The 100,289-nt window shown below is 66.0% G+C and carries 99 protein-coding genes and 1 riboswitch; of the genes, 61 read left to right on the forward strand and 38 right to left on the reverse strand.

Annotated elements, in window-relative coordinates; all coding sequences use genetic code 11:
- The coding region (locus JL37_RS12785; RefSeq protein ID WP_255352905.1) for an ESPR-type extended signal peptide-containing protein at positions 1–2,418 on the reverse strand (2,418 nt) is incomplete at its 3' end.
- Between the two features lie 575 nt (positions 2,419–2,993).
- Here JL37_RS12785 and JL37_RS12790 point away from each other — a divergent pair.
- The 6 genes from JL37_RS12790 to JL37_RS12815 all read left to right on the forward strand — a co-directional run bounded on the left by JL37_RS12790 (position 2,994) and on the right by JL37_RS12815 (position 7,457).
- Positions 2,994–3,911, forward strand: a complete 918-nt coding sequence (locus JL37_RS12790) for a LysR family transcriptional regulator (RefSeq protein WP_043544513.1) — start codon at positions 2,994–2,996, stop codon at positions 3,909–3,911.
- Positions 3,912–3,946: 35 nt separating this feature from the next.
- On the forward strand, positions 3,947–4,273 hold the full coding sequence (locus JL37_RS30490) for a hypothetical protein (protein WP_043544514.1): 327 nt from the start codon (positions 3,947–3,949) through the stop codon (positions 4,271–4,273).
- Between the two features lie 70 nt (positions 4,274–4,343).
- A complete protein-coding gene (locus JL37_RS12800; RefSeq protein ID WP_052097151.1) occupies positions 4,344–5,849 on the forward strand; it encodes an EAL domain-containing protein in 1,506 nt (501 codons plus the stop codon).
- 201 nt (positions 5,850–6,050) lie between these two features.
- A complete protein-coding gene (locus JL37_RS12805) occupies positions 6,051–6,356 on the forward strand; it encodes a DUF4148 domain-containing protein (protein WP_043544515.1) in 306 nt (101 codons plus the stop codon).
- 79 nt (positions 6,357–6,435) lie between these two features.
- Positions 6,436–6,741, forward strand: coding sequence for a DUF4148 domain-containing protein (locus tag JL37_RS12810; protein WP_043544516.1), 306 nt, complete (start codon positions 6,436–6,438; stop codon positions 6,739–6,741).
- Positions 6,742–6,869: 128 nt separating this feature from the next.
- Complete coding sequence (locus JL37_RS12815) at positions 6,870–7,457, forward strand: TetR/AcrR family transcriptional regulator (RefSeq protein WP_043544517.1); 588 nt, start codon at positions 6,870–6,872, stop codon at positions 7,455–7,457.
- 87 nt (positions 7,458–7,544) lie between these two features.
- On the opposite strand, the gene JL37_RS12820 is transcribed toward JL37_RS12815, so the two are convergent.
- The 3 genes from JL37_RS12820 to JL37_RS12830 all read right to left on the reverse strand — a co-directional run bounded on the left by JL37_RS12820 (position 7,545) and on the right by JL37_RS12830 (position 11,560).
- The gene (locus JL37_RS12820) at positions 7,545–8,405 is read right to left on the reverse strand and encodes a cysteine hydrolase (protein WP_043544603.1); all 861 of its coding nucleotides are present in this window, start codon (positions 8,403–8,405) and stop codon (positions 7,545–7,547) included.
- A gap of 257 nt (positions 8,406–8,662) precedes the next feature.
- Positions 8,663–9,280: a TetR/AcrR family transcriptional regulator gene (locus JL37_RS12825; protein WP_043544518.1), complete on the reverse strand. Its 618-nt coding sequence runs from the start codon at positions 9,278–9,280 to the stop codon at positions 8,663–8,665.
- 105 nt (positions 9,281–9,385) lie between these two features.
- Complete coding sequence (locus JL37_RS12830) at positions 9,386–11,560, reverse strand: malate synthase G (RefSeq protein WP_043544519.1); 2,175 nt, start codon at positions 11,558–11,560, stop codon at positions 9,386–9,388.
- A 238-nt stretch (positions 11,561–11,798) separates the two neighbouring features.
- On the opposite strand from JL37_RS12830, the gene glcC reads away from it, so the two are divergent.
- On the forward strand, positions 11,799–12,563 hold the full coding sequence (glcC, locus tag JL37_RS12835) for a transcriptional regulator GlcC (RefSeq protein WP_043544520.1): 765 nt from the start codon (positions 11,799–11,801) through the stop codon (positions 12,561–12,563).
- A 19-nt stretch (positions 12,564–12,582) separates the two neighbouring features.
- Here the strand turns inward: glcC and JL37_RS12840 are convergent, their stop codons facing one another.
- The 5 genes from JL37_RS12840 to JL37_RS12860 form a co-directional block, all read right to left on the reverse strand.
- Positions 12,583–13,707 (reverse strand): saccharopine dehydrogenase family protein, encoded by a 1,125-nt coding sequence (locus tag JL37_RS12840; RefSeq protein WP_043544521.1) that lies wholly within the window; start codon positions 13,705–13,707, stop codon positions 12,583–12,585.
- A gap of 206 nt (positions 13,708–13,913) precedes the next feature.
- Positions 13,914–14,306, reverse strand: coding sequence for a DUF4148 domain-containing protein (locus JL37_RS12845; RefSeq protein ID WP_081955057.1), 393 nt, complete (start codon positions 14,304–14,306; stop codon positions 13,914–13,916).
- A gap of 316 nt (positions 14,307–14,622) precedes the next feature.
- Complete coding sequence (locus JL37_RS12850) at positions 14,623–15,027, reverse strand: DUF1090 domain-containing protein (RefSeq protein WP_043544523.1); 405 nt, start codon at positions 15,025–15,027, stop codon at positions 14,623–14,625.
- 102 nt (positions 15,028–15,129) lie between these two features.
- Positions 15,130–16,056 (reverse strand): 4-hydroxybenzoate octaprenyltransferase, encoded by a 927-nt coding sequence (gene ubiA / locus JL37_RS12855; protein ID WP_043544524.1) that lies wholly within the window; start codon positions 16,054–16,056, stop codon positions 15,130–15,132.
- A gap of 337 nt (positions 16,057–16,393) precedes the next feature.
- Positions 16,394–17,593, reverse strand: coding sequence for a PLP-dependent aminotransferase family protein (locus JL37_RS12860; protein ID WP_043544604.1), 1,200 nt, complete (start codon positions 17,591–17,593; stop codon positions 16,394–16,396).
- Between the two features lie 179 nt (positions 17,594–17,772).
- Between JL37_RS12860 and JL37_RS12865 the strand changes: the two genes are divergently transcribed.
- The 12 genes from JL37_RS12865 to clsB all read left to right on the forward strand — a co-directional run bounded on the left by JL37_RS12865 (position 17,773) and on the right by clsB (position 30,975).
- Complete coding sequence (locus JL37_RS12865; protein WP_043544525.1) at positions 17,773–18,258, forward strand: GAF domain-containing protein; 486 nt, start codon at positions 17,773–17,775, stop codon at positions 18,256–18,258.
- Between the two features lie 397 nt (positions 18,259–18,655).
- On the forward strand, positions 18,656–19,549 hold the full coding sequence (dapA, locus tag JL37_RS12870; protein WP_043544526.1) for a 4-hydroxy-tetrahydrodipicolinate synthase: 894 nt from the start codon (positions 18,656–18,658) through the stop codon (positions 19,547–19,549).
- Between the two features lie 124 nt (positions 19,550–19,673).
- Positions 19,674–20,450, forward strand: coding sequence for a sterol desaturase family protein (locus tag JL37_RS12875; RefSeq protein ID WP_043544527.1), 777 nt, complete (start codon positions 19,674–19,676; stop codon positions 20,448–20,450).
- Positions 20,434–21,342: a fatty acid desaturase gene (locus JL37_RS12880; RefSeq protein ID WP_043544528.1), complete on the forward strand. Its 909-nt coding sequence runs from the start codon at positions 20,434–20,436 to the stop codon at positions 21,340–21,342. Before JL37_RS12875 ends, JL37_RS12880 begins: the two co-directional genes overlap by 17 nt.
- A 33-nt stretch (positions 21,343–21,375) precedes the next feature.
- Positions 21,376–23,292 (forward strand): StlD/DarB family beta-ketosynthase, encoded by a 1,917-nt coding sequence (locus tag JL37_RS12885; protein ID WP_043544529.1) that lies wholly within the window; start codon positions 21,376–21,378, stop codon positions 23,290–23,292.
- Positions 23,289–24,185: a hypothetical protein gene (locus tag JL37_RS12890; RefSeq protein WP_043544530.1), complete on the forward strand. Its 897-nt coding sequence runs from the start codon at positions 23,289–23,291 to the stop codon at positions 24,183–24,185. Before JL37_RS12885 ends, JL37_RS12890 begins: the two co-directional genes overlap by 4 nt.
- 134 nt (positions 24,186–24,319) lie before the next feature.
- The gene (locus JL37_RS12895; protein WP_043544531.1) at positions 24,320–25,603 is read left to right on the forward strand and encodes a putative Na+/H+ antiporter; all 1,284 of its coding nucleotides are present in this window, start codon (positions 24,320–24,322) and stop codon (positions 25,601–25,603) included.
- A gap of 218 nt (positions 25,604–25,821) precedes the next feature.
- Positions 25,822–26,127, forward strand: a complete 306-nt coding sequence (locus tag JL37_RS12900; protein WP_043544532.1) for an FmdB family zinc ribbon protein — start codon at positions 25,822–25,824, stop codon at positions 26,125–26,127.
- 16 nt (positions 26,128–26,143) lie between these two features.
- Positions 26,144–26,809, forward strand: a complete 666-nt coding sequence (locus JL37_RS12905; RefSeq protein ID WP_043544533.1) for a DUF502 domain-containing protein — start codon at positions 26,144–26,146, stop codon at positions 26,807–26,809.
- Between the two features lie 41 nt (positions 26,810–26,850).
- Positions 26,851–28,638, forward strand: coding sequence for an aspartate--tRNA ligase (gene aspS, locus JL37_RS12910; RefSeq protein WP_043544534.1), 1,788 nt, complete (start codon positions 26,851–26,853; stop codon positions 28,636–28,638).
- 262 nt (positions 28,639–28,900) lie between these two features.
- Positions 28,901–29,767 (forward strand): endonuclease/exonuclease/phosphatase family protein, encoded by an 867-nt coding sequence (locus tag JL37_RS12915; RefSeq protein ID WP_043544535.1) that lies wholly within the window; start codon positions 28,901–28,903, stop codon positions 29,765–29,767.
- Entirely contained in the window at positions 29,764–30,975 is a 1,212-nt protein-coding gene (gene clsB, locus JL37_RS12920) for a cardiolipin synthase ClsB (RefSeq protein WP_043544536.1), read from the forward strand. Before JL37_RS12915 ends, clsB begins: the two co-directional genes overlap by 4 nt.
- A 14-nt stretch (positions 30,976–30,989) precedes the next feature.
- Here the strand turns inward: clsB and JL37_RS12925 are convergent, their stop codons facing one another.
- The 4 genes from JL37_RS12925 to JL37_RS12940 all read right to left on the reverse strand — a co-directional run bounded on the left by JL37_RS12925 (position 30,990) and on the right by JL37_RS12940 (position 35,238).
- A complete protein-coding gene (locus JL37_RS12925) occupies positions 30,990–31,859 on the reverse strand; it encodes a DMT family transporter (RefSeq protein WP_043544537.1) in 870 nt (289 codons plus the stop codon).
- 19 nt (positions 31,860–31,878) lie between these two features.
- Entirely contained in the window at positions 31,879–33,231 is a 1,353-nt protein-coding gene (locus JL37_RS12930; protein WP_043544538.1) for an MFS transporter, read from the reverse strand.
- A gap of 99 nt (positions 33,232–33,330) precedes the next feature.
- Positions 33,331–33,900, reverse strand: coding sequence for a carbon monoxide dehydrogenase subunit G (locus JL37_RS12935; RefSeq protein WP_043544539.1), 570 nt, complete (start codon positions 33,898–33,900; stop codon positions 33,331–33,333).
- Between the two features lie 90 nt (positions 33,901–33,990).
- Complete coding sequence (locus tag JL37_RS12940) at positions 33,991–35,238, reverse strand: O-antigen ligase (protein WP_043544540.1); 1,248 nt, start codon at positions 35,236–35,238, stop codon at positions 33,991–33,993.
- A 650-nt stretch (positions 35,239–35,888) separates the two neighbouring features.
- On the opposite strand from JL37_RS12940, the gene JL37_RS12945 reads away from it, so the two are divergent.
- The 11 genes from JL37_RS12945 to JL37_RS12995 all read left to right on the forward strand — a co-directional run bounded on the left by JL37_RS12945 (position 35,889) and on the right by JL37_RS12995 (position 48,643).
- Positions 35,889–37,016 (forward strand): glycosyltransferase, encoded by a 1,128-nt coding sequence (locus JL37_RS12945; RefSeq protein WP_043544541.1) that lies wholly within the window; start codon positions 35,889–35,891, stop codon positions 37,014–37,016.
- A gap of 41 nt (positions 37,017–37,057) precedes the next feature.
- Complete coding sequence (locus JL37_RS31060) at positions 37,058–38,137, forward strand: glycosyltransferase (protein WP_369798548.1); 1,080 nt, start codon at positions 37,058–37,060, stop codon at positions 38,135–38,137.
- A gap of 25 nt (positions 38,138–38,162) precedes the next feature.
- Entirely contained in the window at positions 38,163–38,909 is a 747-nt protein-coding gene (locus JL37_RS12955; RefSeq protein ID WP_043544543.1) for a glycosyltransferase family 2 protein, read from the forward strand.
- A gap of 23 nt (positions 38,910–38,932) precedes the next feature.
- Complete coding sequence (locus JL37_RS12960; RefSeq protein WP_081955061.1) at positions 38,933–39,760, forward strand: ABC transporter permease; 828 nt, start codon at positions 38,933–38,935, stop codon at positions 39,758–39,760.
- Complete coding sequence (locus JL37_RS12965) at positions 39,750–41,045, forward strand: ABC transporter ATP-binding protein (protein WP_043544544.1); 1,296 nt, start codon at positions 39,750–39,752, stop codon at positions 41,043–41,045. Before JL37_RS12960 ends, JL37_RS12965 begins: the two co-directional genes overlap by 11 nt.
- On the forward strand, positions 41,042–42,622 hold the full coding sequence (locus JL37_RS12970; RefSeq protein WP_043544545.1) for a glycosyltransferase family 4 protein: 1,581 nt from the start codon (positions 41,042–41,044) through the stop codon (positions 42,620–42,622). Before JL37_RS12965 ends, JL37_RS12970 begins: the two co-directional genes overlap by 4 nt.
- A 173-nt stretch (positions 42,623–42,795) precedes the next feature.
- Positions 42,796–43,980, forward strand: coding sequence for a hypothetical protein (locus JL37_RS12975; protein ID WP_156124299.1), 1,185 nt, complete (start codon positions 42,796–42,798; stop codon positions 43,978–43,980).
- A 1-nt stretch (position 43,981) separates the two neighbouring features.
- Positions 43,982–45,160 (forward strand): UDP-galactopyranose mutase, encoded by a 1,179-nt coding sequence (glf, locus tag JL37_RS12980; protein WP_043544547.1) that lies wholly within the window; start codon positions 43,982–43,984, stop codon positions 45,158–45,160.
- The gene (locus tag JL37_RS29725) at positions 45,157–46,248 is read left to right on the forward strand and encodes a glycosyltransferase family A protein (RefSeq protein WP_052097154.1); all 1,092 of its coding nucleotides are present in this window, start codon (positions 45,157–45,159) and stop codon (positions 46,246–46,248) included. Before glf ends, JL37_RS29725 begins: the two co-directional genes overlap by 4 nt.
- Positions 46,245–47,312, forward strand: a complete 1,068-nt coding sequence (gene galE / locus JL37_RS12990; protein WP_052097156.1) for a UDP-glucose 4-epimerase GalE — start codon at positions 46,245–46,247, stop codon at positions 47,310–47,312. Before JL37_RS29725 ends, galE begins: the two co-directional genes overlap by 4 nt.
- A gap of 53 nt (positions 47,313–47,365) precedes the next feature.
- Positions 47,366–48,643: a glycosyltransferase gene (locus JL37_RS12995; protein ID WP_197064604.1), complete on the forward strand. Its 1,278-nt coding sequence runs from the start codon at positions 47,366–47,368 to the stop codon at positions 48,641–48,643.
- 44 nt (positions 48,644–48,687) lie between these two features.
- Here JL37_RS12995 and wecB read toward each other — a convergent pair whose 3' ends face one another.
- Complete coding sequence (wecB, locus tag JL37_RS13000; RefSeq protein WP_043544548.1) at positions 48,688–49,812, reverse strand: non-hydrolyzing UDP-N-acetylglucosamine 2-epimerase; 1,125 nt, start codon at positions 49,810–49,812, stop codon at positions 48,688–48,690.
- A gap of 164 nt (positions 49,813–49,976) precedes the next feature.
- Between wecB and waaC the strand changes: the two genes are divergently transcribed.
- Both waaC and JL37_RS13010 read left to right on the forward strand, forming a co-directional pair.
- Complete coding sequence (waaC, locus tag JL37_RS13005) at positions 49,977–51,005, forward strand: lipopolysaccharide heptosyltransferase I (RefSeq protein WP_043544549.1); 1,029 nt, start codon at positions 49,977–49,979, stop codon at positions 51,003–51,005.
- A gap of 1 nt (position 51,006) precedes the next feature.
- Positions 51,007–52,308: a 3-deoxy-D-manno-octulosonic acid transferase gene (locus JL37_RS13010; RefSeq protein ID WP_043544550.1), complete on the forward strand. Its 1,302-nt coding sequence runs from the start codon at positions 51,007–51,009 to the stop codon at positions 52,306–52,308.
- Here JL37_RS13010 and JL37_RS30680 read toward each other — a convergent pair.
- Genes JL37_RS30680 through JL37_RS13020 form a run of 3 tightly spaced genes read right to left on the reverse strand, consistent with a single transcriptional unit; the run spans position 52,305 to position 54,133 of the window.
- Entirely contained in the window at positions 52,305–52,469 is a 165-nt protein-coding gene (locus JL37_RS30680) for a hypothetical protein (protein WP_197064605.1), read from the reverse strand. The two genes, JL37_RS13010 and JL37_RS30680, sit on opposite strands and share 4 nt — an antisense overlap.
- Positions 52,470–52,481: 12 nt before the next feature.
- Positions 52,482–53,288 (reverse strand): type III pantothenate kinase, encoded by an 807-nt coding sequence (locus JL37_RS13015; protein ID WP_043544551.1) that lies wholly within the window; start codon positions 53,286–53,288, stop codon positions 52,482–52,484.
- The gene (locus tag JL37_RS13020) at positions 53,285–54,133 is read right to left on the reverse strand and encodes a biotin--[acetyl-CoA-carboxylase] ligase (RefSeq protein ID WP_043544552.1); all 849 of its coding nucleotides are present in this window, start codon (positions 54,131–54,133) and stop codon (positions 53,285–53,287) included. The genes JL37_RS13015 and JL37_RS13020 overlap by 4 nt, the downstream gene beginning before the upstream one ends.
- Before the next feature lie 96 nt (positions 54,134–54,229).
- On the opposite strand from JL37_RS13020, the gene JL37_RS13025 reads away from it, so the two are divergent.
- The 10 genes from JL37_RS13025 to JL37_RS13070 all read left to right on the forward strand — a co-directional run bounded on the left by JL37_RS13025 (position 54,230) and on the right by JL37_RS13070 (position 62,747).
- Positions 54,230–55,360, forward strand: coding sequence for an ABC transporter permease (locus JL37_RS13025; protein ID WP_043544553.1), 1,131 nt, complete (start codon positions 54,230–54,232; stop codon positions 55,358–55,360).
- Positions 55,360–56,199 (forward strand): ABC transporter ATP-binding protein, encoded by an 840-nt coding sequence (locus tag JL37_RS13030; protein WP_043544554.1) that lies wholly within the window; start codon positions 55,360–55,362, stop codon positions 56,197–56,199. Before JL37_RS13025 ends, JL37_RS13030 begins: the two co-directional genes overlap by 1 nt.
- A complete protein-coding gene (locus JL37_RS13035; RefSeq protein WP_043544555.1) occupies positions 56,186–57,133 on the forward strand; it encodes an MlaD family protein in 948 nt (315 codons plus the stop codon). Before JL37_RS13030 ends, JL37_RS13035 begins: the two co-directional genes overlap by 14 nt.
- A 5-nt stretch (positions 57,134–57,138) precedes the next feature.
- Entirely contained in the window at positions 57,139–57,741 is a 603-nt protein-coding gene (locus tag JL37_RS13040; RefSeq protein ID WP_043544556.1) for an ABC-type transport auxiliary lipoprotein family protein, read from the forward strand.
- A gap of 33 nt (positions 57,742–57,774) precedes the next feature.
- Entirely contained in the window at positions 57,775–58,428 is a 654-nt protein-coding gene (locus JL37_RS13045) for an alpha/beta hydrolase (protein ID WP_043544557.1), read from the forward strand.
- Positions 58,429–58,718: 290 nt separating this feature from the next.
- Positions 58,719–59,978: a D-alanyl-D-alanine carboxypeptidase family protein gene (locus tag JL37_RS13050; RefSeq protein ID WP_156124300.1), complete on the forward strand. Its 1,260-nt coding sequence runs from the start codon at positions 58,719–58,721 to the stop codon at positions 59,976–59,978.
- Positions 59,979–60,120: 142 nt separating this feature from the next.
- Entirely contained in the window at positions 60,121–60,987 is an 867-nt protein-coding gene (locus JL37_RS13055) for a D-amino acid aminotransferase (RefSeq protein WP_043544558.1), read from the forward strand.
- Between the two features lie 112 nt (positions 60,988–61,099).
- Positions 61,100–61,372: a YbeD family protein gene (locus tag JL37_RS13060; protein WP_043544559.1), complete on the forward strand. Its 273-nt coding sequence runs from the start codon at positions 61,100–61,102 to the stop codon at positions 61,370–61,372.
- A gap of 12 nt (positions 61,373–61,384) precedes the next feature.
- Positions 61,385–62,041, forward strand: coding sequence for a lipoyl(octanoyl) transferase LipB (gene lipB / locus JL37_RS13065; protein WP_043544560.1), 657 nt, complete (start codon positions 61,385–61,387; stop codon positions 62,039–62,041).
- Positions 62,019–62,747: a tetratricopeptide repeat protein gene (locus JL37_RS13070; RefSeq protein ID WP_043544561.1), complete on the forward strand. Its 729-nt coding sequence runs from the start codon at positions 62,019–62,021 to the stop codon at positions 62,745–62,747. The genes lipB and JL37_RS13070 overlap by 23 nt, the downstream gene beginning before the upstream one ends.
- Positions 62,748–63,012: 265 nt before the next feature.
- Here the strand turns inward: JL37_RS13070 and JL37_RS13075 are convergent, their stop codons facing one another.
- A complete protein-coding gene (locus JL37_RS13075; protein ID WP_043544562.1) occupies positions 63,013–63,825 on the reverse strand; it encodes a substrate-binding domain-containing protein in 813 nt (270 codons plus the stop codon).
- A 171-nt stretch (positions 63,826–63,996) separates the two neighbouring features.
- Here JL37_RS13075 and lipA point away from each other — a divergent pair, with 171 nt between their 5' ends.
- On the forward strand, positions 63,997–65,001 hold the full coding sequence (lipA, locus tag JL37_RS13080; protein ID WP_043544563.1) for a lipoyl synthase: 1,005 nt from the start codon (positions 63,997–63,999) through the stop codon (positions 64,999–65,001).
- Position 65,002: 1 nt separating this feature from the next.
- On the opposite strand, the gene rfbC is transcribed toward lipA, so the two are convergent.
- From rfbC to JL37_RS13105, 5 genes are read right to left on the reverse strand one after another with little or no spacing between them, the layout of a single operon-like run.
- Positions 65,003–65,545 (reverse strand): dTDP-4-dehydrorhamnose 3,5-epimerase, encoded by a 543-nt coding sequence (rfbC, locus tag JL37_RS13085; protein WP_043544564.1) that lies wholly within the window; start codon positions 65,543–65,545, stop codon positions 65,003–65,005.
- On the reverse strand, positions 65,545–66,426 hold the full coding sequence (gene rfbA, locus JL37_RS13090; protein WP_043544565.1) for a glucose-1-phosphate thymidylyltransferase RfbA: 882 nt from the start codon (positions 66,424–66,426) through the stop codon (positions 65,545–65,547). The genes rfbC and rfbA overlap by 1 nt, the downstream gene beginning before the upstream one ends.
- On the reverse strand, positions 66,408–67,319 hold the full coding sequence (rfbD, locus tag JL37_RS13095) for a dTDP-4-dehydrorhamnose reductase (RefSeq protein WP_043544566.1): 912 nt from the start codon (positions 67,317–67,319) through the stop codon (positions 66,408–66,410). The genes rfbA and rfbD overlap by 19 nt, the downstream gene beginning before the upstream one ends.
- Positions 67,320–67,329: 10 nt before the next feature.
- Positions 67,330–68,391 (reverse strand): dTDP-glucose 4,6-dehydratase, encoded by a 1,062-nt coding sequence (gene rfbB, locus JL37_RS13100; protein WP_043544567.1) that lies wholly within the window; start codon positions 68,389–68,391, stop codon positions 67,330–67,332.
- Positions 68,392–68,442: 51 nt separating this feature from the next.
- Entirely contained in the window at positions 68,443–68,997 is a 555-nt protein-coding gene (locus JL37_RS13105; RefSeq protein ID WP_043544568.1) for a cob(I)yrinic acid a,c-diamide adenosyltransferase, read from the reverse strand.
- Between the two features lie 208 nt (positions 68,998–69,205).
- Here JL37_RS13105 and JL37_RS13110 point away from each other — a divergent pair, with 208 nt between their 5' ends.
- Positions 69,206–69,511, forward strand: coding sequence for a copper-binding protein (locus tag JL37_RS13110; RefSeq protein ID WP_043544569.1), 306 nt, complete (start codon positions 69,206–69,208; stop codon positions 69,509–69,511).
- Between the two features lie 94 nt (positions 69,512–69,605).
- On the opposite strand, the gene hslU is transcribed toward JL37_RS13110, so the two are convergent.
- From hslU to JL37_RS13135, 5 genes are all read right to left on the reverse strand, one after another.
- Positions 69,606–70,940, reverse strand: coding sequence for an ATP-dependent protease ATPase subunit HslU (hslU, locus tag JL37_RS13115; protein WP_043544570.1), 1,335 nt, complete (start codon positions 70,938–70,940; stop codon positions 69,606–69,608).
- Positions 70,941–71,010: 70 nt separating this feature from the next.
- Entirely contained in the window at positions 71,011–71,550 is a 540-nt protein-coding gene (gene hslV, locus JL37_RS13120; protein WP_043544571.1) for an ATP-dependent protease subunit HslV, read from the reverse strand.
- A 285-nt stretch (positions 71,551–71,835) separates the two neighbouring features.
- A complete protein-coding gene (gene dksA / locus JL37_RS13125) occupies positions 71,836–72,300 on the reverse strand; it encodes an RNA polymerase-binding protein DksA (protein WP_043544572.1) in 465 nt (154 codons plus the stop codon).
- 126 nt (positions 72,301–72,426) lie between these two features.
- A complete protein-coding gene (locus JL37_RS13130; RefSeq protein ID WP_043544573.1) occupies positions 72,427–73,554 on the reverse strand; it encodes a GTP-binding protein in 1,128 nt (375 codons plus the stop codon).
- A 377-nt stretch (positions 73,555–73,931) separates the two neighbouring features.
- A complete protein-coding gene (locus JL37_RS13135; RefSeq protein WP_043544574.1) occupies positions 73,932–74,435 on the reverse strand; it encodes a Fur family transcriptional regulator in 504 nt (167 codons plus the stop codon).
- Positions 74,436–74,585: 150 nt separating this feature from the next.
- Between JL37_RS13135 and JL37_RS30685 the strand changes: the two genes are divergently transcribed.
- The 6 genes from JL37_RS30685 to JL37_RS13160 are packed head-to-tail and all read left to right on the forward strand — an operon-like array spanning position 74,586 to position 79,009.
- Positions 74,586–74,756, forward strand: a complete 171-nt coding sequence (locus JL37_RS30685) for a hypothetical protein (protein ID WP_197064606.1) — start codon at positions 74,586–74,588, stop codon at positions 74,754–74,756.
- Positions 74,753–75,472 carry a metal ABC transporter ATP-binding protein gene (locus JL37_RS13140; protein ID WP_043544575.1) on the forward strand — a complete coding sequence of 240 codons (720 nt, stop codon included), beginning with the start codon at positions 74,753–74,755 and terminating at the stop codon, positions 75,470–75,472. The genes JL37_RS30685 and JL37_RS13140 overlap by 4 nt, the downstream gene beginning before the upstream one ends.
- Positions 75,469–76,335, forward strand: coding sequence for a metal ABC transporter permease (locus JL37_RS13145; RefSeq protein WP_043544576.1), 867 nt, complete (start codon positions 75,469–75,471; stop codon positions 76,333–76,335). The genes JL37_RS13140 and JL37_RS13145 overlap by 4 nt, the downstream gene beginning before the upstream one ends.
- An 18-nt stretch (positions 76,336–76,353) precedes the next feature.
- Positions 76,354–77,355: a metal ABC transporter substrate-binding protein gene (locus tag JL37_RS13150; RefSeq protein ID WP_043544577.1), complete on the forward strand. Its 1,002-nt coding sequence runs from the start codon at positions 76,354–76,356 to the stop codon at positions 77,353–77,355.
- Positions 77,356–77,405: 50 nt separating this feature from the next.
- Entirely contained in the window at positions 77,406–77,999 is a 594-nt protein-coding gene (locus JL37_RS13155; RefSeq protein WP_231570338.1) for a DUF1007 family protein, read from the forward strand.
- Positions 77,990–79,009 carry a nickel/cobalt transporter gene (locus tag JL37_RS13160; protein ID WP_043544579.1) on the forward strand — a complete coding sequence of 340 codons (1,020 nt, stop codon included), beginning with the start codon at positions 77,990–77,992 and terminating at the stop codon, positions 79,007–79,009. Before JL37_RS13155 ends, JL37_RS13160 begins: the two co-directional genes overlap by 10 nt.
- Here the strand turns inward: JL37_RS13160 and xerC are convergent.
- The 5 genes from xerC to JL37_RS13185 are packed head-to-tail and all read right to left on the reverse strand — an operon-like array spanning position 79,006 to position 83,438.
- Positions 79,006–79,995: a tyrosine recombinase XerC gene (gene xerC, locus JL37_RS13165; protein ID WP_052097159.1), complete on the reverse strand. Its 990-nt coding sequence runs from the start codon at positions 79,993–79,995 to the stop codon at positions 79,006–79,008. The two genes, JL37_RS13160 and xerC, sit on opposite strands and share 4 nt — an antisense overlap.
- A 28-nt stretch (positions 79,996–80,023) precedes the next feature.
- Entirely contained in the window at positions 80,024–80,701 is a 678-nt protein-coding gene (locus JL37_RS13170; RefSeq protein WP_043544580.1) for a DUF484 family protein, read from the reverse strand.
- A gap of 3 nt (positions 80,702–80,704) precedes the next feature.
- Positions 80,705–81,616, reverse strand: a complete 912-nt coding sequence (gene dapF / locus JL37_RS13175) for a diaminopimelate epimerase (RefSeq protein WP_043544581.1) — start codon at positions 81,614–81,616, stop codon at positions 80,705–80,707.
- Positions 81,617–81,645: 29 nt separating this feature from the next.
- Entirely contained in the window at positions 81,646–82,536 is an 891-nt protein-coding gene (locus JL37_RS13180) for a lysophospholipid acyltransferase family protein (RefSeq protein ID WP_043544582.1), read from the reverse strand.
- Positions 82,537–82,571: 35 nt separating this feature from the next.
- Positions 82,572–83,438 carry a lysophospholipid acyltransferase family protein gene (locus tag JL37_RS13185; RefSeq protein ID WP_043544583.1) on the reverse strand — a complete coding sequence of 289 codons (867 nt, stop codon included), beginning with the start codon at positions 83,436–83,438 and terminating at the stop codon, positions 82,572–82,574.
- 283 nt (positions 83,439–83,721) lie between these two features.
- Here JL37_RS13185 and metK point away from each other — a divergent pair, with 283 nt between their 5' ends.
- Positions 83,722–84,885 carry a methionine adenosyltransferase gene (metK, locus tag JL37_RS13190; RefSeq protein WP_043544584.1) on the forward strand — a complete coding sequence of 388 codons (1,164 nt, stop codon included), beginning with the start codon at positions 83,722–83,724 and terminating at the stop codon, positions 84,883–84,885.
- A gap of 63 nt (positions 84,886–84,948) precedes the next feature.
- Here metK and JL37_RS13195 read toward each other — a convergent pair whose 3' ends face one another.
- Together JL37_RS13195 and JL37_RS13200 are read right to left on the reverse strand one after the other, a co-directional pair.
- A complete protein-coding gene (locus JL37_RS13195; RefSeq protein ID WP_043544585.1) occupies positions 84,949–86,376 on the reverse strand; it encodes an amidase in 1,428 nt (475 codons plus the stop codon).
- Between the two features lie 9 nt (positions 86,377–86,385).
- On the reverse strand, positions 86,386–87,702 hold the full coding sequence (locus JL37_RS13200; protein ID WP_043544586.1) for an MFS transporter: 1,317 nt from the start codon (positions 87,700–87,702) through the stop codon (positions 86,386–86,388).
- Between the two features lie 81 nt (positions 87,703–87,783).
- Between JL37_RS13200 and JL37_RS13205 the strand changes: the two genes are divergently transcribed.
- On the forward strand, positions 87,784–88,788 hold the full coding sequence (locus JL37_RS13205) for an Lrp/AsnC family transcriptional regulator (RefSeq protein ID WP_043544587.1): 1,005 nt from the start codon (positions 87,784–87,786) through the stop codon (positions 88,786–88,788).
- Between the two features lie 13 nt (positions 88,789–88,801).
- Here JL37_RS13205 and JL37_RS13210 read toward each other — a convergent pair whose 3' ends face one another.
- A complete protein-coding gene (locus JL37_RS13210; RefSeq protein WP_043544588.1) occupies positions 88,802–89,725 on the reverse strand; it encodes a LysR family transcriptional regulator in 924 nt (307 codons plus the stop codon).
- A 128-nt stretch (positions 89,726–89,853) separates the two neighbouring features.
- Here JL37_RS13210 and JL37_RS13215 point away from each other — a divergent pair, with 128 nt between their 5' ends.
- The 9 genes from JL37_RS13215 to metF all read left to right on the forward strand — a co-directional run bounded on the left by JL37_RS13215 (position 89,854) and on the right by metF (position 98,411).
- Positions 89,854–90,837 (forward strand): tripartite tricarboxylate transporter substrate binding protein, encoded by a 984-nt coding sequence (locus JL37_RS13215; RefSeq protein WP_043544589.1) that lies wholly within the window; start codon positions 89,854–89,856, stop codon positions 90,835–90,837.
- Positions 90,838–90,855: 18 nt separating this feature from the next.
- Positions 90,856–92,277, forward strand: a complete 1,422-nt coding sequence (leuC, locus tag JL37_RS13220) for a 3-isopropylmalate dehydratase large subunit (RefSeq protein WP_043544590.1) — start codon at positions 90,856–90,858, stop codon at positions 92,275–92,277.
- A complete protein-coding gene (gene leuD, locus JL37_RS13225) occupies positions 92,274–92,924 on the forward strand; it encodes a 3-isopropylmalate dehydratase small subunit (RefSeq protein WP_043544591.1) in 651 nt (216 codons plus the stop codon). The genes leuC and leuD overlap by 4 nt, the downstream gene beginning before the upstream one ends.
- 48 nt (positions 92,925–92,972) lie before the next feature.
- Positions 92,973–93,875, forward strand: a complete 903-nt coding sequence (locus JL37_RS13230; RefSeq protein ID WP_043544592.1) for an alpha/beta fold hydrolase — start codon at positions 92,973–92,975, stop codon at positions 93,873–93,875.
- A gap of 87 nt (positions 93,876–93,962) precedes the next feature.
- Positions 93,963–94,199: a DUF1289 domain-containing protein gene (locus JL37_RS13235; protein ID WP_043544593.1), complete on the forward strand. Its 237-nt coding sequence runs from the start codon at positions 93,963–93,965 to the stop codon at positions 94,197–94,199.
- A gap of 109 nt (positions 94,200–94,308) precedes the next feature.
- Complete coding sequence (locus tag JL37_RS13240; RefSeq protein WP_052097161.1) at positions 94,309–95,400, forward strand: glycosyltransferase family 1 protein; 1,092 nt, start codon at positions 94,309–94,311, stop codon at positions 95,398–95,400.
- Between the two features lie 51 nt (positions 95,401–95,451).
- Positions 95,452–95,587, forward strand: a riboswitch (S-adenosyl-L-homocysteine riboswitch).
- Between the two features lie 100 nt (positions 95,588–95,687).
- The gene (gene ahcY / locus JL37_RS13245; RefSeq protein WP_043544594.1) at positions 95,688–97,106 is read left to right on the forward strand and encodes an adenosylhomocysteinase; all 1,419 of its coding nucleotides are present in this window, start codon (positions 95,688–95,690) and stop codon (positions 97,104–97,106) included.
- A 121-nt stretch (positions 97,107–97,227) separates the two neighbouring features.
- A complete protein-coding gene (locus JL37_RS13250) occupies positions 97,228–97,563 on the forward strand; it encodes a phage holin family protein (RefSeq protein ID WP_006389784.1) in 336 nt (111 codons plus the stop codon).
- Positions 97,563–98,411, forward strand: a complete 849-nt coding sequence (gene metF, locus JL37_RS13255) for a methylenetetrahydrofolate reductase [NAD(P)H] (RefSeq protein ID WP_043544595.1) — start codon at positions 97,563–97,565, stop codon at positions 98,409–98,411. Before JL37_RS13250 ends, metF begins: the two co-directional genes overlap by 1 nt.
- Positions 98,412–98,483: 72 nt before the next feature.
- On the opposite strand, the gene JL37_RS13260 is transcribed toward metF, so the two are convergent.
- Positions 98,484–99,470 (reverse strand): tripartite tricarboxylate transporter substrate binding protein, encoded by a 987-nt coding sequence (locus JL37_RS13260; RefSeq protein WP_043544596.1) that lies wholly within the window; start codon positions 99,468–99,470, stop codon positions 98,484–98,486.
- Positions 99,471–99,499: 29 nt separating this feature from the next.
- On the reverse strand, positions 99,500–100,289 hold a 790-nt coding region (locus JL37_RS13265), incomplete at its 5' end, for a CaiB/BaiF CoA-transferase family protein (RefSeq protein WP_043544597.1).

The raw sequence follows: 100,289 nt of genomic DNA on the forward strand, positions 1-100,289 counted from the left end.
CGCCGAGCCGAGGCTGACTTCACCGACCGGCGCGGTGCCGGCAATGGCGGCGGTGCTGGGGTTGTAGGCGGCGGTGCCGAGCGTGGAGCCATCTGCCACGGCATTGGCGCCAAGCGCCACGCTGCCGGCATGGCTGGCCTGGGCTTCGCGGCCCAGCGCCAGGGCGCTGTCCGCGGTCGCCGTGGCGTTGTAGCCCACTGCGGTGCTGCCTTGGCCTTGAGCAAAGGCGTCGCTTTGCGCGAGGCCGGCTTCGTTGGTGCGCGCGTAGCGGATGCCGATGCCGTTGGCGTCGGTGTTGGCCTGGCTGGTGTCGCCGGCGATGTTGGTGATGGTGTCGCCGATCTGACTGATGTCGCCGGTGTTCTGCGCGACCTGCTGATTGGTCTCGTGCAGTTGCGAGCCGTTGACGGCGTCGGTGCTGTCGGCAGACACATCGCCGGCGGCCACGTTGCCCAACCGGGCGGGATCGCCGCCCGGGTTCAGCGTCACGCTTCCGTAATCGATGCTGTCGTCCGGATTTCGGTCGTATTTGACTGCGCTGTCGCTGACCGCTTCGATGGCCTGGTTGGCCGCGAACAGCTGGGAGCCGTTGATGGCGTCTGTGCTGTTCGCGTTGATGCGGCCGGCGGCCACGTTGGTGATCGTGCGTTCCGCGCCGACATCTCCCACGCTGAGAGTGCTGGCGGGAGCGGTGCCGGCGAATTGATAGGTGCGGCCGTCGATGGTGGCTGCAGTCGTGGCGACGGCCGCCGCGGTCCGGGATTGCGAGCCCAGCGCGACATCTCCGGCGTTCGCTGCCGATGAACCCGAACCGATAGCGATCGCGTTAGCCGCGGAAGTGGCGGCGGTATCGCCCAGGGCGATCGAGCCGGCTTCCGTGGTGGTGGAGCCATTGCCCAGCGCGACCGAGCCCTGGCCGATGGCCCGGTTGTTGCTGCCGATCGCAACCGAGCCATTGGCCGCGGTGTCGCCCGCAGCGTCACCGGCTGCAATGTTCTGGGCGCCGAGCGCAACCGCGCCGGTGCCGTTGGCGGTATTGGGATCGCCCAACGCGACCGCGCCGTCGCCGATGGCCTTCTGGTCGCGGCCGATGGCTACGGCGCCGCCGCTGGCGGAGGACGAGTTGGCCGTGGTGGCGCCAGAGCCGATGGCAACGTTGTGGCCTTGGCTTCCGGTCACGACGCCATTGCCGAGCGCGATATTGTTGCCGTCGGAGTCCGCCGCGGTGGAGGCGTTCCTGCCGATGGCGATGTCGTTCTGGCTGCGTGCGATGGCGCCGTCGCCTTGGGCGATGCCATAGCCGGCTGCATCGAGCACTTGCGCGCCGCGCCCGATCGCGATGCCGGAATCCGCGCCGGCCTGGACGCTGGATTCCCCGCCCAGGGCGATGCCGGAAGCGGCCGCTGCTGCGGCGCCCCTTACGTTGTTGCCACCGATGGCGACGGCGCCGACGCCGGAGGCCTGCGCGCCAACGAAGGATCCAAGCTGTCCGCCGCCGCCGATGGCCACGGCGTTGTCCGCCGATGCGTTGGAAAAGTTGCCGATCGCCGTGGCGGCTATGCCGCCGGACTTTGCGGAATTGCCGAGGGCGGTTGCATTGCGCGCGGTTACGGTCGCGAAGTTTCCGATCGCCGCGCCATAGTGCACCTGGGCATTGGCGGAATTGCCCAGCGCGATCGCGTCCTCTCCGACCGCGGCGCTTCCCCGGCCGATCGCCACAGCGGAAAGATTGCTCGTCGTGCCGTCGGCGCGACTGTCTACGCCGATGGCGACGTCGCCATTGCGGGCGGCGACGGCCCGCTGGCCGATCGCCACCGAGGAATCCCCGGCGGCCCGGGCCTGCCCGACCATTGCCAAGGCATTGGCGCCAGTAGCCTGCGCGCCCGCGGCAGCGGTGTTGGACGACGTGTCGCCGCCGATGGCTATGCTGCCGGGCGCCGTGGCGCGCGTCCATTGCCCCAGGGCGGTCGAACCCGCGCCCGTCGCCTGGGCCTGCATGCCGACGCCAGTGCCACGCAGGGCGCCCGTTGCGGAAAATCCCAGCGCGACCGCGCCCGAGCCTGTGGCGGTGGCGTTATAGCCCATGATCTGCACGCCCTGATAGTTGCCGCCGTTAGCGTTGCAACCGATCACGTTCGACCATACGCCGGTGCCATCCTTCGGAGCCGTGCCGGCGGCGGCAACAATACCGTCAGGCCCGGTGGCGCTCGCATTGTTGCAGTTGGAGGGTGCGTAAGTCGACGCCTGTGCGTCTGGCGTCAAGGTGAACAGGCCGGCGACCGACAAGCCGGCGGCCGCAAGCGATTTGCCCAGGTGCCTGGCACTGCGCGATGGCTTGCCGCGCGCATTCGTATTTTCGCTGACCGCGATCCAGGTTCCGGAAGCTTCGCTCCAGATGGTCTTGTGAGCCTTGTTCATAAATCCACTCTCGTTACGGGTTGAGAAGACCGATCCGCAGGGGAGGTCGATGCCGGAAGGAAAGGAACAAGGCCAGGAACTGTGGCAAACATCGATTGAGAAAAGCAGAACCGTCCCGAAGGAACGTGCGCAAAATTCCTGACCGCTTGCTACGGATGACGACTTGGGCCTTGACTTCCGCGCCGCTCAGCCAATGGGTACATGCTGCATTCGTATACGCCCATTGACTGAGATGGTCGCCAGCTTACGTGCCGCAACGAGGAGCGAGTAGGCGTTAAAACCGATACTTACTATCAGGTGCAACCCATGGAATGGCGTCTGGACCTTTAGTAGGATCACTACGCAAGAACGTCTGCGATTCGAAAGTGGAAGCCTCATACACAGCCCATGGCTTCCCGCTAGTTCAGTCAGAGCCAGCGTGATCCGCTGCCAGGAATAGGAATAGCCCGCGAGTAGCCGCGTCCAACCTGCGTGATGCCGCAGGATTTCAGTCCGGTGTTTCCAGTCTCGGGAGGTCGGGTTCGTCGTTATCGCTTCGGCCAGGAAGCGTCCTGTTCACGAAGCGTGGGGCATATATGGATTTGCTGGCAACGGTGCGTATCTTTACGCGAGTGGTCGAGCGCGGCAGCATGTCGGGCGCCGCGAGGGAGTTGGAGATGGGGCAGCCTGCGGTCAGCGAACGGATCCACAAGTTGGAGAAATTCCTGGGGACCCGGCTGCTGATGCGCAGCGCTCGCACGCTCAGTTGCACCGAAGAAGGGCATATCTTCTACCTTCGTGGCCGGGAGTTGCTGGACGCGGCAGACCGGGCGATCACCGCGGTTACCAGCCAGAAGGAAACATTGGACGGATCCGTGCGCATTGCTTCGGCCCAGTGCTTCGGGGAAGTCGTATTGCCGTGGATGCTGCTGCGAATGCGCGAGCAGCATCCGCAGTTGCGCCTGGATGTCGTGCTCAACGATGCCTTGGTCGATCCGGTCACGGAAGGCGTGGATATTTCCCTGCGGTTGGGGCAGTTGGGTGAAGGCGGATACATCGCCCATCCCTTGGGCCAGGTGGACCGGACTCTGGTGGCGTCGCCATCCTATCTTGCCCGCCATGGTTCCGTGGAAACTCCCGCGGACATCCGCAGGCATCTCTTCATCCGCGTCAAGGGCATTTTCGGCAATGAGCATCTGCCTTTGATCCGCGCGGACGGGCAGCTCGAAACCGTTCCGATAAGCACCGCCATGACGACCAGCCATTGGCGTCCCATGTTCGAAATGCTCGCCTCCGGAGCGGGCATCGGCGTCTTGCAAAGCCCCGCATGTGTCGCGGCGCTCAAGCAGGGCACGCTGATCCACTTGCTGCCCCAGTACCGGATTCCGCCATTCCCGTTGCACGCACTGGTACAAGCGGCGCGTCCGACGCCGCCTCGGATCCGAGCGATCCTGGACATCTTGAAAAGCGAAGTTCCGGCCGCGCTGAAGCAGTTGAAGATCCGTTGGGAATAATCAGTTGCCAGCGATCAACCGTCGCGTGAATCGATATGCTGAGCCTGTCCATGATCGGTACTGTCGTAGGCGCTCCGGCGTCGCGGATTTGCGTCGATGGCACGCTGCGCGCCAGCGCCGACATTCAGGCCATTTCCGGCAACGGCGAACGGCTGATGATCCATGTGTATTCGATGCTGCCAAGAATCGCGACCTCCTTGCTGAAACTGACCGACGGCGAAAACGTGTCGGTGCGCGGCGAACTCACCGCGGATGTCGTGCTGTACGAAAGGCGGCGATTTGGGCTGGCGCTCGCCGTTGACGCAGTATCCGTATCCAGCCTGGACCCCACGGAGGGCCATCACGGCGCATACTCGGCTTAGCCCGCATGTGCGCTGGCACCGGGCGCGAATCCTGTTCCTGGCATTCTTTTGTGCGGTCGTCGTTCTCTGCATGTCCGCCCTGGCGTCCGGTTACCTGGCCGCAGCCCAAGCCATTTCGGATCAAATCCGCAGCGACGAAAGACAGGCCGCCATTGCCGCGGAACGAAGCGCCTTGATATACCGGAACGTCAAGGCCACGCTTGCCATGTTTGCGACGCAGGACGAGGCCCTTTGCTCGCCTGGACATCTTGCGCTGCTTCGCGAGGTTGCCTTGGACAGCGACTTCGTCGACGAGATCAAGGTGGTGCGCGGCGGATATTCGATTTGCGGCTCATGGGGAGCCGAGATCCGCCCGCGGCCGCTGGAAGCGCCGGATAGGCCGAATGCCGATGGCATCGACATCTTCGCTTATCACAGGCCCGGCCTGCCGACGGAAGGCGGCTGGAAAGTGGCTTTCATGAAAGGGGCCATCGTCATCCTCGTGAGCTCCTCCCGCTACACCGATCCGTTCGTGCATGCGGATTTGCGGCTGGCTATCATCAGCAAGGATGGAAGGCCGCTGGCTGGCTTGAACACCGCCCTGGCATGGCCGGCGTCCTCGGAGTTGCTGCCGGGAACGCGTCGCGTGGACGGGCAACTCGTGACGGTTCTGCAAGACAAGTACTGGACGGTGGCCGTGGCGAGCGAGCAAGCCAGCATCGACCTGCGTGAGCGGAAATTGCGTGGCCGCTATCTGTCTGCGGGCTGCCTCATCGCGGGGCTGTGCCTGGTGCCGGTGGCTTGCGTCGCCCGTAAACATCTATCGCCGGCGCAGGCGCTGGCGGCGAGCATCCGCAGGCGTGAATTCAAGCTCCTGTACCAGCCCATCATGGATTTGAAGCGGCGCCATTGCATCGGTGCGGAGGCGTTGCTGCGGTGGCGCCGGCCGGACGGCATGCTGGTGGGCCCTGCGGACTTCATAGACTTGGCGGAAGCCAGCGGCCAGGCGCAGGCCCTGACCCGTTTGGTCATCGATGAGGTCTTGAGCGATATGGCGGCATTGTTGCGGTCGACGCCCTCCATTCATATCGCCATCAACCTGAGCCCCGACGATGTGGCCTCGGGCCTGGCCATCGATTACCTGCATGGAGCCATGGCCGGGCTCGGCCTGACGAATTCGCAGTTCTGGCTGGAGGTGACCGAACGCAGCCTCATAGACCTGGAACGCGCCGGCGCGACGTTGGCGGCCGCGCAGGACGCGGGCCATCGAATCGCGCTGGATGATTTCGGCACGGGCTACTCCAGTCTGCGCTACCTGCGTACGCTGCCCCTGGATGTGTTGAAGATAGACAAAGCCTTCGTCGACCCGCTCGACATATCGGAGGGGGACGCGCAGATCACCGCGCACATCGTTCGCCTGGCCCTGGATCTGGGGCTCACCATCGTCGCCGAGGGCGTGGAGCGTTCCGGGCAGGAAGCATGCCTGCGTCAGCTGGGAGTGCATGCCGGGCAGGGGTGGCTATATGCCAAGCCGATGCCGGCGGAGGATTTCGCGGCGTTCTACCGGGCCCACCCAGGGCAAGACCCGTATGTTTGAAATGTTTGGTTTCAAAATACCGCTTGGTTCATCTATCTAGTAGTAGGTAAGATTCATCCATCGACGCAGCGAACCCCACAGCACCTGCTGCCGCCGACCCCAGAAATACAGTAGTCCGCTTTTTTTATTTCCCTGTTTATCTACCTACAAGTAGATAGTTTATCCGAATAGTTGCACGAATCCTTAATCTGGAGATTGACCATGAAGACCCTCGTATCCGCCCTGATCCTGTCCGCTTCTTTCATCGGCGCCGCCCAAGCCGGCGAGCTGGACTACCCGCCTCCCCTGAACACGGAAAGCTCGGTGACCCGCGCCCAGGTGCAACAGGAACTGGCAGCGGCCCGCGCCAACGGTGAACTGGCGTTCGGCGAAGAAGGCTACGCCGCCACGACCTTCGCGGCCGCCGCCGACAAGACCCGTGCCCAGGTGCAGCAAGAGCTGGCAGCCGCCCGTGCCCAAGGCCTGACCGAAAGCGCCGAGCTGGCCTATCCGCCCGTGGAAGGCTGATTCTTTTCCCGACAAATCTATCTACACATAGATAGCAATCAAACCCGATCCTGATGCCGTACCCTTTTGGAGATTGACCATGAAAACCCTCGTATCCGCCTTGATCCTGTCCGCTTCCTTCATCGGCGCCGCCCAAGCCGGCGAGCTGGACTACCCGCCTCCCCTGAACACGGAAAGCTCGGTCACCCGCGCCCAGGTGCAGCAGGAGCTGGCAGCGGCTCGCGCCAACGGTGAACTGGCATTCGGCGAAGAAGGCTACGCCGCCACGACTTTTGCCGCCGCCGCGGACAAGACCCGCGGCCAGGTGCAGCAAGAACTGGCCGCCGCCCGTGCGCACGGCCTGACCGATAGCGGTGAACTGGACTACCCGCCCGTGCAAGGCTGAGCATGATGCCGACGCATGCGGGCCCCGGGGGCGGGACTTTCCCGGCCGGGGTCCGCGCGGGCGTTGTCGCGGCTGCCAGACCGCCGAAACCAATGACGGACCGACCTATTAGTAGGTAATATTCAGCCATGGACACTCCTACTCCCAACACCACCCGCGAACTGCTTCTGGCCCATGCCGAGAAGCTGATCCGTACGCGCGGATGCAACGGCTTCAGCTACCGCGACCTGGCCGAGCACGTGGGCGTGAAGACGTCCAGCATCCACTATTACTTTCCGGGCAAGGACGACTTGCTCTACGAGGCTGTCGAAGCCTATAGCGCGCGGGCACTGGGCGCCGTGCGCGGCATCGATACCGCCCAGCCCGCGCAGGCGCAGCTCGACGAATACCTGAGGCTGATGGAATCGCGCGCTTGCGGATCGGGCGAACTCTGCCTGGGCGGCATGCTGGCCGCCGAGGTCAATTCCCTGCCCGAAAGGGTGCGCGGCGCGCTGCAGGGTTTTTTCCGGGCGCATGAAGCCTGGCTGGCCCGGGTGCTGGCCGAAGGCGCGGCCCAGGGCACGATGAAATTTTCCGGCACGCCCGAAGCAGCCGGCCGCGCGGTGTTCGCCACCGTGCAGGGCTGTATCCTGGTGTCGCGCCTGTTCCAGCAGCCCGCCGCCTTGTGCGAGGCCATTGGCGCCCTGTATGTGCAATGCGAGGGCAAGGGCGGCTGACCGCTTCCGATCCTTGCCCACGCCCACGGCCGCCATGCGCAACGCAGGCGGCCGTTGCATTTGCGCCCGCCATCCCGCCGGTTGCGATCAGGCCGCGAGCAGGGCGCGGGCCATGTCGACGCTGGTCCGTTGCTGCACGCCGAGATCCCGCATGCGCTGCTGGAACAGCGCCTGCGCGTCCGCGAAGCCGGCGACGGGACTCATGCAGTCCGTCAGCAGCACCAGCCGCGAAAGATCACGGCCAGGCAGGTACTCGGCCAGGTGTTCGACGGTGGCCTTGACGCAATGGCTGCCGGCTTCGCCTGCGATGAGGATAAGCTCGGAGCGGTCCAGTGAATCCAGCAGGCCGCGATTGAGCTGGCTGCGGGGATCGTCGGCATCGGGCACTTCGGCCATCAGCGCGCTGTAGTGCTCCGTCCAGGGATTCGTGCCCTTGGGCACTTTGCGCACGATGAGCTGGCGCTCGTCTTCCCAGCGGCTGTAGGCGGCGCGCACGTCCGCGTGGACGTTGTGGCCCCAGGTGCCGATTTCGCAATGCACGGGCCAGACCATCAGCGTGTAGCGGCCGCGCGCCTCCAGCTCGTCCAGATAGGACAGGGTGCGCGGCAGGTCGTCCGCGTGGCGGGGCCGGAACGCTCCCGCGCGCACCTGCGCCGCGGTGATCGGCGTGAACGGCGCCACCGCCTGGCCGTCGCCCGTGCTCCAGAAAGTCGGATGCGCGATGTCCAGCCGATGATGCGAATCCAGCGTGACCGTGATGGAGGTCAACGCGGAGGCCGTGGCGTCGATGAAGCGCGCCAGGCGCTGCATATCGTCATGCGCGCCCTCCACCGGCAGCGCGGGCGCGTGGGGCTTGCCCGTGAGCGGGTCCATCGGCAGGTAGCCCTGCGGCAGGTCGCAGAAGTCATTCTGCGGGTCGATGATCAACAGATGATTGGAGCGCGGCATGACAACGTTCGGGGAAGGCGAACTGGAAATATAGAACGGGACGGCCATGGCGATCTAGAAAAGTACCAGATGCTCGGCGCGGTCCGGCAATTGGCGCAGCAGGGCACGCCATTGCAGCCAGACTCTTGCCCCGGCCGAGATGGCGATGATTGCAATAAGGATCCACATGGTCAGGCTCCCGATAATTTCGCACGATCGTGCGAAATTGGATGATGGTTATGCGCCCGTGCCATGCCCGCGTGGCGGGCCGGCGGGCGCTACTCGATGTACTTGAAGCTGCGGTAGGTGGAAATCAGGCGTTCATAGGCCGCCCGCACGCGGTCGTGGGCCTTCGGATCGCGCAGGAAGCGGGCGTCGTGCATCAGGCCGACCATCAGGCTGTAGACCTCGAACACCAGTTGTTCGGGGTCCGTGTCGGGTCTCAGGTGCCCGGCTTCCAGCGCCTGGTTCACGGTGCGCACCATGGCGGCGCGCCACCGCCTGAGGTTGCCTTCCAGCACCGAGCGCAGCGGCGACTCTACATCGTCATATTCGAAGGCGCCGGCCACGTAGATGCACCCGGTAAGCGTTTCGACGTTGCTGGCGCGGTCGATCCATAGCGAGACCAGGGCGTTCAGCCGCGGCAGGCCGCGGGGGAAGGCCATGGCCGGGGTGAACACGGCCGCCACGAAGCGGCGGTCGTACTCGTCCAGCACCGCCTGCTGCAAGGCTTCCAGCGAGCCGACGCGCGAGAACACGCCGCTTTTGCTGATGCCCAGGCGCCTGGCGACCTGGCCGAGCGAGAGGCTCTCCATGCCTTGCGCGGCGGCCATGTCCAGCGCCGCGTCCACGATGGCCGCGAACGTCAGCTCGCTTTTTTCGGTTTTGGCAGTCATGGCGCAAATTTAGCACGATCGTGCGAAACCTGCCGGTTTTTTTCCACCGCAAAAGAAAGGCCGGACAGCATCGCTGTCCGGCCCTGTTGCCGCGAGGCCAGGCCGTCAGGCCTGGGCGGCCTTGAATTCGAGGCGATACTTGTGCAGCAGCGGTTCGGTGTAGCCGTTGGGCTGGGTCAGCCCTTCGAACACCAGCGCGCACGCCGCCTTGAACGCCAGCGAGGTGTCGAAGTGGCCGGCCATCGGACGGTAGAGCGTGTCGCCGGCGTTCTGGCCGTCGACCACCTTGGCCATGCGCTTGAACGTTTCCATGACCTGTTCACGGTTGGTCACGCCGTGGCGCAGCCAGTTGGCGATGTGCTGGCTGGAGATGCGCAGCGTGGCGCGGTCTTCCATCAGGCCGACGTTATGGATGTCGGGCACCTTCGAGCAGCCCACGCCCTGGTCGATCCAGCGGACCACGTAACCCAGGATGCCCTGGACGTTGTTGTCCAGCTCCTGCTGGATGTCGGCGGCCGACCATTTGGACGGATCGCCGACCGGCACCGTGAGCAGGCCATTCAGCAGATCGTCGCGCACGCTGTCCAGCTTGGTGCGTTCCAGTTCCTGCTGGACGGCCTGCACGTCTACCTGGTGGTAGTGCAGGGCATGCAGCGTGGCGGCCGTGGGCGAGGGCACCCAGGCGGTGTTGGCGCCGGCCTTGGGATGCGCGACCTTCTGTTCCAGCATGGCGGCCATCATGTCGGGCATGGCCCACATGCCCTTGCCGATCTGGGCGCGGCCGCGCAGGCCCGTGTCCAGCCCGACCAGCACGTTGTTGCGTTCGTAGGCGGTGATCCACGCGGTGGATTTCATGTCGCCCTTGCGCAGCATGGGGCCGGCTTTCATGCTGGAATGCATTTCGTCGCCGGTGCGGTCAAGGAAGCCCGTGTTGATGAAGGCCACGCGGGAGGCGGCGGCTTCGATGCAGGCCTTGAGGTTGATGCTGGTGCGGCGCTCTTCGTCCATGATGCCCATTTTCAGGGTGTTGCGCGGCAGCTTGAGCAAGTCTTCCACGCGGTCGAAGAGCTCGCTGGCGAAGGCGGCCTCGGCCGGGCCGTGCATCTTGGGCTTCACGATGTAGACGGAACCGGTGCGCGAATTCAGCTTGCGCTCGCGGTCCGGCAGCGCGGCCAGGCTGGTGACCACGGCGTCCAGGATGCCCTCGGGGATCTCCTGCCCGTTGCGGTCCAGGATGGCCGGGTTGGTCATCAGGTGGCCCACGTTGCGCACGAACATGAGCGAACGGCCGTGCAGGGTCAGCGCCGAGCCGTCCGGGCGCGAGTACTGGCGGTCCGCGTTCAGCTTGCGGGTGAAAGTCTTGCCGCCCTTGGTGACTTCCTCGGTCAGGTCGCCCTTCATCAGGCCGAGCCAGTTGCGGTAGATCTGGACCTTGTCGGCGGCGTCCACGGCGGCGACGGAGTCTTCGCAGTCCATGATGGTGGTCAGCGCGGCCTCGACCAGCACATCTTTCACGCCCGCCGCGTCGGTGGAGCCGATGGTGTGGGCGCGGTCGACCTGGATTTCGAAATGCAGGCCGTTGTTCTTGAGCAGGATGGCCGACGGCGCGGACGCGGAACCCTGGTAGCCGGCGAATTGGGCGGCGGACTTCAGGCCGGTCGAGCCATTGGCCAGCGCGATGCGCAGCTCGCCGTTCTCGACCGAGTAGCCGCGAGCGTCGGCATGCGAGCCCTGGGCCAGCGGGGCGGCCTCGTCCAGGAAGGCGCGGGCGCGGGCGATGACGGCGGCGCCGCGTTGTGGGTTGTAGCCGCCGCCGGTGTCGCCGGGCGTGGCGGGGATGGCGTCGGTGCCGTAGAGAGCGTCGTACAGGCTGCCCCAGCGCGCGTTGGCGGCGTTCAGCGCGTAGCGCGGGTTGGACATGGGCACGACCAGCTGCGGGCCTGCCTGTTGCGAGATCTCGGTATCGACGTTGTCGGTGGTGGCGCGCACGGCCGCAGGCTGCGGCAGCAGGTAACCGATGCCTTCGAGGAATTTACGATAGGCGGCCGGATCCGCGATGGTGCCGGGATTGGCGCGATGCCAGGCGTCGAGCTCGGCCTGCAGGCGGTCGCGCTCGGCCAGCAGCGCGCGATTCTTGGGGGCCAGGTCATCCACCAGGGCCGCGAACCCTTGCCAGAAACCGTCGGCATCCAGGCCGGTGCCGGGCAGCGCTTCCTGTTCGATGAATTGATTGAGATTGGCCGCCACTTGCAGGCCGTGGTGCTGGATGCGTTGAGTCATGCGGTTCTCTAGCGGTAAGTGAAGCTGGCCGGCGCCGCGCGCCGGGCGGATCTGTCGTGACATCATCGTTCGGGGCTGCCGCAATGTCCATATCAAAACCCGCTGGTCATACCAGTTTATTCTCCTGGCGCTGGGCAAAGCCTGTATTTTTATGTTTTTATATCAGTAACTTACCGAGGCGTGGTTTGCTGGCTTTTGTCAGCGACGAGCTTGGTCATACCACTGGTCCGGAGGGCGAATGTACGCGGAAACAGAAGAAAAACCCCGTCAGGTGGCGGACGAGGTCGCCGAGCGCATCGAACGCCTGATCCTGGATGGCGTGCTGAAGGCCGGCCAGGCGCTGCCGTCGGAGCGGCGCCTTACCGAAAAACTGGGCGTGTCGCGCACGGCGCTGCGCGAAGGGCTGAAGCTGCTGCGCGCCCGCGAGATCATCCACACCTCGCAGGGCAAGGGTTCATTCGTGGCGCAGATCTCCAAGGTGGATGCCGGGCCGCTGATGCATCTGTTCAATTCGCAGCCGCGCACCCTGTACGACCTGCTGGAAGTGCGATCCCTGCTGGAGGCCGAATCGGCGCGGCTGGCGGCCATACGCGGCACCGAGGCGGATTTCATCATGATCCGCCGCCGCTATGACGAAATGGTTGCGGCGCAGGGCGCGGCGACCGACACGACGACACATGCGCACCTGGATCATGCCTTCCATCTGGCCATCTGCGAGGCCTCGCACAATCCGGTGCTGGTGCATACGCTGCAATCGCTGACGGACCTGCTGCTGGGGTCGGTATTCGCCTGCGTGAACAATCTATATCACCGCGAACCCGAGAAGCGGCAGATCGACCGGCAGCATGCGCGGCTGTTCAACGCGGTCACGGGGCGCCAGCCCGAACAGGCGCGCAAGGCGGCTGCGGACCACGTGGACAGTGTGCGCCAGAGCCTGTCCGACATCGAGCAGGAAGAGCAGCGCCTGGTGCGCGCCACGTTGCGCCTGGAGGGCTGGACGTAGGCGCGTCGGATAGCAAGGCTCAGCGGTCGGCGGCCATGGCCTTGCCGGCGAGAGCCAGCGGCTTGCCCGCGTAGACCCGGCCGTAGCGGTTGTGCACGAAGGCTTCGAGGTCGATGGCTTCCTGGCCCACGAATCCCCGCTGCGGCAGGACCCCCTGAGCGACCAGGTCGAGGGCGGCGCATATGCCCGCCGCGGTGGAAAGCTGGATCGCGCTCAGGCGATGGCCGTCGACGTCCGCGCCGAAAATGCGGACCGGATAAGACTCTTCCTCCAGCCGCCCATTGCGGCGGCCCGATGCCGAAGCCTGGATCACGATCACATCCTGTTCGGTGGTGGGGATGGCGGCCTCGAAGATTTCCTTCAGCAGGTCGCGGCGGTCGCGCAGGCGCAGATCATTGAGCAGCAGCTTCATGATGCCGCAGTGGCCGGGGTAGCGCACGGACTTGTAATCGACATTGCGCGCGCGGCCGACCAGCGTGGCGGGCAGCGTGCCCAGTCCGCCCGAGGTGTTGAAGGCCTCGTATTCCACGCCGTCCAGCGCGAAGGTTTCGTAGCCCTCCAGGGCGGGCACGCTCGTGAGCTGTCCATCGACGATGGCCTCGCACGGATTGCAGTATTCGTTGATGAGCCCTTCCGTGCTCCAGGTCAGGTTGTAGCGCAGGCTGTTGGAGGGATAGCGCGGCAGGGCGCCGACGCGCATGCGCAGGTCCAGCAGCGTATCGAAGCGTCGGGCCAGCGCGTTGCCGACGATGCCGATGAAGCCGGGAGCCAAGCCGCATTGCGGCATCAGGACGCTGCGCGCATCTTCCGCCAGCGACTGGATGGCATGCGTGCTGGCCACGTCTTCGGTCAGGTCGAAGTAGTGCACGCCGGCCTTGGCGCAAAGTCCGGCAACCGCGATGGCGCGGTGGAAGGGCAGCGCGTTGACGACGGCATAGCGGCCTTCAATGCAGCGCGCCAGCGAATCATCGTCCGAAATCTGCCGGGTTTCGCAGCCGAGTTCGGCCACGGCGCGCAGCCGGACAGGATCCTGGTCGGCAACCAGCACCGAGTAGTCGCCGCTGCGTTCCAGCATCAAGGCGATGGCAAAACCGATTTTTCCGGCGCCCAGAAGAAGAATGGGACGGGGGGATGCGATGGACATGGCGCACGCTCCTGCGGAGGAAGAGGGGGAAGTGGCCTCATCCTATGCTTGGGTGCTGTCGATGTGTAGATATTAAAACGTCGTATCGGCTGTATATCACGTTGATTCGACTTAATTTGATGTCGAATCGTCAAAAAGAAAGCCCTCCGGCTTGCGCCGGAGGGCTGGGGCGCTGGTCATGGCCTTGGGGGCCATGGGGGAGGGGATCAGCTGCCCAGGGGCGGGTAGTCCAGGTTGCCGAAGGTGACCAGGCCTTCCGACTTGGCTTGCGCCAGCTGGGTCTGGACCTGGGCGCGGGTCAGCGACGCGGTTTGTTCGGCGGCGGCGACGGGCGGGTAGTCCAGGTTGCCGAAAGTCACTTCGCCGGCGTTCTTGGCCTGGGCCAGTTCGGCCTGGACTTGTTGCGAAGTCAGGCTCGACGTCTGGGCGATGGGGGCGGGGTAGCCTTCTTCGCCGAACGTGTATTGGCCGGAAACCTTGGCTTGTTGCAGCTCGGCCTGGACCTGGGCGCGCGTGGGGCCTTGGTCGGCTTCGGCGGCTTGGGCGCCGGCGGCCAGAACGGACATGGACAGCATCAAAGCGGTAGCAAGGGTTTTCATGGCAGACCTCCGATGTCTTGAGCTTGGGAGCCGAACGGCTGGCGTGATTGCCAGGGGTTCGCTTGCTGTGTCCCGATGAGATGCATTCTGTGCTCAAAACACCCTGGGATAAACCCTTATTACTTGAAAACATCTTTCCAAAATCTGGGCTAATCGCTTTTGGATTCACCAAATGGTGCCATGGGTGGTGATATTTCCATTTGATGACGCCATGGGCGAGAGCCGCGCGGAAGGGCGGCTGCCAGACGAGGAAGATGGGAGAGAGGAAAGCACGGGCCCGGAACGACGCCCGGGGCCCCGGCAAGGGGAAGAAGGGTCAGCGGTTCAGTTCGGCCAGCGCGGCGTCGTATTCCGCTTTGGCTTCGTCCAGCTTGCGCTGGGCCTTGTCGATCTTGTCCTGCTTGCCCTTGGCGCGTGCTTCTTTCAGCTCGCTTTCCCGTTCCGCGACTTTGCTCTGCTTTTCGCGCACGTCGGCTTCCCGTTGGGACTGCAGGCGGCTGTCGGTGCAACTGGCCTTCGCTTCCTTCAGGGCTTTGCGCAAGCCGGCTTCACGGCGGGTATTGTTCTGCGCCTGGGCGGCGGCGATGTCGTTCTCGATGTGGCAGAACTTGGCGGCGCAGCCGCGCTGGGCCGAGCAGTCGCTGGCGGCCTGCGCCGGGATCGCGCCGAACGCGGCGCCGGCGGCGGCCGCGAGGACCAGGGACTTGAGCAATGAGGGCATGCGTGGTCTCCGTAATGCGTTGCGGAGGCTCCATCATGGCCCCTGTCGGCGCCGCAGGCAATGCGCGGCGTCAACGGGCGTTGGCGCCGCCCTCGTGCGGCGTCAGCGGATCAGCGTGCCGGCCAGCGCGGCGGCGACCAGCAGGGCGCCCAGCCAGAGGTTGGCGCGGAACAGCATGAAGTTGCGGTCCGGGCGCTGGATGTCGAAAACCTTCAGCTGCCATGCCAGATGCACCGCCACGGCCACCATGCCGACCTGGTAGGCCCACGACAAGCCGATGGCGTAGCCGCCCCAGGCCCACAGCACGACGGTGCCCAGGTAGAAGCCCCCGATCCAGAGCTTGCCCTGGTCGCCGAAGCGCATGGCGGTGGAATGCAGGCCCAGGCTGCGGTCGTCCCGCACGTCCACGTAGGCATAGATGCTGTCGTAACCGACCTGCCACAGCACGGCGCCCGCCCACATCGCGATGGCGGCCAGCGGCACATGGTTCTGGGTGTCCGACCAGGCCATCAGCATGCCCCAGTTGAAGCAGATGCCCAGCACGACCTGCGGCCAGTATGTGACGCGCTTGCACAGCGGATAGATGAAGACGAACGGCAGCACCGCCACCGCCAGCCAGCGGCTCATCTCGTTCAGGAAGAACAGCAGCGAGCCGCAGACCAGCAATTGCCCGAGCAGGAACCACACGGCGTGCTTCATCGTGAGCTGGCCGCTGGTCAAGGGGCGGAACCGCGTGCGTTCGACGTGCTTGTCGAATTTGCGGTCGCACATGTCGTTCACGGTGCAGCCGATGCCGCGCATGAGCAGCGCGCCCAGCGAAAACACGATCAGCCGCTGCAGGTCCGGCAGGCCGCCGGCGGCCTGGACCAGCGCGGCGATCGCCGGCAGCAGGGTCAGCCAGGTGCCGATGGGACGGTCCAGGCGGCAAAGCCGGGCATAGGGCCGCCACGATTTCGGCAGCCAGCGTTCGACCCAGTCGGTGAAGACGATGTCGCTGAGGTCGACGGGAGATTGTTGGGGGGCGCTCACTGTCACGGCGAAACGGAGGTGGGAAAACCCACAGCATAAAACAACAACGGCCGGGCATTGCGCCCAGCCGCTCCGTATGCCGCAGTGCCCGGGCTTTGCCCGTGTCTGACACCCGTACGCGATGATCTACGGTTTGCCACGATGCTTCCGGGTGTCTGACACCCGAGGGGCACTGGCGCAAGCCGTAGCATCTCCCATACAGGTATCAGACACTTGCTGCACGAGGCACCCGCGTCATTTGCGGCAATGCCGCCAAGCGGGGCTGCACGGATCCGGCTCCGCCGGTCCGTAGCCAGCGCCCCCTGGGGGGAGGCGCCGCAGGCGCTTCGGGGGGGGCTTAACCCTCCTCTTTTAGCAACTTGCCGAGGATGGCGATGCCCGTGCGGATCTTGTCTTCCGGCACGGTGGCGAAGCTCAGGCGCAGCGTGTTGGCCTTGCCGGCGCCGCAGTAGAACGGCGCGCCCGGCACGAACGCCACGTTCTGCGCGATGGCCTTTTCCAGCAGCTTGGTGCTGTCGATGTGCTCGGGCAGCGTCAGCCAGATGAACATGCCGCCTTCCGGCTTGGTCCAGGTGACGGTCGACGGGAATTCGCGGGTGATGGCGTCCAGCATGCAGCTGCCCTGCGCGCGGTAGATTTCGCGCACGTTCGGCAGGTGCTCTTTCAGGAAGCCGCCCTTGACGATCTCGTACACGGCCATCTGGGTCAGCGTGGGCGTGTGCAGGTCGGTGGCCTGCTTGGCCTGGACCAGCTTGTTGATCAGCGGACGCGCGGCGGCGATATAGCCCAGGCGCAGGCCGGGGGCCAGCACCTTCGAGAACGTGCCCAGGCGGACGACGTTGGCGCCATGCTCGGCGGCCAGCGCGATCAGGCCCGGTTGCGGCTCGCCCGCGTAGCGCAGTTCGCCGTAGGGATCGTCTTCGACGATGGTCAGGTCCAGTTCCGCGGCGCGCTTGACCAGCGCCACGCGGCGCTCCAGGTTGAGCGTGCGGCCGGTGGGGTTCTGGAAGTTGGGCAGGGCATACAGGAAGCGGGCGCCGTCGGCCAGTTCGGGAGTGATGGCTTCCGGGATCAGGCCGCCTTCATCGGTGGGCACGGGCGTGAACTTCGGCTGGTACAGGCTGAACGACTGCAGGGCGCCCAGGTAGCTGGGGTCCTCGACGAGCACCTTGCTGTCCTTGTCGATCAGCACCTTGCCCAGCAGGTCGAGCGCCTGCTGCGAGCCCGACACGATCAGGATCTGGTCGGCGGTGACGTTCGCGCCCGCGCTGTTCAGGTCGTCGGCGACCCATTGGCGCAGCGGCGCATAGCCCTCGGTCGGCCCGTATTGCAGAGCGGCGCGGCCGTTGGTGGCCAATACCTTGTCGAATGCCTCTCGCACCACTTCTACCGGGAAGCCGCCGGGCGCCGGCAGGCCGCCGGCGAACGAAATGACTTCGGGACGCTCGGTTACCTTGAGGATCTCGCGGATGGCGGAGCTGGTGAGTTGCTGGGCGCGTTCCGAGAAGGAAAACGCAGGTTCGAGAGGCTTGTCCATGGAGTGCTTCTTGATCAAGAAGAGGTAGGAAGATTCGGGCGTTTTTTTCCCTTCGGGAGGCCCGGTTGAAAAAATTGGCGAAAAGTATTGTCCCACACGGCAGCGGCCCGGCCCCCATAATGTGCGGAACCCCTAAAATCACCTGTGCCGATAATCGCCTGTACAGTTACATTTCCGCCATGTTCGAAGCCGCCCCGATCACCGCAGATTCCAAGCCCGCCCTCTATGCCGAGCTGGCCGCCCAGGCCCGCGCCCTGCTGGAAGGCGAGCGCGACCGCATCGCCAATGCCGCCAACCTGAGCGCGCTGGCCTACCAGGCCTTGCCCGGCCTGAACTGGGCCGGTTTCTATTTCTTCGACGGCGCAGAACTGGTGCTGGGCCCGTTCCAGGGCAAGCCGGCCTGCGTGCGGATTCCGCTGAACCGCGGCGTGTGCGGGGCGGCAGCCAGCCAGCGCCAGACGCAGCTGGTGCCGGACGTGCACGCCTTTCCCGGCCATATCGCCTGCGACGCGGCCTCGCGTTCGGAGATCGTCGTGCCCCTGGTGCTGAACGGCGCGCTGATCGGCGTCTGGGACGTGGACAGCCCGCTGCCGGGCCGTTTCGACGAAGACGACCGCAAGGGCATGGAAGCGTTGTGCGCGGTGTTTTTGGCCAGCCTGGAGTGAGCGGCTGGTTGGGATGTCTGACACCCGTACGAGACGGCCGCGCGTGCTGAAGCCTATCTCCCCGGGTGTCTGACACCCCGCATCCAGTACCCTCCGTTGACACCGCTCCGCGCTCCCGGTAGATTTCCGCTTCTTGCGCCAACCGCAGTTCCCAATCCATGATCCGTCAGGCCAACCAATCCGCTTTCCTGTTCCGCGCCCTGGGCGTGGTGCTGGCTTGCGCTGGCCTGAAATCCAAAAAACAGCCGCTCATCTGACCGGAGCATGCTGTTCCGTCAGATGGGCGACGGAACAGCGGCCTCCTGGCGGCGCTTGGCGCCGTCCGCGCATCCCTCTGATATCCCGAGCACTTCTGTACGGTCCAACCACGGTCCGCTTACACCGAAGGAGTGTTCTCATGCAATCTCACCAATCTCCGATCCAGGGCGTCTGGGTGCCTCTCGTCACGCCGTTTTCCGGCGGCGCCGTCGACGGCGGGGCCTTGCGCCGCCTGGTGCGCCATTACGCGGCGGCCGGCGTGGACGGGCTGGTCGTGTGCGGCAGCACGGGCGAGGCCGCGTCCCTGGACGATGCCGAACAACTGGCCGTGCTTGACGCCGTGCTGACGGAAGCGGGCTCGCTGCCCGTCATCATGGGCCTGGCCGGCAACCACCAGGGACACGTGCTGCAACGCCTGGCGGCCTTCGGCACGCGTCCGCTGGCCGGCATTCTGGCGCCCGCGCCGTACTACGTGCGCCCCGGACAGGAAGGCGCCGCCGCCTATTTCCGCTGCCTGGCCGATGCCTCGCGCTTTCCCCTGGTGCTCTACGACATTCCATATCGCACGGGCGCGACGCTGGAGACCTCGACCCTGCTCGCGCTGGCGGCGCATCCGAACATCGCCGCGATCAAGGACTGCGGCGGCTCCCTGGAGAAGACGGTCGCGCTGATCGCCGACGGCAATATGAACGTCCTGGCCGGCGAGGACCTGCAATCGCTGTCCGTAATGAGCATGGGCGGCGCCGGCATGATTGCGGCGGCGGCGCATATCCGCCCCGACCTGTTCGTGGCCATGTACCGGGCGTTGCGGGCGCAGCAGCTGGACCAGGCCCGGCAGCTCTTCCATGCGCTGGTTCCGGTGATCCAGCTGACGTTCGCCGAACCCAATCCCGGCCCCGTGAAGGCGCAGCTTGGGCGCCAGGGCCTGCTGAGCGCGGAGCTGCGGCAACCGATGCCACGGGCCAGCGAGGCGCTGGCCGCCCGCATGGACGCGGCGGTGAGCGGCCTGAACCGTCTCTATCCCTGCCGGTAGCCGGGGCGCTCGTGAGCAGCCCGCCAGCTTTGTGGTGTTCTGATTCATTTTGTAATGAATGACTCACCCGGAAGCTGACGGATTGCTTATGATGCGGCCATTCCTCGGGTGAAACAAAACGTTCATGGCCCAAGCTTTTGAAGCCTTGTCCGCCTGGCAGGTCATGCTGGCGGGCCTGCTGTTCTTTGGTGGCATCTACCTGGTTTTCGGCGCGGCCACCTGGTTGTTGACGCACTATCTCCTGCCCGCGCTGGGCATCGGGCGCACGCTGGATCCCCGCCCGCTCGCGCCCGGCCAGCTGCGGCGCGAATTCGCCCAATCCGGCCTGTCCATCCTGCTGTTCGGCACCGGCATGATCTTCCCGTGGGGACTGCTGCAGCTGGGGTGGGCGCGCCTGGATCCGGATGCCGGCTGGCGGCAGATCCTGGTCGAGGTCCTGGTGCTGGTGGCCTGGAACGACGTGCATTTCTGGATCAACCACCGGCTTCTGCATACAAAGCCGCTGCGCCGTTTCCATCTGCCGCACCACCGGTCCGTCGTGACCACGCCGTTCTCCACGTACAGCTTCCACCCCATCGAAGCCCTGATGCTGGGCAACGTGATCCTGCTGCCCATGGTGCTGCACGACTTCAGCTTCTGGTCGCTGGCGTCCGTGCCGCTGTTCAGCCTGTTCTTCAATTGCATCGGGCACGCCAACTACGATTTCTTTCCCCGCGTTTCCTACGCGCACTGGTTCGCCGCCAGCCGTCGCCATCATCTGCACCATGCTTGCTACAACGGCAACTACGGCTTCCAGTTCACCTTCATGGACCGCCTGTTCCGCACCCGGCTCAAGGCCGAGGCGGCGGCGCCCCAGCTGGATGCTTTCCGACAGCGAGAGTCGCATGGCGGGCGCGCCTGAGGCGCCGCGCTGGCGGCCGGCGCTGCGCAACCGGCGCGACTGGCAAAGCCTTGCCTACCTGGCCGCCTTGCCCGCGCTGGCGGCCTGGCAATGGGTGCATGGGTTCTGGTGGCCCCTGTACGGGCTGATGCTGTTCCTGACCTTGGGCGTAGGCGTCATCCACCACAACCACACGCACATCCGGATGTGGCGCGGCCGCTGGGCCAATCGCGCCACCGATTTCTGGATCACCCTGATGCAAGGGCATCCCACCTTCGTCTTTTATCCGGCGCACGTGGCGAACCACCACCGCTATCGCCATGGCGCGCAAGACGTGGCGCGCACCTACCGTTTCGGGGGCGACACGAACCATCTGTGGGGCTATCTGATCCATCCGGCGCAGGCCGTCTGGGTGCTGTACCCCCTGTTCTTCGCCTGGCTGGGCCGCCTGCGCCGCCATTGGCCGGGCGCATGGCGCTATTGCATGGCGCAATACGGCGCCTGGCTGGGCCTGTGGGGAGGCCTGCTGGCCGTGAATCCCGCGAAGGCGCTGGTGTTCGTCATCATCCCGCAGCTGCACGGATTGCATTGGCTGCTGGCCACGAACTACCTGCAGCACGCGCACGCCGACGGCGGCCCCCGGGCGGCTGCCGGCCTGAACTACGCGCGCAATTTCGAAGGGCTGGTCAATCCGCTGCTGTTCAACATCGGCCTGCACACCGCGCACCATGAGCATTCGCGCGCGCATTGGGCCGAACTGACCCGCCTGCATCGCGAGCGTTACCGCGACCGCGTGAATCCGGCTTTGAACGAGCGCGGGCTGGCGCCTTATATGTTCCGCGTTTTCGTGCTGGGGACATTCCTGCCGCGTTTTCGCAGCCGTCCCTGCATGGCGCCCGAGCACATCCGCTAGCGCCGCAATCCATACACCAACCAGAGGCCTCCCATGCCCATTGCGTTTCATCGTGTCTACCTGGAAAGCGCCGGCTATTTCATGCCGGGCGAGCCCGTGTCCAACGACGCCATGGACAGCTACATCGCGCCGCTGAACCGCATGTCCAGCCGCATCAAGGGCCGCATCCTGGCCGAGAACGGCATCAATCAGCGCTACTACGCGATCGATGCCGACGGCGCCACCGTCTTCACCAATGCCCAGTTGGCGGCCAACGCCATCCGCGATTGCCTGCGGCGCCACGACAGCGACTTGTCCGACGTGTCCTTGCTGGCCAGCGGCTCATCGGGCGGCGACGCGCTGATGCCGGGCTTTTCCAACATGATCCAGGGCGAGCTGGCCGCGCAGCCGATGGAAACCGTCTCGGTGCACGGCATCTGCGCGGCCGGCGTATCGGCCATCCAGACGGCCGCGCAGGGCGTGGAGCTGGGCGGACACGCCAGCGCCCTGGCCGTGGCCAGCGAACTGCCGTCGCGGCTGTTCAAGCGCTCGCGTTTCGCGGCGCGGGGCTACGACGCCGACTTCGACGCTCATTTCCTGCGCTGGATGCTGTCGGACGGCGCGGGGGCGGTGCTGCTGGGCAATACCGGACGGCCGCTGCCGGGCGCCTCGCAAGGCGTGCGCCTGCGCCTGAAATGGGTGCACCAGCGTTCGTTCTCGGGCGATTATCCGGTATGCATGCAGCTGGGCCTGTCGGCGGATCGCGCCCGCGGCCATCTGGACTATCCCTCGTGGAACGAGGCCGAGGCCGATGGCGCGCTGTCGCTGCGCCAGGACATCCGCCTGCTGCCGCATCTGTTCGACATCGGCATCCACGAATACGCCAAGCTGGTGCGTGATGGCTGGCTGGACCCGGACCAGGTGGACCACTTCCTGTGCCATTACTCGTCCGAGAAGTTCATCCCGGTGGTGGAAGACCTGATGGAGAAGGCCGGGCTGGTGATTCCGCGCGAACGCTGGTTCAGCAACCTGGCGTGGCGCGGCAATACCGGCGCGGCCTCCATCCTGATCATGCTGGCCGAGTTCCTGGAAACGCGGGAAGTGAAGCCGGGCGAGCAGATCTTCTGCTACATCCCGGAATCGGGCCGCTTCATGGCCGCCTACATGCTGCTGGAAGCCGAGGCCGTCCACGCCCCGCTGGCGGCGGCGGCCGTTGCCGCCCCGCGCGAGGATGCGCATAGCGGCGATGCCGACGCGATCGCGCCGCCGCACGATCCGGACATGGCGCCGCAGGGTCTGGGCCAGCTGCTGACCGAATTGGCCGCGATCTGGCACGATTACCGTTCGCGCGTGTGGCGCACGCCGGTGGTGCGGCGCCTGCGCAACCGCCAATTCCAGACGGCTGACTACCTGAACTGGATGGAGAACTGGATACCGCAGGTGCGCGAAGGCAGCAAATGGATGCGCGAAGGGGCGGCCTCGCTGTCGGAGCAGTACGCCCCGCTGGCTGCGCTGATCGACATGCATGCCGGCGAAGAGCAGAACGACTTCCAGATCCTGTTCCAGGACTACCGCAACGCGGGCGGGGCCGTGGCCGACATCGACGCACTGCGCCGCAACCCCGGCGGCGAAGCGCTGAATGCCTATCTGCACGGCCTGGCCGCCACGCGCGACCCGATCGGGCTGCTGGGCGCCATCTACATCATCGAAGGCACGGGCCAGCGCATCGTGCCGGCCTTGCTGCCGCTGCTCAAGGCCAGCCTGAAGCTGCCGCCCGACGCCTTCCGCTTCCTGGAGTACCACGGCCACAACGACGAGCATCACCTGGCGCGCTGGCTGTCGGCGGTGGAGCTGGCGCTGGACTGCGATGAGGACGGCCGCGCGGAACAGCGCATCGTCGACACCGCGCGCCGCACGGCGGCGCTGTACCTGATGCAGTTTCATCACGTGATGGAAGGCGACGCCTCATGAGCAAAGAGCCCGAATTCCTTGCCAAGCCGCACGACCCCGCCGATCCCAGCCCCTGGCTGGCCCTCTACCTGGACCGCAGCACGCCCTTGCCCGACAAGGTGAAGAAGGCGTGGCTGACGGATTCCAGCTGCGCTTCGCGCCAGTACCTGCTGCCGTTCCTGCGGCCGCTGGCGCGCGCCTTCATCATCCTGATCCAGGTCATCAAAACCTTCCTGCCGCGCCGCTGGTCGCATTCGAAGCTGCTGCACCGCATTTTGGCATGGGGCCTCAAGCGCTTCGTGTCGCCCGAGGCCAACTGGCTGATCCTGCGCCACTTCCACCTGGGCGCGCAGATCCTGTCGTTCATCGCCGCCAATTCGCCGGTGCCCGTCACGACCACGCCGCTGGAGCCCCGCAACATCGATGACCTGAAGGACGAACTTTTCGTCAAGCACGACCTGAACCTCTTCAACTTCGTCATCCGCCTGAATCAGGCGCTGCGCGATGCGGGCGTGGAGATGCATGCGCCGCAGCAGGTCGATTTCTCGATGATCCGCGATCCGGACCTGCTGCTTGATGACATGCCGCAGGGCAGGCTGAACTTCCTGGACCTGCAAAGCGCCATCGAACTGTTCACCCCGCTGTACCAGCTGATGCTGACCGACAACGATTTCTGGCGCGCGGCGAATTCGCTGCAGCTGGACGAAACCATCGGCATCTACGCGGCCAAGCTGCTGGGCGCGCCGCAGCATTTGATCCTGGTCAACAACAACCATCCGCTGGTGCCGATGTCGACCTTGCGCGCGGGCTACCGCCTGGTGCTGCACGGGCTGTCCACCGAGATGCTGCATAGCCTGCTGATGGAAATGAAGGCGGCGCAGGAGGGCGCGGAACCGCCGGCGCCGATCGCGTAGGGAGCTGCCGAGGGTTCTTGGTGTTGACCCTGCGTTACATGGCGGAGGGCATGCGCTATATTGCGACCCTTGTCCGCAGGTCCCCGCTGGGCGGCGTCCGCGCGGTTTGAACTTTTCTTCCGGAAGCCGTTTACATGCCCCAGACACTTGAAGTCATCGCCACCTTGCTGTTCGCCGTGGCGGTTCTTCATACCTTCTCGGTTCCCGTCTTCGCGCGGCTCGCGCATCGTGGCGGGCCGCATGCGGGTTTCTGGCACCTGTTCTCCGAGGTCGAGGCCGTTTTCGGCGTATGGGCGTTCGTGCTGATCGTGGCGATGGCGGCGCTGGCCGGGCCGTCGCATGCCATCGAGTACATGGATACGCGCAACTTCACCGAGCCGCTGTTCGTCTTCGTCATCATGGTAGTGGCGGCCAGCCGGCCCATCCTGGAATTGGTGGGGCTGCTGGTGCGCCTGGCGGCGCGCGTGTTGCCGCTGCCGCGCGAATTGGCCACTTTCTTCGTCGTGATGTCGCTGGTGCCGCTGGGCGGCTCGTTCATTACGGAGCCGGCCGCCATGACGCTGGCCGCCATCCTGCTGCGCGACGCCTACTTCCGCACGAGCGGACGCGCGGGCTTCAAATACCTGACGCTGGGCGTGCTGTTCGTCAACGTGTCCATCGGCGGCGTCCTGACGTCCTATGCGGCGCCGCCCGTGCTGATGGTGGCGTCCACCTTCGGTTGGGATTCCGCCTTCATGGTGCAGCATTTTGGCTGGCGCGCGGCTGTGGCGGTCTGCCTGAACGCCGGCCTGTTGACGCTGGCCTGCCGCAAGGCGCTGATGGAGCGTTCGGTGGGCACGGGCGGCGGCGTGGACGCGCCGGAAGGCGCGGATGCGCGTCCCCCGGTGCCCGCGGTGGTCATGCTGGTGCACCTGGGCTTCCTGGTCGCCGTGGTGCTCAGCGCGCACCATCCGGCCATCTTCCTGGGCCTGCTGATGATGTTCATCGGTTTTTCGGAGGCCTACAAGCGCCACCAGAGCCGCCTGATGATCAAAGAGGGGCTGATGGTCGGCTTTTTCCTGGCTGGGCTGGTGGTGCTGGGAGGCCTGCAGAAATGGTGGCTGCAGGATCTGCTGGGCGGGCTCGAGCCTTTCGTCCTGTTCTGGGGCGCCACCGCGCTCACGGCCATTACCGACAATGCCGCGCTGACCTATCTGGGATCGCTGGTGGAAGGCACCAACGAGGCCTGGCGCTACATGCTGGTGGCCGGGGCAGTGACGGGAGGCGGGCTGACCGTCATCGCCAACGCGCCCAATCCGGCGGGCTTCGCCATCCTGAAGAACCACTTTCCGGACGGCAGCATTTCTTCCGGAAGGCTGTTCCTCTCGGCCCTCGCGCCGACCCTGGTCGCGGCCGTCATGTTCCTGCTCCCCATATAGGACGGCGGCCTCTCCGGGACGCCCGCGGGGCGGCCGCCGGGGGCGGACACCGAGGCTTCATGAAAAACCGCTAAAATTCAAGACTTTCCCCGTATTTTTCCGGCCTCGCCCACCCGCCGCTTTGGCCCGGATCGGGTTTTCGACCCGATCCGACCCCGGATATTTCGTCCGGCGCCAGGCGGCTTTTGATATGCCGGGCCCGCGCCTGGGAGCCCTCGATGCCCATCTACGCTTACAAATGCAGCGCCTGCGGCCATGCCAAAGACGTCTTGCAGAAGATTTCCGATGCGCCGCTTTCGGTTTGCCCCGAATGCGGCCAGAGCACGTTTTCCAAGCAGGTGACCGCGGCTGGATTCCAGCTCAAGGGCTCCGGCTGGTATGTCACGGACTTCCGTGGCAACGGCGGCGGCTCCGGCCAGGGCGCCTCGGCCGGCACGCCGGCGGCGGCTCCGGCCGAAAGCGCCGCGGCGCCTGCCGCTGCGGCCGCGCCGGCGGCGCCCGCCGCCGGCAGCCCCGCTTCCTAGAGCGCGCCCGATGCGTATGCGCGTCATCAAGAAGTACTTCATCACCGGCCTGCTGATCTGGGTGCCCCTGGTCATCACGGTGTGGGTACTGGGCCTGCTGGTCGCCACCCTGGAAGGGTTCGTGCCCGGCTTTCTGTCGTCCGAATCGCTGTTCGGCATCGACATCCCCGGTTTCCGCTTCGTCCTGGTCGTGGTTGTGGTGCTTTTGACGGGCATATTCGCCGCCAACCTGATCGGCCGCACGATGGTGGACCAGTGGGAAAGCCTGCTGGGACGCATTCCCCTGGTGCGATCCATCTACAACTCGGTCAAGCAGGTCAGCGATACCGTGCTTGCCCCGAACGGGCAGGCCTTCCGCCGCGCGGTGCTGGTGCAGTATCCGCGCGCCGGCAGCTGGACCATCGCGTTCGTGACCGGCACGCCCAGCGGCGAAGTGGCCGACCGCCTCCCGGGCGACCACATCAGTGTGTACGTGCCGACAACGCCGAACCCCACATCGGGTTTTTTCCTTATGTTGCCGCGCGCCGACGCCATCGACCTGCAGATGAGCGTGGACGCGGCCTTGAAGTACATCGTTTCCATGGGCGTCGTCGCCCCGGTCCAGGCCCCGGCGCCTGCGGGCCGGTCGGCTCCGCCCGTCCCGGCGCCCGGCGAACAGAACACGCCGCGCGCCGATTCGTAACCCTTACGCTACAACCAAGCACATAAACGGAGTCATCCCGCATGCGTACCTGCTACACCGGCCAGGTTTGCCGTGACCATCTCGGCCAGACTGTCACCCTGTACGGCTGGGTGAACCGCCGCCGCGACCACGGCGGGGTCATCTTCATCGACTTGCGCGACCGCGCGGGCCTGGCCCAGATCGTGTTCGATCCGGACAACGCCGCCTTCGCCACCGCGGAGCGCCTGCGCAACGAATTCTGCATCCGCGTCACCGGCCTGGTGCGCGAGCGTCCGGCGGGCACCGCCAACACCGAGCTGGCCTCGGGCGAAGTCGAAGTGCTCTGCAAGGAAGTCGAGATCCTGAACGCGTCGGTCACGCCGCCGTTCCAGCTGGACGACGACAACCTGTCGGAAACCACCCGCTTGACGCATCGCGTGCTGGACCTGCGCCGTCCGCAAATGCAGCGCAACCTGATGCTGCGCTACCGCGTGTCGATCGAAGTCCGCAAGTTCCTGGACCAGCTGGGCTTCATCGATATCGAGACGCCGATGCTCACCAAGAGCACGCCCGAAGGCGCGCGCGACTACCTGGTTCCCTCGCGCGTCAACGCCGGCCACTTCTTTGCGCTGCCGCAGTCGCCGCAGCTGTTCAAGCAGATGCTGATGGTGTCGGGCTTCGACCGCTACTACCAGATCACCAAGTGCTTCCGCGACGAAGACCTGCGCGCCGACCGCCAGCCGGAATTCACCCAGATCGATTGCGAAACCTCGTTCCTGAACGAGGTCGAGATCCGTGAAATCTTCGAAAGCATGATCCGCCACGTCTTCAAGGTGGTGCAGGACGTCGAGCTGCCGTCGCCGTTCCCGATCATGCCCTGGACCGAAGCCATGCGCCGTTATGGTTCCGACAAGCCGGACCTGCGCGTGAACCTGGAATTCACCGACATGACCGACGTCATGCGCGACGTGGACTTCAAGGTGTTCGCCGCCGCCGCCACGGCGCCGGGCAGCCGCGTGGTCGCCCTGCGCGTGCCGGGCGGCGCCGAGATGTCGCGCAGCGAGATCGACGGCTACACCCAGTTCGTCGGCATCTACGGAGCCAAGGGCCTGGCCTACATCAAGGTCAACGACGTGGCCAAGGGCCGCGACGGCATGCAATCGCCCATCGTCAAGAACCTGCATGACGCTGCCCTGGCCGAGCTGGTCAAGCGCACCGGCGCGCAGGACGGCGACATCATTTTCTTCGGCGCCGACCGCGAGAAGATCGTCAACGACGCCATCGGCGCGCTGCGCGTGAAGATCGGCCACAGCGAATTCGGCAAGAAGGCCGGCCTGTCGACCGCCGGCTGGAAGCCGCTGTGGGTCGTGGACTTCCCGATGTTCGAATACGACGAGGAAGACGGCCGCTACACCGCCGCCCATCACCCGTTCACCAGCCCGAAGGACGGCCACGAGGACTTCCTGGAATCCGATCCCAGCAAGGCCTTCGCCAAAGCCTACGACATGGTGCTGAACGGCTGGGAAATCGGCGGCGGCTCGGTCCGTATCCATCGCGAGGAAGTGCAGAGCAAGGTATTCCGCGCGCTGAAGATCGGCGCCGAGGAAGCCCGCGAGAAGTTCGGCTTCCTGCTGGACGCCCTGCAGTATGGCGCGCCTCCGCATGGCGGCATCGCCTTCGGCCTGGACCGCATCGTGACGATGATGACCGGCGCCGAATCGATCCGCGACGTGATCGCCTTCCCGAAGACCCAGCGCGCCCAGTGCCTGCTGACGCAAGCGCCGTCGGAGGTCGACGAGAAGCAGCTGCGCGAGCTGCACATCCGGTTGCGCAACGTAGAGACGAAGTAGGTCCCCCCCCGAAGCGCCGGAGGCGCTTCCCCCCCAGGGGGGCGCCGCTACGGACCGGCGGAGTCCGGATCCGTGCGGCCCGGCTTGGGGGCGTTGTTTGCTTGCGGCGTGGGGTGCTCGAATGGGCGATGGGGCCCGTTGCCCTTCGGAACTGTCTTCTGAATTGGAGTAATCTGGCAAACGCCGCTGGTTTGGCGGCGTCTGGCCGGGCTTCTTTTTGGCACGGCCGGCGGTTCTCCAGTTTTGAAAGGCGCCATTTTCCATGTCGCTCATCCGCGTCGTCAGCTACAACATTCACAAGGGCCGCTCGGCATTGGGGCGGCGCGACTCGCTGAATGAATTGCGCCTCGGCCTTTACGGCCTGCGTCCTGATCTGGTCTTCCTGCAGGAGGTCCAGGGCCGCAATGAGCAGAAATCGCTGCTCGATGCCCAGCACGAGTCCCTCGCCGCCGCCTTGCGGCTGGACGTGGCCTATGGCCGCAACGCCGTCCGCCACGAGACGGACCACGGCAATGCGCTGTTGTCGCGCTTCCCCATTCTCGACCACGAAAACCAGGACATCTCCGACCACCGGCTGGAGCAACGAGGCTTGCTGCACGCGCGCATCGAGCTGGACGGACGCGCAGTGCATTGTTTTGTCGTGCACCTGGGGTTGTTCGCCACCAGTCGCAGCCGCCAGATCCTGGCGCTGACCGAACGCATCCGCCGCATGGTGCCGGACGGCGAGCCCATCCTGATCGCGGGTGATTTCAATGACTGGGGCGACCGCCTGGCGCCCCTGTTCGTGCAGCAGCTGGGCCTGTATGAAGTGTTCTCCCATGCGCCGCGCAGCCACGGCGGCGAGTTGCCCCGCCTGCGCGATTCGGTCCGGCGCCTGAGCAATGCGCTCCGCGGCCTGCCCAATGGCGGTATTTCCGTCATGGAACGCAACAACCAGCTGGGCATGGACGGCAGTTCGCGCCTGCTGCTGCCTCCGCCGCGCACCTTCCCCGCCGTATTTCCGTGGTTTCGCCTGGATCGCATCTACCAGCGCGGCTTCGCCGTGCGCAGCGCGCGCGTGCTGCGCGGCCGGGAATGGGCGAGGCTCTCCGATCACTCCCCTTTGCTGGCCGAGCTGGAACTGCCGTGAGGGCCGAGCAGGTCAAGCTGGATTGGACGCAGGGCAACGATATCCGGTTGCTGCAGAACGGTTCCGACTTTTTTCCGGCGCTGTGCGCCGCGATCGACGCGGCCCAGGTCAGCGTGCATCTGGAAACCTATATCTTCACGCCGGACCGCACCGGCTCCCAGGTGCTGGACCGCCTGGAGGCGGCCGCCCGGCGAGGCGTCAAGGTGCGCGTCGTGCTGGACGGCTTCGGCAGCGCAGGCTTTGTCGATCCCTTGCGCACGCGGCTGACCAACGCCGGCGCGCAGTGCCGCATCTTCCGCCCCGAGCCGCGCTGGTTCGCCCGCTACATCCCGTCGCGCAGCCGCCTGCGGCGCCTGCATCGCAAGGTCACCGTGGTGGACGGACGCATCGCCTTCATCGGCGGCATCAACATCATCGACGACTACGACGACCGGGATCCGACGGACGGCATTTCCGGGCCGCGCTTCGATTTCGCCGTGCAGGTGGAAGGGCCGCTGGTGACTGAAGCCGCCTATGCGCAGGAACTGCTGTGGGTGCGCTTGAACTGGGCGCGCCTGCGCCGGCATCCGAGAGACTGGAACCGCATGCGGCTGCTGAAGCCGCGCCACGCCTCGGTCGCCCCTTGCGGCAATCTGCGCGCCGCGCTGGTGCTGCGCGACAATCTGCGGTTCCGCCAGACCTTCGAACGCGCATATCTTTACGGCATCACGCAGGCGCGCCGCGACATCCTGATCGCCAATGCGTATTTCTTCCCGGGGCGCCAGTTCCGCCGCGCCTTGGCCAAGGCCGCCGCGCGCGGCGTGCGCGTGCGCCTGCTGCTGCAGGGCAAGGTGGAATACCGCATGCAATACCACGCCACGCGTTCGCTGTACGACCAGCTGCTGCGCGACGGCATCGAGATCTACGAATACATGCCCAGCTATCTGCACGCGAAGGTAGCCGTCATCGACAACGTCGCGACAGTGGGCTCATCCAACCTGGACCCCTTCAGCCTGTTGCTGGCGCGCGAGGCCAACGTCGTCGTGGACGACCAGCCGTTTTCCTGGGATCTGCAGGAACGGTTGGAGGCGGCCATCCGCGAGGGCGGCCGCTTCATCCGGCCGCTGGAGTACCAGCGCCGCGGATGGCTGCGGCGCTGGGTCGACGCCGTGTCCTACACGCTGCTGCGCATCGGGGTGGCGCTGACCGGGACGTCGGACAAATATTGAGCGGGCCCCGCGCCTCAGGCGCGCCGCTTCAGCAGGCCCAGCGCCAGCGCCGTGCCGATCAGGATGATCACGGCCCCCGCGGCGATCGACGGCGTAATGCGTTCGTCCAGGAGCCACGCTCCCCACATGACCCCGAAGATCGGCACCAGGAAGGTCACGCTGACGGCGCCGGTGGGCCCGACGTTCGCGATCAGGCGGAAGAAGATGATGTAGGCCGCGCCCGTGCAGACCACGGCAAGCAGGATGGTGGAGATCCAGGCTTGCGCGGAAGCCGGGGTTTCGGGCCAGAAGGCGATCGCCAACGGCAGCAGCACGATCGATGCGCCCACCATGCTGCCGGTCGCGTTGGCCAGGGGATCCACGCCGCTCAGGAAGCGCTTGGTCCAGTTGGCGGCGATGCCGTAGAACACTGGCGCCGACACGGCGGCCAGGACGGCGGGCCCCGTGCCGCCATCGCTGAAATTCAGCTTGTCCCATACCAGAACGACGATGCCGACCACGCCGATCATCAGGCCCAGTGACCGCGTCCAGGCCAGCCTGTCCTTGAGCCACAGCCAGCCTATGACGGCGCCCCAGACCGGGGTCACGGCATTGGCGACCGACAGGAAGCCCGCGCCCAGCGATTGCGCCGCGTAGGCGTACAGCAGGAACGGCAGGGCGGCGTTCAGCATGCCGACCATCAGCAGCGCCTTCCAGTGCTGCGCGATCAGCGGCAGCTTGCCGCGCCACAAGGCGGCGGGCAGCAGGAACAGCGCGGCCAGGCCCACGCGCAGTTCGATCAGGGCCACCGGACCGAAGTCCGCGACCGCTACCCGCATGAAGAGAAAGGAGCCGCCCCAGACGGCGGCCAGGAGCAGTAGATCCAGCAGATTGCGTTGACGCATGTTCGGTCCCGGTCGTGCCTTATTTCCGGTTGGTGGCAAGGTTCTTCATCTTGACCCGGTGTGCCAGCAAGGCACCGGTCAGCGACAGGACGATACACAGGATCAATCCGGCACGCACTCCGTTTAGTACCGTGCTGTGCGAAATGATGATGCCGACCACTGCGGTGCCCAGCGCGCTGCCGATGGCGCGGGTGGTCTGCACCAGCGCCGAGGCCACACCCACGTCGCGCCGCTCGCTCAGCATCTGCATGAAGAGGGTCAGGTTCGGCAGCAGGAAGCCCAGAGCGCAGCCATTGACGAAGAAGGCCGCCAGGATCCACCAGGCGGAGGTGCCGGGCGAGATCAGCAGCACCATCAGCGATCCGGCGGCCAGCAGACAGCCGCCGAACACCATCAGGCGCTGCGGTTCCGATTGCTTGGGGAACAGGCGGCCGTTGATGATGCTGCCGACCGATATCGCGGCGACCAGCGGCGTCAGCAGCAGCCCCGCCTCGCTGGGCGTGTAGTTCAATACCTGCTGCAGCAGCAGGGGGCTGTAGAAGATCAGCACGAACATGACCGCGCCCACCATCATCGCCGCCACATTCAGCAGCCGCGATTCCGGGGCGGCCAGCACGCGCAAGGGAAAGATGGGAGAGCGCACGCGGCGTTCGATGGGAATCAGGGCGGCAATGGCCGCCACGCCCATCACCGCCAGCAGCGCGCCCAGCAGCGGGTGCGCATGGTCGCCGCTGGCAAACGCCAGCTCCAGCGCGGCCAGCGGCGCGCCCACGGCGATGACGAGCAGGATCGCGCCCAGCCAGTCTATCTTGCGGCTGCCGTCATGCACGGGCCGGATGCGGGGGAAATAGCGGGCCAGCAGGAAAAAAGCGCCAGCGGCGGCGATCGGCGCGATGAAGAAGGCCGCGCGCCACCCCAGCGCCTGGGTTGCGGCTCCGCCCAGGACCGGGCCGATTCCGCTGGCCATGGCGAAGGCGGCCGAGACCAGCGCCATCCAGCGCACCCGCTGCTTGGCGTCGGGGAACAGGTCGGCGGGCGCGGCGAACGCCGTCGCGATCATCATGCCGCCGCCAATGCCTTGCAGCGAGCGGAAGACGATAAGCTGGGCCATGGTCTGCGACAGGCCGCAGGCGATCGAGCCCAGCGCGATGATCAGCACCGACAGCAGCATCAGGGGCTTGCGCCCGAACATGTCTCCCAGGCGCCCGAAAACCAGGATGGACGCCGCCGTGGCCAGGAGGTAGCCCGTGCCGACCCAGGCGTACAGCGCCATGCCGTTGAGCGCTTCCGCCACGCGCGGAAGGGTGGTGCTGATGATGGTGGAATCCAGGGCGGCCAGGACGACGGTGGCGGACACCCCCGCCATCCCCATCAGGAGGTCGCGTCGCGAGTGGGCGGGGGGAGCAGGGGAAGCGGGTGGGTCTGGCGGCATCGTCATGCCGCAGAGCATATCACCGGCGAGTCAGGGTTTTCACTTGTAGAACGTGTGGTAGCCCCAGAACACCGCGATGACCAGGATCACCATGATCCAGGACCAGCGTGAATTGGACAGCCCGCGGGGTTCCGGCTCCGGGGGCGGGGGAGGCGGCGCGAGCCGGGGTTGCCCCGCCATGTGGTCGATGAAGGCGGCGAAGAACTTCTGGATGATCTTGTCGCCCGTCTTCAACAGCACGCTTTCCCCGCATTCGGCCAGCTTTCCGCCAGCCATGCAGGCGACGGTGTAGGCCACGCGGGTGCCTTCGTCCTTCGTGCTGAGATTGATCTGCGCAGTCCCGATGGCCAGGCAGGCAGCCAGGCCTTTGCCTTCGAAGGCCAGGGTACAGCTATTGTGGGGATCCACGTCGGACATCAGGATCTCGCCGTCGTAATCGGTGTCGATCCCGGCGACCTTGGCGCGGAGTTTCACCGCGTATTCGGTCGGACTGAGCCGGTTTACTTCCACGCAACCGGGGATGCATCGCTGCAACACGGCCGGATCTGTCAACGCATCCCAGGTCTGGTGCTGGGTAGAAGGAATCCACTGGGCATCTGCAATGCGCATGGCTGTCTCCTTGGAAGATCCACAACTGCATTGTGACCCTAGTTGGAGATTTTGACCATGGAGCGCGTTCTGGGGCCCCGGACGCCGCGCCTACGCCCGTTCGCGCCTGTTTTCATGGCACAGCGCGATGAGCCATGCCAATAGCGTTACGTATAAAGAGACATTCTGCATCGAGCGGAACATCAACTCCGTGAGGCCGAAAATCGCGAATCCCACGGAAACCGCCGTGCCCATGGCGGCGGCAACGCGTATTTCAGGCGCGTTGGCCATGGTGAGCCGCCGCAGGAAAAAGCAGGCCGGCGCGGCATAAAGCAGTATCAGGGCCAGGCCGCCCGCGATGCCATAGCTGCTAAGCATGTGCAGCATGTCATTGTGGGGTTCGCCGAAATCCTTCGCGACGAAAGGAGAAACGACGCCGCTTGCCACTCGCGCCTGGAGTTCCGGGGCGAACCGCGCGGGGGATCCAAGGCCGAAAGCGGGTTCCGCTTCGATCATCTCGAGGCTGGCTCTCCACAGCTGCAGCCGGATGCAGACCGAAGTGTCGGCCGTGGCATTGGCGCCGTGGCATTCCCGCAGTTCGTGGACGCCCTGCTGCACGCGGTTCCGCAGGGCGTCGTTCGTGGCTCCCAACGCGACAAGCACGGCAACGCCCGCGACCAGCAGGCCAAATGCGCGCAACGGGCGCCGCATGTGGCCGAATAGCCACATCCCGACGAACAGGAACAAGGGGATCGCCATCCATCCCGTGCGCGTCTGCGTCAGTATGAAGCCCGCGAAGACCCAGACGACGGTAATCGTCTTGAAGTACTTCTCCAGCCGGGGGCGGCGCAACAGCGTCCATCCCAGGCCGTACAGCGTAATGAACAGCCAAAGCAGCGTCAGGTTGCCATAGCCCACGGCGTTGTACTGCGGCGTGGCGGGGCGGTTCCATGCCGGAAGGGCCAGCCAGAAAACGATACCAGCGGCTGCCCATCCGGCTGCCGCGATTCCCCAGTAGGCATTGCGCAGCCGTGCCGAAGGGATGCTCAGCAATGCGCCTAGCATGATGGGAAAGCCGAGGCTGATCCGCAGGCCCCGTTCCAGAGAGGGGCCGTGGAGGGAGCCATGCGCAATCTGACTGAGCGCGATGGCGCACAACGGCACAGCCATGGCGCCTATGACCACGCGATAATCCTTCAGGACGCACAGCGTTGCCCGCAACCCCCCGTCGCGCGTCAGGCAGCGGAACAGGCAGAACAGAAGGATCACATAAAATAGCGCGCTACCGCCGCCGACGGTCATGGCGGCGATCGGCATGGCTCCCAGCAACGTTGGAAGGATCAGAGGCAGGGAGGGCATGGTCGAAAACCCGGCGGGGCCAGGCGTGTGATTGTGAGGCGGTCGCTTCAGGCGGCGATTAATAGTCGAAACAAATCAATCGGCTGATTTCTATAGAGAATTTCTGCGCGCTGGAATGTAACGGCAAGAATGTTACACCGTTTTTGTTTTGTTGCGATCCTGGCCCGCCCATGGCCTCGCGTCAGATCGATTTAGCCCGTCCCCAATAACGGCCGCATGACGTTTTTGTTGTAGCGCGGTGACAGCGGCTCGTAAGGGCCGCTTTCGCGTTTCTCAATTTTTAGCGGGCTCAGCCGTTAATTAGGGCGTGACAGGCGTCCGGGCACTTCTTCGTCCCTGAATTCCTGAAGGATTTCTTCCCAAGTATCTACGCCTTATTACGTCCCTGCGTCAGGGCGAAAGTGCGATAATTGGCGCCGTTGCCGTGGGTTGGCGATGGCGGGGCGCGGGCGGACAAGTCGAGCGCGAAGCGCCGCCACCCTGCAAACAGATCTTTCGCCAGCGCGGCAAGAAAGTGGTTAAAAGGTTTGCGGTATGGTGCGATCTTCCTGTTAAGCGTAGTTAAAGGCTAAGCCGCTGATCCAAGTGGAAAATCAGCCTGGCCGGCCAGACATTAAAAATCCATCATATAACGGCGCTTAAATAAAAAAATGCTTTATTTGCTTGTGGCGTTTATCGTCTCCCTGGTTTTTACGTTGTTGGTTTTGCGGTTTAACGCTGTGCATGGAAAGTTCACCGCCGACCACGACACCAAGGGAGTGCAAAAGTACCACGACAAACCAGTGCCGCGGATAGGAGGGGTGTCGCTTGTATTTGCGATGTCCTGTATTTTCGTGCTGGCAACCATACGCGAACCGACCTTGAGCCATGAGCCCCTGACTTTGCTGGCGGTGGCGATGCCCGCGTTTCTCGGCGGGCTGGTCGAAGACATCACAAAGCGCGTGCGCGTATTGCAGCGGCTGGCCTTGGCGATGATATCCGGCATGGCGGCCTATTATTTTCTGGGCGCGACACTTACTCGGCTGGATATCTACGGGATCGACTGGCTTTTGCAGTTCGGCCCGATTTCCTTCGTGGTCACGGCGTTTGCCATCGCCGGCGCGGCCAATGCCATTAATATCATCGACGGGTACAACGGTTTGGCGGCGGTGGTCTCGGCAATGATTTTCGCGGGATTTTCCTACGTTGCCTACTATCTTGGCGACCGGTTGCTGCTCGTCACCTGTGTCGGAATGATCGGCGCCATTCTCGGCTTCCTGCTGTGGAATTATCCGCGTGGCTTGATTTTTCTCGGGGATGGCGGAGCCTATTTCATCGGATTCATGATCGGCACGGTTTCGGTGCTTCTGCTGGCGCGGCACCCTTATGTTTCTGCCTGGTTTCCGCTATTGCTGTGTATATATCCCGTGTTTGAAACCCTGTTCTCCATTTACCGGAAAAAATGGCTGAGGGGTATTTCTCCGGGCGCTCCGGACGGCGTGCACCTGCATATGCTCATTTATAAGCGCGTGGTGCGCTGGGCCGTGGGTTCCCGCGAGTCGCGGCACCGGAATCAGCGCAATTCCATGACGTCGCCGTATCTTTGGCTGCTGTCGTCGATGGCCGTCATCCCGGCGGTCCTGTTCTGGCAGATGCCCTATGTGTTGATGGCATGCGCCGCGGCGTTCTCCGTGACGTATGTCCTGCTGTACCGGAAGCTGGTGCTGTTCCGCATGCCTCGGTGGATGATTCTCAAGAAGCGCGGCCGCCACGGCTCCAGCCGCTCCATGCGCAAATGATATTTTTTATCCGCTCGTACATTGCCGACTTCGACGCGCGCATGGGAAAGTACTTCGACGCCTTGAGCGAGGCGGGCGTAGGATTCCGCTTCATCGGCTGGAACAAGGACGGGCGCCAGGTGCCGGACCGTCCCGGCTTTCATTATTTTTCCAGGCGCGCCAGGCTGGGCGCCGGATGGCGAAACGCCGTCGCGCTGCTGCAGTGGAATACCCATGTTTTCCGGCGCCTCGTGAAAGAGCGCCGCAGCGTCAGCGTCGTGCATGCGGTCGATCTGGACGCCGGGTTTTCCAGCTGGCTGTTTTGCCTGATGTTCAGGCGTCCGTTAGTGCTGGATCTGTACGATAAATACACGGCCGTGCGCGGCATTGGGGGGTTTGCGGGCAAGGCCCTGGATTTCCTGGAGCGGACGATCGCCAGATCGGCCGCGCTGACCATCATCGCAAGCGCTGACCGTTTTTCCCAGCATGGGCTGGAACCCGGCGATTCCAAGGTGCTGGTGCTGGAAAACGTTCCCAGCGCAGCGGTGGCGCCGCTTGTGCCCTGGCAGGCGAAAAAGCCCTGGAACATCGGCTATTTCGGCGTTCTCGAGTCGCGCCATCGCGGCCTGGAAGACCTGCTCGCGGCGTGCCGCGGGCGCCCGGACGTGCGGCTGCACGTCGCCGGCTATGGCCATTTGGCGCCCCAGTTTTCGGCGGCGGCGGAGGCCGGTTCGAACGTGCACTATTACGGTGCCATGGAAAGCGAGGCGGGCCTGGGGCTGATGGCGAAGATGGATGTCATCGTGGGTATGTACTACCTGTCCGTTCCCAACCACCGATATGCTTCTCCCAACAAGTACTACGAGCACCTGATGCTGGGCCGGCCCCTCCTGACGACGGCGGGAACTCCGCCTGGCGCCCGGGTCGAGCAGGACGTTTCGGGCTGGGCGGTGGCCGAGGGCGAGGCATCGCTGACGCAATGGCTCGATGGGCTGGATCCCGAAGCGGTGATGAAGCGCGGCCGCCGCGCCGCCCAGGTGTGGGATGAGCGCTACGCTTCGTATTACCGGTCGCACTATTGTGGCGAGTACGTGATGCGGATAAGAATGCTGTGCAAAGGCGGGCGACAAGATGGCCGATGAGACTCTCCCGATTGTCTCGGTGGTTATGCCTGCCTACAATGCCCGGCGGTTCATCGGCGACGCCATCCAGTCCGTGCTGAGCCAGACGTACGCCTCATGGCAACTGATCGTGGTCGACGACGCTTCCACGGACGATACGCCGGAGATCGTCAAGGCGCTGCAGGCGGTAGACCAACGGATCCATTACGAGCGCAACCCAAGCAATATGGGCGTGGTTCGTACCCGGAATCGCGCCTTGGATCTGGCCCAGGGGAGGTACGTTGCATTCCTGGATGCGGATGACGTCTGGGCGCCCGAAAAGCTGGCGCGCCAGGTCTCGTTCATGGAGGCGACGGGGGTTTCGGTCTCCTACGGCGACTATTTCCGGATCGACGGGGACGGCCGGACCGTCGGCAAGGTGCAGGCGCCGGCCAGCCTGTGCTACGAAGATATGCTGAAATCCAATTTCATCGGCAATCTGACGGGCATATTCCGCCGAGCGGACCTGGCCGACCTGAGGTTCGAGAACATCAAGCACGAGGATTACGTCTTCTGGCTCAGGGCGCTGAACAGGGTAGGCCAGGCCCGCGCCACGCCATCCAGCGAGCCCCTGGCAAGTTATCGCGTAAGCGCGGATTCATTGTCTGCGAACAAGTTCAAGGCGGTCCGCTGGCAATGGACCATTTACCGGTCGGTGCTTGGGCTATCCGTCTTGCGCAGCGCTTCCTGCTTCATCTGGTACGCATGGTTCGCGGTCATGAAGCGTGGCGTATGGCAGAAATTCAATCGATGAAATCAATTTAGGAACCATTGCGCGTGTCTCAAAAAACAAAACACAGTGCATCCCCGCTGTCGCTATTGCAGAGCCTGGCCAGGAACCGCCAGCTGACATGGAACCTCATCAAGCGGGAGGTCGTGGGCCGTTACCGCGGTTCGGCCCTGGGCTTGCTCTGGTCATTCTTCAATCCTGTCTTCATGCTGTTGGTCTACACCTTCGTCTTCAGCGTGGTGTTCAAGGCGAGGTGGCCCGGCGGATCCGAGTCCAAGGCCGAATTCGCCCTGGTGCTGTTCGCCGGCCTGATCGTATTCAATATGTTCGCCGAGTGCATCAATCGGGCTCCTTCGCTGATCCTCGGCAATGTGAACTACGTGAAGAAGGTCGTTTTTCCCCTGGAAACGCTGCCCTGCGTGTCCTTGGGCGCGGCCCTTTTCCATATGTTGATCAGCCTGCTGGTATGGGTGATCTTCTATTTGTTCCTGTTCGGAATCCCGCACTGGACGGTGCTGCTCTTTCCGTTGGTGATACTGCCGCTGGCAATCATCACGTTGGGCTTCAGCTGGTTCCTGGCGGCGCTGGGGGTGTATCTGCGCGACGTCACGCAGTTCATCACGATCGTCACGACCGTTCTCATGTTTCTTTCGCCGATCTTCTATTCGGCTGAGGCGCTTCCGGAACGATTCCGCGCTTTCCTGCACATCAGCCCGCTGACCCTCATCATCGAGCAGAGCCGCAACGTGCTGTTCTGGGGCAAGTCCATAGACTGGGGCCTCTGGGCGATTTACATGGCGGTGGCATTGGTGGTCGCCGCACTTGGTTATTCGTGGTTCCAAAAAACGAGGAAGGGGTTTGCCGATGTTCTCTGAGAAAGTCATTTCCGTAGAGAACGTCTCCAAGCGCTTCGAGATGTACTCGCAGCCGCGAGATCGTTTGCTGCAATTCCTGTCGTTTGGCCGGCGCCAGTATTTCAAGGAATTCTGGGCGCTGCGCAATATCTCGCTCGATGTCAAAAAGGGCGAAACGGTCGGTATTCTCGGGCGTAATGGCAGCGGCAAGAGCACCTTGCTGCAGATTATTGCCGGCACGCTCGCGCCCACGATGGGCGAAGCGACGGTCAATGGCAAGCTTGCCGCCTTGCTGGAATTGGGTTCAGGGTTCAATCCGGAATTCTCGGGGCGCGAAAACGTTTACCTGAACGGCTCCATCCTGGGTTTCTCCAAAGAGCAGATGGACGAGCGGATCGACGAGATCATCGCCTTTGCCGACATCGGCGAGCACCTGGAGCAGCCGGTAAAAACCTACTCCAGCGGCATGTATGTGCGTCTGGCATTCGCGGTGCAGGCGTGTGTCCAGCCCGACGTGCTGATCGTCGACGAGGCATTGTCTGTCGGCGACGAGAAATTCCAGCGCAAGTGCTTCGACTACATCGAACGGCTGAGGACGGGCGGCTGCGCCATTTTGATTGTCACCCATTCGACTTCCACCGTTGAGAAGTTCTGCCAGCGCGCGGCGTTGCTTCATCGAGGCGAATTGCATGGGCTGGGGCCCGCCAAAGAGGTGGTCGACCAGTATCACGCGTTGCTCTATTCCGATGAGCGCGCCTACTTGCGCTACCTGAACGCCAACGTATCCGCGGGCGAAGCGGCCGCCGAAGAACAAAAGGCGGGACCTGAAACTGAAGCGGCGGCTGCGAGCCCGCAGGAGGAAGACGCTCCGGGCATGCGCGCCTTGATACGCGGCTGGCGCGCGTTGGACGCCGAGGGCCAGCAATGCGAGGCCTTTCAGATCGGCGAGAAGGCGCGGATCGAAGTCGACGTGGAGGTTTTCGCGCCGATCTCGAAGATGCAGGCCGGCATGCTCATCCGCACGGTGGAAGGTGTTTCGGCTTTCGGCACCAGCACGCTATACCACGATTCCAGCTATGTAGATGCCAAGCCCGGAGATCGCCTGCGGGTGGTGTTCGATGTGGAGCTGGCGCTTTGCGAGGGAAACTATTTTGTCACGCTCGCCATAGCGGAAGAGGTGACCAGGGCCGACATGGATTATCTCGACCGGAAGACCGACGTCATTATTCTGAAGGTGAGCGATCGCCGCACTTTGGGTAGCGGCATTGCCGCCCTTCCCTCGAACGCCAGGGTTGAAAAGCTGTGAGCGACGGTCTTCATTCTCTCCTCATCGTGACCCAGAGTTTCGAGGTCGGCGGCCTGGAAACGTACATCGCTGGACAAGTGCGGGTCATGGCTGCCCAAGGTTGGGCGATCCACATGGCCTGCGGGTCGGAGCCGGCGGAGGAATTCCTTCCGCCAGGCCTTTCTTCGGTAACGGGGGGCTTGAACCTGGGCCCGGGCGCGACCGCGGCCGATCTGGTGGCGACGGTCGAATCATTGCGTTCGATCATTCGTGAACATGCCGTGACGCATGTGCACGGGCATCCGTTTACCAGTGTGTTTCCGGCGATGCTGGCCGCGGCGCTGGAACGCGTGCCATTCATGCTTACCCTGCATGGCCCGGCGTCGTTGAGCGCGGGATACGGCCCCATCAACGATTTTCTTCTTACTTCCCTGGCGTTGCCCCTGTCCCAAGGCGTGATCGCCGTATCCGACGAGGTCATGGAACTGGCGGCCCCGTACGTGAGCGGCGATGCACTGCGCCTGCAAAGCAACGCAATCGATTTTTCCAAGTTCGGGCAATCTGCTTCGTCGGCGCCCGAGGGCGCACCGTGGTTGGTCGTCAGCCGGCTCGACGGCCTGAAGATCCCGGGAATCCGGGCGTTCGTCAACCAGGCGAACACGCTGGGGCTTGGAGGGGTGGATATCGTCGGAGATGGGCCGGGGCGGGAGACGCTGCAGGAATGGTTGGAGCAAGACGGCGTCGGCCATGTCGTGCGTTTCCTGGGCGCAAGATCCGATGTGCCGGACCTTATGCGTTCCTGCGCGGGCGTGGCGGGCATGGGCAGGGTTCTGCTGGAAGGCGTGGCGAGCGGCAAGCCGGTCTGTGTGGTGGGATATGACGGCGTGAAGGGCTTGCTCGATGCCGACCTGTTCCGGCGCGCGGCGTATGCAAACTTCTCCGGACGCAATTTGCCGAACGTGGATGCCCAGGGGCTGGCGCGCCAGTTCGAGCGTGCGCCGGCCGGAGCGGCCGAGTTGGCGGATATCGCGTTGCAACAACACTCCGAAGATCGGACTTGGTCCGTTTTTGCCAAACGTATCACTTCGTTTACTTGCAACGCACATTCTCCGATTCGAGCGGTATATAGTGTGCTTCGGTCGGAAGATGCGATAGCATCGCCGGGGCCATATCTGGCGTCTGAAAACCTGTTCTACCAAATTGGGCGGGTGTTGCATGGCAGTACATTTTTTTCGCCAGCGACAGCCGCCAGCTATGCGTTTTATGAAGCGCGCATTCGCGCTCTCCGGGATGTGGACTGGCACGAAGAGGCAGGAGCATCCGCCATGCGGATAATGCAGGTATCCGAGACTTCTTCCCTCGAAACCAAGGCGGCCGTATCGCAGGTAGACACACACACTGTCAAGGATATGGAACGGATATCCGGCGAGTTGCAGCGGCTAAGCGCACAGTGCGACCAGCATCGTGATGAGCTGGCCAAGGCAGTGAAGGTTTTTGAGGACGCGGCCGAGGAAATCGCCACGTGCCTGCAGCAGCCCAGAACCTGGCGGCAGCGCATATCTGATGTTGTGCGGGGTTTTTCCGCGCGCGACCGATGAGCTTCCATGCCGGAAACGTATTTTCCGGCTTTGCATTTATTTAGGGTCGATTTTTCTGGTCTTATTATAATTAGTAATGGATTTTCCGGGCGCGGCCCTGGCCGCCGGGAAAACAAAATATCGTGCGCATGGCTGGGCAGCCATTGCACGGCGATAAACAAGATGCCAATTATATGAATAATCTCAACGGATTCGCAGTTTCCTGGTTCTTTGCACCCTACGTAGGATCCGCAGATACCGATTTTTTCAAGCGCATAAAGGATACGAATATTTCGTACCTGGTTGCTCAGGTGGCCCGCGATGTCCGAGATGATTCCATGCTGGGCTACGCGTCCGCGGCCATCGACCGTGCCGAAATCAGGCTGGACCACCAAAACCCGCGTAATGTGGCCGTGCGGACGAAATTCTGCGAAGAGGTCCTGCGGATTTTCAAGGAATCCAACCGGAAATTCGATTTCCTGATTTCGCACTCGAATGAATTGATCAGCCATGAGGCGGCGCGGCAAATAAAGAAGCTAAGGCCGGAATTGCCCTGGGTGGCGTATTTCGGCGACCTTTTCGTGCGCAATCCCTATATCCGCCATATGCCCGGATATCCGTTGGTGGCGGAGGACAGCGCAATCGAACGGGCGACCTTGCGGGACGCCGATCTGGTAATACTCAATAATGAGTACCAGCGTGACCTGATGTTTACCGGGGATCTGGCGAAATACAAGGACAAGGCCGTAATCATTCCGCATTGCTTCGATCCGGCGATGTATCCGGCCGATGCCGCGCCCGACAACGACAAGTTCGTTTTTTCCCACCTGGGAACGCTGTACTACGTGAAGCGCACGGCAGAGCCTGTGCTCCAGGCCGTGGATCGCCTGCTTGAAATCTACCCCGCCTATCGCGGCAAGTTCGAGCTGCGCTTTTATGGCGCGAGCCCATGCGACAGCGACCGGGCTTGCCATGACGCGATGCGCAATTCCAATCACGTGCGCTTCCTCGGCCCGGTTTCCTACTCCGAAAGCTTGCGCCTGATGGCTGAGTCCGACGCGTTGCTTTTGATTGACGGCCTGTTTTCCGAGGCGGAAGACGGCCTGGATTGCAATCCGTTCTTCCCGGGGAAGTTGACGGACTACATGGGCGCGCGCAGGCCCATAGCTTCGATTACGATGGCCAAGGGGCCTTCCGCGGATATTATGACCGAATCGGGAAACCTGATCGCGGACAGCAGGCTGGACCGCATTGCCTATGTCTTGAAGAGATATATCGACAGGAAAATACAGCCCAAATATGACGTATACGAAAATTATTCCGTGGGCAAGGTAGCCGTCCTGATGGAAGACGCGATCAAATCTATATTGAAGGTGTGAAATGAAGCACTACGACGTAATCATAGTTGGAACGGGTTTCGCCGGCTCCATTCTTGCCGAGCGCCTGGCGTCCCAATTGGATCGCAAAGTGCTCCTGATCGAGCAGCGCGACCATATCGCCGGCAATATGTTCGATTATCAGGACGAACATGGGGTGATGGTCCACAAATACGGCCCGCACTTGTTCCGCACCAATAGTCCGCGGGTTCTTTCCTACATTTCGCAATTCACCGACTGGGAGCCGTATCAGCATCGCGTGCTGGCGCACGTGCAGGGCCAGCTCGTGCCCGTGCCGTTCAACCTGACGTCGCTGGAAAAGCTCCTGCCGGAGCAGGCCGAAGAGCTGAAGGCGCTTCTGGTCGCGGAGTTCGGCATGGACGTCAAGGTCCCCGTGTCGGTGCTGCGCAAGCACGCGGATGCGCGCGTGCGCGAACTGGGCGAGTTCATTTTCCAGAACATCTATCTCAACTACACGACGAAGCAATGGGGCGACAAGCCCGAGAACCTGGACTTCGAAACCATCACCGCGCGCGTGCCGGTGCACCTGTCCTACGACGACCGGTATTTCCAGGAAAGCCATCAGGCGCTGCCGAAGCAGGGCTATACGGCCATGTTCGCGAAAATGCTCTCGCATCCGAACATCGAGGTCCGCCTGAACACCAAGGCCAGTGATTTGCTGCAGCTGGATTCCGAAACCGGCACGGTGCTGTTCGAGGGCAAGCCGTTCGAGGGCGACCTGATTTACACCGGCGCGGTGGACGAACTGTTCGGCTATATCTACGGCGAACTGCCGTATCGCTCGCTGCGGTTCGACCTCGAAACGCACGATATGGAGTACTACCAGCCGACCGCGACCGTGAATTATCCGAACACGGAGCGGTTCACGCGCATCACCGAGTACAAGCACCTGATGGGCGACAAGCCGGAAAAGACCACCATCATGAAGGAGTACCCGCAAGAGTACGACCGCAATGTGCCGGCGCAGAGCATTCCGTACTATCCGATACCCAAGGACGCCAGCGCCGAGCTGTACGCGCGTTACGTCGACTTGACGCGCACGTTCCGCAACCTGAAGCTCGTGGGGCGGCTTGCCGAGTACCGCTATTACGACATGAACAACATCATCGAGCGCGCGCTCGATGTGTTCGAAAGCGATTTCCAGCGGAGCGCGCAGGAATGAGGCCCAAAGTAAGCGTAGTCGTACCGGTCTACAACCTCGAGTTCTATGTCGAGCGTTGCCTGGCGTCGCTGGCCAACCAAACGTGCAAGGATATCGAGGTGCTGGTCATCAACGATGGCGGCACCGACGATAGCCAGCTGCTCATCGATGAATTCGTTGCGCAGTATCCGGGCATGTTCAAGTCGTTCATCAAGCCGAACGGCGGCCATGGAGCGGCATGCAACTACGGCATCGACCGCGCCACGGGGGAGTACATCATCATCGTCGACGGGGATGATTTCCTCGACGAGGATGCCATCGAGTTCATGTACGACAAGGCGCAGGAGACCGGCGCGGACTTGCTGATCGGCAATTTGCGTTATTACTTTACCGGCCACACCGCCCAGTTCAAGCCCATCCCGATCGATTCGGAGCGCGAACTGGACGAGGCCGACCGCGACAAGCTCTATCGCAACTGGGCCACGCCCTGCGGCCGGATCTATCACCGCTCCATCTTCGAGGACCCGGACGTGCGCCTGCTGCCCGGGATCCTGTTCGCCGATGCGAATTTCGTTCCGAAGAGCTATCTGGTGGCGAAGAAGATCTATTACGTCGACAAGGAACTGTACAACTACGACAACACGCGCCCGACGCAGTCGATGAAGCAGACCGACAAGCGCATCCTGAACATCGTGCCGGCGCTCAATGACATGCTGGCCTTCTACAGGAAGAAGGGCGCCTTCGAAGCCAAGCGCACGCAGCTGATGTGGTACGTGGGCATGCATTGCGTGGCATGGATACGCCGCGTGCAAACGCTTGTCGGGTATTCGAAGCTGCAGGCGCTGCGCGAGATTTTTGCCGTGGCCGACGGCAACTTCGGCGCCGACTGGTTGAAGACGGGCATCATCTGGGATGTATTCGGTGTCAAGGTGCACCGGGCCATCAAGATCGCCCGCATGTTCCGCTATGTGCCCATTACGTTGGCGTGGCGCTTCGTCGGCGTGTGCAGAAGAATAGATTGGCGGGTCGAGCGTGTTCTGGGGCTGCCGTTGCGCGGATATCAACGGCTCAAGCGCGGGGTGCGCGCGCGTATCGGAGCCTTGCCATGAGCGAGCCTGCGCAGGCTGGGCAATTGCCGCGGATATTGGTGGCAGGAGGGGCGGGTTTCATCGGCACCCATACGCTCGTGAGCCTGGTGCAGAATGGCTATCGGCCCCTCGTGCTGGACAACTTTTCCAATAGTTCGCCCGCCGCGTTGGACCGCGTGCGCCAAATCACGGGTGCCGAGGTGGAAGCCGTCCGCGGTGACATTCGAGACGGAAATGCACTGGATCAATTATTCCAGCGCTGCGCCGATGAGGGCGCGCCGATCGAATGCGTGCTTCATCTGGCCGCGCTCAAGGCCGTTGGGGAGTCTTCGACGAAGCCGTTGGAATATTACGATAACAATGTGACCGGCACGTTGCGGCTGCTGGAGGCGATGCTGAGGGCGGGCGTCATGCGCCTGGTGTTCAGCTCGTCGGCCACCGTGTATGGCGAACCCGAGTCGCTGCCGTTTCAGGAACGGCATCGCATTGCGCCAACCAATCCCTATGGCCACACGAAGGCCATGGTGGAGCAGATCCTGCGCGACTTCTGCGCGGCGCAGCCGAGGTTCGTGGCGGTCTGCCTGCGCTATTTCAATCCCATAGGCGCGCATGAGAGCGGCCTGATTGGCGAGGATCCGCGCGGCGAGCCCAATAATCTGTTTCCGTACATCATGCGGACGGCTATTGGAAAGGCGCCATTTCTGCGGGTCTTCGGCAACGACTACCAGACACCGGACGGCACCGGCGTCCGAGATTACCTGCACGTCTCGGACCTGGCCGACGGGCATTCGAAGGCCATCGATTTTGCTCTCGCCGGCAACGAAGGCGCGAATTTCTCCGCGTTCAATCTCGGCACTGGCCGGGGCACCTCGGTGCTGGAGCTGGTGTCGGCCTTCGAGCGCGAGAGCGGTGTGCGCGTTCCGTATCAGGTCACGGCGCGCCGTCCCGGCGACATCGGCGAAGCCTGGGCGGATCCATCCCTGGCCAACCAGGTGCTGGGATGGACGGCCGGGAGAAGCGTGGACCAGATGTGCCGGGATGGTTGGAACTGGCAGAAGAACAATCCGGATGGATATCCGGAATAGCATGCGCCTGACGGGCTCATGGGCACGGAGAAAAAATGAGTAGTCTTAAAGCCATGGCGCGGGGCCTGCTCGGCCCCGTTTATCGCGTGTTGCCGCAAGGGGCGAAAGATCTGCTGGCGCCGTTGACGCGAGCGTTGCGGGAAGCGCCCGCGCCCGAGGTGGAGCCGGCGACCGAGCCGGTGATCGCACCGGCGCCGGTCGTCCGCACGCAGAAGCAGCTGCACGATATCGACTGGCCCACCTTTCGGGATACCGTGCTGTCTCAACGCCACAACTACAAGGGCGTGTTCATTCAGAATCGCACGATCGACTGGGACGTGCCCCTGTTTCAGCGGCCGCAGCATATCTGCATTGCCTTCGGCAAGCTGGGGTACCTGGTTATCTACCGGACGATCAACGGGGAATTCGACGATGTGATCGGTTTTCGCCACATGGGCGGAAATGTGTGGCTGACCAACAGTTCCGAGATCGATTCGATCGAGGGCGCGGTGCGTTCAATCTACAGCACCGTGGATCCGACTCCCCCCGAGGCGCTCGCGGATTTCCGCCAGAAGGGGAAGATCGTCTACGAATACATCGACCATATCGATGAGGCCGTGTCGGGCGCCACCCGTCTGAAAATGCTGGCAGATGCGCGCGACCACGCTTTTGGATCCGGTGTGGATTTCATCGTGGCTTCGGCCCGCATGCTGGAGAACGAGGCGCTGGCCAAGCGTCCGAGGGACGAGGTCTTTTACGTGCCCAATGGCGTGGATTGCGCGCACTACCGCAAGGATTGGTCGCAGGTGCCCTTGCCGCAGGAGTATCAGGAATTCCTGGCGCGGCATGACAAGATCGTCGGCTATTTCGGCGCGCTTGCGCCGTGGCTCTGGTACGACCTGATCAAGGATATCGCGGAGGCACGGCCGGACTACGGTTTCGTGTTCATCGGGCCCGATTACTTCGGGGGGTCGGAGAACTTGCCGAAGGCGGACAATTTCATCTGGCTGGGGCCCGTGGACTACCGGATACTGCCGGCCTATGCGAAAGAGTTCGACGTCGCCATTATTCCCTTCGCGCACAGCGATGTCGCCCGAACGACCTCGCCGTTGAAGCTCTTTGAATACTTCGCGATGGAAGTGCCGGTGGTCGTGACGTCGTCCATGGACGAATGCTGTGCCTACGACGTCGTGTTGTCCGCTGAAAATGCGCAAGAGTACGTGCAGGCAATCGACAAGGCATTTGCGCTGCGCGAGGACGCTTCCTACCGGAGTTCGATGGCCGCGCTCGCGGATCGGAACGACTGGGTGGTCAGGGCACAGTCGATGGAGCCGATGTTCAAGCGGCTTTGAGCGCCGCCGGGGGGCCGGCAGGGCGGCCCGCCCGAGCGCGTTGATCAAGCCTGAACTTGCTTCAGGCTTTCCACGATGCGGGCGCTGGCCGTGCCATCGCCGTACGGATTGTGGGCAAAGCTCATTTTTTCGTACGTTGCACGGTCCGTCAGGAGTTGGGCGAGTTGGCCGGTGATGGCCTCCACGTCGGTTCCCACCAGTTTTACCGTGCCTGCGGCGACTGCTTCGGGACGTTCGGTGGTATCGCGCATGACGAGCACCGGTTTGCCGAGCGACGGAGCCTCTTCCTGGATTCCGCCGGAATCCGTGAGGATGACGTAGGAGCGGTCCATCAGGTAGACAAAGGGCAGATAATCCAGCGGCTCTACCAGGAACACGTTGTCCAGCCCCGTGAGGAGCCGGTTTACCGGCGCGCGCACGTTCGGATTCAGGTGCACGGGGTAGATGAAGTCGTGATCGGGAAACTCCTTGGCGGAGGCCGCGATCGCCTGGCAGATGCGTTCGAAGCCGGCGCCGAAGCTTTCGCGCCGGTGGCCGGTGATCAGGACGACCCGGCGGCCTTCGCGCAAGAAGGGAAGCTGCGCGACGACGCGGGCGCGTAGCGCGTCATCGTGCTTGAGTTTGTTCTGGACCCATAGCAGCGCGTCAATGACGGTATTGCCCGTGATGACGATAGACGCGGGCGCAACGCCTTCGCGCACCAGATTGTCGTATGAGGTCTGCGTGGGCGCGAAATGCAGGTTCGCCAAGGCGCCCGTGAGTTTGCGGTTGGCCTCTTCGGGCCACGGCGAGTAAATGTTGCCGGTGCGCAAGCCGGCCTCCACGTGCCCCACGGGAATGCGGTGGTAGTAGGCCGCGAGCGACGCGGCGAACGTGGTGGCCGTGTCGCCATGCACGAGAATGTAGTCCGGTTGATAGTCATGCAGCACGTTGCGCATGCCGAGCAGGATCGAGCTTGTTACATCCGTGATGTCCTGCCCCGCCTTCATGATGTCGAGGTCGAAGTCAGGGCGGATTTCAAACAGGGATAGAACCTGGTCCAGCATTTCCCGATGCTGGGCGGTCACGCACACGCGCGCCTCGATGGCCGGGTCACGCGCCAGGGCATGCACGAGCGGCGCCATCTTGATGGCTTCGGGACGGGTGCCGAATACGGTCAGGATTTTCATGAATGAGGTTCGGGCCGGATTGTTGCTGTGGACGACATGGCGCGTCGCGGGTGATCGCCTTTGTGTTCGATTCTACCCCGGGGGCGTTTTGAGGTTCCGCCGCCGTGCTGCGCCGGGGATTTTGTGTTGTACATTCCATCTTTCATCGTATTGCCCGATTCTTGATGCCTACACGCATTCTCATCGTTCGCACTTCGTCCCTGGGCGATCTGGTGCACATGTTGCCTGCTATATCCGACATCGCCCGCCATGTCCCGGACGCGGAGATCGACTGGATAGCGGAAGAAGCGTTCGCCGAGATTCCCAGTTGGCATCCCGCGGTCAATGAGGTCATCAAGGTGGCGCACCGGCGCTGGCGCAAGGCATGGTGGTCGAGCGAGGTCCGGGCCGAGCGGCATGCGCTGAAGGAGCGGCTGAGGTCCAAGCAGTACGACGTGGTGCTGGACATGCAGGCCCTGCTGAAGTCCGCGTGGCTGGTCCGCCAGACACGGGGGGTGCGGCACGGGTTGGATTGGCGCTCCGCGCGCGAACCGCTGGCGTCGCTCTTCTATAACGTGCGCCACCGGGTGGAGTTCTGGCAGCCTGCGGTTATCCGCCAGCGCAAACTGGCGGCGCTGACGTTCGGCTATCAGTACGCCGGCCAGCCCGATTTCGGCCTGCAGGGCTTTTCCCGGCAGGCCGCGCAGGAGCGCGAGGGCGATGCCGGTGAAGAGACCGGCCGGGCGGAACCGCCCCGCCTGCACCATCTGGATACCGATCACGGCTACGCGGTCATCATGCCCTCGGCCAGCCGCGACGACAAACTCTGGCCGGAGGACGATTGGCGCGCGGTATTCCGCCGCCTGCGCGATGCGGGCTGCACCTTGCGCCTTTTGTGCGGCAACGAGCAGGAGGCGCAGCGCGCCAGGCTGCTCGTGGCCGGCATGGACGGGGCGGAGGTTATGCCCCGCATGGATCTGACCTCGGTGGCGCGCCTGTTGGCCGGTTCGCGCCTGATGGTGGGCCTGGACAGCGGCCTCACCCATCTGTCCGCGGCATTGGGCCGCCCCACCATCGGCATCTACCGGGCATCGACCCCCGTGCGCACGCCGCTCGTGGGCTCGAACTACACGGCCAGCCTGGGCGACCGCGGCGCTTCGCCCTCGCGCGAGGCCGTGATGGCGTCGGTGGAGCAGGCGCTGGCCGCCCAGTGACATGAACCGCGGCGTCTACACCCTGGCGCTCAGGGCCCTGTCTCCGCTGATCTGGCTGTGGATGGGGCGCCGGGCCAGGCGGGCGGGCGGCCAGTGGGAGATATTTTCCCGGGAGCGCTTCGGCTGCTCGCCGGCATCTCTTTCGGCCGCGCCGCAGGCGGCCCCCGTCTGGGTGCATGCCGTCAGCCTGGGCGAGACCCGGGCAGCCCAACCCTTGCTGCAGGCGCTGCTGGATCGCGGCCTGCCCGTGCTGCTGACGCATGTAACGGCCACCGGCCGGGCGGAGGGCGCGAGGCTATTCCAGGACGCCATCGCCCGGGGGCAGTTGCGCCAAGCCTGGCTGCCCTATGACTTCCCCGGCGCGGCGCGCCGATTCATGGACAGCCGCCATCCGCGTTGCGGGCTGTTGATCGAGCGGGAGATCTGGCCGAACCTGCTTGCCGCCGCCCGGGAGGCGGGGGTGCCCATGGCGCTGGTCAGCGCTCGGTTCTCGGCCTCCTCCCTGCGGCAGGCGGGCAGGATGGGCAGCGTGATGCGCGAAGCGCTGGCGGGCCTGGACGTGGTGCTGGCGCAGACCGCCGAGGACGCCGCGCGGCTCGCGGAGGCGGGCGCGCGGCCGCCGGCCGTGACGGGCAACCTCAAATTCGATCTGGCCTTGCCGGAAGCGCAGGTGCGCGCCGGGCAGGCGTGGCGCGAACGGCTGGGCCGGCGCGTGGTGGCCGTGGCCAGTACGCGCGAGGGCGAGGACAGCGGCTTCATCGAGGCGATCAAGCGTCACGCGAAAAATTCGGGGACACATGATTTTCCGCTGTTTTTGCTGATTCCCCGCCATCCCCAACGCTTTGACGAGGCGGCAGGCCTGCTGGCGGACGCAGGATTGGCGTTCGCACGGCGCTCCGACGGGGTGGATCCCGCCCCGGACACCACGGTGCTGCTGGGCGATACGCTGGGAGAGATGGCGTTCTACTACGCGGCCTCGGAGGTCGCGATCGTTGCGGGCAGCTTCGCGCCGCTGGGCGGCCAGAACCTGATCGAGGCGTGCGCGGCGGGGGTGCCGGTCATCGTGGGGCCGCACACGTTCAATTTCAAGCAGGCGGCGGAAGACGCCATCGAGGCGGGCGCCGCGCAACGCGTGTCCGACGCCGGGCAGGCGGTGGATGCGGCCATGGAGCTGCTGGCGGATGAGGCGCGGCGGGAACGGGGCGGCGAGGCCGCGCGAGCCTGGTTCGGCGCCCACGCGGGCGCTACCCGGCGCACGCTGGACGCCCTGACGCCCTGGCTGGATTCCGGGGCGCAGCCCTAGGGAGCGGCCCGGGGGGGCAGGGTGACGGCGCCCGGATTCAATTCCTGGGCGAAGCGGCGTGTGTCGCGTCCTTCGTCCTCGGGGCGCATGCCCAGCCAGCCCTGGCCCAGCGCATAGACGCCCAGGTTCGCCAGCAGGATGAGGATGAAGAGCACGCGCATGCCGGGCCTCGCTCAGGCGTTGGCGTCCAGGGTGGCGCGCGCGATCGCGGCCAGCCCGTCCAGGACGGGGTGATTCAGGTATACCGGCACGGGCGCGGCGCCGAACGCGCCGCCGGCATCCGCGAGCAGGCGTTCGATTTCCTGGTGCACTTCGGGCCAGCCGCCGCCGGCCGCATAGATTTGCGGCGTCTGGCCGTAGCGCTGGCGCCCCGCCAGCCATTGGCGGACCACGGCGCCGGCCTGCGCCGCGGCGATGCCTGACGCAATGGCTTCGTGCGTGTCGGTGGGGTAGGCCACGACCTGGCCGTTGGCTACCGGCAGGTTGGCCGTGCCGTGCGCCAGGGCGCTGCGCATCATGGCCGGGCCGGGCAGGATCAGGCCGCCGGCAAAGACATTGTCGGGGCCCACGGTGTCGATCGTGGTGGCGGTGCCGAAGCTGGCCAGCACGAAGGGCGGGTGCGCGGCGGGCAGGTGGGACAGCACGCCCAGCAGGGAGGCCCAGCGGTCGGCGCCCAGCTGCGTGGGCACGCGGTAGCTGTTGACCAGGCCCAGGGTGGAGGCCTGCGACGGCGACCACGTTACGGCGCAGCCGTATTTTTTCAGGATGGCGGCGATGGCCGCGCCGCGGGCCTCGCCGGCGACGTTCACGCCCAGCGCGCGCGCCGGCCGCGGCGACAGCGTGGCCAGCCAGCGGTCCAGGGCGTCCAGGTCCACGCCCTCGAAGGCGATCGCCGCCGGTTCACGCGGCGCGTCGGGGTTGGCGGCGTCCAGCCAGCCCACCTTGAGACGGCTGTTGCCGGAGTCGATGAGAATAATCATGCTTGGCGTCGAATCGAGATTTCACCGACCAGGATCGGCTTGGCGCCCTCGGGCGTTTGCACCAGCAGGCGGCCATGATCGTCCACGCCGCAAGCGGTGCCGCTTAGAAGAATAGCGCCCTTGTCCAGGACGTTGACCTTGCGGCCGGCCAGGGCGTCCACCTGGTCGAAACGCCGCTTGAAGGCGCCGAAGCCTTCGCGCTCCAGGGTCTGTATCGCTTCGTGCCACGCCGTGGCGGCGGCGCAGGCCAGATCGGCGGCGGTGGCGGCGCGGGCGGAATGCGCTTGCACCTGGCTCCAATCGGCGACTTGGCGGTCCAGCGCGAGCGAAAGCCGGTCCGCGTCGGTCAGGTTGACTCCCATGCCTATGACGACGGTGTAGCCGGCCTCGGCGCCTCCGGGATTGCGGGTGGTTTCCACCAGCACGCCAGCGAGCTTGGCGTCATGCCATTGCACGTCGTTGGGCCATTTCATGCACAGGCCGGCCGCGTCCGGGCCGGCGACGGCGCGCAAGGCCTCGCACGCGGCCACGCCGGCCAGCGGCGACAGTGCGGGCAGTTGGGCGGCGGGCAGGCGCACGTCGAAGGCACAGGAGAACATCAGGGTGGAACCCGAGCGGTTCTGCCAGGGACGGCCGGCGCGTCCGCGCCCCGTTTCCTGGAGATGCGTGCCCAGCAGCCAGGGCTTGCCGATGGCGCCCGCGCGCGCGCGCGCCAGCAGATCGGCGTTGGTCGACCCGGTGCTGCCGGTCCAGGCGATGTCTTGGAAGGCGGGCAGGCGCGCGGCCAGTTCACGGGCCAGGGCTTCCGGCGCGGGCAGGTCGATTGGGCGGACTTGATCGGGCATGGCGGCGATTGTAGGGCACGCAGCCGCGCCCGCGGCCCGCGTGCGTATATCAGCGTATATCATTGACGATACATTTTGCATTGGTACTCTCTCTGCATGCCGCATTCCGCTTCGTCCGCACCTGCCGCCGCGCCTTTTCGCCATGAAGGGGGCGTTTGCCACGTGGCCGGCGACTGGAGCGTGCTGGCGCTGGCCGAACCCGGCGAGGTGGAACGCCGCCGCCAGGCCCTGTCCCGGGCTGCCAATGACGGCGCGCGCTGGGACCTGCACGCAATCGGCCGGCTGGATACGATCGGCGCCTTGCTGATCTGGCAGGCCTGGGGCGAAAGGCTGCCCGAGCGCGTGCGCTGGTCGCCGGGGCAGCAGGACGTCTTCAATGCGCTGGCGATGAACAAGGGCGGAACGCCGGCCGCGGCGCCCAGGGCCGATCCCTGGGCCTGGCCGCGCGCGGTCGGCGGCGCGGTTTTCCGGGCGGTCGACAACGGCCGCGCGCTGCTTATCATGCTGGGCCAGCTGGTCCTGGACCTGGCCGGCATGTTGTGGCGGCCGCGTCTGGGGCCGTGGCGTGAAATCTCGGCGCAGGTATACCGCACCGGCGCGCAGGCGCTGGGCATCACCGCGCTGGTCGGTTTCCTGATTGGCGTGGTCCTGTCCTATCTGTCGGCGCAACAGCTGCAGATGATCGGCGCGGACCGCTTCATCGTGCGCCTGCTGGGCGTGTCGATCGTGCGCGAGCTGGGGCCCGTGTTGGCCGCCATTCTGGTCGCGGGCCGTTCGGGCTCGGCCATCACCGCGCAGATCGGCGTGATGCGCGTGACGCAGGAACTCGACGCGATGCTGGTGATGGGCATATCCCACGGCCAGCGCCTGATCCTGCCGCGCGTGGTCGCGCTGGCCGTGACCATGCCGCTGCTGGTCCTGTGGACCGACGCCATGGCGATCCTGGGCGGCATGCTGGCCGCGCAGGTGCAGCTGGGCGTGTCGGCGCAATGGTTCCTGCAGTCGCTGCCGGACGCGATCTCGCTGACCAACTACTGGATCGGCATCCTGAAGGGGGTGACGTTCGGCATCCTGATCGCGCTGATCGCCTGCCATTTCGGCCTGCGCATCCAGCCCAATACGGAGAGCCTGGGGCGCGGCACCACCACCTCCGTCGTTACGTCCATCACCGGCGTGATCCTGCTGGATGCGCTGTATGCGGTGATCTTCAGCTCGGTGGGCATCTGATGAACAGCGCAACCCAGCACCGGCTGTTCGAGGAAGACGGCGTCACCGTCGAACCCGTCATCACGGTGCGCGGCCTGCGCACCGCGTTCGGCGACCACGTCGTGCACGACAACCTCGACCTCACGGTTTTTCCGGGAGAAATCCTGGTGCTGGTGGGCGGGTCCGGCACGGGCAAGACGGTGCTGCTGCGCCAGATCATCGGGCTGGACCAGCCGGCGGCGGGCACGGTGAAGGTGCTGGGCCACTCGCTGTTCGATCTGAGCCCGGCCGAGCGCCGGCGCCTGTCGTACCGCTGGGGCATGCTGTTCCAGGCGGGGGCGCTGTTTTCCGCGCTGTCCGTGTTCGACAATGTGGCGTTGCCCTTGCGGGAATTGCGCACGGTGCCGGAAGACCTGGTGCGCGACGTCGTGATGTGCCGGCTGGCCATGGTGGGCCTGTCCGAGCGCGACGCCGACAAGCGGCCGTCGGACCTGTCCGGCGGCATGGTCAAGCGCGTGGCGCTTGCGCGCGCGCTGTCCCTGGATCCGGAACTGCTGTTCCTGGACGAACCCACGGCCGGCCTGGATCCCCTGCGGTCCGATGAATTCGTGGACCTGGTGCGCAGCCTGCACCGGCAGTTGGGGTTTACCGTGGTCATGGTGACGCACGATCTGGATACGCTCCTGGCCCTGGCCACGCGTGTCGCCGTGCTCGCCGACAAGCGGGTGATCGTGTGCGACACGGTGCCGGAAGTATTGAAGGTCGATCACCCGTTCATTCAAACCTTCTTCCTGGGCGAGCGCGGCCTGCGCGCCCTGGGGGATCTGGCGCCGAAGGGATTGCATCATGGAAAACCGTAGTCATGCGCTCATGGCCGGTATCTTCACGCTGGTCTTGCTGGCCGCCGCTGCCCTGGCGGCCGTCTGGATCGGCCGGGACCGGACCCAGCTGCAACCGTACGAAATCATCTCCGCCACCGCCGTCAGCGGCCTGAACCCGCAGTCCACCGTGCGCTATCAAGGCGTGCCCGTCGGCAAGGTGCAGTCGCTGGCGCTGAACCCGAACAAGCCGGGGCAGGTGCGCATCCGCATCGGCGTGGCTCCCAACACTCCGATCACCGAGTCGACCTGGGCGGAACTGGGCGTGCAGGGCGTGACCGGCATGTCCAACGTGGAACTGCGCGATGACGGCACCTCGATGACGCGCCTGGTGTCGTCGGCGGCGCATCCCGCCGCCATTCCGCTGCGCCCGGGCTTTCTCGACCGCATCGAGCAGCGCGGCGGCAAGCTCATCTCGAACGTGGAAGAGGTTACCGAGCAGTTGCGCCGAGTCCTGAGCGAGCAGAATGTGCAGGCGCTGACGGCCAGCCTGCAGAATGCCACCGATCTCACGCAATCCCTGAAAGAGGCCAGCCGGGGGCTGGGCCCGGCCATGGCCAAGCTGGGGCCGCTGATGGACTCGCTGGGCAATACGTCGCGCCAGGCGGACCGCGCCGCGCGCGAAGTGGGCGACCTGGCGCTGCAGACCCGGCAGTCGCTGGCGCGGCTGACGGCGCCGGGCGGCGCCCTGTCCGCCGCAACCAGCAGCCTCAACGATATCGCCCTGGCCGCTTCGCGGCTGGACGGCGAGACCCTGCCGGCGATCACCGGCATGGCCGCCAACGTCAGCGAGGCCGCGCGGGGCGCGGCCGTCACCCTGCGCCGTGTGGACAACACGCCGCAGTCGTTCCTGTTCGGCCCGGCTCCCCGCGAACCCGGGCCCGGCGAGGCCGGCTTTGCCGGATTCGGGAGATAGTCCAAATGACGAAGATGCGCAGCGCCGCTCTCATCCTGACCCTGGCCCTGGCGGGCTGCGGCATCGGCCGCGTGCCCGCGCCGCCCACGGTGTTCGACCTGGGGCTGGACGCCAGCCCCGTGCCGGCGCTGCCGGCCCGCGACCCCATCGCCCTGGTATTCCAGGCCGTGCCCAGCCTTTCCGATACCAGCGTGATCTGGCGGGTGGGCGACAGCGCCGCGCCCAAGGCGTATGCCACGTACCGCTGGGCCTCGTCGCCGACGGATCTGGTGCGGCAGCGTTTCGCCGACCGCCTGTCGCGCCAGGGGCCGGTGCTGAACGAGCGCGTCAGCCTCCAGACGCCGCAATTGCAGGTGTTCCTGTCGCAGTTCGAGCAGGTGTTCGCCGCCGACGGCCAATCCAGCGAAGGGCGCATCCTGGTGCAGGCGGTGCTGGTGGAAGGCCGCAGCGTGCTGGGCCAGAAGCGCATCGCGGTGCAGGCGGCCGCTCCCACGCAGGATGCCGCGGGAGGCGTAGCCGCCTTGCGCCAGGCCAGTGACGAGGCCGCGGACCAGCTGGCGCAGTGGCTGGCCGCCACCCTGAAACCCTCGCCCAGGGCGGGGGGTTAACATCGTTTCTTTTTCCGCTTCCTGAGTCCCGCCATGTCCGCACGCACTGAAACCCATGCATTCCACGGCGCCGCCGGCCGCATCGATTGCGCCGTCGATTGGCCCGCCGGCACGCCGCGAGGCTGGGCGCTGGTGTTGCATCCGCATCCGTTGCAGGGCGGCGCGCGCGAGAACAAGGTGGTCACGACCCTGTCGCGCGCCTGCGTGCAGCATGGCCTGGTGGCGGTGCGCCCGAACTTCCGCGGCGTCGGCCTGTCCGAGGGCGTGTTCGACAAGTCGGTGGGCGAGACCCAGGACATGCTCGCCGTCGTGGCGCAGATGCGTGAATTGCACCCTGAGCTGGCGCAGGCGCCGTGGGTGCTGGCGGGCTTCTCCTTCGGCACCGCGGTCGCCGCGCAGACGTATGCGGCGCTGGCCGGGCAGGGCGATTCGGTGCTGCCGTCCGCCCTGATGCTGATGGGCCCCGCCGTGAACCGCTTCCAGTCGCACGAGGTGCAAGTGCCGGGCGACACGCTGATGGTGCATGGCGAGGAGGACGAGGTCGTGCCGCTGTCCGAGGCGATGGACTGGGCCCGTCCGCGTTCCATCCCGGTGGTCGTGGTGCCCGGCGCGTCGCATTTTTTCCACGGCAAGCTGCTGGTGCTGCGCCAGCTGGTGCAGGCGCAGCTGAAGGTCGCGCTGGATTGAGGAGAGGGTGTCTGACACCCGGGATCGTTGGCGCAAGCCATAGGGCGTTTCGTACGGGTGTCAGACACTTCTTCGTACGCGCACCGTGTCTGACACCCCTACGAGACACCCGTACAGATGCAACGGCCTGCCCGGGTGTCTGACACCCACCTTCCTCCAACGTTGCATCACGTTGCATGTTTTCGCGGCGGCGGGAACCCTGTCCGGGCAGAAGGGGTCCTATCGACTGCCTATAATTGTCAGCCACTTGACCCGCGCCGGCGGGCGTCATTCCTGGACCCACGTTGCCGATGAAGAATTTGCCTTACTCCGCTCACCCCCCCGTAGTCTTTACCCGCCGCCTGGTTTCGGGCGCGGTGCTGTCGGCGATGCTCGCCGCTTCGATGCCGGTCTGGGCGCAGCAACAGCCGGCTCCCGCCGCCGCCCCGGCCGCTGCGGCGCCCGCGCCTTCGGCTGCAGGCGCGGTGCCGGTGGGCGATGTGTCGGCCGTGCCGGCGCCCACGATCGCGGCCAAGGCCTGGATCGTGATGGATGTGAACAGCGGCCAGACCCTGGCGGCCTCCAATCCGGACATGAAGGTGGAGCCTGCCTCGCTGACCAAGATCATGACGGCATACGTCGTGTTCAACGCGCTGGACGAAAAGCGCCTCACGCTGGAGCAGACCGTTCCCGTGTCCGAGCATGCCTGGCGCACAGGCGGTTCGCGCATGTTCATCGAACCGCGCAAGCCGGTCACGGTGGACGAGCTGAACCAGGGCATGATCGTGCAGTCCGGCAACGACGCGTCGGTGGCCCTGGCCGAGGCGGTCGGCGGCAGCGAAGGCGCGTTCGCCTCGCTCATGAACCAGGAGGCCGAACGCCTGGGCATGCGCAACACGCACTTCATGAACGCCACGGGCCTGCCGGATCCGCAGCACATGACGTCCACGCGCGACCTGGCCATCCTGTCGTCGCGCCTGATCACCGATCATCCGGATTTCTTCCACTACTACAAGCAGAAGAGCTTCACCTACAACAAGATCACGCAGCCCAACCGCAACCGGCTGCTGTGGGCCGATCCCTCGGTGGACGGCATGAAGACCGGCCATACCGATTCGGCCGGCTATTGCCTGGTGTCGACCGCCGTGCGCGGCGACCGCCGCATCCTCGTGGTCGTGGTGGGCACCGACAGCGAGGCCACGCGCGCCGAGGAAAGCCTGAAGCTGCTGAACTGGAGCTTCCAGAACTTCGACACCGTGAAGCTGTTCGACAAGAGCCAGCCCGGCATCGACGCGCGCGTCTGGGAAGGCACGGCCGAAAACGTCAAGCTGGGCCCGCCCAACCCCGTTTCGATCGCGGTGCCGCGCGGCAAGGCCGGCGAGCTTAAGCCCGTGGCCCAGCGCACGGATCCGCTGATCGCCCCCCTGGCCAAGGGCCAGCAGGTCGGCACGCTGCAGTTCACGCTGGACGGCAAGGTGCTGCGCACCGAGCCGCTGGTGGTGCAGGACGCGGTCGAGCGCGCGGGCTTCTTCGGCCGCATGGTCGACACCGTCAAGCGCTGGTTCGAATAAAGGCGCAAGGCCTCGCGGGCCGCGCCAGGGGCGCGCCGCGGGTGTAAGCTAGCAACGGGCGTTTCATCGCGAAACGCCCGTATTTCATTCGCGGGGCGGACTTTGCGGTGCGTCCCTATCCTTTCATTCTCAGGAGTGCCTCATGATTCCGGGCGTGCCGGGCGAAAGCCAGGTGTATCTCAACGGTGAGTTCCTGCGTGTGGACGAGGCCAAGATCTCCGTCCTCGACCGCGGCTTTATTTTCGGGGATGGCATCTACGAAGTCGTTCCCGTATACCAAGGCAATGCGTTCCGCATGGCCGAACACCTCAACCGCCTGGACCGCAGCCTGGCTGCCCTGCGGATCGCGCAGCCCTTCGACCGCGAAGGCTGGATCGACCTGATCCAGCAACTGCTGGCGCGCACCAAGCTGGAAACCTGCATCGTCTATCTGCAGGTGACGCGCGGCGTGGCCAAGCGGGACCACCAGTTTCCCTCCGTTCCGGTCGCCCCGACCGTCTTCGGCATGGTGTCGGCCTGGTCACCGCCGACGGCCGCGCAGCGTTCCCAGGGCCTGGCCGCCATCAGCATTCCCGACGAGCGCTGGCTGCACTGCGAGATCAAGTCGGTCTCGCTCTTGGGCAATGTGCTGGCCAAGCAGCAGGCGGTCGATGCGGAGGTGGACGAGGTCGTCCAGTTCCGCGACGGCTACCTGACCGAAGGCTCTTCCACCAATATCTGGGTGGTTTCCGGCGGAAAGCTGCTGGCTCCGCCCAAGAACAACCTGATCCTGGAAGGCATCCGCTACGGCCTGATGGGCGAACTGGCCGCGGAGGCGGGCATCCCGTTCGAGTCGCGCCGCATCTCGCAGCAGGAGGTGGAGCAGGCGGACGAACTGATGCTGTCCTCGGCCACCAAGGAGGTGCTTGCCATCGTCTCGCTGGACGGCAAACCCGTGGGATCCGGCAAGCCCGGCCCTGTTTTTGAGCGGTTGCGCGCGGGTTATGATGCCCGCATCGCCGCGCTGTAGTCCTGGCGCGGGGCGGCCGCCAAGGGCCGCCCCAAAGCAAGAGACTCCCCTCGGGGGGCAGGAAGCTCACGCAGTGGGCGCGCCGTGGGGGGCAACACTTTTTAGGCACATCATGCATATCCCGCCCGAAGATTCCCTTATCGAATATCCCAGCGACTTTCCCATCAAGGTCATGGGCAAGCAGCACCCCGAATTCGCGCAGACGCTGACCGAGGTCGTCCTGCAGTTCGATCCCGGATTCGACGCCGCCACGGTGGAAATGCGGCCCAGCAAGGGCGGCAACTACATGGGGCTGACCTTCACCGTGCGCGCCACGTCGCGCGAACAGCTGGATGCGCTCTACCGGGCCCTGCATGGCCACCCGATGGTGTCCATCGTTCTCTAGAGCGGGTCGGTCGTGATCAAGTGGCTCGCGCGGCCGGCGGATTATCTGTCGGTCTGGCAGGATATGCAGGCATACACCAACCTGCGGGGCGCGGATACGCCCGATGAGATCTGGCTTTGCGAACACGCGCCGGTCTACACGCTGGGCCAGGCGGGCCTGCCGCAGCATGTGCTCAATCCCGGCAATATCCCCGTCGTCCGTTGCGATCGAGGCGGTCAGGTGACCTACCACGGCCCCGGCCAGGTCATGGCGTACGCGCTGTTCGACCTGCGCCGCGCGGACATGTACGTGAAAGAGTACGTGACCCTGCTGGAAGGCGCCGTCATCGACACGCTGGCGCAGCTGGGCGTGGCGCACGCCTGTCGCAAGCCCGGCGCACCGGGCGTCTACGTGCCCGACCCCGATGGAGGCGAACTGGCCAAGATCGCCGCGCTGGGCATCAAGATCCGCAACGGCAGGGCCTATCATGGCGTTTCGCTGAACGTATCGATGGACCTGGCGCCCTTCCTGGGCATCAACCCTTGCGGCTACCAGGGGCTGCGCACCGTCGACATGGCCAGTTGCGGCGCGCGTTGCGAGCCGACCGAGGCTGGCGACGCGCTGGGCCGCAATCTGGCGCTGGCCTGGGGCCGCGCAAGGGAAAGACATGAAAACCTACACCCCGGCTGACATCGCCGCCACCACGCCCGAGCAGCTGGCACGCCTGCGCGAACAGGGGCCTATCGAGGATTACGCCGCCTGGATCCGCGCGGCCGCCGAGCTGGGGCTGGTCGAGGCCCAGGCCATCCACGGGCAGATGCTGCTCGATGGCGCCGGCGTCGAACGCGACCAGGCGGAGGGGCTGGCTTGGTTCAAGCGCGCCGCGAACGCCGACCATCTCATGGCCATCAACATGGTGGGCCGCTGCTACGAGAATGGCTGGGGCGTGGCGCCGGACGATACCGTCGCGGCCTATTGGTTCCGGTTGGCCGCCGACCGGGGGCTGGACTGGGGCATGTACAACTATGCCCACATGCTGCGCAGCGGCCGCGGCGGCGTGGCGCAGAACTCTGCCGCGGCGCTGGCCCTGTACCAGCAGGCGGCGCATGCCGGGCACGTGAAGTCCATCGGCGTGGTCGGCCGTTACTACGAAGCGGGCGACGTGGTCGGGCAAGACATGGAACGCGCCTTCGACTGCTACCAGCGCTGCGCCGAGGGCGGCGACTTCCGCGGCATGTTCCACCTTGGCCGCCTGCTGTTGCTGCGCGGCCGCAAGGAAGAGGCCGTTCAGTGGCTGGTCCGCGTGCCTGAAACGGCCACGCCCGCCTTCCTGCGCGAAGCCAACGCCATGCTACAGGCCAGCGGATTCCCCGCGCTGTACGAGGACGTTCCGTAGGATGGGTGCAGCGCGAGAGTTCTTGAGCAAGAACTCGAATATCGAACGCGCGTAACCCATCAGGCGGCGCCAGCCGCCGTTTTTCGTGGCAAGCGTAAATGCCGGCTGGCGGCGGTAGGCGCCGGTTTTCGTGGCAGGTGTAAATGCCGGCTGGCGTCAGCCGCCGTTTTTCGTGGCAAGCGCAAATGCCGGCTGGCGCCGGCCGATGGGTTACGCGCGTTCAGCGCCGGCCCTCTTTTCGGAGGCGTGCCGCGCTGCACCCATCCTACGTGCTCAGGCGTTCCTCCAGGGCGATGTCGATGGTTTCGCGTTCGCCGGCGCCGCGTTCGCCTTGCAGGCGGTCGAGCAGGAACTGGCCGGCGCGCCGGCCCAGGGCGGCGGCGTCGATGCCCAGAGTGGTCAGCCCTTGCGCCCATTGCGCCGCGCTGCCGTCATCCGTGAAACCCAGCACCGCCAGGTCCTGGGGCACGTGCAGGTCGCGGTTGTGCGCTTCCGACACCGCCGCCGCGGCCAGCAGGTCGGAAGTGCAGAACACGGCATCGAAGATCGTATTGGTGGCCAGCAGGCGCAGAAAGGCCATGCGACCGTCGTTCATATGCTGCGCTTCGGGCTGCACGATGTCCGCCATCTGTTCCAGCCCCAGCGCGGCGGCGCTGGCGATGAAGCCTTCCCGCCGAGCCCGCTCCCAGGGATTGTCGGCGCTGATGCAGGCGACGCGCGCATGGCGCCTGGCGGCGAGATGCCGGGCCGCCATGCGGCCCGCTTCCACGTTGTCGATAACGATGGCGCCGTCCAACGGCCGGGCGGAGGCGCTCCACGTTTCGACCACGGGGATCTCCAGCGCGGCCGCGGTGGACCGTAAGCCGGGATCGTCCAGCGGGCCGATGACGAGCGCCGCCGCCGGCCGCATTCCGCTCAGCAGCGACAGGCCGGACGCGCCGCCCCAGGGAGCGGCGGCCAGGTAATAGCCGGCGGGCGCAAGCAGTTCGGCGCACGCCTGCACGGCGCGGCTGGCGGGGCCGGCGTCCAGTCGGGGCGCGATCAGGGCGATGGGGCGGGGCTGGGGCAGTGAGGCCATGGGGGAAATTCGCGGATTCATCAGGCGTGACGATAACCCAGGCGCGCCGGCCTTCAGGGCGCTGCCCGCGCCGGCGACGGGCCCGTCCGGGGCGGATCCGGGCCGCGAGGGGTAAAATGCCGTTTTTGTCCCAGACCCGGCCCGTACGCGCGCCGGCTATGAAGGTGTCCAATGTCTACGCTCGCCGAGTCTCCTGTTCCCTCGAACGAATCCGCCGCTGCGCCCGCGGACGCGGCCTACGATCCGACGCAAAAGCAGAAATCGCAGGCCAAGACCGCGCGCATTCCCATCAAGATCGTTCCGGCCGAGCGCCTGAAGAAGCCTGAATGGATCCGCGTGAAGGCCGCCGCGCCCGGTTCGCGCTTCTACGACATCAAGCGCATCCTGCGGGAACACAACCTGCATACGGTGTGCGAGGAAGCCTCCTGCCCGAACATCGGCGAATGCTTCGGCAAGGGCACCGCCACCTTCATGATCATGGGCGACAAGTGCACGCGCCGTTGCCCCTTCTGTGATGTGGGCCATGGCCGTCCGGATCCTCTGGACACCAACGAGCCCGTCAACCTGGCGCGCACCATCGCCGCGATGAAGCTGTCCTACGTGGTGATCACCTCGGTGGACCGCGACGATCTGCGCGACGGCGGCGCCGGCCATTTCGTGGATTGCATCACGCATATCCGCGAACTCTCGCCCACGACCCGCATCGAGGTGCTGGTGCCCGACTTCCGCGGCCGCCTGGACCGCGCGCTGACGATCCTGAACGCCGGCCCCCCCGACGTGATGAACCACAATCTGGAAACCGTGCCGCGCCTGTACAAGCAGGCGCGTCCGGGCTCGGACTACATGCATTCGCTGAAGCTGCTGGCCGAGTTCAAGAAGCTGCACCCCGAGGTTCCCACCAAGTCCGGCCTGATGCTGGGCCTGGGCGAGACCGACGAGGAAATCCTGCAGGTGATGCGCGACATGCGCGAGCACGGGGTGGACATGCTGACCATCGGCCAGTACCTGCAGCCGTCGGAGCATCACCTGCCGGTGCTGCGCTACGTGCATCCGGACACCTTCGCGATGTTCGAGCGCGAGGCCTACGCCATGGGCTTCACGCACGCGGCGGTGGGCGCGATGGTGCGTTCCTCGTACCATGCGGACGAGCAGGCGCACGCGGCCGGCGTGAACTGATTCAGCAGGTTTCGGCGTCGGCCAGCAGCGCGCCGTTGCGGTCCCTGGCGGAGAGCAGCGGCGCCTGTCGGCAGGGCCAGTCTATGGCCAGCGCCGGGTCGTCCCAGCGGATGCAGCGCTCATGTTGCGGCGCGTAATAGTCCGTGGACTTGTACAGGACCTCGGCGGAATCGGACAACGCCAGGAATCCGTGGGCGAACCCTTCGGGTATCCAGAGCTGGCGCTTGTTCTCGGCGCTGAGTATGGCGCCCACCCATTTCCCGAACGTCGGCGATGCGCGGCGCAGGTCCACCGCCACGTCGAAGACCTCGCCCGCGCACACGCGCACGAGCTTGCCCTGCGCCTGTGCCACCTGGTAGTGCAGGCCGCGCAGGACACCCCTGGCCGAGCGTGAATGGTTGTCTTGCACAAAGCTGCGCCTCAGCCCGGTAGAGGCTTCGAAAACACCCTGGTTGAAGCTTTCAAAGAAGAAGCCGCGTTCATCGGACAGGACGCGGGGCTCCAGGACCAGCACGTCGGGGATGGCTTGCGGGATGACTTTCATCAGAACACCTTGTCCGCCAGGACGCGCATGAGGTATTTGCCGTAGCCGCTCCTGGCCAGCGGCTGCGCCAGTTTCTCAAGCGCGCCGGCGTCGATCCAGCCCTGGCGAAAGGCGATTTCCTCGGGGCAGGCCACCTTCAGGCCCTGGCGGTGTTCCAGCGTGGCGATGAACTGGCTGGCCTCAAGCAGCGATTCGTGGGTGCCGGTGTCCAGCCAGGCGAAGCCGCGGCCCATGATCTCCACCCCAAGCCGGTCTTGTTCCAGATAATGCCGGTTGACGTCGGTGATCTCGAGTTCCCCGCGCGCCGAAGGGCGGATGCCTCGAGCGATGCCGATCACGTCGTTATCGTAGAAATACAGGCCCGTGACCGCATAGCCGGAGCGCGGCCGCGCGGGCTTTTCCTCGATGGAGAGCACCTTGCCGTTTCCATCGAATTCCGCCACGCCATAGCGTTCCGGATCCTGGACGTGGTAGGCGAAGACGGTTGCGCCGTCCGTGCGGGCGTTGGCGCGTTGCAGCAGCCTGGGCAGTTCATGGCCGTAGAAGATGTTGTCGCCCAGCACGAGCGCCGACGCATCCTGCCCGATGAAGGGCGCGCCGATGAGGAACGCCTGCGCCAGGCCGTCGGGCGAGGGCTGCACGGCGTATTCGATGTTCAGGCCCCATTGCGATCCGTCGCCCAGCAATTGCCCGAACCGGGGCGTGTCCTGCGGCGTCGAGATGACGAGGATGTCGCGGATGCCCGCCAGCATCAGCGTGGTGAGCGGGTAATAGATCATCGGCTTGTCGAAAACGGGCAGCAGCTGCTTGCTGATGGCCAGCGTTGCCGGATGCAGCCGGGCGCCCGAGCCTCCTGCCAGAACTATGCCTTTGCGCGCCATGCGGAATCTCCGGGTTCGATGAGCTGGTCCAGGACCGTGTCGACATGCGTGGTCCATGCGGGCAGCCGCAGGTCCAGCGCGCGCGATAGCAGGGCCGTGTCCAGCATGGAATTGCGGGGCCGTTGCGCGGCCGCCGGATAGTCTCGCGCCGCGACCGCGCGGATGCGCTCGGGGGCGAGTTCCAGGGCCGCGCCGCGGGCGGCGGCGCCCGCGACGATATATTGCGCGTATTCATGCCAGCTGGTCGAGCCGGCGGCGGCCAGGTGATACATGCCGGAGGGCAGCCGCCCTGCGAGACGCTCCCGGATGGCCAGCGCCGTCGTGTCGGCGATCAGGCCCGCCGAGGTCGGAGCGCCATGCTGGTCCGACACGACATCCAGGCTTTGCCGGGTTTGTGCCAGGCGCAGGATGGTCTTCAGGAAATTCCGGCCGTGCGCCGAATAGACCCAGCTGCTGCGGAACACCAGCGCCTCGCAGCCGGCGTCCAGGATGGCCTGTTCGCCCGCCAGTTTGGTGGCGCCGTATACGTTGCGGGGATTGGGCTTGTCGGTTTCCGTGTATGGCCGCCGCGCCGCGCCATCGAAGACATAGTCCGTCGAATAATGGACGAGCAGGGCATTCGTGGCCCTGGCATGGCGGGCAAGGGCGGAGACCGCCAGGGCGTTCACCTGGGATGCCGCCACAGCATCGGTTTCGGCCATGTCCACCGCCGTGTAGGCCGCGGCGTTCACGATCGCGCCGGGCTGGCAGGCCGAGACGGCCGCGCGCAGGCTTTCCTGGTCGCGGAGGTCGGCGGCATCGCGGCCAAGCGCCACCAGTTCCCCCAGCGGAGCCAGTGCGCGGCACAGCTCGCGGCCCACCTGGCCGTTCTTGCCCAGCAGTAGGATTTTCACGCGGTCCTTGCTAAGTCTCGTACTGTAGTCGTGCCCAGTCGCGATAGGCGCCACTGGTGACGTTCGCCACCCACTGCGGATGGCCCAGGTACCAGAGTACCGTTTTTCGCAGGCCTGTTTCGAACGTTTCGGCCGGCATCCAGCCCAGGGCGCGCTGCAGGCGGCTGGCGTCGACGGCGTAGCGGCGGTCGTGCCCTGGGCGGTCGGGGACGTGGACGATCTGGGCCGCGTAGGAGCGGCCGTCGGGCCGCGGGCTGAGCTCGTCGAGCAGCGCGCACAGCTGGCGCACGACCTCGATATTGGTTTTTTCGTTCCAGCCGCCCACGTTGAACGTCTCGCCCGGCTCGCCAGCCTCCAGTATCTTGCGGATCGCGTCGCAGTGGTCGGCGACGTGCAGCCAGTCGCGCACCTGCTGCCCGTCTCCGTAGAGCGGCAGCGGCTTGCCGGCGAGCGCATTGTGGATGACGAGGGGGATGAGCTTTTCGGGGAACTGGTAGGGGCCGTAGTTGTTCGAGCAGTTCGAGGTCAGCACCGGCAGGCCGTAGGTCGTGTGGAACGCCCGGACCAGATGATCGCTTGCCGCCTTGCTGGCGGCATAGGGGCTGTTCGGCGCGTAGCGCGTCGTCTCGGTGAATGCGGGCGCTCCCGCTTCCAGCGAACCGTACACTTCGTCGGTGGAAACGTGCACGAAGCGGAAGCCGGCCTTGGCGTCCGGGTCCAGCCCGGTCCAGTAGTCGCGCACGGCCGCCAGCAGGCGCGAGGTTCCGACGATATTGGCCTGGACGAAGGCGTCGGGATCGGCGATGGAACGGTCGACGTGGGTTTCCGCCGCGAAGTTGATCACCGCCCGGGGCGCATGCGCGGCCAGCAGCCGCGAGACCGTGCCGGAATCGCCTATGTCGCCCTGGACCAGCAGATGGCGGGCGTCGCCCCGCAGGGAGGCCAGGTTGTCCGGGTTGCCGGCGTACGTGAGCTTGTCCAGCGTAACGACGGGCTCGTCACGATGGGCAAGCCAATCCAATACGAAATTGGAGCCGATGAAGCCGGCTCCGCCGGTGACGACTATGCTCATGTTGGTAAAACCCTCTGGGCCGCCTGGCCCAGGCATATCCTTGGCGCGGGCCTAGCGGCGCGCCTGGGCGCCCGCCCAGTACGTGTCTTTCTGCCCTGCATGCTGGTTTATACAACGCGCCAGCACGAACATCAGGTCCGACAGCCGGTTCAGGTATTGCCTGACGGGCGCGTTCACCTGATCGACTCGCGCCAGCGCCACCACCGCCCGTTCGGCGCGGCGGCATATGGTGCGGGCCACGTGCGCCTGCGAGGCGCCGCGGGAGCCGCCGGGCAGGATGAATTCGCGCAGGGGCGGCAGCGTGGCGTTGTAGTGGGCCAGTCGCGCGTCCAGGCGGGCGACCTGTTCGTCGGCCAGGGCGACGTGGCCGGGAATGCAGAGTTCCGCGCCCATATCGAACAGGTCGTGCTGGATGGCGGATAAGTCCGCGGAAATCTCGGCAGGCAGGGATTCGGTCAGCAGCACCCCGATCGCGCTATTCAGTTCGTCCACGTCGCCCAGGGCGGCGATCCGCGGCGCGTCCTTGGGGGCGCGGGATCCGTCCCCCAGGCCGGTGGTGCCGTCGTCTCCCGTGCGGGTGGCAATGACAGATAGACGATTGGCCATGGGAATTCCTGAAATAGTGACGAATGGTTCGGATTTTGTGTCGGGCCCGTGAAGGCCGGGCCTGCGGCGCGCGGGATGCAATCAATGGTCAGGATTGTTGCGTTCCCGCCGGGCGACTGTTGCACAAGGGCGGTATCCTAGCACTATGGAAGGCAGGGGCGGTTCAGTCCGTCCTTATGCGCCTTCGCTGCAATTGGAGGATATCTGCATGGTTTTTGACCGCAAGTACGCAACCCCCCTGGCCGTGGCAGCCGCCGTGGCCGTCGTGGCAGCGGCGGCGCCGCTGGCGTTCGCGCAGCAGGCCCAGGCCAGCGGCGAAGTGCGGCGGGTGGACCCGGCCGCGGGCAAGGTCACGATCAAGCACGACGCCATCAAACAGTTGGACCTGCCCGCCATGACGCTGGTCTACGAGGCCGATCCGGCGCTGCTGGCCAAGATCAAGGCGGGCGACAAGGTCAGCTTCACTGCGGAGCGCAAGGACGGCAAGTACATCGTGACCGCAATCTCGAACTAGGGCCGGCGCGGGCGGCCATCCAAAGAAAAAGCCGTTTGCCGCTCAAACGCGGCAAACGGCTTTCGGCCGGCGGCCAGGCAGGGCCGCCTGGCGCTTACAGCACGTAGCGGGCCAGGTCCTGGCTGCTCGCGGCTTCCGACAACTGGGCGTTGACGTAGGCGGCGTCGATCTTCACGTGCTTGTCCTGGCTGGACGTGGCGTCGAAGGACAGTTCCTCCAGCAGCTTTTCCATCACCGTGTACAGGCGGCGCGCGCCGATGTTCTCGGTGGTTTCGTTCACGTCGAAGGCCAGTTCCGCCAGGCGGCGCACGCCGTCTTCCGTGAATTCCAGCTCCAGGTCCTCGGTGGCCATCAGCGCCTTGTACTGCTTGGTCAGCGAGGCATCCGTATCGGACAGGATGCGCACGAAGTCCTCGGCGGTCAGCGATTCCAGTTCGACGCGGATCGGGAAGCGGCCTTGCAGCTCCGGGATCAGGTCGGACGGGCGCGACAGGTGGAACGCGCCGGACGCGATGAACAGGATGTGATCGGTGCGGACCATGCCGTAGCGCGTGTTGACCGTGGTGCCTTCCACCAGCGGCAGCAGGTCGCGCTGCACGCCCTGGCGCGAAACGTCCGCGCCGCCGCTTTCCTGGCGGGCGGCGATCTTGTCGATTTCGTCCAGGAACACGATGCCGTTCTGCTCGACGTTGGTGATCGCCACGGTGCGCAGGTCTTCTTCGTTGACTCGCTTGGCGGCCTCTTCGTCGACGATCAGCTTGAAGGCTTCGCGCACCTTCATCTTCTTGGGCTTTTTCTTGTCGCGGGCCATGCCGGCGAACATGCCGCGCAGCTGTTCGGCCATCTCTTCCATGCCCGGGGGCGTCATGACGTCCATCTGCGGCACGGCCTGGGCCACTTCGATCTCGATTTCGAGATCGTCGATCTTGCCTTCGCGCAGGCGCTTGCGGAAGGTCTGGCGGGCGCTATTGTCTTCGCCGCGTTCGGGTTCGCCCGAGGCGCCGCGCGCCGGCGGCACGAGCGCGTCGAGGATGCGGTCCTCGGCGGCGTCTTCCGCCTGGGTGCGGACCCGGCGCATTTCCAGTTCGCGCGTCTGCTTGATCGAGTATTCGGTCAGGTCGCGGATGATGGTGTCGACATCGCGGCCCACATAACCCACTTCCGTGAACTTGGTGGCCTCGATCTTGATGAAGGGCGCGTTGGCCAGCTTGGCCAGGCGGCGCGCGATTTCGGTCTTGCCCACGCCGGTGGGGCCGATCATGAGGATGTTCTTGGGATGGATTTCGTGGCGCAGGGGCTCGGCGACCTGCTGGCGGCGCCAGCGGTTGCGCAGCGCCACGGCCACGGCGCGCTTGGCGCGGTTCTGGCCGACGATGTACTTGTCGAGTTCGGAGACGATCTCTCCGGGCGTCATGTTGGATGCGGACATGAGGGCAGATCCTTGAAGCTGGGACGGGCTGGGGAGGCGGCGCGGCGCCGGGAGCGCCGCGCGGCGGGCGTCACTCGCCCAGCGTTTCGATGACGTGGTTCTGGTTGGTGTAGATGCAGAGGTCGCCAGCGATTTCCAGCGATTGCTTGACGATCGCCTCGGGCGGCAGCTCGGTGTTGCGCAGCAGGGCCAGCGCGGCCGACTGGGCGTAGGCGCCGCCGGAACCGATGGCCGCCAGGCCGTGTTCCGGTTCCAGCACGTCGCCGTTGCCGGTCAGCACAAGCGTGTGTTCGGCGTCGGCCACGATCAGCATGGCTTCGAGGCGCCGCAGCACGCGGTCGGTACGCCAGTCGCGGGTCAGCTCGACCGCGGCGCGCATCAGGTTGCCCTGGTGCTTCTCCAGTTTGGCTTCGAAGCGTTCCTGCAGGGTGAATGCGTCGGCGGTGGCGCCGGCGAAGCCGGCCAGGATCTTGTCGTGGTACAGGCGGCGGATCTTGCGGGCCGTACCCTTGATGACGATGTTGCCCAGGGTGACCTGGCCATCGCCGCCCAGTGCGACGCGGTTCCCGCGGCGCACGCACACGATGGTGGTGGCGTGAAATTGTTCCATGCTTTCCTTCCTTTGAGGGGAATAGCTGGGGGCGTTTCCAGGGAAATCAAGGGAATGCGGGAGCTCTGTGTCTGACACCCGTACGGGATGCCCTAGGATTTGCCCGGATGCCACCCGGGTGTCTGACACCGATGCAAGAACCACTTCGGTGTCAGACACCCGGGAAGGCCGATTTCAGCCTGACGGGCATCCCGTACGGGTGTCAGACACTGGGCTCGTCCAACAAAAAAGGCCATGCTGGTAAACAGCATAGCCTTTCAGGGACGGGCGTGAATACGGGACGGGTCAGTCGCCGTAGAGCTTCTGGCGCATTTCGCGGCGTTCCTGCGCTTCGAGCGACAGGGTGGCCGTGGGGCGCGCCAGCAGGCGCGGAATGCCGATGGGTTCGCCCGTTTCCTCACACCAGCCGTATTCGCCGCTGTCGATGCGGGCGATGGACTGTTGCACCTTCTTCAGCAGCTTGCGTTCGCGGTCGCGGGTGCGCAGCTCCAGGGCATGTTCTTCCTCGATCGTGGCGCGGTCGGCGGGATCGGGCACGAATTGCGTTTCACGCAGGTGCTCCGTGGTTTCGCCGGCATTGGCCAGGATGTCCTGTTCGAGTTGTTTGAGCCGTTCCTTGAAGAAAGCCAGCTGGCGTTCGTTCATATAGTCGGACTCGGGCATGGCCAGCAATTCTTTTTCGCTGGGCAGATCAATCGCCGTATCGCTCGTCGACTTGCTTGGTTTCTTGGTTGCTGCCTTGGTAGCCATGAAAACACTCCACTATGAATCGATCCTGGCGCGGGCGTTCATTCCCCGTCCGTGTTACTTGTTGCCTACGCTATTCGTACCTCACAGTACTGCCTTCGTCGCATCGCGTCACGTCAGGAAGGGGGATTACCCCGCCAGGCACTGCTCCAAGCCCCGGGTAAAAATCTCCTGGGGCAGCTTACGACCGATGAAAACCATCTTGGTGGACGGTTTTTCGGCCGCGGTCCACGGCTTGCCGGGTTCGGCGCCCATCATCATGTGCACACCCTGGAACAACATGCGGCGGTTGATGCCCTTCATGTACAGGATGCCCTTGTAGCGCATCAGGTCTGGACCATAGACCTGCACGACGCCACCCAGGAATTCCTCGAGCCGCGCGGGATCGAACGGCTTGTTGGAACGGAACACGAACGCGCCGATTTCGTCGTCGTGCTGGTGGTGGTGATGGTGGGCATGATTGCAGTGCGCCCCGCATTCGCCGTCATGGTCATGGTCATGGTCATGGTCATGGTCATGGCCGTGATCGTGCCCGTGCTCGTGTCCATGGTCATGGCTGTGGGCGGCGTCGGGGTGCTCATCGGCCAGGAATTCCGGGTCGATGTCCAGAATGGAATTCAGGTTGAAGCCGCTGATGTCGATGATGGACTTCAGGTCGACTTCGCCGAAGTTGACGGCGGTGATCGGCGCGCGCGGGTTCATGTGCACCAAGCGGTGGCGCAGCGCTTCGTAGTCGACTTCGTTGACCAGGTCTTTCTTCGAGATCAGGATGCGGTCGGCGAATCCGACCTGCTTCTGGGCTTCGGGCTGCTCGTCGAGGGTGGACATGCCGTGCTTGGCATCGACCACGGTGACCACCGCGTCCAGGCGGTAATACTCGGCGATGTCGTCATCCATGAAGAACGTCTGGCAGACGGGGCCCGGATTGGCCATGCCGGTGGTTTCGAGGATGACGCGTTCGAAATTCAGTTCGCCGGCTTCGCGCTTCGCGCGCAGCTCGGACAGCGTGCGCATCAGGTCGCCGCGCACCGTGCAGCAGACGCAGCCGTTGGACAGCTCGATGATTTCCTCGTTGCTATCCTGGACCAGCAGGTCGTTGTCGATGCTTTCCGGCCCGAATTCGTTCTCGATGACCGCGACGCGGCGGCCATGGTATTCGGTGAGGATGCGTTTGAGCAGGGTGGTCTTGCCCGCACCGAGAAAGCCGGTGAGGATGGTGACGGGAACCATTTTGTCCAAACTGCGCGGGGTATTCATGGCGAAGCTGCTAGCGTGAAGTCAAGGCGTTAAACAGGAACTCTCGGCAAGGGGACTTGCAACCCCGCATTGCGTTCTGGAACGGGGTTTCCCTGGCATGGCCGGAGGATGTTTGCCACAGGCTGCGAAGGCCGCCGACAGCGGCCGGACGCAGGATTACAGCACAGTCGGGGGCAGGGGGCAAACCCAGGGTGAACCCGGGGGCCCGGTGGCCCAGATCGCTGCCGTACGCCCTCAAGTATCGGGCGATACCACTATTTTGGGACGGTTTCCGGTATTTCAAGAGCGGACGGGTCCGCCAGGATGAAGTCCGTCGCGAGACTCCGACCGTAGGAGCCGCCCGGACGGATGAGATCCGCGCGCGGAACCGCCCCGCCTTAGTGGTGGTGATGGTGGTGTGCGGCGTCCGCGGGCTGCTTTTTCTGGCACTGGGGGCACAGCGCGCGGATTTCGGTTTCGTGCGTGGCCAGGGCATAGCCGGTCTGGGCCACGCGTTCGGCCAGTTGCCGGCTCATGGCGGGGTCGGATACTTCCGCGACCGCGCCGCAGCCCGTACAGACCACCAGCAAGTCGTGGGGAGCGCCGCCGGCGTCGTGGCAGGCGCTCCAGGCATTGACCGCGTCCAGGCGGTGGATCAGGCCTTCGTCCATCAGGAAGTCCAGGGCCCGGTACACGGTGGGAGGCGCGGCGCCCGGATGCACCGCGCGCATGGCATCTAGCAGTTCATAGGCCTTCAGGCTGCGGCCGTGGCGCAGCAGCAATTCCAGCACCTTGCGGCGGATGGGCGTGAGGCGGCGTCCGCGCTGCTCGCACAGCGTCTCGGCGACGCCGAGCTGGGCGTCCACGGTGTCGCTGCGGGGGGAGCGGGGCGTTGCGGGCATGGCTGGCTTCATGTGTATAGGTAACGCGCGCGATGCGCGCGAGATGCCAGGAAGGTAGCAGAAAACACCCAGATGCGGGCGAAACCCGCGGAATCAAGCATTTTGGTTATGATATAACATAATAAAACTGTTTCTCTATCCCGATTTCCGATGTCGCATTTCACGCTCTGGTCTCCGCGGCCCGGCGCCGCGCCCGGGCAAAGCCTGCCTCCGCGTTCCGCTTTTCTCGTTTCGGCCTGGCGCCGCATGGCGGTCGCGCTGGCCGCGGCCGCGGCCCTGTGGGCCCTGACCGGGTGGGCGCTGGGCTGGTGGCCGCAATGAGCGCGCCCGTCACCATCGAACTGGAAGACGCCTCCTTCGGCTGGCATGGCCATGCCGCGCTCAAGTCGGTGTCGGGGCGCTTTGCGCCAGGCGGCATGACCGCCGTGGTGGGGCCCAATGGCGCCGGCAAGTCCACGCTGATCAAAGGCATCATGGGCGTGTTGCCTCCCATGGCCGGCAGCGTGCGCGTCAGCGGCGCCGGGCGCGCCGGCCTCGCGTGGCTGCCCCAGGCGGCCGAGCTGGACCGGTCGTTTCCCGTCTCGGTGCTGGAGCTGGTGGCCATGGGCGCGTGGCGCCGCGTGGGCGGATGGCGCAGGGTGGCCGACGACGAGCTCGCGCGCTGCATGCATGCCCTGGAAACGGTGGGCATGGCCGATGCCGCGGGGCGCGGCGTGGGCACCCTGTCGGGCGGGCAGATGCAGCGCGCGCTGTTTGCGCGGATGCTGGTGCAGGACGCGCCGGTGCTGCTCCTGGACGAGCCGTTCGCCGCGGTGGACAGCCACACGGCGGATGATCTGATGGCCTTGCTTTGCGGCCTGCATGGCCAGGGCAGGACCGTGATCGCGGTCCTGCACGACCTGGACCTGGTGCGCGACCACTTTCCGGAATGCCTGCTCCTGTCCGGCGCGGTGGTGGCCTGGGGCGATACGGCCAGCGCCCTCGACGACGCGCACCTGCGGGCCGCCCGGCAATGGCATGCGAGGCTCCCGGCATGAGCCTGCTGCAATGGGTGGTGTCGCCCTTCCTGGATTACGGCTTCATGCGGCGGGCGCTGGCGGGCGCCAGCGCGCTGTCCCTGGGCGCGGCGCCGCTCGGGGGGTTCCTGGTGCTGCGGCGGATGAGCCTGATGGGCGACGCCATGTCGCATGCCATCCTGCCCGGCGTGGCGGCCGGCTTCCTGCTGGCGGGATTGTCGCTGGGCGCGATGATGCTGGGCGGGATCGCCACCGGCCTGGCCGTGGCATTGCTGGCGGGCCTGGTGGCCAGGCTGACGCCGCTGCGCGAGGACGCCAGCTTCGCGGCGTTCTACCTGATATCGCTGGGCCTGGGCGTGCTGCTGGTGTCGCTGCGGGGTTCCAACATGGACCTGCTGCACGTGCTGTTCGGCACGGTGCTGGGGCTGGACGATCCGGCGCTCCTGCTGGTCACCGCGGTTGCCAGCGCAACCCTGCTCGCGCTGGCCGCGATCTACCGGCTGCTGGGGGCCGAATGCCTGGACCCGGGTTTCCTGCGGGCCAGCGGCGGCCGGGGAGGCTGGGTCCACATGGGCTTTCTGGTGCTGGTCGTGGTGAATCTGGTGGCGGGATTCCAGGTGCTGGGCACCCTCATGGTGGTCGGCATCATGATGCTGCCCGCCGCCGCCGCCCGCTTCTGGGTCCGTTCGGCGGCCAGCCAGATCCCGCTGGCCGCGGGCCTGGGCGTGGCGGCGTCGGTGGCCGGCCTGCTCGTCTCCTATCACTTCAATGTGCCGGCTTCGCCCGCCATCATCCTGGCTGCCGGCGTCTGTTATCTGTTTTCCATCGCGAGCGGCCCGCAGGGCGGGCTGCTGCGTAGGCCGCGCCGCATGCGGCGCGGCTGACTTCAAAGGAGATTCGCCATGCGTTCCGTTTCCACCGCGCGCCGCCGCGCGCTGCTGGCCGTGGCCGGCCTGTGCCTTTCGGCCGTTTTCGGGGCTGCGCACGCCGCGGGCCCGCTGAAGGCCGTGGCAAGTTTTTCCATCCTGGGAGACATCGTGCGCGAAGTCGGCGGCAAGGACGTCAGCGTGGCCACGCTTGTCGGGCCCGACGGCGATGCGCACGAGTACGAACCCACGCCGGGCGATGCGAAAAAACTGTCCACCGCCGGCGTGCTGTTCGTGAATGGGCTGGATTTCGAAACCTGGATGCCGCGCCTGGCGAAATCCTCAGGGTTCTCCGGCCTGACCGTAGTCGCCTCCAAGGGCGTGACGCCGCGCAAGTTCGCGGAAGCCGGCGAGGGCCACGGTCACGATGGCCACGACCACGACCACGATCACGATCACGATCATGGGCACGGTCATGGGCACGGTCACAAGGATGGCCACCACCACGGCGATGCCGATCCGCATGCCTGGCAGGACTTGTCCAACGGCGTAATCTACGCCCGCAACGTGGCGGAAGGGCTGGCCGCCGCCGACCCGGCGCACGCGGACGCCTATCGCGAACGCGCCCAGGCCTACATCGCGCGCCTGCAGGCGCTGGATACCGATGTCCGCAAGACGTTCGCCGCGATTCCCGCCGAACGCCGCAAGGTCGTGACCTCGCACGACGCGTTCGGCTATTTCGGCGATGCCTACGGCGTTGCGTTCATTTCGGCGATGGGGATGTCGACCGATGCCGAGCCCTCGGCGGGCGACGTGGCGCGCATCATCGAGCAGGTGAAGCGCGAGCGCGTGCCTGCGGTGTTCGTGGAAAACATCAGCAGCCCCAAGCTGGTCCAGCAGATAGCGCGGGAAACCGGGGCAAAGGTGGGTGGTACGCTCTATTCCGACGCCTTGTCCAAGGCCGGCCAGCCCGGCGCCACCTATCTGGAAATGTTCGAATGGAACGCACGTCAGCTCGCCGCGGCCTTGCAACCTTGACCGCTGCGGCGGCCCTGCTGAGCGCGGGTGCGGCCGGCGCGCACCCGCACATGTGGATCGACGCCCGCGCGGTCATTGAAATCGACGCCGACAAGCGCATCACGGCGGTGCGGCAGACCTGGCTGTTTGACGAGATGTTCGGCGCCTATGCCACGCAGGGCTTGAAGCGGGGCAAGGACGGCTCCTTGCCTGCGGACGTATTGCAGGGCATGGCGCAGGACTGGATGAAGGCATTGGGTGAACCGGTATCGCACTACTTCACCCGCGTCACGTTGGACGGCAGGACCGCGGGCTTTGCGGCGCCGCGGGACGCGCGCGTCGACTGGAATCCAAAGACCACGCGCCTGACCCTGTCCTTCACATTGCCGCTGGCCGAGCCGGCCCCGCCCGGCAAGGACGGCGCGCAAGTGGACATCTACGATCCGACCTACTTCGTCGCCTACGCCTTCGATGGCAAGAACGCCGTGTCCCTCGGAGGCCCGCAAGGCGCGGCCTGTGCGTCGGCCTACCGCAAGCCCAAGGAACTGGATTGGAAAACCATGCAGCAACTGGCGGCGATCCCGGCCGATCCGGACGCGTTGCCCGACGAACTCTTCGCCATTACCAAGGGGCTGACGCACCGCATCGAGGTGAGATGCCCGTAGCGCGGCCGGCGAAGTCCGTTGCCGCGGCGCTCGCGCTGGTGCTGTTGGGATGGAGCGCAGCGATGTGGACGGCGACCGCGGCAGCGCAGGGCGCCCACCCTTTCGGCGTGCCGGAAAGCGGCGGCGCGGGCGGGCCGGGATGGTTGTCCGGCTTCTTCGGCCAGGTCGCCGTCTGGCAGTCCCATTTCTACCGGCAATTGACGGGCGCGGTGCGCGCCTGGCAGAACGATGGCGGCGCGGCCTGGGTCCTGGTCGGCCTGTCGTTCGCCTATGGCGTGTTTCACGCCCTGGGCCCAGGCCATGGCAAGGCGGTGATCTCGTCCTATGTGCTGGCAAACCGCCAGACCGCCCGCAACGGCGCGCTGCTGGCGCTGTTGTCCGCCTTGATCCAGGCGCTGGTTGCGATTGCGATGGTGGCCGTCCTGGCAGTGGTGTTCAACGCCACCGCCACGGTGATGAACACGGCCACGCGCTGGCTGGAGCTGGCGTCGTATGCGCTGGTGACGGCGTTGGGCGCATGGCTGGTCTGGACCAAGGTGATCCGCCCGTTGCGGACGCGCGCGTCCGCGTCCCCGCATGGCCATGCGCACGGCGATGGACACGGCCATGGGCACAGCCATGGACACGATTGCGCTTGCGGGCACGCGCATGTGCCCGAACCCGAAAGCGTGGCGGGCCGCCTGGACTTGCGGCGCGCCGCGTCGGCGATCCTGGCCGTGGGCCTGCGGCCCTGCAGCGGCGCCTTGATCGTGCTGGTGTTCGCGTTGTCGCAGGGCTTTTTCCTGGCTGGCGTGGCCTCGGCCCTGGCGATGGGCGTGGGCACCGGCCTGACCGTCGCCGCATTGGCCATGCTGGCCGTGGCGGCCGGCGGCGCGGCCAATCGCCTTGGGCGCCGGCTTTCGGGCGCGGGCGCGGCGCGCCTGCGCTACGCGGTGGAGGCGCTCGCGGCGCTGGCCGTGCTGTTGCTGGGGGTGATGCTGCTGGGCGGCGCGGCGGCCGGGGGCGGTTAGGACTTGCGGCCGGCGCGCGGATGCGCCTGGTCGTAGGCGCGCGCCAGGTGCTGGAAGTCCAGCCGGGTATAGACCTGGGTGGTGGAAATATTGGCGTGGCCCAGCATTTCCTGCACGGCGCGCAAGTCTTGCGCGGACTGCAGCACATGGCTGGCGAAGCTGTGCCGCAGCACGTGCGGATGCACATGGGTAGGCACGCCGGCCGCTTGCGCGATGCGCGCGAGCTGCAGTTGCACCACGCGCGGCGAGATGCGGCGTCCGCGCGCGCCGAGGAAGAGCGCCGCGGCGTCCTCGGGCTGCGAGGTGAAGGGCGCAAGCTGCGGGCGCGCAGCGATCCATTTGTGCAAGGATTCCACGGCGGCGTGGCCGACGGGCACGGACCGGCGCTTGCCGCCCTTGCCCAGCACCACGACCTCGGCTTCGTCCAGGTTCAGCCAGCCGCGCGATTCATAACCGTTGGCGCGTTCGTAGCGCAGGTCCAGCCCGACCAGCTCCGAGAGCCGCAGGCCGCTGGAATACAGCAGTTCGAACATGGCCTGGTCGCGCAGCGCGGCGGGCTCGGTCGCCACCTGCGCCGGAGCGCGGTCCAGCAGGGCCTGGGTCTGTTCCACCGACAAGGCCTTGGGCAGGCCGCGGGGCGCCTTGGGCGCGCGCACGCCCGCCACGGGGTTGCCCGCCAATTCGATCGCCGGCGCCCACCATTGGTAGAAACCGCGCCAGGCGGCCAGCGTGCGCGCCAGGCTGCGCGGACCGCGGCCTTCGGCATGCAGGCGCGCCACGAATTGCCGGATGTGGCCGTTGCCGATCTTGTCCAGCGGCAGCCCCGCCTTGTCGGCCAGCGCGCGCAGGAAACGCAGCTCGCGGCGGTAGCCGTCCAGCGTATGGGGCGAATAGCGGCGGTTCGTTTCCAGGTGGCGCAGCCAGGCGCCCATCGCGTCGGGCAGGGGCGCTTCCGGCGGGTCTGTGTCCTGCGCGGCGTTCCCCATGCACGGCTCCCTTTCGTATGAACAGGCCCTAGACCTTGGGGGTCGCGGGGTTCAGGCGATGCAGCGCCGCCGACGCCAGCTGGCCGATGGATTCCAGGAACGTAGTGCCCATTTCGGGGGTGAAGCGTTCGGCGTCGTCCGAGCCCAGCACCAGCAGGCCGACGGCAGGGCCGTCCGCTTCGAGGCGCAGGGGCACCAGCGCCAGCGACTTGGGCTTGGCGTCCAGCCAGCCGGCGGCTTCAAAACCCGTGTCGGCGCCGCAGTACGGGGCCTTCAGGCTGTCGGTGAAGGCGCGCACGTCCTGGGAGACGGGCTCCCCGTAGCCGTTCGCGGGCAGTTCGGACAGGTCCCAGAGGCGCAGGGCTGCATGGTTCAAATCGAACTGTTCGGCCAGGCCCAGGGCGATTTCGCCCGGCACCCGCTGGGGATCGCATTCGGACAGCAGGCGGCTGCACCACTTGGCCAGGTGCGTGCCGATGGTTTCGTTGGCCGTGGCGTTGCGCACCAGCTCGCTCAGGCGCCATTCCAGCTCGCGGTTGCGTTCGCGCAGCGTCATGATCTGGCGCTCGCCAAGCGAAATGGCGCGCGAACCGTGGGGATGGGGCACTTGCAGCGTGGCGAAGACGTCGGCGTGTTCGTCGAAAAAGCCGGGATTCTCTTGCAGGAAGCCGGCGATGTCGTGAGCGGTAAAAGCGGTATCAGTCATGGCTTATCGGTTCAGCCCCATGGAGAAGACGAGCTTGTCGATGTCGACCTGCCCCGTGAAAACGGATTCCGCCGGACCGGTCATGCGCAACTGTTCGCCGTTCCAGGCGACGGTCAGCACGCCGCCGCGCGTTTGTACGCGCACCGGGGAATCGAGCAGGCCGCGGCGGATGCCGGCTGCGACGGCGGCGCAGGCGCCCGTGCCGCAGGCCAGGGTTTCGCCCACGCCCCGTTCGAAGACGCGCAGGCGGATGTTGTTACGGTCTTCCACTTGCATGAAGCCGGCGTTGACGCGGCGCGGGAAGCGGGGATGGGTCTCGATCAGCGGGCCGAGGACGGAGACGGGGGCGGTGTCCACGTTTTCCACGACCTGCACGGCATGCGGATTGGAGATGGCCACGGCGGACACCGGGACGGAGCGCGGCAGGCCGGCGGGCGCGTCCAGCGGGAGCTCCCATAGCGTGTCGTCGCCCTGGCGTTGCGCAGCCAGGCCGTCGGTGTTGAACGGCAGGGCGGCCGGGTCGAAGCGGGTGCTGCCCATGTCGACGGTTACCTGCTCGTCGTCGCCTTCGTCCAGGACGAGAATGCCCGTGGCGATTTCAGCGCGCAGCGGGTTGCGGTCGGACAGGCCCTGTTCGTGCACGAAACGCACGAAGCAGCGGGCGCCGTTGCCGCAATGCTCGACCTCGCTGCCGTCTGAATTGAAGATGCGGTAGCGGAAATCGGCGTCGGGCCGGGTGGGCCGCTCGACCAGGAGAATCTGGTCGGCGCCTATGCCGAAATGCCGGTCGCCCAACGCGCGCGCGCGCTCGGGCGTCATTTCGATCGTTTGGCGAACCCCGTCGAGCACGACGAAATCGTTGCCCGCGCCATGCATTTTGGTGAAGTTCCAGTTCATCACCGGATTATCGCCCATTATTGGGGCGCGGGCGGCGCGGCCGGGGTTCAGTAAAGTTTGGGCTCGCCCGGCGGCCGCGTCTTGAATCGGCGATGGACCCAGTAGTACTGGCTGGGGCAGCGGCGCACCCAGGATTCCAGTTCGCGGTTCAGGCGGGCGGTGGCGTCTTCCAGCGATCCTTCGCCCGGGAAATCGGCCAGCGGCGGCAGGACATCCACGTGGTAGCGGCCGGTTTCCGGATTCCAGAAGCCCACGATGGGCATGACGGCGGCATTCCATTTCTTGGCCAGCTGCGCGGTCGCGAGCAGGGTCGCGGCGGGCACGCCGAAGAAGGGCACGAAGACCGAGCCCTGGCGGCCGAAGTCCATGTCGGGCAGGTAGTAGACGGGGCGGGGGGCGCGCAGATGGCGGAGCAGTTCGCGCACGCCGTCCTTGCGGCTGACCAGGAAGACTTCGTTGAAGCGGGCGCGGCCCGCGGCCACGACGGCGTCGATGTGCGGGTCGCTTTGCGGGGTATACATGGTGGCGGCGCTGGGCACGTCCATGGTGAGCCTGGTCGCCGCGGCGTCCAGCGCGATGAAGTGCGGCGCCAACAGGATCACCGAGCGGCCTTCGGCGATCAGTTCGTTGATGCGTTCGCTGCCGGTCTGCGTCACCATTTCCTTGATGGCCTCCGGCGTGCCGTACCAGAGCACGCCGCGGTCCACGATGGATTGCGCCAGGGCGCGGAAATGCTCGGCCAGCCAGCGTTCGCGCACGGACTCGGGCTGGTCGGGAAAGCACAGCTCCAGGTTGCGCCGGACGATGCGTGCGCGCGACTTCGCCAGGCGCGGCGCCAGCCAGCCCAGGCAGGCGCCGATGCGCAGCCGCGTCGACGGCTTGATGCGACCGAACCATTTCAACAGGGAGACCAGCGCGCGCGTTTTGAAATCAGTCATAGTGTCAGCAGGGGAACGGGCGGGGCGCGGCGGGTTCAGCCCGCCGTGGAGGCCGTATCGGCGGCCGGCGCCGGCGGGGCCCCGCGCGGCGTCTTGTAGCGGTTGTAGCTCCAGAGATATTGCTCCGGGCAGCGGCGGATCAGCGTTTCCATGGCCGCATTGAGCAGCGCGGCCTGCGCCTGGGGATCGGCGGGCAGCGGTTCGGGCACCCGGACATAATGGATGCGCCAGCCCCGCCCCTTGGGCAGCCTTTCACCGGCGGTCAGGATGATGGAAACGCCGGTCTGCGTGGCCAGCTTGCCTGGCAGGGTCATGGTGTAGGCCATGCGTCCGAAGAACGGGGCCCAGACGCCGTCGCCCACGCTGGGCGCCTGGTCGGGCAGCATGCCCACGGATTCCCCCCGGCGCAGGGCGCGCACGAATTCACGCACGCCTTGCATGGTGGCGGGCACCGCGTTGACCGCCGAGCTGTTGCGCGCGGTTTCCAGCAGCGGGGCCAGGATGTCCTTGCGCGGCGGGCGGAACATGACCGTCATCGGCATCTGGCGGGCCAGGTAGCGGGCCGTGATTTCGAAGCAGCCCAGGTGGGGCGTCAGGAAAAGGATGCCCCGGTTTTCGGCGCGGGCCGCGCTGACCACGTCGTTGTCGTCCGAGACGACCCGGGCCAGGCTGTCTTCGTTGCGGAACCAGACCCGCGGGCTTTCGAGGATCATGGCGCCGATCTCGCCGGCCGCGCGGCGCGCGAAGGCCGGGTCCGGATAGCCTGCCTGGGCGGCGTTCGCCTGGAGCCGCCGCCGGTACTTGCCTGGCCAGGCGTAGATCGCGCGCCCGGCGAGGCGCCCCAGGGCGTGCGCGACGGGGAGAGGAAGGGCGGCGAACAATCTGAACAGGAAGAGCAGCATGCGGCAAAGGTAAGGGGCTGGCAGGGGGGCGCCCGGGCCCCGGGAACGGGCAGGCGCCCAGGCACGAGCAGCAGAACGGCATTTTCGCCTAAAATGAGCCAGTCGCCGAGTTAACCGACAACTTGCGGGGCGACGGCAAGGGTGTAGCGCGTTGCGCGTCCTTTGCCAAATCCGCTAAAGCGTCGCGCCCAGATCCGGGGTATGCCGCAAGGCATACGGTTCGAGGTGCTACGCGCCTCGTGAACCTATGCGCCGGCAAAGCCGGGCACGTAAGGACGCATCTGTGGCCAACAACGACTTTCTCTTCACCTCCGAATCCGTCTCTGAAGGGCACCCCGACAAGGTTGCCGACCAGATTTCAGACTCCATCCTCGACGCCATCTTCACCCAAGACCCCAACGCGCGCGTTGCGGCAGAGACCCTGTGCAACACGGGCCTGGTCGTGCTGGCCGGCGAGATCACCACGACCGCCAACGTCGATTACATCCAGGTTGCGCGTGACACGATCCGCCGCATCGGCTACGACAACACCGAGTACGGCATCGACTACAAGGGCTGCGCGGTGCTGGTCGCCTACGACAAGCAATCGCCGGACATCGCCCAGGGCGTGGACCGCAGCTCGGAAAACTACCTGAACCAGGGCGCGGGCGACCAGGGCCTGATGTTTGGCTACGCGTGCGATGAAACTCCCGACCTGATGCCCGCCCCGATCTGGTACGCCCACCGCCTGGTGCAGCGCCAGAGCGAACTGCGCAAGGATGGCCGCCTGCCGTGGCTGCGCCCCGACGCCAAGTCGCAGGTGACGTTCCGCTACATCGACGGCCGCCCGGCGGAAGTCGACACGGTGGTGCTGTCGACCCAGCATTCGCCCGAGGTCTCGCAAGAGACCATCCACGAAGCCGTGATCGAAGACATCATCAAGCCGAGCTTCCCCGACGGCCTGATCACGCCCAAGACCAAGTTCCTGGTCAACCCGACCGGCCGTTTCGTCATCGGCGGCCCGCAAGGCGACTGCGGCCTGACCGGCCGCAAGATCATCGTCGACACCTACGGCGGCGCATGCCCGCACGGCGGCGGCGCGTTCTCGGGCAAGGATCCGTCCAAGGTGGACCGCTCGGCCGCCTACGCCGCGCGCTACGTGGCCAAGAATATCGTGGCCGCCGGTCTGGCACGCCAGTGCCAGGTGCAGGTCAGCTACGCCATCGGCGTGGCCGAGCCGATCAACATCACCGTCTACACGGAAGGCACGGGCGTCATCCCCGATCACGAGATCGCCAAGCTGGTGCGCGAGCACTTCGACCTGCGTCCGAAGGGCATCGTGAACATGCTGGACCTGCTGCGTCCGATCTACGCGAAGACCGCCGCCTACGGCCACTTCGGTCGTTCGGAGCCGGAGTTCTCGTGGGAAGCCACGGACAAGGTGCAGGAACTGAAGAAGGCCCTGTAAGCGCTGCTCTTCAAAAAAATGCCCCCGCTCATCCGCGGGGGCATTTTCATTGGCGCGGCGGAATCACAGGTTCCAGGACGACAGGTCGGGCCGCCGGACCGCCGGAGCCAGCACGGGCTCCAGCGCCGCGGCGCAATCCAGCAGCGCGGCGTCGCCGCCCGCGGGCGCCAGCAGCTGGACGCCGATGGGCATGCCTTCGGCGTCGAAACCGGCCGGCAGCGAGATGGCGGCCGCGCCCAGGAAGTTGGCGGGCCGCAGCAGCCTGCCCAGGCTGGCGTGGCGCGTATCGTCCGCATCCAGCGCCTGAGCGGCCTGGTCGCATGCCGGCATCAGCAAGGCGTCCACGTCCTGCATGGCATGCGCGAAAGCGGCCATGCCGGCGGCGCGGCGCAGCAGGGCGGCTTCGTAGTCGGCCTGCGCGATCCGGCCGCCCGCGGCGATGCGGGCGCGCACCACTTCCCACAGGGGCTGCGCCGGGTCTTCGGCCAGCGCGCCGTAGTGGCGGTAGGCCTCGTAGGCCAGCACCAGGGAATTGTCGTCCGCCATGCGGGCGAACGACAGGGCCGCCGGCGGGCGCCAGGGAGTGGGCGCGAAGCCCGCCCGCGCCAGGTTTTCCTGCGCCTCGTGCCAGGCCGCAAGTCCGGAATCCGTCAGGGGGGCGGGCCACGCCTCGGGGGCCAGCACGGCCAGGGGGCCGGCGCCGCGCCTTGCGGGCTGGCGCAGGGCGGCAATGGCGCTTGCGGGGAAGGCCAGCGTGGCTGCGTCGTCGATGTCGGGGCCGGCCAGCAATTGCGCCAGCAGACGGGCGTCCGCCACGTTGCGCGAGATCGGGCCCAGCACATCGAGCGTTTCCGACAGCGGCAGGCATCCCGCCAGGCTGATGACGCCGGTGGAAGGCTTGTAGCCGACCAGGCCGTTGAGCGCGGCGGGCGCGCGCACCGAACCGCCGGTGTCGCCGCCCAGCGCCAGCGGCGCCAGCCCGGCGGCCACGGCCACGCCGGCGCCGCTGGACGAGCCGCCCGGCGCGCGCGCCACGTGGGCGTCCCAGGGATTGCGCGCGGTGCCTTGGGTGGGATTCTGGCCCGACAGCCCGAAGGCGAATTCGGTCATGCGGGTCTTGCCCAGGACGACCATGCCTTGCGCGGCCAGGCCGCGCAGCGCGGCGGCCGTCTGGCCGCTGGTCCGCCCTCGCAGGGCGCTGGAGCCCAGGCTTGCGGCGACGCCTTCCCATTGCACGCTGTCTTTCACCGCTACCGGCACGCCGTGCAGCGGCCCCAGCAGGATGCCCGCGCCGAGCAGGCGGTCGGCGGCGTCGGCCTGGGCCAGCGCGCGCTCGGCCGTGACTTCGCTGTAGGCGGCGAGAGCGGGGGCGCGCTCGATGCGGTCCAGGAAGTGGGTGGTGACCTGGCGCGAGCTGAGTTCGCGCCGGCGGATGGCGCCGGCAAGAGCCTGGGCGTCTTGGAAGTGCAGGGCGTTGTCTTGTGCTGGCATGTCTTGTATTTACTTCAGGCTCTGGCCCTTGGTCTCAGGCATGCGGATGAAAGTGATCAGCGTGATTACGGCGCCCGCCAGCACGTAATAGAAGAACCAGCGTTCCATGCCCTTGCTTTGCAGCCAGGTCAGCAGGTAGGGCGTGGTGCCGCCCAGCAGCGCCACGACCAGGTTGTAGGGAGTGCCGATGCCGACCGCCCGCACGCTGGTGGGGAACTGCTCGGACATGATGGCCGGCGCAATCGAGGTGTACATGGCGTACAGCACCAGGCCGAACAGCTCCACCGCCAGGATCGAACCGAACGACGGGCCCAGCGTGGTCATCAGCGGGTAGAAGAACACCAGGTAGCCGGCGGCGAAAAAGATCAGCTGCGGCTTGCGGCCGATGCGGTCGGACAGCATGCCGAACAAGGGCTGCACCAGCATGAACACGACCAGCGCAACGGTATTGGCGGCGAACGCGGTCTTGGGATCCGCGTGCACCTGGCGGATGGCGTAGGTGGGCACGTAGGCCACGAAGATGTAGAACGCGAAGGTGGTCAGGATGGAAAAGCCCACGATGCGCAGCACTTCGCGCGGGTGGTCGCGCAGCAGGGTGCGCAGCGGCTGCTTTTCGACGCCGGCCTTCTTGGCGTGCGAGAACGCCTCGGTCTCGGGGATCGAGCGGCGGATCCACATGCCGGCCAGGCCGCCCAGGGCGCCCAGCAGGAAGGGGATGCGCCAGCCCCAGGCCGCCATGTCGGCCTTGGTCAGCGTCGAGGTCAGCACCCAGCCGATGGCCGAGGCGGCCAGAATGCCCACGGCGGCGCTGAAGAATACGAAACTGGAGTAGAAGCCGCGCTTGTTGGGCGGCGCCATTTCCGCCAGGAAGGTCGTGGCCGAGGCATACTCTCCCCCCAGCGACAAGCCTTGCAGGAGACGCGCGGCGGTCAGCAGCAGCGGCGCTGCCAGGCCGATGGTGGCGTAGGTGGGGGTGATGGCGATGATCAGCGAGCCGCCGGCCATCATCAGGATCGTCAGGCCCAGCGCGGCCTTACGGCCGTAGCGGTCGGAAAAGATGCCCAGCAGCCAGCCGCCCACGGGGCGCATGAAAAAGCCCACCGCGAAAATGCCGAACGTCGCCAGCAGGGCGGCGGTTTCGTTGCCTTCGGGGAAGAACTGGCTGGAAAAGAAAATGGCGAAGGAAGCGTAGATGGTCCAGTCGAACCATTCGACCGCATTGCCTACACTACCGGCCAGAATGGTGCGTGCGCGGGAAACGGGCGCGGCGCCGGCCGATGCGGCTGCCCCCTGCGGCTTGCGCAGGGGCGCTGAAGTGCTGCTCATGAAAACCTCAAATAAGAATTTATTTTTGGTCAAAAAGACCGTTTAATTTTGTGTTTTTATCAATGCGCGAACGTTAATTTAATGAATATGGACACGTCAAGTAAGGGTAAGCCCCTAGCTCCAGGGCTGGACGACACCGATCTGGCCTGCCTGATCGCGCTGCAGGCGGACCCGCGCGCCTCCTGGCGCGAACTGGGCGCGGCCACGGGCATTGCCGAGCGCACCGTTGCGCGCCGCATCAAGCGCCTGATGGATGCGGACGCCCTGCGTGTCATTGCCGAACCCGATCCGCTGGCCACCGGCCGGGGCGTGGTGCTGCATGCCTGGGTGCGCTGCCGCTCGGGCCGCGTGCCGGAGGTCGCGGACCAGCTCGCGCGGCTGGACATCAGCCAACTGGTGGTCACGCTGGCCGGTTCGGCCGACCTGATGGCCGAGCTGACGCTGGCGGACGCGGCCGACATGCCGGACGTGGTGACGCGTGTGCTGCCGTCCATCGACGGCGTGGAACACGTGGAGGCGCGGCTGGTGCTGCGGCCGTTCCGGCGCGCCGGGCAGTGGCGCATCCAGGCTCAGGCGGATGCCGCCGCCGAGTCCGCGCTTGCGCAACCGCCCTCCGCACTGACGGACTCGGAACAGCGCATGGTGGCCTACCTGATGCGCGACGGCCGCGCCAGCCTGGCCGAACTGGCCGAGCAGGCCGGCGTCAGCGAGCCCACCGCCCAGCGTCTGCTGCACAACATGGTGGAGCGGCGCGCGCTGAGCTTTCGCGTGGAAGTGGAGCCGGCGCTGGTCGGATTCCCGGTAGAGGCGGTGATTTCCGTGCAGGTGCGGCCGCAGGCGGTGGACGCGCTGGCCGCGCATCTTGCGCTGGATCCGAACACGCGCTGCCTGTTCGGCACCAGCGGCGCGTCCCAGCTGTTCTGGCACGTGCTGTGCCGCGACAGCCTGCACCTGTGGGAAGTGGTTACGCGCCGCCTGGGCGAACTGGACGGCGTGCTGAACAGCGAGGTCGGCGTGGTGATGCGGGCGCACAAGCGTTGCGGCATCGTGCGCGCCGGCACGCGCCTGGGGCCCGACGAGGCCTGACGCGCGGGCCGCGTCACCATACCGGGTCGTCCGAGCCCGGCGGCCGCAGGTGGCGGGCGAAGCGCTGCGACAGGAATTCCACGAAGGCCAGCGTCTTGGCCGGCAGGTTCAGCCGTTCCGGATACAGGGCGTGGATGTCGGCGGGCGGGGTGTGCCAGTCCGGCAACACGACGCGCAGGCGGCCGGCGCGCAAGTGGGCGGCCGTTTCCCATTCAGACCGCATGACGATCCCGTGCCCGTCCAAGGCCCATTCCAGCGCGCTCTGGCCGTCGTTGGAGCTGACCGGGCCGCGCACCTTGACGGTTTCGGCGCGCAGCCCGGATTCCAGCCGCCAGGTGCCGTAGGCCACGTCGTTTTCGCGCACCACGATGCAGCGGTGGCGTTGCAGGTCGCCCGGGGCCCGCGGCTCGCCATAGGTATCGAGGTAGCGCGGCGACGCGCAAAGCAGCCGGCGGTTCGAGGCGATCTTGCGCGCGGTCAGCCGCGCGTCCGGCAGATCCCCGAAGCGCACCGCCACGTCGAAGCCTTCCTCGATCAGGTTGAGCGGCCTGTCGGTCAGCCGCATCTGCACTTCCACCTCGGGATATTGGCGCGCAAAGTCGGACACCGCGGGCACGATGTGCGCGCGCCCGAAGCCGAAGGTGGCGTTCAGCCGCAACAGGCCCTGGGGCTGGGCCCGGGCACTGGATACCGAGCGTTCCAGGGCTTCGAGGTCGGCCAGGATGCGCCCGCCTTCGGCCAGGTAGAGCTCGCCTTCCTGCGTGACGCTGACCCGGCGCGTGGTGCGGTTCAGCAGCCGCACGCCCAGGCGTTGTTCCAGCTTGGCCAGCCGCGTGCTGACCGCGGGCGGCGTCAGGCCCAGCTCGCGCGCGGCGGCGGACAGATTGCCATGCTTGACCACCAGGGAGAAGAAGGCCAGATCCGATAGGGCGTCCATGGGCTTATTTATAAATCAGATTTAATAAAGCTTTAGGCTGATTATTAATTATAAGAATCCAACAGGCCTATACACTGGACTCGCCAATATACAGAGCCGCGGAGCGCGGCCATACGAGGAGACCAGGAATGAAGATCAACACCGCGGCCGGCGCCTTGTGCGCGGCCCTTGCCGCCGCAACCTGTTGGATCCAGCCGGCCGCCGCCGCCGGCGCCTTTCCCGAACGCGCGGTAACGCTCATCGTGCCGTTTGCGCCCGGCGGCAGCGTGGATATCGCCGCGCGCTTGATTTCCGATGCCTGGAGCCGGGCGCTGGGACAAAGCGTGGTCGTGGAGAACCGGGCCGGCGCCTCCGGCAATATCGGCATGGCCGCGGTGGCGCGCGCCGAGCCCAACGGCTATACGCTGGCGATCAACACCATGTCGCTGGCGATCAACCCCGCGCTTTTCCAGAGCATGCCGTTCGACACCAGGAAGGACCTGCGTTCGGTGGGCACGGTCGGGACGTCCCAGCACGTGCTGACGGTGACCAACGGCTTGCCGGTAGCCAATGTGAGCGAACTCCTGGCCTACGTGCGCGAGCGGCCGGCCAACGACCTGAGTTTCGGTTCGGCGGGCACGGGCAGCACGTTCCACATGGCCGCGGAGCTATTCAAGTCCGTGTCGCACACGCAGATCCTGCACGTGCCGTACAAGGGCGGCGGCCCCGCCATGCTCGACACCATCAGCGGGCAGGTGCAGATGAGCTTCCCGGTGCTTTCCGCGGCCAAGCCGCAAGTGGACGGCAAGAAGCTCCGCGCGCTGGGGGTGACCGGTACGAAGCGGTCGCCGCTGCTGCCCGACGTGCCCACCATCGCGGAATCCGGCCTGCCCGGCTATGAGTTCAATACCTGGTTCGTGATCAGCGCGCCCGCGGGCACGCCGCAGCCGGTGATCGACGTGCTGAACGCCAAGCTGGAGCAAGCCCTCCGTTCCCCCGAGCTCGCGCAGCGCATGGGCAAGGAAGGCTTCGACCCCCTGATCTCCACGCCGGACAAGACCGACGCCATGGTGGCCGAAGAAATGACGCGCTGGGCCGGCATCGTCAAGGACGCCGGAATCCAGGCGAACTGAATCTCGAGGACGCAAGACATGCCCGGCATGACGCTGTACGACAAACTGGTGGCCAGCCATGAAGTGGCCCGCATCGACGACGAGCACGTGCTGCTCTACGTCGACCTGCACATCATGAACGAATACACCAGCCCGCAGGCCTTCAGCGGCCTGGCGGCGCGCGGGCGCGCGGTGTTGCGTCCCGGGCAGCAGATGGCGGTGGTGGACCACATCATTCCTACCCATCCGGTGCCCGCAGCGCTGCGTGTGATCGCGGACGAGGCCTCTTCGCGGCAGGCGGTCAATCTCAAGCGCAATTGCGAAGCGCAGCGCATCGCGCTGTTCGACACGACCGATCCGCTGCAGGGCATCGAGCACGTGATCGCGCCCGAACACGGCATGGTGCTGCCGGGCATGGTGGTGCTGTGCGGCGACAGCCACACCACGACCTACGGCGCGCTGGGCGCGCTGGGTTTCGGCATCGGAACCTCCGAGGTCGAGCACATCCTGGCCACGCAGACGCTGGCCTACCGCGTTGCGCGCAACATGCGCATTCGCGTCGACGGGGCGTTGCCGCGCGGCGTCACGGCCAAAGACCTGGTCATTTGCGTGGTGCACCGCATAGGCGCGCAGGGCGCGCGCGGGCATGCCGTGGAATTCTGCGGCGAGGCAATAGATGCGCTCTCGGCCGAGGCCCGCATGACCCTGTGCAACATGACGGTCGAGGCCGGCGCGCGCGCCGCGCTGATCGCGCCGGACGCCACCACCGACGCCTACGTCGCCGCGCACGCGCCGCAATTGCAGGGCGAGGCCCTGGCGCAGGCGCGTGCCTGCTGGGCCGGGTTGCGCTCGGACGACGATGCGGTCTTCGATGCGGAACACGTGCTGGACGCCGCCTCGATCGCGCCGTTCGTCACCTGGGGCACGAGCCCCGACCAGGCCATGCCGATCGACGGCGTCGTGCCTGACCCGCGGGCCGAGCCCGACGCGCTGGCGCGCCTGGCGCTGGAGAAGGCGATGGACTACATCGGCCTGGCGCCCGGCACGCCGATCGCGGGCCTGCCGGTAGACCGGGTATTCATCGGATCCTGCACCAACGGGCGCATCGAGGACCTGCGAGCGGCCGCGAGCGTCGTGCGCGGGCGCAAGGTGGCCGCCGGCGTGCGGGCCATGGTGGTGCCGGGATCCGGAGCGGTGCGCGCCCAGGCCGAGGCCGAGGGCGTCGCGGCGCAACTGATCGAGGCGGGCTTCGAATGGCGCCAGCCGGGCTGTTCGATGTGCCTGGCCATGAACGACGACGTGCTGACGCCGGGCGAGCGGTGCGCGTCCACCACCAACCGCAATTTCGAAGGCAGGCAGGGCCGGGCGGGACGCACCCACCTGATGAGCCCGGCGATGGCCGCCGCCGCCGCGCTGGCGGGCCGCATCGTCGATGTCCGCGAATGGGAGCAGCAAGCATGAACCCGATGATGGAAGGCGTGGCCGCGCCCTTGCCCTTTTCCAATCTGGATACCGACCAGATCATGCCCAAGCAGTTCCTGCGCATCATCGACAAGTCGGGGCTGGACCGGGGGCTGCTGCATGACCTGCGCTTCGATGCCGATGGCGCGCCGCGGCCCGATTTCGTGTTGAACCAGCCCGCCTATGCCGGCGCGTCCATTTTTGTCGCGGGGCCGAACTTCGGTTGCGGCTCCAGCCGGGAGCATGCCGTGTGGGGCCTGCAGCAATTCGGCATCCGCGCGGTGATCGCGCCCAGCTTCGGCGAGATCTTCTACTTCAACGCCGTGAACAACGGGCTGTTGCTGGTCAGCCTGGCGCCGGCCGAGGTCGACGCCTTGCTCGCCCGGGTGTCCAATAGGGCCACCAACCGCGTCGGCATCGATATCGCGGCGGGGCGGGTCAGCGCGGCGGACGGCTGGAGCGCGGGCTTTACCTTGCCCGAGCGTCATCGCCGGATGTACGCCCAGGGGCTGGACATGGTGGGGGCCTCGTTGCAGCGGCTGGACGAGGTCGAGCGCTTCGAGGCCGGGCATTGGGCGCGCCATCCGTGGATGAAGGACGTGGCGCGCCAGGTGCGCGACCGCCTGGACGCCGGCAGGGCCGGCTAGCGTCCGTCCGCGCCACAACGAGCCTCGCGCAGGCTACAAGGGAGACCCATGACCGATTTCTTCGACCTTCCCGTGCGCCGCATCGCCGCCAACGGCATCCAGATCGCGGCGCGCATCGACGGTTCGGGCCCGCCCATGCTGTTGCTGCATGGGCATCCTCAGACCCACGCCATCTGGCATCGCGTGTGGCCGGAACTGACGCGGCACCGGACCTGCGTGGCGGCGGACCTGCGCGGCTATGGCGACAGCGACAAGCCGGCCGCCACGGCGGACCACGCCGCGCATTCCAAGCGCGAAATGGCCGCCGACATGGTCGAGTTGATGAAGGCCCTGGGCCATTCGAGCTTCGAGGTCCTGGCGCACGACCGGGGCGCGCGCGCCGCGCATCGGCTGGCGCTGGACCACGCATCCGCGGTCACCCGGATGATGCTGCTGGATATCGCGCCGACGCTGGACATGTACGAAGGCACGACGCGCGCCTTCGCCCAGGCCTATTTCCACTGGTTCTGGTTGATCCAGCCCGCGCCATTGCCGGAAACCATGATCGAGCGCGACCCCGTTTTCTACCTGCGCTCGGTGATGGGCGGGCGGCCCGGCGGGCTGGCGCATTTTTCCGGCGCGGCGATGGCCGAGTACGAGCGGACCGCGCGGCTGCCCGGCTGGGCCACGGGCATCTGCGAGGACTACCGCGCTTCCGCCACGCTGGACCTGGAGCACGACCGCGCGAGCCGGGCCGCGTGCGCACGCGTGCGCCAGCCGCTGCGCGTGCTGTGGGGGGAAAAGGGCGCGGTGGGCAGGAATTTCGATGTGCTCGCCCTGTGGCGGGCGGTGGCGGACGAGGTGTCGGGCGGGCCGCTGCCCGGGGCGCATTACCTGGCGGAGGAATGCCCGGAGGCGCTGCTCGCCCAGGTCCGGGCATTCTTCGGATGGGGCGCCGGCACGGCCCGCTAGACCTCAGGGGCGAGGGCTGTCAACCAAGCCAGGATGGGCAGTAGGGCCATCCAAAAAGGGACGCACCCTGGGTGTTAACCTTCGCCCATGAATCGCTACATCGCCGACCTTTCCGAATTACCTGCCGCCGAAGACGCGCAACGCGCCTTCAAGGCCACGGATTCCCCTTGCGTCGCGGTCTGCTCCACGCTGTTCGACGACATCTGCCGCGGCTGCGGCCGGACGGCCATGGAAGTCGCCAACTGGGTCTTCATGACGGAAGAGGAAAAGCGCGAGGTCTGGGTGCGCATCAAGGCGCAGGGGTATCCCCGCCGCAACAACTGAGGCCTGAACGAGGCCGCTTCCCGCATGATCCGGGCCGGGCGCCCACGCCGTCTTGGGCGTGTCACATGGCGCGGGCTAAATCTAGCCATCGCCCACTTCCGGCTCCATCATGCGCATCGTCCTGGTCACGGATGCCTGGCATCCGCAAGTCAACGGTGTCGTCCGCACCTGGACGACCATGCAACGGATCCTGGGTGAATGGGGGTACGAACTGATCGTGGTGAACCCCCAGGGCAGCCGGACCGTCCCGGCGCCGTCCGAGCCGGATTTGCGCCTTTGCCTGCAACCGGGCCGGCAACTGCGCCGCATACTGGGCGATACCGTGCCCGACGCGCTGCACATCGCCACCGAAGGCCCGCTGGGCCTGGCCGCGCGCCGCATGGCGCTGGCGCGGGGCTGGCGCTTCACCACCTCGTTCCACACCATGTTTCCCGACTACCTGCAGGCGCGCATGGGCATCCCGGCTGCCTTGCCCTGGCGTTACCTGCGCTGGTTCCACCGGCCGTCGCAGCGCGTGCTGGTGCCGACGCCCACAGTGCGCGACATCCTGGCGCGGCGTGGCCTGGCGAACCTGCAGGTCTGGTCGCGAGGGGTCGATCCCCGCAAATTCCAGCCCGGTCCCAGCACCGCATTCGAGGGCTTGCCCCGTCCGGTATTCCTGAGCGTCGGCCGGGTCGCGCGGGAGAAGAACCTGGATGCCTTCCTGTCGCTGGACCTGCCGGGCAGCAAGGTGGTGGTGGGCGCAGGGCCGGACGAGGCGCGCCTGAAGAAGCGTTTCCCCCGCGCGGTCTTCACCGGCATGCAGCACGACGGCGCGCTGCCGGAACTGTATGGCGGAGCCGACGTATTCGTGTTTCCCAGCCTGACCGACACGTTCGGCCTCGTCATGCTGGAGGCCATGGCCTGCGGCACGCCGGTGGCGGCGTTCCGCAGCGAGGCGCCGCTGGCGGTGGTGGCCCAGGGCGTAACGGGCTTCCTGGACGAGGACCTTGCCCACGCCTGCCGCGCCGCGCTGTCGCTCGACCGCCACGCCGTGCGCGAACATGCGCTGACCCGCGGCTGGGATGCGGTTGCGTCCGACCTGCTGGCGGCGCTGGTGGCGCTGGACGGGACCGCCCGCGCCGCGGCGGATGCGGACGTGTCCTGCGTGCCGGAGGGAGCCTACTCGCTCGAGGCCGCCCGACGGGGAAATGGCCGCTAGCGGGGCAGGGGTTTGCTGCCCGCCGGCCGGTTACCGGGTACAATGCCCGGCAATCCTGAGGAGCGTTGCGACGACCCTGCGGTTCCCGGCGGCACAGCCTGCTGGCGGAACCCGGCTCGCCAGGCTCAGGAATCCTTGTTCAAGCGGCGCGCCTTGCGCGGCGCTACAGCAACGGCGCTCACCTTTGTCGCATATGGCGGAAAAGGCGGGCACTCGACTGTCGTGGTGTTTTCGCGTTGTCCGGCCATCTTGCGCGCCGTTCGTATTTCACGTGGAGCCTACACACCATGAATGCCGTGACCGATAAATCCTTTTCCGACTACATCGTCGCCGACATGTCGCTGGCCGGCTGGGGCCGCCGCGAACTCGCCATCGCCGAAACCGAAATGCCCGGCCTGATGGCCATCCGCGAGGAATTCGCCGCCCAGCAGCCGCTCAAGGGCGCCCGCATCGCCGGCAGCCTGCACATGACCATCCAGACCGGCGTGCTGATCGAAACGCTGGTGGCCCTGGGCGCCGAAGTGCGCTGGGCCTCGTGCAACATCTTCTCCACGCAGGACCACGCCGCCGCCGCCATCGCCGCCTCGGGCACGCCGGTCTTCGCCGTCAAGGGCGAGACGCTGGAAGAGTACTGGCAGTACACGCACAAGATCTTCGAATGGCCCAATGGCGAAAACGCCAACATGATCCTGGACGACGGCGGCGACGCCACTCTGATGCTGCACCTGGGCACCAAGGCCGAGAAAGACATCTCGGTGCTGGCCAATCCGGGCAGCGACGAAGAGCGCATCCTGTTCGCCGCCATCAAGGAAACGCTCCAGCGCGATCCCAAGTGGTACTCGACCCGCCTGGCCCTGATCAAGGGCGTGACGGAAGAAACCACCACCGGCGTGCACCGCCTGTACCAGATGTCGCAGAAGGGCGAACTGGCCTTCGCGGCCATCAACGTCAACGACTCGGTCACCAAGTCCAAGTTCGACAACCTGTACGGCTGCCGCGAATCGCTGGTGGACGGCATCAAGCGCGCCACCGACGTCATGGTCGCCGGCAAGATCGCCGTCGTGGCCGGCTATGGCGATGTGGGCAAGGGCTGCGCCCAGGCGCTGGTCGCCCTGCGCGCGCAAGTGTGGGTCACCGAAATCGATCCGATCTGCGCCCTGCAGGCCGCCATGGAAGGCTTCAAGGTCGTGACGATGGAAGAAGCGGCCGCGCACGGCGACATCTTCGTCACCGCCACCGGCAACTACCACGTCATCACGCGTGAGCACATGAGCGCCATGAAGGACCAGGCGATCGTGTGCAACATCGGCCACTTCGACAACGAGATCGACGTCGCCAGCCTGGCCGACTGCAAATGGGAAGAGATCAAGCCGCAGGTCGACCACGTGATCTTCCCGGATGGCAAGCGCATCATCCTGCTGGCCCAGGGCCGCCTGGTGAATCTGGGCTGCGCCACCGGCCACCCCTCGTTCGTGATGTCGTCGTCGTTCGCCAACCAGACGATCGCCCAGATCGAGCTGTTCACGCGCAACGAAGCCTACAAGTCCGGCGAGGTCTACGTGCTGCCGAAGCACCTGGACGAGAAGGTCGCCCGCCTGCACCTGAAGAAGCTGGGCGTGCAGCTGACCACCCTGCGCCAGGAACAGGCAGACTACATCAGCGTGCCGGTCGAGGGTCCCTACAAGCCCAATCACTACCGCTATTGATCGGTTGATAGCAAAATAGGAAAGTGCCGCGCCATGTCGGCGCGGGCTTTCCGGTCCGCGGAGCTTCCCTCGCGCTCGCATTGCGGCGGCGGGGCCGACGGACCCAAACAGGAGGTCGAACATGGCATTGATACTCGTCTGGATCCTGAACGCGGTGGCCCTGCTGGCCGTCGCCTACCTGCTGCCCGGCATCACGGTGGCCAGTTTCGGATCGGCGCTCATCGCCGCGCTGGTGCTGGGCCTGGTGAACATGCTGGTCAAGCCGGTGCTGGTGCTGCTGACGCTGCCCATCACGATCGTCACGCTCGGTCTCTTCCTCATCGTCATCAACGCCTTGTTGTTCTGGTTCGTCGGCTCCGTGCTGAAGGGCTTCCAGGTCAACGGGTTCTGGTGGGCCGTGGGCGGTGCGATCCTGTACAGCATCATCTCGGGCCTGCTCACCAAGCTGATCCCCTAATGTCTGACTCGACTACTCCCGCCTTCAGTCTGGAATTCTTCCCCCCGCGCGACCTGGCCGGCCAAGAACGGCTGGTGCGCGCGGCCAAGCAGATGCTGGCCATCCAGCCCAAGTACGTCAGCGTGACGTTCGGCGCGGGCGGTTCCACGCGCGCCGGCACGGCCGACGCCGTGCGCACGCTGCGCAACCTGGGCTGCGATGCGGCGCCGCACCTCTCGTGCGTCGGCGCCACCCGCCAGGACTTGCGGGACATCCTCCAGGCCTACAAGAACGAAGGCGTGCGGCGCGTGGTCGCCCTGCGCGGCGACCTGCCCTCCGGCATGGGCGGCGACGCGGGCGAACTGCGCTACGCCAATGAACTGGTGTCGTTCATCCGCGAGGAAACGGGCGACTGGTTCCACATCGAAGTGGCCGCCTATCCCGAAATGCATCCGCAGGCGGCCAATCCCTCGGCCGACCTGGATCATTTCGTGCGCAAGGTGAAGGCCGGCGCCAACGCCGCCATCACGCAGTACTTCTTCAACGCCGACGCCTACTTCGACTTCGTCGACCGGGCCCAGGCCAAGGGCGTGAACGTACCCATCGTGCCGGGCATCATGCCCATCACGAACCACACGCAGCTGCTGCGCTTTTCTGAGATGTGCGGCGCGGAAGTGCCGCGCTGGATCCGCCTGCGCCTGGCGGAGTTCGGCGACGACAAGGCTTCCATCCGCGCCTTTGGCGTGGACGTGGTGACCGAGCTGTGCCAGACGCTGCTGGACAACGGCGCGCCGGGCGTGCATTTCTACACCTTGAACCACGCGGAAGCGCCGATGGCGGTGTGGAAGGAGCTGTCGCTGCAAGCGTAGCGGCGCCGCGCAGCATGCCGCCCTGGCGGCCGGGCCCACCCTTGCGGGTGGGCTTTTCTTTGGGCCTGCCGTTTATTCCGGCTGGATGCCGGCCTGCCGGATCTGTTGGCCCCAGGCGTCGTACTGGGCGCGCACGAACTGCTGCAAGGGATCGCCCGTGGACAGATCGGGCTCCATGCCCATGGCGCGCAGCTTTTCCTGGATGGCCGGCTCGCGCATCGTCGCGGTGAGCTGTTCCGACCACCAGCTTGCGGCTTCGGGAGCGAGGCCGGCGGGGCCGGCCACGCCGATCCAGCCGGTCAGGTCCAGGCTGCCCATGCCTAGCTCCTGAGCTGTGGGCACGGACGGCAGGATGGTGGAGCGCTTGGCCGACACCAGGGCCACCGCGTTCAGGTTGCCGGCGCGGATCTGCGGCAGCACCGCGCCGAGATCGGCGGCCACGAAATCGATGCGCCCGCCCAGCAGGTCGGTCACCGCGGCCGGCTGGCCCTTGTAGGGCACGCCCAACACTTCGGCTCCCGCGGCTCGGCTGAAGGCCGCGGCCACGACCTGGCCCGTGCCCGAGCCGTAGCCGCTGGTGACCGCGTTCGGCTTGGCCTTGGCCGCCGCCACCAGTTGGCGCGCATCGCCGTGCTGGCCGGCGGCGCGCGTGACGATGACCACGTCGAAGCGGACCACCCGCCCGACCTGGGTGAAGTCTTTCATGGCGTCGTAGCGCTGGAAGGCCTTGGACAGATAGGGGCCGGACGAACTGGTGGCGCTGGAGCTCGGCATCATGGTGTAGCCGTCGGGCGCGGCGCGCGCCACGGTGTCCACGCCCAGCACGCCCAGCGCGCCGGGCTTGTTCTCGACGACGATCTGCGCGCCGCTGCGGGCGCGGATATCGTCGAGCACCACGCGCGAAACGTTGTCGATGGTGCTGCCGGCGGGAAAGCCGACGACGAAATGGATCGGCTTGTCCGCCAGCGGGTAGCGCGGCGCGCCCTGGCTTGCGGCGCCGGCCAGCGCGGGCAGGCACAGCGCAGCGGCGATCAGGGCGGATCGGATATTGTTTTTCATGTTTGTCTCCTCGTGCTTGGAACCTGGACTCAGGACCTTCGGCCGGCCTGGGCTTCCGCCAGGATTTCGGCCGTGTGTTCGCCCAGGCTGGGCGGGTGCCGCCGGATATCGGCGGGCGTGCGGCTGAAGCTGACGGGCAGGCCCGCCTGGATCAGGCGCCCTTCGGTGGGGTGCTCGGATTCATGCCAGAAGCCCGTGGCGCGCAGGTGCGGATCGGCCAGCAGCTCTTCGAAGCCATTGACCGGCGCGTAGGGAATGTCGACGGTGGCCAGCAGCTCGGTCCATTGCGCCGTCGTGCGCTCGCTCAACACGCTTTCGACGTAGCTGTACAGCTCGGGGAAATGCTTGCTGCGGCTGTTGAGCGTGAGGTAGCGCGGATCCTGCGCCATCTCGGGATTGCCGGCCAGCGCGAAGAAGCGCTGCCACTGCGGCGTGGTGTAGGGCACCACGCTCATGTAGCCGTCGCGGGTGCGGAAAGGGCGCCGGTATTCGTTGAGCAGGCGCGTGTAGCCCGCCGGACCTTCGGGCGGGACGAAGGTCAGTCCGGCCAGGTGCTCCGGCGCCAGGAAGGCCACCATGCATTCGAACATGGGCACCTCCACGGCCTGGCCGCCCGCGCCGCGTTCGCGGGCCAGCAGGGCGCTGGTGACGGCGTTGGCGACATACAGCGCCACCACCTTGTCGGCAACCACGGAATTGACGTAGCGCGGCGCATCCGCGCCCGCGCCGCCCTGCAGCCAGGCCATGCCGGACGCCGCTTGGATGGTGTCGTCGATGGCCGCGCGTCCGGCGTACGGGCCTTGCTCCGAATAGCCGTAG

The sequence above is a fragment of the Achromobacter sp. RTa genome (assembly GCF_000757485.1).
Classification (GTDB): Bacteria; Pseudomonadota; Gammaproteobacteria; order Burkholderiales; family Burkholderiaceae_B; genus Achromobacter.

What these genes read in the sequence shown, in the direction of transcription:
- JL37_RS13135 (WP_043544574.1), bottom strand. Translation starts at nt 74,435, where the DNA reads ATGCCCGCAACGCCCCGCTCCCCCCGCAGCGACACCGTGGACGCCCAG.
- JL37_RS13045 (WP_043544557.1), top strand. Translation starts at nt 57,775, where the DNA reads ATGTCCGCACGCACTGAAACCCATGCATTCCACGGCGCCGCCGGCCGC.
- JL37_RS13240 (WP_052097161.1), top strand. Translation starts at nt 94,309, where the DNA reads ATGCGCATCGTCCTGGTCACGGATGCCTGGCATCCGCAAGTCAACGGT.
- wecB (WP_043544548.1), bottom strand. Translation starts at nt 49,812, where the DNA reads ATGAAAATCCTGACCGTATTCGGCACCCGTCCCGAAGCCATCAAGATG.
- JL37_RS12900 (WP_043544532.1), top strand. Translation starts at nt 25,822, where the DNA reads ATGCCCATCTACGCTTACAAATGCAGCGCCTGCGGCCATGCCAAAGAC.
- JL37_RS12845 (WP_081955057.1), bottom strand. Translation starts at nt 14,306, where the DNA reads ATGAAAACCCTTGCTACCGCTTTGATGCTGTCCATGTCCGTTCTGGCC.
- JL37_RS12915 (WP_043544535.1), top strand. Translation starts at nt 28,901, where the DNA reads ATGTCGCTCATCCGCGTCGTCAGCTACAACATTCACAAGGGCCGCTCG.
- hslV (WP_043544571.1), bottom strand. Translation starts at nt 71,550, where the DNA reads ATGGAACAATTTCACGCCACCACCATCGTGTGCGTGCGCCGCGGGAAC.
- JL37_RS13155 (WP_231570338.1), top strand. Translation starts at nt 77,406, where the DNA reads ATGTGGATCGACGCCCGCGCGGTCATTGAAATCGACGCCGACAAGCGC.
- JL37_RS12885 (WP_043544529.1), top strand. Translation starts at nt 21,376, where the DNA reads ATGCCCATTGCGTTTCATCGTGTCTACCTGGAAAGCGCCGGCTATTTC.
- JL37_RS13150 (WP_043544577.1), top strand. Translation starts at nt 76,354, where the DNA reads ATGCGTTCCGTTTCCACCGCGCGCCGCCGCGCGCTGCTGGCCGTGGCC.
- JL37_RS12995 (WP_197064604.1), top strand. Translation starts at nt 47,366, where the DNA reads ATGGCGCGGGGCCTGCTCGGCCCCGTTTATCGCGTGTTGCCGCAAGGG.
- JL37_RS13195 (WP_043544585.1), bottom strand. Translation starts at nt 86,376, where the DNA reads ATGCCAGCACAAGACAACGCCCTGCACTTCCAAGACGCCCAGGCTCTT.
- JL37_RS12825 (WP_043544518.1), bottom strand. Translation starts at nt 9,280, where the DNA reads ATGACTGCCAAAACCGAAAAAAGCGAGCTGACGTTCGCGGCCATCGTG.
- JL37_RS13075 (WP_043544562.1), bottom strand. Translation starts at nt 63,825, where the DNA reads ATGGCCTCACTGCCCCAGCCCCGCCCCATCGCCCTGATCGCGCCCCGA.
- JL37_RS12810 (WP_043544516.1), top strand. Translation starts at nt 6,436, where the DNA reads ATGAAAACCCTCGTATCCGCCTTGATCCTGTCCGCTTCCTTCATCGGC.
- JL37_RS13030 (WP_043544554.1), top strand. Translation starts at nt 55,360, where the DNA reads ATGAACAGCGCAACCCAGCACCGGCTGTTCGAGGAAGACGGCGTCACC.
- JL37_RS13025 (WP_043544553.1), top strand. Translation starts at nt 54,230, where the DNA reads ATGCCGCATTCCGCTTCGTCCGCACCTGCCGCCGCGCCTTTTCGCCAT.
- JL37_RS12800 (WP_052097151.1), top strand. Translation starts at nt 4,344, where the DNA reads ATGTCCGCCCTGGCGTCCGGTTACCTGGCCGCAGCCCAAGCCATTTCG.
- rfbC (WP_043544564.1), bottom strand. Translation starts at nt 65,545, where the DNA reads ATGAAAGTCATCCCGCAAGCCATCCCCGACGTGCTGGTCCTGGAGCCC.
- JL37_RS30685 (WP_197064606.1), top strand. Translation starts at nt 74,586, where the DNA reads ATGTCGCATTTCACGCTCTGGTCTCCGCGGCCCGGCGCCGCGCCCGGG.
- JL37_RS12820 (WP_043544603.1), bottom strand. Translation starts at nt 8,405, where the DNA reads ATGCCGCGCTCCAATCATCTGTTGATCATCGACCCGCAGAATGACTTC.
- JL37_RS31060 (WP_369798548.1), top strand. Translation starts at nt 37,058, where the DNA reads ATGGGAAAGTACTTCGACGCCTTGAGCGAGGCGGGCGTAGGATTCCGC.
- galE (WP_052097156.1), top strand. Translation starts at nt 46,245, where the DNA reads ATGAGCGAGCCTGCGCAGGCTGGGCAATTGCCGCGGATATTGGTGGCA.
- JL37_RS12865 (WP_043544525.1), top strand. Translation starts at nt 17,773, where the DNA reads ATGTTCGAAGCCGCCCCGATCACCGCAGATTCCAAGCCCGCCCTCTAT.
- waaC (WP_043544549.1), top strand. Translation starts at nt 49,977, where the DNA reads ATGCCTACACGCATTCTCATCGTTCGCACTTCGTCCCTGGGCGATCTG.
- JL37_RS30680 (WP_197064605.1), bottom strand. Translation starts at nt 52,469, where the DNA reads ATGCGCGTGCTCTTCATCCTCATCCTGCTGGCGAACCTGGGCGTCTAT.
- JL37_RS13055 (WP_043544558.1), top strand. Translation starts at nt 60,121, where the DNA reads ATGATTCCGGGCGTGCCGGGCGAAAGCCAGGTGTATCTCAACGGTGAG.
- JL37_RS12975 (WP_156124299.1), top strand. Translation starts at nt 42,796, where the DNA reads ATGAATAATCTCAACGGATTCGCAGTTTCCTGGTTCTTTGCACCCTAC.
- JL37_RS13230 (WP_043544592.1), top strand. Translation starts at nt 92,973, where the DNA reads ATGACCGATTTCTTCGACCTTCCCGTGCGCCGCATCGCCGCCAACGGC.
- JL37_RS13145 (WP_043544576.1), top strand. Translation starts at nt 75,469, where the DNA reads ATGAGCCTGCTGCAATGGGTGGTGTCGCCCTTCCTGGATTACGGCTTC.
- JL37_RS13185 (WP_043544583.1), bottom strand. Translation starts at nt 83,438, where the DNA reads ATGCTGCTCTTCCTGTTCAGATTGTTCGCCGCCCTTCCTCTCCCCGTC.
- JL37_RS12875 (WP_043544527.1), top strand. Translation starts at nt 19,674, where the DNA reads ATGGCCCAAGCTTTTGAAGCCTTGTCCGCCTGGCAGGTCATGCTGGCG.
- JL37_RS12805 (WP_043544515.1), top strand. Translation starts at nt 6,051, where the DNA reads ATGAAGACCCTCGTATCCGCCCTGATCCTGTCCGCTTCTTTCATCGGC.
- JL37_RS13015 (WP_043544551.1), bottom strand. Translation starts at nt 53,288, where the DNA reads ATGATTATTCTCATCGACTCCGGCAACAGCCGTCTCAAGGTGGGCTGG.
- glf (WP_043544547.1), top strand. Translation starts at nt 43,982, where the DNA reads ATGAAGCACTACGACGTAATCATAGTTGGAACGGGTTTCGCCGGCTCC.
- JL37_RS13180 (WP_043544582.1), bottom strand. Translation starts at nt 82,536, where the DNA reads ATGACTGATTTCAAAACGCGCGCGCTGGTCTCCCTGTTGAAATGGTTC.
- metF (WP_043544595.1), top strand. Translation starts at nt 97,563, where the DNA reads ATGTCTGACTCGACTACTCCCGCCTTCAGTCTGGAATTCTTCCCCCCG.
- JL37_RS12925 (WP_043544537.1), bottom strand. Translation starts at nt 31,859, where the DNA reads ATGCGTCAACGCAATCTGCTGGATCTACTGCTCCTGGCCGCCGTCTGG.
- leuC (WP_043544590.1), top strand. Translation starts at nt 90,856, where the DNA reads ATGCCCGGCATGACGCTGTACGACAAACTGGTGGCCAGCCATGAAGTG.
- rfbB (WP_043544567.1), bottom strand. Translation starts at nt 68,391, where the DNA reads ATGAGCATAGTCGTCACCGGCGGAGCCGGCTTCATCGGCTCCAATTTC.
- JL37_RS13110 (WP_043544569.1), top strand. Translation starts at nt 69,206, where the DNA reads ATGGTTTTTGACCGCAAGTACGCAACCCCCCTGGCCGTGGCAGCCGCC.
- hslU (WP_043544570.1), bottom strand. Translation starts at nt 70,940, where the DNA reads ATGTCCGCATCCAACATGACGCCCGGAGAGATCGTCTCCGAACTCGAC.
- rfbA (WP_043544565.1), bottom strand. Translation starts at nt 66,426, where the DNA reads ATGGCGCGCAAAGGCATAGTTCTGGCAGGAGGCTCGGGCGCCCGGCTG.
- JL37_RS12830 (WP_043544519.1), bottom strand. Translation starts at nt 11,560, where the DNA reads ATGACTCAACGCATCCAGCACCACGGCCTGCAAGTGGCGGCCAATCTC.
- JL37_RS12815 (WP_043544517.1), top strand. Translation starts at nt 6,870, where the DNA reads ATGGACACTCCTACTCCCAACACCACCCGCGAACTGCTTCTGGCCCAT.
- xerC (WP_052097159.1), bottom strand. Translation starts at nt 79,995, where the DNA reads ATGGGGAACGCCGCGCAGGACACAGACCCGCCGGAAGCGCCCCTGCCC.
- JL37_RS12790 (WP_043544513.1), top strand. Translation starts at nt 2,994, where the DNA reads ATGGATTTGCTGGCAACGGTGCGTATCTTTACGCGAGTGGTCGAGCGC.
- JL37_RS12965 (WP_043544544.1), top strand. Translation starts at nt 39,750, where the DNA reads ATGTTCTCTGAGAAAGTCATTTCCGTAGAGAACGTCTCCAAGCGCTTC.
- JL37_RS12895 (WP_043544531.1), top strand. Translation starts at nt 24,320, where the DNA reads ATGCCCCAGACACTTGAAGTCATCGCCACCTTGCTGTTCGCCGTGGCG.
- JL37_RS12860 (WP_043544604.1), bottom strand. Translation starts at nt 17,593, where the DNA reads ATGGACAAGCCTCTCGAACCTGCGTTTTCCTTCTCGGAACGCGCCCAG.
- JL37_RS30490 (WP_043544514.1), top strand. Translation starts at nt 3,947, where the DNA reads ATGCTGAGCCTGTCCATGATCGGTACTGTCGTAGGCGCTCCGGCGTCG.
- JL37_RS12945 (WP_043544541.1), top strand. Translation starts at nt 35,889, where the DNA reads ATGCTTTATTTGCTTGTGGCGTTTATCGTCTCCCTGGTTTTTACGTTG.
- aspS (WP_043544534.1), top strand. Translation starts at nt 26,851, where the DNA reads ATGCGTACCTGCTACACCGGCCAGGTTTGCCGTGACCATCTCGGCCAG.
- JL37_RS12935 (WP_043544539.1), bottom strand. Translation starts at nt 33,900, where the DNA reads ATGCGCATTGCAGATGCCCAGTGGATTCCTTCTACCCAGCACCAGACC.
- lipA (WP_043544563.1), top strand. Translation starts at nt 63,997, where the DNA reads ATGTCTACGCTCGCCGAGTCTCCTGTTCCCTCGAACGAATCCGCCGCT.
- JL37_RS13035 (WP_043544555.1), top strand. Translation starts at nt 56,186, where the DNA reads ATGGAAAACCGTAGTCATGCGCTCATGGCCGGTATCTTCACGCTGGTC.
- ahcY (WP_043544594.1), top strand. Translation starts at nt 95,688, where the DNA reads ATGAATGCCGTGACCGATAAATCCTTTTCCGACTACATCGTCGCCGAC.
- JL37_RS12890 (WP_043544530.1), top strand. Translation starts at nt 23,289, where the DNA reads ATGAGCAAAGAGCCCGAATTCCTTGCCAAGCCGCACGACCCCGCCGAT.
- JL37_RS13140 (WP_043544575.1), top strand. Translation starts at nt 74,753, where the DNA reads ATGAGCGCGCCCGTCACCATCGAACTGGAAGACGCCTCCTTCGGCTGG.
- JL37_RS12940 (WP_043544540.1), bottom strand. Translation starts at nt 35,238, where the DNA reads ATGCCCTCCCTGCCTCTGATCCTTCCAACGTTGCTGGGAGCCATGCCG.
- JL37_RS13130 (WP_043544573.1), bottom strand. Translation starts at nt 73,554, where the DNA reads ATGAATACCCCGCGCAGTTTGGACAAAATGGTTCCCGTCACCATCCTC.
- JL37_RS13200 (WP_043544586.1), bottom strand. Translation starts at nt 87,702, where the DNA reads ATGAGCAGCACTTCAGCGCCCCTGCGCAAGCCGCAGGGGGCAGCCGCA.
- JL37_RS13210 (WP_043544588.1), bottom strand. Translation starts at nt 89,725, where the DNA reads ATGGACGCCCTATCGGATCTGGCCTTCTTCTCCCTGGTGGTCAAGCAT.
- JL37_RS13020 (WP_043544552.1), bottom strand. Translation starts at nt 54,133, where the DNA reads ATGCCCGATCAAGTCCGCCCAATCGACCTGCCCGCGCCGGAAGCCCTG.
- JL37_RS13215 (WP_043544589.1), top strand. Translation starts at nt 89,854, where the DNA reads ATGAAGATCAACACCGCGGCCGGCGCCTTGTGCGCGGCCCTTGCCGCC.
- JL37_RS13160 (WP_043544579.1), top strand. Translation starts at nt 77,990, where the DNA reads ATGCCCGTAGCGCGGCCGGCGAAGTCCGTTGCCGCGGCGCTCGCGCTG.
- JL37_RS13070 (WP_043544561.1), top strand. Translation starts at nt 62,019, where the DNA reads ATGAAAACCTACACCCCGGCTGACATCGCCGCCACCACGCCCGAGCAG.
- JL37_RS12905 (WP_043544533.1), top strand. Translation starts at nt 26,144, where the DNA reads ATGCGCGTCATCAAGAAGTACTTCATCACCGGCCTGCTGATCTGGGTG.
- glcC (WP_043544520.1), top strand. Translation starts at nt 11,799, where the DNA reads ATGTACGCGGAAACAGAAGAAAAACCCCGTCAGGTGGCGGACGAGGTC.
- JL37_RS12840 (WP_043544521.1), bottom strand. Translation starts at nt 13,707, where the DNA reads ATGTCCATCGCATCCCCCCGTCCCATTCTTCTTCTGGGCGCCGGAAAA.
- JL37_RS13250 (WP_006389784.1), top strand. Translation starts at nt 97,228, where the DNA reads ATGGCATTGATACTCGTCTGGATCCTGAACGCGGTGGCCCTGCTGGCC.
- dksA (WP_043544572.1), bottom strand. Translation starts at nt 72,300, where the DNA reads ATGGCTACCAAGGCAGCAACCAAGAAACCAAGCAAGTCGACGAGCGAT.
- dapF (WP_043544581.1), bottom strand. Translation starts at nt 81,616, where the DNA reads ATGGGCGATAATCCGGTGATGAACTGGAACTTCACCAAAATGCATGGC.
- JL37_RS13170 (WP_043544580.1), bottom strand. Translation starts at nt 80,701, where the DNA reads ATGACTGATACCGCTTTTACCGCTCACGACATCGCCGGCTTCCTGCAA.
- JL37_RS13040 (WP_043544556.1), top strand. Translation starts at nt 57,139, where the DNA reads ATGACGAAGATGCGCAGCGCCGCTCTCATCCTGACCCTGGCCCTGGCG.
- JL37_RS12930 (WP_043544538.1), bottom strand. Translation starts at nt 33,231, where the DNA reads ATGGGGATGGCGGGGGTGTCCGCCACCGTCGTCCTGGCCGCCCTGGAT.
- JL37_RS12850 (WP_043544523.1), bottom strand. Translation starts at nt 15,027, where the DNA reads ATGCCCTCATTGCTCAAGTCCCTGGTCCTCGCGGCCGCCGCCGGCGCC.
- JL37_RS13050 (WP_156124300.1), top strand. Translation starts at nt 58,719, where the DNA reads ATGAAGAATTTGCCTTACTCCGCTCACCCCCCCGTAGTCTTTACCCGC.
- JL37_RS13235 (WP_043544593.1), top strand. Translation starts at nt 93,963, where the DNA reads ATGAATCGCTACATCGCCGACCTTTCCGAATTACCTGCCGCCGAAGAC.
- JL37_RS13010 (WP_043544550.1), top strand. Translation starts at nt 51,007, where the DNA reads ATGAACCGCGGCGTCTACACCCTGGCGCTCAGGGCCCTGTCTCCGCTG.
- leuD (WP_043544591.1), top strand. Translation starts at nt 92,274, where the DNA reads ATGAACCCGATGATGGAAGGCGTGGCCGCGCCCTTGCCCTTTTCCAAT.
- JL37_RS12955 (WP_043544543.1), top strand. Translation starts at nt 38,163, where the DNA reads ATGCCTGCCTACAATGCCCGGCGGTTCATCGGCGACGCCATCCAGTCC.
- JL37_RS13260 (WP_043544596.1), bottom strand. Translation starts at nt 99,470, where the DNA reads ATGAAAAACAATATCCGATCCGCCCTGATCGCCGCTGCGCTGTGCCTG.
- JL37_RS13060 (WP_043544559.1), top strand. Translation starts at nt 61,100, where the DNA reads ATGCATATCCCGCCCGAAGATTCCCTTATCGAATATCCCAGCGACTTT.
- JL37_RS13105 (WP_043544568.1), bottom strand. Translation starts at nt 68,997, where the DNA reads ATGGCCAATCGTCTATCTGTCATTGCCACCCGCACGGGAGACGACGGC.
- JL37_RS12880 (WP_043544528.1), top strand. Translation starts at nt 20,434, where the DNA reads ATGGCGGGCGCGCCTGAGGCGCCGCGCTGGCGGCCGGCGCTGCGCAAC.
- JL37_RS13205 (WP_043544587.1), top strand. Translation starts at nt 87,784, where the DNA reads ATGAATATGGACACGTCAAGTAAGGGTAAGCCCCTAGCTCCAGGGCTG.
- dapA (WP_043544526.1), top strand. Translation starts at nt 18,656, where the DNA reads ATGCAATCTCACCAATCTCCGATCCAGGGCGTCTGGGTGCCTCTCGTC.
- JL37_RS29725 (WP_052097154.1), top strand. Translation starts at nt 45,157, where the DNA reads ATGAGGCCCAAAGTAAGCGTAGTCGTACCGGTCTACAACCTCGAGTTC.